The following is a 115,343-nucleotide window of genomic DNA, read 5'->3' on the forward strand; positions in this document are numbered from 1 at the left end:
CGTCATCTTCGCTGACCATGCCCGCAAGGACCAGACGCTCCCCCAACCTCATCGCAACTCCTGGAATCGTCAGCGTGATGCGGACGATCAAATTTCACAGATGGCGCATTCTAGCCGCCAAGCCACCGGTTTCACACAAAAGCGCACGAAGCGGGGACGACGATTACGGACGGTCGGCGGTGAAGAATGGACTGACCAGGCCGACAACGAGCAAATTAATCCCTACAATGCGCGCCTTGCCTGCTCCAGCCGACAACAGGTTTCGTCACGATGAAATTCGCCTACGACGGGTTCGATGCGCAAGGTGAGCGCCAGAGCGGCCTGCTTGAAGCAGCCAGCAAGGTCGAAGCCTTGCGCGAACTGCAGCGCAAGGCGATCACCCCGATCGAACTCAAGCCCCAGGAAAGCAGGAAGACTCCTGGGCTGTTCGCCCGCCCGCTGGCTCGCCAGCACATCGTCCAGGCGTTGCACGAACTGACACGTCTGATCGAATCAGAAGTCTCGATCGCAGAGTCGATCGAGGCGATGACCGACGCAGGGCACCACGAGCGAATCGACCACGCCTTCGTCGGTATCGCGCGCGCGCTGCAGCACGGAGAGTCCTTCTCTGCCGCACTGGCGGCGAGCGGGCTGCCCTTGCCCGACTACCTCCTGCACCTGGTGCGAGCCGGCGAACTGACCGGCGACCTTGCCGGAGCGCTCAAGCGCGCCCAGGAAAAAATGGAATACGACGAACGAACGGCGAACGAGCTGCGCAACGCACTGACCTACCCCATCATCCTTGTTCTTGCCGGGATTGCCGCTGTGCTGCTGATGTTTGTGGTCGTGGTACCCAAGTTCAGCGGCATGCTGGACAAGAACAACGCCACGGAGATGCCCTGGCTGGCCACCGCCGTGTTGAGCAGCGGCACCTGGTTCAACGCCAACTGGGAAATATTGCTTGGCTGCGTGATCGCCGCCGTGGCCTCGGGTATGGCCGCCCTTCGGCAGCCCGCGATTCGGAGGCTCCTGATGAACTGGGTGACACGGCTACCCGTCATCGGTAGCTGGCTGACCGAAACCGACATGGCAAGCTGGTCCTATACCCTGTCCGCGATGCTGGCCTGCAAGGTAGAGCTGCTCGCCGCACTGAGCCTGTCGACGGCAGCGATGCGCATACCGCGCAGGCGCGCCGCGATGCAGGAGGTGATCCGCCAAGTGCGGGCTGGTAAGAGCGTTTCCTGCGCGCTGGAGGAAACACACACGCTCAACCGCACCGGAATCAACCTCGTCAAAGTAGGCGAACGAACCGGACGAGCTGCAGAAATGCTTGCATCGCTTGCCAATCTCTACGAAGAGAACAGCAAGAACCGAATGAAGAAGCTTATGGCGCTTATCGAGCCCGTAGCCATCCTGCTGATCGGCTCGGTCATCGGCGTTATCATCCTCGGCATCATCCTGGCAATCACCAGCGTCAACGACATGGCCATCTAGCACACGGAACCCCTATGAAGCAGTCCTCCCTATCCAGATCCCGCAACCGCGGCTTCACCCTGATCGAACTTCTGGTCGTACTGGTCATCCTCGGCATGCTGGCCGGACTGGTCGGGCCTCGCCTGTTCTCCAACGTCGACAAATCCAAGGTCAAGACAGCCGATACCCAAGTCAAGATGCTGCGCGGCTCGCTGCAGACCTACCGGCTCGACGTAGGCTCCTATCCCAGCACCGAGCAGGGCCTGGCGGCACTCATGCACAAGCCATCGGATGTTTCGAACTGGCAAGGTCCTTATCTGGAAGACGAACTTCCCAAAGACCCCTGGAGCAACGCCTACGTATACAAGAGCCCGGTCGACAACCTGCAGGGCTTCGCACTTTATTCACTTGGTGCGGATGGCAAGCCGGGAGGTGACGGACTGGATGCGGATGTGGGCTACCTGGAAAAATAGCCATGCGACTGCCGCAGCGCGGTTTCACCCTGCTCGAGCTTCTGGTGGTGATAACCCTTATCGGCCTGATTGCCGGCGTCGTCGCGCCTCGCTTTGTCGCTCTCGGCGACAGGCTGGCCCAGAAGAACCAGCTACAGGAGGCCCGCCAGAAGGTCAACGGCCTGCCACTGCTGGCCATGCGCAACGGTTCAGCCATGCGCATCGACGCCAGCGGCGCACCGCTTGAACTTCCGGACGGCTGGCGCATCAGCGCCCGCAGCCCGGTCATCTACCAGAGCAACGGCGTTTGCCTGGGCGGCGACATCGAGGTTTGGCAGAACGACACCAGGCAGGCCGTAGCCGACCTCCAGCCGCCGCTTTGCCAATGGCGCTCATGAGATGGCACCTGCACGAATCGGGGCACAGCAGGGGTTTTCCCTGCTCGAGGCGATAGTCGCGCTGGTCATCCTGGCGGGCAGCTGCATGGCGCTGTTCGCCTGGATCAACGGCAGCCTGGTGCAGCTGCAGCGCGCCGAACTCTACGTAGAGGCGGGCCCCGCCATCGCCAGCGCGAGTCAATACCTCAAAACAGTCGACCTGGCCCAGCGCCCGGAGGGAACCTTCCAATCCGGACGCGTCACTGTCGACTGGACAGCAAAACCCATCGAGCTCGACGTATCCAGGCCCGCCGCCTACGGCGGCAGCAACTTCCTGCTTTCGCTTTTTCAAGTCAGCCTGACCGCGCACACGCCAGATCGGTCACTGCCGTCGCTGCAGACACGAATCGTCAATTACCGGCTCAAGCCCGGCCTGCCGGACCCTAACGATGGGCTTTGACCTGCCGCACCGCTTGCAGCGCGGAATGACCCTGCTCGAACTGCTGGTCGTGATGACCATTCTCGCCCTGGTAACCAGCCTGCTGATGCAGGGCTTCGGGACCGCACTGGGCACCTACGAACGGGTACAGCGACGCCAGAGTGAAGGCATGCCGCTCGAGCTGGGCTATCGCTGGTTCTCCGAAACCCTGTCCGGCACCCAGGCAGAACTCGACGCCCCTCGTCATTTCAGCGGGGATGCGCGACAACTCGGCGGCGTGACCCACCGACCGCTGAGAGGCGCTAACGGGCAGGTCAGCTTTTTCAGCTGGAAGCTAAGCGAAATGCAGAATGGCGAACTCCAGCTTTCCTATCACCAGCCCAACGGCGTCGATTGGGTAATCTATCGCTGGCCCGCCGGCACCCGTGGGCGCTTCATCTACCGGGCACCGAATGGTTCGGCCGCCGATCGCTGGCCGCCTTCCGCCAGCACCCTGCAGCCCCCGTCCGATGGCAGCATACCGGGGGCGGTGGCCCTGGAGATAACGTCCAGCGAAGGCTTGCCGCTTCGCTGGTATGCCAATCTGCCAGGACGCACCTATCCGCGCCTCGACTATCGCGATTTCTGATGAGCCCAGCCATGCCCCAATGCAAGCCAGCCGTTTCGCAGCCCGGCGCATCGTGCCTCCCCCTGTCCGCACCGGCGACCGCAAAGGGCTTCGCACTCATCGCCGTGCTTGGCCTGCTGATGGTTCTTTCGCTGGTTGCGGCATTCATCTCCGGCTATGCGGAACAGCGGCTCGAGCAGACCTTTCAGCTGCGCAGCCGGCTGCAGGAGCGCCTTGACCAGGATGCAACCCTCGCCACGTTGCTGCATGTCGTCGCCACTCGTCCCCTGCTGCAGAATGCCTTTCTCCTTCGCCCACCGCCGCCCGCCGCCGCAAGCTACGACCCCTTCAGCCGCTCCCTGCCGGATGTCGACATTTCGCAGCACCCGCACCTCTTCGTGGACGACCGGCCATACGCCGGCATCGGCGCCGCCATCTTTGCCCTGCAGGACGAGGGCCCGCTGCTCAGCCTGCTTGACCCGGATCGTGAACGCTGGACCCAACTGTTCCGGCAGCATGGCCTCAGCCCACAGCAGGCCGAGCGTTTTCTCGATCAGCTGCAGGACTACACCGATCAGGACGACCTGCGAAGACTCAATGGTGCCACCTCCAGCGACTACATCAATCAAGGGCTGGAGCCTCCGCCCCAGCGCCTGATGATCAGCCCAGGCCAAGTGTTCAATCTGCTCGATGGCACCACCCTGCATGATGAGTTGCTAGCGATACTGCCTTTTGCCACTACGCGCAGCGGCCAATTGCATAACCTCAATACCGCGCCAGCAGCGGTACTGCAGACCATTGCTGGCATCGACGACAGCCTCGCCGAGGCCATCGTTCAGGAACGACGGAACAAGCCCTACAGCGACCTCTCCGATGCCAACCAGCGCATCGGCCGCATCATCCCGCTGGACCCCTTGGCAGCCCCCAGCCAGGCCTCACCCTATCTGAGGATTAAGCTATGGACGGTCATGACCGCTTGCAGACAGCTGATATGGCTTGGGCTATCATCCACGCCCACCTCAAGATCGACCCCGTGGGACATTGACTATCTCTTCTCGCTCGACCAGGAGCAGCCTTGCCGCACGCCTCAGCCAGTGGCTTTCCCGCCGCTGCTCGAGTCAGCAATGGACGGTTGACCGCCACGACATACGGCAACGCCCCTACGCTGGCGTTAGGCCGCGCGTGCTGCTGTCGCGGGAATTAAGCCTGTTCTTCAAGCTGGACTTCAGCAAGATACCGGCCAGCAAGCGAGCCCAGGCGCTACGGCAGCAACTACTGCTCCTTTCCCCCTTCGCCAATCCTGGCCACTACGCCAACTGGCAAGCCGGGCGCGCACAGGTATGGATCTGGGATCAGGCGGCCCTGCTCGAGCGTCTGCCACAAGCGGCGCGCTACAGCGTCCTACCGGATTCCGCGCTCAGCCTGAACAGCCCGCTCCTGGATGGTGAGCGCCTGGTGGCCGGCATCAAGGGCCTCGAATGGCAACGTTGGCGCGATGGCCAGCTGGACGACAGCCGCTGGGCCGCCCACCACACGACTGAGCTGCCGACCCATGAGCTCGACCTGTCGCAACGCAGCCCGCTGCAGGCCGCCGATCGCCAGCTCTTGCAGAACCTGGGGATGGCGAGCGTTGCCACAGCATTGCTTGCCGCCTTGCTGATTCAGATCGGCGCCTGGCTGGACCTGAGCCGCAGCCAGGAACAGCTCACCGCCCAACTGGCCGAACTCGAGGAGGGTAGCCAGCTTCAGGCGCAAGCACGCAGGCGTGCGCTGCAAAGCCGCGACCGCTGGCTCACCCGGCAGGCGCTGTTCACCCATAGCCAGAGCGAGCTCATCGCCCGCGTCGGCGAGGCACTACCGTCCAGCGCATCCCTTTGGCAGCGTTACGACTACCAGCCCGGTCGGCTGCAGATATTCCTCCTCGACCCCAGCCCTGACCCGCGCGACTACGTTCGCCGCCTGGATGAAACCACCATGGTCGACAGCGTCCAGGTACAGCCGGAACCCCGCAACGGCATGGTCACCCTGCAGGCGGTGCCCTTCGCCCAAGGAGGCGAACAATGAACGCCTGGCTGCAACGTGAACTGGCAACGGCGCGCGACCAGCTCGAGGCGAATCCGCGGCTGCGCCTTGGCGTGCTGGCGATACCGCTGATCCTGCTGCTCTACCTGAACCTGTTGTTGGTCGATGCGCGCAGCGAGCAGCAGCAGGCCATCGGCGATCTGCAGGAACAGCTGCTTGATGCCAGCCAGTTGGCCGGGCAGGACGAATGGGTCGAGCGTCTGGATCAGGCGCGCGCGCAGCTCGACAAGCAGGCCGAGCGCCATTTCGGCAGCGCCGACAGTGAAGCCTTTGCCCGCGCCGACATACAGGCCAGCGCCCAGGCGCTGCTCGCCGAACAGAACCTCGAACAGATTCGCATCGAAGTATCGACCGCGGGCAAGGCCGACGCCGCAACCGGGCTGATTCCGCTACAACTGCGCCTGGCGGGCAATGCACAGGGTGAACAGCTCTACGCCCTGATCGCCGCCATGGAAACCGGCAAACCCACCTATCGCATCGACAACCTGAACGTGCAGGCACAACGCGACAGCCACCTGGTGTTCTCGTTAATCGGCACCGCCTGGTACCGCCCATGGAGCAGCGCGGAATGAATGCGCGACTGATCCTGGCTGCACTGACACTGGTGCTCGGCCTGCCACTGATCGGCTACCTCTGGCCACAGCCGTCGCCCAGCGCCATACAGGATACCGAAGAAGGCTGGGCTTGGCCTGAGGCCGCCAGCGAGACGCCACGCGCCGAACTCCCGGAAAACCTTGCTAACTATTGGCCGGGCAAAAAGCCGACCAACAGCACTGAAGGGGACGCGGCGTCAGCCGATAGCCAGCGTGGGGCGACACAGCATGACTGGAAGCTGATCGGCGTGATTCGCCAGGGCAGCAGTCTCAGCGCCCTGGTGCAGGACCCGCAGCAGAATATCGTCACGCTCAGACCCGGTGACCGGCTGGATGAACAACGCCGCGTAAGCGAATTGAAGCCGACGTCCCTGCTCTGGCGGGATGACGAAGGCGGTACTGGCGAGTTGCCGCTCTATCCCGAGCCCGCCGCAGAATAGAACAACCCTGGAACATACCGGGGCCGCCGACATTACGAGAATCTACATGACCTCCAACACTCAGCCCGGCCAGCTCCGCTGCCGCCTCTCGCGCTTTCCTCTCAGCTTGCTCTCGCTCGCCGTAATGCTGAGCGGCTGCGCCATTGATCCCAGTCCCACGCCACTGCCCGAGCCGATTCGCCCGCCGCAGCAGCAGGAAGCCTACGATGCCAACCTGCAGCAGGGCTCGGTGCGTGACGAACAGACGCTCAAGGCGCAGCGCTTTCAGACCACGCCCGGCCAGGTGCGCAGCGGCCCGACCTATGTCGAGGCCAGCGCCGATGCCCTGGGCCAGGACCTCAGCGGCCCGGCCATCAGCCTGAACCTGAACAATTTTCCACTGCCCGCCTTCATCAACGAAGTGTTCGGCAACCGCCTGGGCCTGTCCTTCAGCGTCGCCCCCGCACTGCAGGCCAAGACCGATCTCGTATCCCTGCGCCTGAGCGAACCTCAGCCGCCGGCAGACCTCTTCGCCACCGCCCGCTTCGTGCTCGCCGATTACGGGGTGGCCGTCACCGAGCGCGAGGGCGTGCTGTATTTCCAGGTCGCCGACAACACGGCGAATGACGTTCTGCCGTTATTGGTCAGCGGCAGTGCGCTGCCCGACGTCCCCATGTCGCATCGCCCCGTGTTCCAGCAGGTACCCATGCGTGTGGTACGCAGCGACTCCATGATGCTTTGGCTGAAAGACATGTTCACCGGCAGCAGCCTGCAGATCAGCAGCGACGCTATCCGCAACTCCGTGATGCTGCGCGGCCCTATCGATTTGATTCGCCAAGCCAGCCAGGCCATCGAGCTCTTCGATCAGCCAGCACTCAAGGGCAGCCATAGCATGGCCATCAGCCCTGTCTATTCAGACGCGGATGCTCTCGGCAATGCTCTTATAAAAATACTCCAGGCAGAAGGCTATGACGTTTCCGACACCCCTCCCATGGGCGGGGTTACCGTTCTCAAGCTCAAGGAATTGCAACGACTGATCGTGTTTGCCGCTGACCCAGCGATCCTCAACACCGCACGCCACTGGGTGGAGCTGCGTGCGGGTAAACGTTTTCAGCAAACACGAGCGGCAGGTGGTACTGCACGTTCAGCCAGATATTGTTCAGATAGGCCAAAGTTTGCGGATGAGTAAAGTAATCAGCCGCTGCCAGGGGCGTCAGAAAGGCGCCGAGTAGAATGCTCAGCAGCACGGCAACGATCAAAGCCGGGAAGATTCGCATGACGCGCTTGATCATGAAGTCGAAGGTGCCCTTGCTGTTCAGGTATGAAGCTGTAATCAAATACCCGCTGATCACGAAAAACACGGAAACAGCCAGCCCGCCACCGGTTTCATACCCGCTGAGAAACACGAACGGCTCCCCTGCGGGCCGTCCAATTAACGGATAGCAGTGGCTGAACAACACGAGAATGGCGGCAACCAGCCTCAGGAAGTCGAAGTTGTTGGCTCTTGAAACAGGTGCACCCATGACGATATGAACTCTTGGAAAAGAACTAAGCTGGAAACCGGTGCCCCATCAATACGATCGGCTTAAAACAGGGGCGGCTAAACCGCTGTCCGATCAGCTATGTTTTGCCTGGTGCGCCATCAATCCTTGTAAATTGCCTCGAGGACCGATGCCATACCGGACGCGCCACCAATCTGAAGTTTGATGGTGTGGTCATATTCATCCTGATAAGTAAAAAACATCAGCCTGTCGATGTCATGCTCCTCTGCCAGCAACTGCTTGGCGCGGATTACCTCATCCCTCACCCTGAGTTCCACCAGTTTTGCCGGCTGCCCCTGCTCGGGCACGGCTCGCGCGTCGAATTCCAGCAAACCGTTGTTACTGGATTCGCCGATAAGCATAATTTCTTCGTCAGCCTCTGTTTTTTCAAGCTCAGTACGCAGCAATGCTAGCGCGCCGTTCATCCTGCACTGATAAATTGCATTCAGCATGTCTCGGTCATGCTTGATCCACTTACGTCCTTCGAGCACAGGCCCATCCTTGAAGAAGCTGAGCTCATGCCGGACCTCGCTGACAGGCTTGCCTGTAAAACGCTCGCAACTGGACTTCGGGAAACGGCTGGCAAACCAGGCGAGCGAATGCTCATGAAGGCTATCTAGCAGTAGCGTGGAAACGTAATAGTCGAAAGAGACGACATCGACCCCGTCAGGCACCCCACCCTCTGTATACATATTTCCGGCCAGGTCATACGTGGTAAGCCGTTTGGTCGTGATGATGTCGATCCACTCTTGCTGAGCAGGCGTGGCGGACTGCCCGGCAATGGTACTGTACTCTTGGTCGATTGCCTCTACGTATCGGGCAGCCTGCTGTTCGAATTGTTTTGCGAAATCACGGTTAAACATCGCGCCCGCGAAAATCACACCAATCTTCACCGAATCCAGGCCACGCACCGAAAGCTCACTGCGGACAGCAGATGTCAGACGCTCGTAAGCCTGCTTGGATACGCCGTTCAGGTAAGGTTCGTCGATCAGAAAAAGAGTATCGATCGTATCGCCATAACGCTTGGCCAGATCAAGGAATGGCTTGATGCGATCAAGCACGATGCCTTCGCTGCTGTCAGCCCAGACCTTGTTGTCGGCCCGCGCCGGAAATAGCTTCTGCTTTTCCGTGCCGTCGCTGGCGATATAGATGCGGCCCACCTCAGCGATAGGTGCCGGATGTCTGAACTGCGGCCCCAGGTCTATGAACAGTTTGATATGAGTGCGTTGTGCTTCGATGAGGCTGGATTCAACCTGCTCGATCGAGTACGCATTGACCATGGCGAAGTCGACCTTGTCGGAAAATTCCTCAAACACCCCTTGCGGTGAAAAGAAACCGACCTCAGCCTGCGCCAGCGATGACGCTCCGGTCGATAGCGCCAATAAAGCAGCAATTACGCATCCTTGGGACTTTCTGTACAGACTCATTACTCTAATGTCTCCGCCGCTTGAGCTACACCGCCGGCTTGGCCGCTTTTGTATTTTTCGATGCGCTCGCCGAGCTTATGCGTGCTTTGCTCAATGAGCGCGTTATAGCGCGAGTTCTGAAACCCCCAGAGCGTCGAATGCTGCTCTTCCTTGTGCCCAATCAGAAATGGATGCACGGTGAAGACGCGAATGTGCTCCTGGTTCTCCATGTAACGGTCGATGGCGTTGACGTGGACGTCGTGGTTGGTCTCGTCCCAGCGAAGGATGGCATCGTAGAAACCTGCGTTGTATACGTTCAATACGGCGCTGACCATATGGTCGATATGGACAATCTCCAGGTTGTCGACCTCGGTCATCTCCAGTACCTTCGTATCGGCATGCAGGTCGGCGATAAATCCTGAAAACACATCCCAGACACCGGCGTTCTCCACGAGGTGGCCCAGAACGGTCTGGTATTTGGCCTCCCAGCCGTCCAGAAACTCGACGTCGTCTTCGCAGACGGTGATATGCGGCAAACGCAGCTCTTTTGCTTTGCGCATGATGAATTTGTAGCTCATGCCGCAGCCCACCCAGCCGAGCTCATGGCGTAGCCCCGGAAAATATTCGATACCGTAACGGTTGTCGGCCATGAAGTCCTTACGCCGCTCCACCGACTCGGGAAGGCCGAGACAGACGAAGTCGCCCTTGAACTGGATGTTGTGCCCAGCCAGGCGGTAAAACGTGTCGAAATCGATATTTTCTGTCGCCAGCAAAAAGCGCTGGAAGAAATACTCGAACCAATTCGGCTGATGCTGAAGCAACTGCCGGTTGTGCTGCACCTTGTCTTCGCGGCGCTGTGCGTCGGCCAACCAGTAATCCAGACGCTCAACCATGGCATCGGCATCGCCAATATCAACAAAATCGACGATGTCTGCCAGGTTTTGATGCTCATCAATGTCGACGCTGCTTTCCGACACGATCAGGCAATCCAGCGAGAGGGACTCATAGATGCGCGTGGTTTCGAGCAGTGCCCCTTCATAATAATGAATGTTGATCAGCACCTTGGCCTTGCGCAGCTCTTCATAGAGCGCCTCGCCGAAGAGATTGCCGATGACTTTCACCCGGTATTTTTGCTCGATCTGCGCGATGAACGCCTTGCGCCGCTCGTTGGTGGCATCGCCATAAAAAAGCACGTCGTACTCCTTCTCAGGAGCACGCATTGGTCGCTTGGCCGGATAATCACCTAGATAGCCGATCGGCATGAAGTACATCTGCCGATAGCTCAACCCATTGCTGGTGAAATAACCCAGGTTCAGCTGGGAATACTCGAAAACGGCGAACGAGTGCTCCAGCATCGACATATAGCGCTCGGTCAGCCATCGCGAACTGACGGTCTGCTCCATCTGGAACGCTACATAGAGTTCGGGTAGCTCGGCGAACATCTGCGGGCAGATGACGAAATGCGGTGCCTGGACAAAACCCTGTGTGGGTTTCTCGAAGACAATCTGGGACCTGACGCCTATCCGCGATAATTGCCGAGCGATGAGCTCAGCCACGAACAGGCAATGCTGAGTGGTCAGGATGACCGCTTCGCTGCCTGCCTTGAGGTCAAAGCGCACAGCATTGCGTACCGGCAGAACAGGAACCGCCGTAGGACTGGCGACCTCGCGCAACCTGCGTATACCACCGCGAATACCGTGGACCCTGAAATGCACCAGGGCGTTGGGGATGCTGCGCGGGTTACCCGCTATGTAGCGCAAGACCCGACCGCCTCGGTCATAGAGTTTACGGGCGGCGGATGCCCCACCGCGCAGCGGTGCTGTGAGACGCAGTGAGCGGGAATTCAGAATCCGATCAAGCTGATTACGAACACGATGAAGCTCGTCATGACACAACTCCAGCTCCAGTATTCTCTGGTCGTTCATGGCGACAGCCTGCTGATGGCTTTCCGTCGCCGCCGACAGCCGCTGCTCAGTGAGTCCAAGGGTATTCTGTAAGCGCTGAACTTCGGCATCCGCTACCGCAAGCAAGCCATCCAAACGGTTCCGCTCGAGCGCGGAAGCATCATTTACACCCGCGAGTTCGGAAGAAACGCGCCGATTTTCGGCGTCAGCCTCGGTGAGCAGACTGTTCAGACGCTGCCGTTCCTTTTCGGCGCCGTCCAGCTCTGCGAGCAGGCGCCGGTGCTCCGCATCGGCCTCGACCAGCGAAGCGTTCAGCCGGTCGGTCTCGCTTTGCAAAAAGGCGCCGAGGCGTTGCTGATCTTGCTCGGCAGCGGTCTTTTCCAGCTCCAGGGCTTTACAAAGCTGATCGTATTCATGCAGAAAATCCAGCATGGGCCGCTGCTGCTCCAGCTGGGCCACAACTGCCGACCAGGATTCAGCAAAGCTCGATGCATTGTTCGCGCCATCATTCTCGCAAGCGGCATATAGCAGGGTATACGCCTGCCTGACCGCATCGGGGACCAGAGGCGACAGCGCGAGATCCCTCGCCTCGTAGTTCGCATGGCGCAGATCACGGCTCAGGAACGTGTTCATGTATTCATCCAGAGCCGCCTCATTGCCGGCCAGATCGAGCTCAGCGGCAAAGCGTTCCAGCTCGCGCTCGGGTCGGGCGAGCAAGGCGTCGTAGTCCACGAACAGACGCGTCGCGTCCCCGGTACCCGCTACCGCCAGTGCGTAGTGTTGCAGCCACAACCAATACGATTTCCGCTCGGGGAAATGGTTACGGCGCCTCAATGACTGGGCGACGCTCAATGGGTTTCGAACTGCGATCACATAGGCGACGTGCAGTTGCAGATGATCAAAAACCCGCTGCCAGAACGGCAGCAAACGGCAGGTTCTTGGATCTTTCAATGCGAACAGATCGCTTGTGGCCAGCTTGCCACGCAGCAGCAGAGCCGCTTCAAGGAACAGCTCGGCAAGCCGGGGGTCGTTCTCAAAGCCTGCCGGCAGCAATTGCAGCGAATCGTAGGCTGCGCCCAGCACGCCCAGAATGCGCTCGTTCAAAAGAACGAAGTCTTTGTCTTCCCAAAAACCTTTAGGGTTGTCGGCGCCTGCGGGTAGCAGATTGTCACCAACATTTGCCCCGACGGCTACCAGAGCACGGGTAACCGCGCTGGTCCCGCTGCGATGCATTCCAAGGACGACGATGATTCGTTTCGGGCTCATTGAGTTCATAAGGTCGTAGTCGCAGCAAGGGCAACGGCGCTGGAGTGGCTGGCCGTGCAGTGAAAATAGATAGATCCCGTGGCGCTGTCGCTCTCGCTGGGCAACACCTTGAACAGGCAGGCATCAAGGACCCGATGCAGGAACGTCTCCTGCTCGGCACTCGCGCCGGTAACGCCTGCGTTGAGGAAATACGTTCCCGTATTAAGTGAGCAAGCAAAGCGAAAACTCACGTCTAGCACTTCGCCAGCAGAAACATGAAGAATCCCGTTGCCACCAGCGGCGGACGCCGCACCGCCTAACTCGTAACCGGACATGGTCTTGATCATCATGCCAAATCGAACGTTGCTGGCACCCCTGTCGAAGCGAACGCGGTATCGATACAGGTAGCTGCGACCACGCACCAGGCAGTTGGCCCGTTTGCCGTCCAGCGTGTAGATTGCAGGCGCTTCGATGAACGCGCCGTGCGACTCATAGGAAACAGTGCTGCTGGGTTTCAGGTGCGGGTCAAAAAGCTCGCTGTCATCGTTAACTGACAACTCCCGGGCCTCGGCAGACTCACCTTCTTCAGAGGCGATGATCGCATCTGAAAGCCCACCCGGCCCGGCCAACGCTGCCCTTAGCGCTTTACGTTTGTCATCTGGTGCGTAAATCAGCCTTTGGTAGGCGCTGATGACGCGCTTCGGGGTATCGTTCAGTAGGAGTTCACCATTGTCGATGAGCAATGCACGATCACAGAATTCAATTACCGCGCTGGCGGAATGCGACACGAAGAGGATGGTTACGCCCCGTTTTTTGAGCGACTCGATGCGGCCATAGCATTTGCGCTGAAATACTTCGTCTCCCACGGCAAGAGCTTCATCGATGATCAAGATGTTGGCATCGACGTTGATCGATACTGCAAAGGCCAGGCGCACCATCATGCCACTGGAGTACGTCTTGACGGGCTGATCGATGAACTCGCCGATTTCCGCAAAAGCCTCGATATCGGCAAAGCGCGCTTCGGTTTCGGCCCTGCTCAGGCCCAGTACGGCGGCGTTCATATAGACATTTTCGCGCCCGCTAAACTCAGGATTGAAACCCGACCCCAACTCCAGCAGGGCGGCAATGCGTCCCGATGTCTGCATTTCGCCACCCGTTGGGTTGAGCGTGCCGCAGATCATCTGCAGCAAGGTCGACTTGCCGCTGCCGTTACGCCCGACGACACCTATCGTCTCTCCCACCCCGACGGAAAAGGAAATGTCTCGCAACGCCCAGAATTCACGAAAATATTTTCGGCGCCCGCGAAACAGCATCTGCAACAGCCGATCACGTGGCGTGTCATAGATATGGAAGCACTTGCTAAGGCCGGATACGACGATGGCGGCACTAGAGGACATCAGCGAACCCCATGCGTGTTTTCTGAAACCAGGCGAAGCCCGCCCAGCAGATGACGGCGGCCCCCACGCAGTAACCACTCCAGGCGAGCCAGTCCGGCTGCTGTCCAAGGAACAGGACGGCGCGAGCCCCTTCCACTGCCGGTGTCAGTGGGTTGGCTTCAAGCAGGCCTCGATATTCCTCGGGAAGCGCACTGATTGGATAAAAAATTGGTGAGAGGAACATCAACATCGACGTGAGGACACCAACAATCTGGCTCACGTCACGAAGATAAACCCCCAGCGAAGCGAGAAACCAGACAACCCCGAGCACGAACAGGGCCAGCGGCAGCATGATCAGAGGCAGCAGCAATGCGGTCGCCTGCAATTGCCCGAACAGGACGAGGCAGGCTACCAGCCAGACGACAAGACTGACCAGGAAATGGAATAAAGCCGACCCCAATGCTACCCATGGCAATATCTCCAAGGGGAACACTACCTTCTTGACGTAGTTAACGTTACTAATGATCAGCGCAGGCGCACGGTTGATACATTCGGCGAACAGGTTGAAGATCATCAGCCCGGCAAACAGCATCAACGCGAACTCGGTCTTCGAATCACTTCCTGCAGACCAGCGTGCCTTGAACACTACACTGAACACGAAGGTATAGATCACCAGCATCAGGATTGGGTTAAACAGCGACCAGAACATCCCGAGAAAAGAGCCACGGTAGCGGCCGACCACTTCCCGCTTGGTCATGGTCGCGACCAATGCCCGGTGTTGCCAGGCACTAGTAAACATTCGCCTGGGTGACGGGGAGAAACGTTGCATCAACCAAATACCTCGGCTTGAGTCAGACTAAGCCCTTGAGAGTCTTTGCCGGACAGGGAAGGTGCTTGCTCGACGGGCCAGCCAATCGCCAGGTCCGCGTCGTTCCAGGCTATACAGCGCTCATGCTCGGGTGCGTAGTAACCCGTCGTTTTGTAAAGAAATTCCGCAGTTTCCGAAAGCACGACGAATCCGTGGGCAAAGCCTTCCGGCACCCAAAGCTGGCGCTTGTTTTCAACGCTGAGAATGACGCCGACCCACTTACCAAAAGTCGGTGAGCTGCGGCGGATATCCACGGCCACATCGAATACTTCGCCTTGGACGACACGCACAAGCTTGCCCTGGGGCTGTTGTACCTGGTAATGCAGCCCGCGCAGCACGTTTTTCACCGAGCGGGAGTGGTTGTCCTGAACAAAGGAGACGGACCGACCCACCGCCTCCTCGAACTGGCGGTGGTTGAAGCTCTCGTAGAAAAAACCCCGCTCGTCCCCGAACACACGCGGTTCCAGCAGAAGTACCTCAGGTATTGCCTGGGGAATCGCCTTCATCAATACACCCGCTCCGTAAGCAACCGCTTGAGATATTTGCCATAGCCGTTCTTTGACAGCGGCTCGGCGAGTCGTTCGAGCTGCTGCGCGTCGATCCATTGGTTGCGGTAGGCGATCTCTTCGGGACAAGCGACTTTGAGCCCCTGACGTCGTTCCAGCGTTTCGATGAACTGTCCAGCCTCAAGTAGGGATTCGTGCGTACCGGTATCGAGCCAGGCATAGCCGCGCCCCATGATCTCTACGCTAAGCGTGCCCTGTTCCAGATAGGCCCGGTTCACGTCGGTGATTTCCAGCTCGCCGCGCGCCGAGGGTTTGATGCCTTTGGCGATCTCGACTACCTGGCTGTCATAGAAATACAGCCCGGTCACCGCGTAGCTGGACTTGGGCTTCTGCGGTTTTTCTTCGAGGCTGACTGCCCGCGCCTGATCATCGAACTCGACGACGCCGTAGCGCTCCGGGTCATGTACGTGATAGGCAAAGACGCTGGCGCCCTGCTCGCGCTCATGGGCGCTATGCAATAGCTCGGCAAAGTCATGGCCGTGAAAAATATTGTCGCCCAGCACCAGAGCGCAGGCGTCGTTGCCGATGAAAGCTTCACCAATGATGAAAGCCTGCGCGAGTCCATCCGGTGACGCCTGCACGGCATACGAAAGATTGAGGCCCCACTGCTGGCCATCGCCCAGCAGCTGTTGGAAGCGCGGCGTGTCCTGTGGCGTTGAGATGATCAGAATTTCGCTGATGCCAGCCAACATCAGCGTACTCAGCGGGTAGTAGATCATCGGCTTGTCGAATACTGGCAACAACTGCTTCGAAATGGCCAAAGTGGCCGGATGCAAACGAGTGCCGGAGCCGCCAGCGAGGATGATGCCCTTGCGTTTCATGTTTCGTTCTATCCTTTTGTGGCTACAGCGGCTGGATCGGTGCTTTGGGCCTGCTTCAGTGCGACGCTCAGCTGCTCGCTGGCCATTCGTGCCGCCAGCTCGATCGGAACGACTTCCTGCAACATGCGCCGCGCATGGACCATCCAATGCGGTAGTGCAAGTCCGAAGGTCTGCTGCAGTCGGCTGGTTTCAAGCAGGGAATTGCGCGGGCGGGTAGCGGCAGTTACGAACTCGCTCGATGCCACCGCCAGGATGCGCGACGGGTCGACGCGGAACCGCATGCCAAGCTCGGTTGCCGTGCGGATGATGTAGCAGGCGTACTCATGCCAGCTGGCCTGCCCACCTGCCGCGAGATGGTAGGTGCCGCAGGCACGCTGCGCCTGGGCAGGATCGCAATCCATACGAAGCAGCATCAAGGCGGTAATGTCGGCGATCAGTTCGGCACTGGTCGGCGCTCCAATCTGGTCTGCCACGATGCGAAGCTCTTTGCGCTCACTGGCCAGACGCAACATGGTCTTGGCGAAGTTGTGCCCGCGCGAGGCGTAGACCCAGCAGGTCCGAAGGATGAGGTGGCGACATCCCGAGGTTCTGATCAGCCGTTCTCCTTCGAGCTTTGTGCAGCCATAGACATTCAGAGGACCCGTCGGACTATCTTCCGGCTGCCTGCCTATAGCATTGCCATCAAACACGTAATCGGTCGAATAATGAACGAGCAAGGCGCCGCATCGCTGCGCCGCCTGCGCCAGCACACCAACGGCCTCGGCATTTATGAGGTGAGCCAGTCGCGGCTCTGCTTCTGCCCGGTCGACGGCGGTATATGCAGCGGCGTTGACGATAACATCTGGTCGATGAGCCTCAATGAGACGGCTTAGGAGTTCCGGGTAGGCCAGATCAGCACGACGCCGGTCGCATGCCAGCAAGTGGCCAAGTGGAGCAAGGGCGCGTTGCAGCTCCCAACCCACTTGGCCGTTTGCACCAAGCAAGAGGATATTCATTGATAGTGCCTGCTCGCCCACTCTCGGTAGGCTCCACTGGTGATGGCAGCGACCCAGTCCTGGTTGTCTAGGTACCAGCGAACAGTCTTGCGAATGCCGGTCTCAAAGGTCTCGACGGGCGACCAACCCAATTCGCGCTGGATCTTGGTGGCGTCGATTGCATAGCGACGGTCATGGCCAGGACGGTCGTTGACGAAAGTGATCTGCTCCCGATAGCTAGCACCATCGGCCCGGGGCTGCTCGCTATCTAGGATCTCGCACAGCTCCGATACCACTTGCAGGTTGGTCCGCTCGTTACATCCGCCGATATTGTAGGTTTCCCCAAGTTCCCCGGTTGCCAGCACGCAGCGCAGCGCAGCGCAGTGGTCCTTCACATAGAGCCAGTCACGAATCTGACGGCCATCGCCATAGATGGGCAGCGCCCTGCCCGCCAAGGCATTGTGGATGACCAGAGGAATCAGCTTTTCAGGAAAGTGATAGGGCCCGTAGTTGTTAGAGCAATTTGTGGTCAGCACCGGCAGTCCATAGGTGTGATGATAGGCGCGAACAAAGTGATCGGATGCTGCCTTGGACGCCGAGTAAGGGCTGTTGGGTTGATACTGGTTGCATTCGCTGAACGCGGGGGCGTCCGCCGCCAACGAACCGTAGACTTCGTCCGTCGATACGTGTAAGAAGCGGAAGCCAGTGGCACGCTCTTCATCGAGTGAACGGTAATATGCCAGTGCAGCCTCCAGCAGACGGAAGGTACCCACGACGTTAGTCTGGACGAACTCCTCCGGACCGTCGATTGAGCGGTCCACATGGGATTCCGCCGCGAAGTTGAGAATGGCGCGCGGCTTGTATTCAGTGAGCAGGCTTGCGATGAGAGCCTTGTCGGCGATGTCACCGTGAACAAACCGGTGCCGCGGGTCGCCTTCCAGCGATCGTAGGTTGGCCAGGTTGCCCGCGTAGGTCAGCTTGTCCACGCTTACGATCGGCTCATCACTGCTAGTCAGCCAATCGATTACGAAATTGGCGCCAATGAACCCGGCGCTGCCTGTCACAAGAACGGTCACTTATAGTCTCCCGATGCTGGCGGCAAGTATCAATCCGACCGTACCAAACGTGGTCTGCCGATAGACGCCAGCTTTTTTCAACAAATAAAAACGTCGCGGCAAGCCGGCCTGTCGCGCATCCTCGAATAGCATGACGGTCCGGCGACTTCGCTCATCCAGCGAGTCGAGGCATTGGCGCAGCGTAAAGACGTTATCCTGGTTCCACTGGCGAAACGTGCCGCTGAACATTCTACGGACCCGTACCAAGCGGTCGTGCAGAGTAGTGTTGGCGCCCATTAGGTTATCGCCGTGTTGGCGATAGTCCACGCTGGGCTCGGCATCGTAAATTACCGTGCCACCACTACCACTTATGAGCAAATAACAAATCCAGTCATGCGACACGACGGGCGCGCTGACCGGTATCTTGCCGAGCAACTCACGAGCTGCCTGGTTAAGCAACATGGTGTTGGCACCTGCCAAGCTCTGCACCAGCGCATTGCGAAAGCTCGGCGCGCGCTCGAAGCGAGTGGAGTAACCGATGACCCGTCCGTCTTCGTCTATCAGTCGCGTCCTGGAGCAATACACAGCCGGGATCGCCTTGTGCGGGGCAAGCCGCAACACGGCTCGCTCAATCTTGTGGGCAAACCAGACGTCATCCTGATCGCAGAAAGCGAAGTAGTCAGCGATTATCTCGGGGTTGCGGATAAGAGAGAGAAAGTTCTGCGCAAAACCTTCACGCGGTCCTTGGAGCAGGTGAACGCGCTCTGTGCCCTGTTCTCGCTGGAATTGCGTCAGGATATCCAGCGTCGCGTCCGTCGAACCATCGTCCGAAGCAAATAGGACCCAATTACGGTGGGTTTGCCCAGCAATGGAGTCGAGCTGCTCGCTGAGGAATTTCTCGCCATTGTAGGTGGTGAGCAAAATGGCTACCCGAGGCTCTCCCTCGAGCGGGGCTGCCGTGCTTGCCATTGAAGTAGAACGCATGGAAAAAACCTGTGAACTTCCCTGTCTTGCGTAGAACAACCAGGTACCAATCCGTACGCATAGGGACGGAAGATGAGGCAATCCAACGCTTGCCCGACGCCCTATCGGCATGCTCCATTGGAGTACACCGACCCGCTAAAAACACGCCAGCTATCCTGCCTTTTGAGGCGCGCATTGTACAGAAGTTCTAGCGAGCAGTCCTGACTGGTGATCCATTCGTCCGGCGGCAGAACGTCAGGCAGCACACTAGCCAAGCCATCGTAACGTCCGCGGCAGCACAGCACTCTCTGCCGGGAAAGCCGGCTGGTGACTCACTGGCCGGGGATCAACGCATTTACGTCTTGCCCTTTTTCGTCATAAGCCTCCAACAACGCATTGCGCAGTTGCTGCTTGGCGCGCGCCTCGCCATGCACCAGCCGCACCTCGCTCGGCCAGCGCCGCATCGTGGTGATGAAGCCAAGCAGCCCATTCCGATCGGCATGCGCCGAGTAGCCACCAATGCTTTCAATACCGGCGCGGATGTCCAGCCGCTGGCCATCGAGCTCGACGTAGCCACCGCGAGGGCCGAAGCGCTGGATGGCGTGCCCAGGGGTGCCGGCAGCCTGGTAACCGACGAAAAGAACGTTGTGCCGCCGGTCCTCGAGCATCGCCTTGAGATAGTTGACGATACGCCCGCCGGCGCACATGCCGCCACCGGCGATGACCACGGCCGGCCGCGCCGTTTCGGCCAGGTGGCGGACCATGCTCAGATGCTGGTCGTGGCTGTCGACGGTGAGCAGCTGGTCGAATGCCATCGGATCGCGCCCCTCGCGCAGCCGACCCTGCGCTTCGTCATTCCAGAACGGGCGCAGCTCGCGGTATGCCTCGGTGAAGCGACTGGCCAGCGGCGAGTCGAGGATGATCGGCAGCTGCCGCCAGCCGGCACCAGACGCAGGGCCGGCCCCGGCATGGGCCTCGAAGATGATCTGTTCCAGCTCGTAGAGCAGCTCCTGAGTGCGGCCAATGCTGAAGGCCGGGATCAGCACGCTGCCGTCGTCGGCCAGCGCCTTCTCGATCAGTCGTTTCAGGCGTTGTCGGCGCCGGGTTCGATCCTCGTGCTGGCGGTCGCCATAGGTGCTCTCCAGCACCACCACGTCGGCGCCGGCCGCCACTTGCGGCGGGCGCAGCAAAGGCGCATGAGGCGCACCGAGATCACCCGAGAACAGCACACGCCGACGTGCCTGGCCAGGACGCCTGATGTCCACCTCGACATAGGCCGAGCCGAGGATATGCCCGGCGCGCCGCAGGCGGATGCGCGCCCGCAACGACGACGTGTCGCTGAGGGTGAACCAGCGGTTGTAGGGCAACGCGATCAGACGCCGCTCGACGAGCGCGAGATATTGCTCGACCTTGTGCTGGTCACGACTGATGCCGAGACGAAAGGCGTCCTCGAGCACGATCGGCAGCAGCCGGGCAGAAGGCTCACTGCAGAGGATGGGGCCACTGAAGCCTGCGGCCAGCAGGTAGGGAATGCGGCCGACGTGGTCGATATGCACGTGGGTTGCGACCAGCGCACGAATGCCGGCCAGGTCGAACTCGATATCCAGACTGCCGGCCCCGGCCCGTCCCGGCGAGGTATCGCCCCCCTGGAACAGCCCACAATCGACCAGCAGGCTGAAACCGGTATCCAGGCGCAGCTGATGACAGGAGCCGGTGACGCCATCGGCGGCGCCGTGATGAAGGATTTCCATGACTCGTCCCTGAGTGTCGAAAACACAGGGGACCTTAGCCGGAAAATGCTGCAGCGGCCATTGGCCAGGTCACAGTTAACGACTGCACCCGCCAAACAATGGAGCCCATGGGCGGACTTGAACCGCCGACCTCTCCCTTACCAAGGGAGTGCTCTACCGCTGAGCTACATGGGCATAACGAAGGGCGAGCACTCTAAGCGTCTAATGCAGGAAAATCAACAAGTTGCAGGTCGCCTCGGGTAGCGCTGGGCGGGCAATCCGGTGGATGGCTTCGGCCATCCACCCTACGCCTGTCGGCAGCACAAAGCGAAGCTTCCCGCAGGGTGGATAACCGCACAGCGTTAGCCGCGCTCATGATCAGCGCAGGCCCGCCCTCGCCGGTCACACCTGTTTGTAGATCACCGAGCCTTCGTCCTTGAAGCGCGAGGACTGCTCGGCGAAACCCGCCTCGATGGCTTTCTGCTCATCGGTCAGGCCGTGCTCGGCAGCGTACTCGCGCACTTCCTGGGTGATCTTCATCGAGCAGAACTTCGGCCCGCACATGGAGCAGAAATGCGCCACCTTCGCCGATTCCTTCGGCAGCGTCTCGTCGTGGAAGGCACGCGCGGTGTCCGGGTCCAGACCGAGGTTGAACTGGTCTTCCCAGCGGAACTCGAAGCGCGCCTTGGACAGCGCGTTGTCGCGGATCTGCGCGCCCGGATGACCCTTGGCCAGATCAGCAGCGTGCGCGGCGATCTTGTAGGTGATGATGCCGGTCTTCACGTCATCCTTGTTCGGCAGACCGAGGTGCTCCTTCGGCGTGACGTAGCAGAGCATGGCGCAACCGAACCAGCCGATCATCGCCGCACCGATGCCGCTGGTGATGTGGTCGTAGCCCGGGGCAATGTCGGTGGTCAGCGGGCCGAGGGTGTAGAACGGCGCTTCGTCGCAGCATTCCAGCTGCTTGTCCATGTTCTCCTTGATCATCTGCATCGGCACGTGGCCGGGGCCCTCGATCATGCACTGCACGTCATGTTTCCAGGCGATCTTGGTCAGTTCGCCGAGGGTTTCCAGTTCGCCGAACTGCGCGGCATCGTTGGCATCGGCGATCGAGCCCGGACGCAGGCCGTCGCCCAGCGAGAAGCTGACGTCGTAGGCCTTCATGATTTCGCAGATTTCCTCGAAGTGGGTGTAGAGGAAATTCTCCTGGTGATGCGCCAGGCACCACTTGGCCATGATCGAGCCACCACGGCTGACGATGCCGGTGACGCGCTTGGCGGTCAGCGGCACGTAGCGCAGCAGCACGCCGGCGTGGATGGTGAAGTAGTCCACGCCCTGCTCGGCCTGTTCGATCAGCGTGTCGCGGAACAGCTCCCAGGTCAGGTCTTCGGCCACGCCGTTGACCTTTTCCAGCGCCTGGTAGATCGGCACGGTGCCGATCGGCACCGGCGAGTTGCGGATGATCCACTCGCGGGTCTCGTGGATATGCTTGCCGGTGGACAGGTCCATCACCGTGTCCGAACCCCAGCGGATGCCCCAGGTCAGCTTGGCCACTTCTTCCTCGATGGAAGAGCCCAGCGCCGAGTTGCCGATGTTGCCGTTGATCTTCACCAGGAAGTTGCGGCCGATGATCATCGGCTCCAGCTCGGTGTGGTTGATGTTCGCCGGGATGATGGCGCGGCCGCGCGCGACTTCCGAGCGGACGAATTCGGGGGTGATTTCCTTGGGAATGGCCGCGCCGAAGCTCTGCCCGGCATGCTGCTCGACCAGCAGGCCGGCTTCACGCGCCTCGGCGAGCTTCATGTTCTCGCGGATGGCGACGTACTCCATCTCCGGCGTGATGATGCCCTTCTTTGCATAGTGCATCTGGCTGACGTTGTGCCCGGCCTTGGCCCGGCGCGGGTTGCGCACATGAGCGAAGCGCATGGCGGAAAGTTCGGCATCGTTGAGGCGACGCTGGCCGAATTCGGAGGTCAGCCCCGGCAGCTTCTCAGTGTCGCCGCGGTCCTCGATCCAGGCACTGCGCACGTCGGCCAGGCCCTTGCGCACGTCGATGGTGACATTCGGGTCGGTGTAGGGGCCGGAGGTGTCGTAGACGGTAACCGGCGCGTTAATCTCGCCGCCGAAGTCGGTGGGCGTCACGTCCAGGCTGATCTCGCGCATCGGTACGCGGATGTCCGGGCGCGAACCCTGCACATAGATTTTCTGCGAACGCGGGAAGGGTTGAATGGACTGCTGGTCGACCTGGGCGGATTCACTCAGGTTCTTGTTGCTTTGCACGCTCATCGGCTTCTCCAGGGATGTGTCGGAGCGAACCTGAGCAACACGGCGGATCAAGGGCGTCGGGCACCGCAACTGCGGTGGAGAGACTCGTCACGTTCTAGACGAGGACATCTTGTTCCCTACGCAGGCCTTAACCTGATCAGGTTCAACGGGATCCGGAACTTTCCGATCTCAGCCTTCGCTTCAAGGCACCCCGACAAGAACGCCGTCGAGTCTAATCAAGACCTTGGGCGAACACCATGGCAATGGCGAAACTAGTCGACCGTTCGGTCATTTGACCGGACCGCCACGGGCACCACACAGCAGGCGCACGCGCGCCTTGACCCCCCTGACAGCTGCCGCTTAGCCTTGCCCATCAGCTCTATTCAGGATGGACCCAACATGCTGCGCAGACTCCCCCTGGCTCTCGCCGTGGCCACCCTCACTGCCGGAGGGGCCTGGGCGCAGGAGACCATCCCCCTCGCCAGCAAGACCGATCTGGTCAGCGTCTATCAGCAAGCCGTCAACAACAACGCCGATCTGGCTGCAGCGCGCGCGCAGTTTCGCGCCCGCCAGGAAATCGTGCCGCAGGCGCGGGCCGGCCTGCTGCCCAACCTCAGTGCCGGCGCCGAGCTGAGCGACACCGAAACGGACGTCAACACCAGCATGGGCTCCACCTCGCTGTCGCGCAGCGGCACCGCCTATCAGGCGACGCTGAGCCAGCCAATTTTCCGCGCCGACCGCTGGTTCCAGCTCAAGGCTGCGGAAGCCGTGAGCGAGCAGGCGGCAATCGAATACTCCATCACCGAACAGGACCTGATCCTGCAGAGCGCCCAGGCCTACTTCGCCGTGCTGCGCGCGCAGGACAACCTGGCGGCGGTCAAAGCCGAGGAAGCTGCGTTCAAGCGCCAGCTCGACCAGGCCAACGAACGCTTCGAGGTCGGTCTTTCCGACAAGACCGACGTGCTCGAGGCCCAGGCCGGGTTCGATACCGCACGCGCCAATCGGTCCATCGCCCAGCGCCAGGTCGAGGACGCCTTCCAGGCGCTGTACACCCTGACCAACCGCGAATATATCGCCCTCGAAGGCATCCGCCACACCCTGCCGGTGCTGGCCCCGGTGCCGAACGAGGCCAAGGCGTGGGTCGATACCGCAACGCGGCAGAACCTCAACCTGCTGGCGGTCAATTATGCGGTGACCGCAGCGGAAGAAACCCTGCGCCAGCGCCGCTCCGGCCATGCACCGACGCTCGATGCGGTGGCGTCCTATCGCAAGGGCGACAACGATGCGCTGGGCTTCAGCAACAGCCAGAGCATCCCGGGCTTCGACATGCCGCGCTACACCGGTGACGTCGAGCAACGCAGCATCGGCCTGCAGCTGAACATTCCGCTCTACAGCGGCGGCCTGACCACGTCGCAGAGTCGCGAGGCCTATTACCAGCTGAGCCAGAGCGAGCAGCAGCGCGAGAGCCTGCGCCGCCAGGTGGTCGAATCCACACGCAATCTGCACCGGGCGGTTAACACCGATATCGAGCAGGTCGAAGCTCGCCGGCAGTCAATCATCTCCAATCAGAGTGCGCTGGAGGCGACGGAGATCGGCTATCAGGTCGGCACGCGCAACATCGTCGACGTACTCGACACCCAGCGCCGCCTGTATGGCGCCGTGCGGGACTACAACAACGCCCGCTACGACTACATCCTCGACAACCTGCGCCTGAAACAGGCCGCGGGCACGCTCAATCCGGACGATCTGCAGCAGCTGGCGGCCTACCTGAAACCCGATTACAACCCGGACACCGACTTCCTGCCGCCGGATCTGCCGCAGACCATCGGTCAGCCGGTGCGGATCGATTACTGAGCGACGGAGGAGAAACAGGTGCATGATCGGCCGGGTAGCGTAGCGATACCTTCATGCACCTGTGCGAGAGCCCAACGGCTAAAACTCTAGCGTTGAGCTGCCCGGCCCGAGGCGGGAAAACCATCAAAAGCATCCCGCGCCGAACATGGCGGCCTGACGCCGAATCCGCCCGGCCAAATTACCCGAGCAGCCGCCCCAACCCCGCCAGCAACCGCGCCAGAGCACCCTGATTGGCCTTGAGCACGCCGAGACCGGCATCGCGCATCGCTTGAGTTCCGCCTGGATCGCCCCAGAGTTCGCTGACCGCCTGCGCCAGTTGCGCGGCATCCTGCACTTCACGCAGGGCGCCAGCCGCGCGCAACTGCGCCGATATCTCGAGAAAGTTGAACAGGTGCGGGCCGCTGAGCACCGGCTTGCCCAGCGCTGCGGGCTCGAGGAGGTTGTGCCCGCCGTTGGGCACCAGACTGCCGCCAACGAAGGCGATATCCGCCAGCGCGTAGAGAAACAGCAGCTCGCCCATGGTGTCGCCGACCAGCACCTCGGTACCGGCGTCGACCACTTCCCCCGTCGAGCGCCGCACGGCAACAAACCCATCCCTGACCGCCGACTCGTACACCGAGGCGAAGCGCTCCGGGTGCCTGGGCACCAGGATCAGCAGCGCCTGCGGATGGTTGCTGAGCAGCTGGCGATGCGCAGCCAGCATGATCTCGTCTTCTCCGGCGTGTGTACTAGCGGCGATCCACAATGGCCGTTCCAGCGCCGCCCACTGCTGGCGCAATTTACTGGCACGCTCCAGCAGTGCCGGGTCGATGGTCAGGTCGAACTTGATCGATCCGGTCACCTCCACGCACTCATCGCGCGCACCGAGCTGGCGAAAACGTTCGGCTTCAGCCTCGGTCTGCACGGCAATCAGGCTCAGCTTAGCCAGCATCGGCGCAGTCAGACGGGCGAAGCGCGCGTAGCCGCGGGCCGAGCGCGCGGACAAACGCGCATTGGCCAGCGCTACCGGAATGCCGCGGCGTGCACACTGATGGATATGGTTGGGCCAGAGTTCGGTCTCCATCACCACCGCCAGCTTCGGCCGCGCGCGCTCAAGAAAGCGCGCCGCCGCCCAGGGCAGGTCATAGGGCAGATAGCAGTGCTGCACGCTGTCGCCGAACAGTGCCTGGATGCGCTCCGAGCCGGTCGGGGTCATGCAGGTGACGGTGATCGGCAGATGCGGATAGCGCGCCATCAGTTCGCGGACCATCGGCGCCGCGGCGATGCTCTCGCCGACCGACACCGCATGCACCCAGATGCCACCCGGACGAAGCGGCGGCAAACCAAAGGCGAAACGTTCGCCGATACGACGGGAGTAGGCCGGCGCGCGCCAGGCGCGCCAGAGCAGGCGCAGAAATACCAGCGGCAGGCCGAGGTGGAACAGCAGGGTATAGAGGGTGCGATTCATGGGCGCGGAGCTTAGCAAGCCGCCTGCTCGCGAGCCATAACCGCCCTGCGGGCGAACTTGTTGGCGAGGTCGGAACCGAACGAAGTTGCCCGCCCATAATCAGGATCTCGCCATGTCCGGCTACGTTTACCTGGCCATCGCCATCTGCGCCGAGGTGGTCGCCACCACCTCGATGAAGGCACTGGCCGGCTTCAATCGTCCGCTGCCACTGCTGCTGGTGGTGACCGGCTACAGCCTGTCGTTCTGGATGCTCGCGCTGGTGGTACGGACCATCCCGGTAGGCATCGCCTATGCCATCTGGGCCGGGCTCGGCATCGTACTGGTCAGCGTCGCCGCGGCACTGCTCTATCGTCAGTACCTGGACCTGCCGGCGGTACTGGGCATGGGGCTGATCATCGCCGGTGTGGTGGTCATCCAGTTGTTCTCCCGCAGCGCAGGCCACTAAGCTGCCGGCGGACTGCAGTTATACTGCGCGACCGTTTACCCAATGAGGTCTGCACATGCCCGAATCCCTCAGCACCGACGTCCTGATCGTTGGCGGCGGCGTCGCCGGCCTTTGGCTGAACGCGCGCCTGCGCCGACTGGGTTTTGCCACCCTGCTGGTCGACAAGGGAACACTGGGCGGCGGGCAGAGCGTGAAGTCCCAGGGCATCATCCATGGCGGCACCAAGTACGCGCTGAGCGGTGCGCTCACCGGTGCCTCCGAGGCGATCGCCGATATGCCGCGGCGCTGGCGCGAAGCGCTCGAAGGCAAGGGCGAGCTGGATCTCAGCGGCGTGCGCCTGCTGTCCGATGCGCATTACCTCTGGTCGCCCGGCACGCTGGCCGGCAATCTCACCAGCTTCTTCGCCAGCAAGGCAGTGCGCTCGCGGGTCGGCCAGGTCAAGGGCGATGAGCTGCCGCCTGCGCTGCAGCATCCGCGGTTCAAGGGCAAGGTCTATCGCCTCAGCGAGCTGGTGCTGGACGTGCCCAGCCTGATCGCCCGGCTGGCCGAGCTGGCTGGCGACACCCTGCTGGCCTGCCAGCAGATCGAACCACTACTCGACGGCGACGAACTGGTCGGCCTACGCGTCGATGGTCGCGAGATCCGCGCTCAGCGCATCGTCTTCAGCGCCGGTGGCGGGACTGCCGAGCTGCTCGCGTCGCTCGGCCTGCAGCAACCGGCCATGCAGCGCCGTCCGTTGCACATGGTTATCCTCAAGGCGCCCACGCTCAAGCCGCTCTATGCCCATTGCTTGGGCGGCGGCACCAAACCGCGGATCACGGTCACCAGCCATCCGACAGCGGACGGCGAGTGGGTCTGGTATCTCGGCGGCGACCTGGCCGAAGCCGATGGCGTGGCACGCGACGAAGCCGCTCAGATCGCGGTCGCGAAAAAGGAACTGGCCGAACTGGTGCCCTGGATCGACCTGTCCTCCGCGCAATGGGCCACTCTGCGTATCGACCGCGCCGAGCCGGCGCAATCGGCCCTCGCCCGACCGGACAACGCCTTCCTTGCCGAGCAGGGCCGGCTGCTGGTCGGTTGGCCGACCAAGCTGGCCCTGTCCCCCGACTTTTCCGACCGCGTCGAAGCCGCCCTCGCCCGTGACGGCATTCGCCCAGGCCAACATCCTGCGTTACCGGAACTGCCGCGACCACCGCTGACCGGCCCGTTCTGGGAGGGCCTGCTGCCATGAACGCGACGCTGCATGACCTGCACCGCCCGCTGGGCAGCACCGGCCTGCGCATTTCGCCGTTGGGTCTGGGCACGGTCAAGCTGGGTCGCGATCAAGGGGTGAAATATCCCAATGGTTTTTCCATCCCAGACGACGCCCAGGCTCGCCAACTGCTTACGCTGGCCCGCGAACTGGGTATCAACCTGATCGACACCGCGCCGGCCTACGGCGTCAGCGAGGAACGGCTCGGCCCGTTGCTGGCGGGACAGCGCGAGGATTGGGTGATCGTCAGCAAGGTTGGCGAGGAGTTCGAGAACGGCCAGTCGCGCTTCGACTTTTCTGCCGCGCACACGCGCTTCTCGGTGGAGCGCAGCCTCAAGCGCCTGCGTACCGACCGCATCGAGCTGGTGCTGGTGCACTCGGACGGCAACGACCTCGACATCCTGCAACACACCGAGGTCTACCAGACCCTGGCCGAGCTCAAGCGCGAGGGCAAGATCCTTGCCTACGGCCTGTCCGGCAAGACGGTCGATGGTGGGCTGCTTGCGCTGCAGCAGGGCGACTGCGCGATGGTGACCTACAACCTCAACGAGCAGGCCGAACGGCCAGTCCTCGACTACGCTGCTGCACACGGCAAGGGCATCCTGATCAAGAAAGCCCTGGCCAGCGGTCATGCCTGCCTCAAGCCAGGCGACGACCCGGTCCGCCGCAGTTTCGAGCTGCTGTTCGGTCACCCAGGTGTCAGCGGCGCGATCATCGGCACTATCAATCCGCAGCATTTGACGGCTAACGTACGGACTGCTGCTGCCGTTCTGACCGGCAACTGAAACGGTCCTGACGGCAACGTTCATCCGCTGCGCGGAAGCGCATTACGCTGATGCCGCGCGGTTACTTTCTTCGCCGCAAGGAGAAACCGAATGCCAAGAGTTCTGGTGCGCAAGAGCCCTGCCGCATTCAAGACCCTGCCTCTCTACGTCGAGGCCAGCCAAGACAACCTGAGCTACCAGAGTCTGGGCCGGCCGTTGAACTTCAGCGAAGTGATCGAGCGCCGCCGCCCGGTGGAGGTGTCCGATCCGGGCCGTTTTGCCATCGAACTGGCCAATCTCGGCGTTTCAGTGCGTCTGACCATGAGCTGGCAGGGCCGCGAATACTGGGTACTGGTCCGTCAGCAGCGGCCGGACCGCGGCGACGTTGTACTCAAGCTGATCTCCGGCTACATCCCGGCCCATGAGCTGAACCTGCCGTTGCTCACCGCCATCCAGGAAATTGCCGAAGAATGCCTGCTGGAAACTCCTGAAGGCTGGCTCGCCGGTCGTTTCGGCGATACGTGGCTGCCCACTCCGTACCAGGCCAGCCTGCACTACCGCGAGGCGGTGCACTTCAAGCTCGCCTCGCAATCCGGCGCCACGCGCCCGGTACAGTGCGGCAACATGGTGCTGATGGAGCGTCCTCGCGCCTACGTACACCTGCCGACCGCATCGCTGCAGCTGGTCTATGACATGCGCATGGAACTACCGAAAGAGGCGCGTCAGCTGAGCCTGTTCCACGTCGACGAGCGCCTGGAAGACGGACAACTGGTTGCGCGCCTGGAGCGCAGCCGGCCCGACATCTACCTGATACCGCTGCAGCAGGGCCAGCCGCAGGATCAGCTGCTGCAACTGCGTAATGGCCAGTTCAGCCCGGTGGGCACGCGGGGGCTGTGGCTCTCGGAAAGCTTCGCCCGGCAGGACGGCTGGGTGGTACGTGACGAACGCGTTCGCTGGAGGGACTGGTGGGCCGCCAAGCCGGTCGCCGTGGCGCGCTGAACCGCTTGGCCCCCCGCCAGCGAACGGACGGGGCCATGCTCGCGAAACCCGGACCTGCAGAGCTATCGCGGGCATGGCGCCTCCTACAAACAGACTCCATACGCTGGAAATAAGCACTAAAATACCTATTTAATCACTCAGCAGCGCAAAAAAGGTAATTTATTGCCTTTTAGCGAGATGAAGGCTACTTTTAAGGCAGTAAAATGCCGGTAGCAGACATGTACCCGCTCACCCTACAGATTCATACAGGCCACGCATGGCACGACGCCATGCAACTGACCTTCGAGCAACCCACGTTGGGGCTGGAGGGCACCTGCTCGTATGGATACAAGCAGGCATATCTGGTTGATGCCTTGGACGTCATGGGTAGCAGATTGAGCAATGCGGTCAGCGCCACGTTACCCCTGGGCTGGGATCTCTGGCGCCTTCCCCATGCCCCCTCCTTTCTCTTCGACATCCTGCCCGCCGGAGCGGCTCGTCGTTCCCTGCTCAAACGTCTGGGGGGCGAGCGCCCCGGGGATCTGGATCTTGATCTTTTCCTACTGAGTCGCTGCACTCCCGCACCTGTCGGCAATCTGCGCATCAAGGAGGCGGCGGATGCCATCGCCAATAGCCCGATGCTGGGCTTCTCGCGGGAGGAAGTCATCAGCCGCGACTCGCGTTTCCTGGAATACGCCTACGAACAGGGAGCAGCCATCGGCGGCGCCACTGGCGCAGGCGGCGAAGCGCCCAAGTTGCTACTGACCGAAGACCGACGGGGAGCGCTGCACCCCGATGCAGCTCTTCCTGACGCGGAAGCCGCTCGGCATTGGTTCGTAAAATTCGCACGCAACCGGGCCAGCAAGACTGACCAGGAAATACTGCGCAGCGAATTCTGCTTCTACCGAGGCCTTCAGAAACTGGGGCTGGATACCGTCGATGCTGAAGGATTGTCGCTGGAAGAGGGGCGCAAGCCCAGCCTGTGGATGAAGCGTTTCGATCGCAACGTCACCGTCGATGGGGTCGTCCGGACTGCTGTCGAGTCCATGTATTCACTGGCGGGCGTGACCGAGCCCGGTAGCTATATGTCGCACACCAATGTACTGCGACACCTCGTCGAGCTATGGCAAAGCGTGGGTCAAGGTCAGCAGGTCGGCGATCTGGTGTTCGAATACCTGCGGCGCGACCTGCTGAACCTGATCTTGGGCAACTCGGACAACCATGGTCGCAATACATCGATTCTACGCATGGACAAAGGCGTGAAGCTGGCCCCTATATATGACCTGGCCCCCATGGTCATGGACGATGAAGGCGTAACACGCACAACCAAGTGGCCGCAGCCCATTGAGCTGGCTGGCGAGGTAGACTGGCGGAAGGCCTGCGAAGAGGTAGGCATATGGGCCGATGCCGAAGAACTGTTCGAGCGGCTCAGAACAGCCGCACGTGACTTCATGGCCTTGCCCGACCTGTTGACCGACGAAGGCCTGCCTCTGGCGACCATGAATCATCCACGTATCGCGCTACGCAGCCTTCCTCAACGACTCGCCAGATGGAGGCTTACCTGAATGGATATCACAGAGCGCGACCGCATCCTGACGGAGATACGGACTCAACTGGCATCCGGCGATATCACCATCGGACAAGCCGTCCGCAGGCTCCGCAAGGAAATCACCGGCCTGCAGCAGGCCAGGTTCGCCCAGATGTGCAAACTCTCCCTGCGCGCTCTGCGTCAGTTGGAGCACGATGAAGCCAATCCGACCGTGCACACCCTGAACAGCGTATTCGGCCCCTTCGGCATGCAGGTCGGCATCGTGCCGAAGCCTCAGCGCTGATACCTATGCTGGGACTGCTGCAATACGAGGCACGCGGCGAGTGCAGGCCACGGGACTGCCAGACGCTTGAAGCTTGAAGCTCAAAAGCATCGCCCCGAGGCCGGGCAATCCACGGGGATGTGATGAATGCCGCAGACCCGCCGGGAGCGGGCGCGGCCTCCCACAAAAGCAGCGAGCACCACCGAACCCAGTGGGCGCGCCCTCTCGGCGATACAGGTCGCAGGACTGCCAAAGGCCTGAAGTCTGAAGTCTGAAGTCTGAAGTCTGAAGTCTGAAGTCTGAAGTCTGAAGTCTGAAGTCTGAAGAGCATCGCCCCGGGGCGGGCCCTTTCACAAAGCAGTAGCCGTAGTACGGGTTTCACCCGCCCTACGCCTTGCGGATCTTCTCGACGATGGCCGTGGTCGAGCTGTTCTCCACCAGCCCCAGCACCTTCACCACGCCGCCATAGGCCTTGACCAGCTCGGCCCCGACCACCTGGTCGACGCCATAGTCGCCGCCCTTGACCAACACATCGGGGCGGACCTGGGCCAACAGGTTTTCCGGCGTGTCCTCGGCGAAGCACACCACCCAATCCACCGCTTCCAGACCGGCGAGCACCGCCATGCGGCGGTCCACCGAGTTGATCGGCCGGCCGGGGCCTTTGAGGCGGCTCACCGAGCCATCATCGTTCACCGCCACCACCAGCCGGTCGCCCTGGGCACGGGCCTGCTCGAGATAGGTCACATGGCCCGCATGCAGGATGTCGAAACAGCCATTGGTGAAGACAATCTTCTCGCCCTCGGCGCGGGCATCCTCGACCGCGGTGAGCAACTGCTCGACGGTCATCACGCCACGCTCGGAGCCTTCCTCGCGTTGCACCGCGCGGCGTAGCTCCGGCGCGCTGATGCAGGCGGTGCCCAGCTTGCCGACCACAATACCTGCGGCCAGGTTGGCCAGTGCCACGGCCTGTGGCAGTTCCTCGCCGGCAGCAATCGCAGCGGCCAGGGTTGAAATGACGGTATCGCCGGCACCGGTGACATCGAACACTTCGCGGGCACGGGCCGGCAGGTGCAGCGGCGCATGCTCGGGACGCAGCAGCGTCATGCCATGCTCACCGCGGGTGACCAGCAACGCACCCAGCTCCAGCTTGCGCATCAGCTCGCCCCCCCTGGACACCAGTTCGGCCTCATCGGCGCACTGGCCGACGATCGCCTCGAACTCGCCCAGGTTCGGTGTGATCACCGAGGCGCCGCGATAGATCTCGAAATCCTTGCCCTTGGGATCAGCCAGCACCGGAATGCCCCGACGGCGAGCTGCCTGGATCAGCATCTGATGATTCTTCAGCGCGCCCTTGCCGTAGTCGGACAGCACCAGCACCTTGACCCCGGCCAGCAGCCCCTCCACCTCGGCAAGCAGCGCTGCGGGGTCGGTATCGAACGGCTCTTCGAAATCCATACGCAGCAGTTGCTGATGGCGGCTCATCACCCGCAGCTTGACGATGGTCGGCTGATGCTCGATGCGCTGGAAATAGGCCTGCACACCCGCAGCAGCCAGACTGTCGGCCAGGCTCTGCCGCGCCTCGTCCTCACCGGTCACCCCCACCAGCGCAACCGGCCCGCCCAGCGCCGCAATGTTCAGTGCGACGTTGGCCGCACCACCGGGACGATCCTCGATCTGCTCGACCTTGACCACCGGCACCGGTGCCTCCGGCGAAATCCGCGACGTGCCACCATGCCAGTAACGGTCGAGCATCACATCACCCACCACCAGAACGGGGGCTTGATCGAAACGGGGCATGGTCAGCTTCATGGTGGCTCCGGAGCGGAAGAAAAAACGGTGCAAAGCATACCAGCATGAAGCCGACCAGTTCATTCAAGTCTGCGGTCTGGCCAGCCATCAGTCAGGCGTCGTCTTCATCCTTGAACTGCTTGGCATGCAGGCCGGCGTAGGCTCCGTTCGCGACCAGCAGTTCGGCATGGGTGCCACGCTCGACGATACGGCCCTGCTCCATCACGAGGATAAGGTCAGCCTTCTCGATGGTGCTCAAGCGATGAGCGATGACCAATGTGGTGCGCCCCGTCATCGCATGATCCAGCGCGCCCTGGATGTGACGCTCGGATTCGGTGTCCAGCGCCGAGGTCGCCTCGTCCAGAATCAGTACCGGCGCGTTCTTCAACAGCGCACGGGCGATGGCCAAGCGCTGACGCTGGCCGCCGGAAAGCAGCACGCCATTCTCCCCGACCTGCGTCTGGTAACCCTGAGGCATCTGCTGGATGAACTCTTCAGCGTAGGCATCGCGGGCGGCGCGCTGGATATCCTCCAGCGGCGCGCCGGCCAGATCGCCATAGGCGATGTTATTGGCAACAGTGTCGTTGAACAGCGTGACCTGCTGCGTAACCAGCGCGATGTGCCGCCGCAGGTTGCGTAACCTATAGTCCGCGACCTCTACACCATCCAGCAGAATCTGCCCTTGATCATGCTGGTAAAAACGAGGAATCAGGTTCGCCAGTGTCGACTTGCCGCTACCCGAACGACCGACCAGCGCCACCATCTGCCCGGGCTCGACCGTGAAGCTGATATCGTGCAACACCTGTTTGTCAGTGCCCGGATAGACGAAGCCGAGACCACGCACTTCCAAATGCCCGCTGACCTTGTCACGCTCCACTGTGCCGACATCCACTTCAGCAGCTTCGTCCAACTGCTCGAAGATGCTCTCCGCACCCGCTACGCCCTTCTGAATCGTCGAGCTGACCTCCGAAAGCTGGCGGATCGGCTTCGGTAACAGGCCTGCCAGAGTGATGTAGGCCACAAGATCACCTGCCGATGCATCTCCGCGTAACAACAGAACCAGAAACATCAGCAACGCCATTGCGCTGTAAATCACCAGCTGCAGGGAAGGCGTATAGACTGCGTTGGTCTTGACCATGCGCAGTTGCTTGGCAGTGTTATCAGTGCTGGAAGCCAAAAAACGAGTCTGCTCGTAGGCCTCGCCACCAAAGCTGCGCACTACGCGATAGCCCTGGATGGTCTCGGATGCCACATGAGTCACATCGCCCATCGCCACCTGGATTTTCTTGCTCTGCTTACGAAATTTCTTGCTGGCACTGGATACCATCACGCCGATTACCGGCAGGATCGCCACCATCACCAGCGTCAGCTTCCAGTTCATCCACAGCAGCGTGCCGAACAGGAAAATGACGGTCATGCCTTCGCGCACCACCACTTTGATCGCATCGGTCGCCGCCCCCGTGACCATCGTCACGTTGTAGGTGATGCGCGAAATCAGATGCCCGGAGTTGTGGCTGTCAAAATAACGATTGGGCAACGTCAGCATGTTGTTGAACAGCGCGACGCGCAGATCGTGAACCAGCCCCAGCGAGACACGGGCCAGGAAATAGTTTCCGAGAAACGAGCCAATGCCCTGCAACAGTGCAATGAGCACGATTAGCAACGGCACTGCCTGCAACAATTTCAGTTCGGCCAGCCATTCCAGCTCGTTCAGGTGGGGCACCTGGGCGAAAAAGCTGGCGTCCGGATTGTTCAGTCCATCGACGAAAAACTTGAGAATGTAGCCGAGCATGGGCTGGGTAGAGGCAAAGATCAGGAAGCCGAGAATACTCAGCATGAATAGGGCGACGTAAGGCTTTACGTAGCCGAGCAAGCGAAGGTAAATCTTCAGGCTGGAAGACTGGCTAGCGCTGGGTTGATGATCTGGCATGCGTCCACGTATCAACGTTTGAAAAAGGCGAGAGAGATTACCATACAGCTGCGGCTGCCTCTCCTCACGCTATTGCTTTACCATGCCGGCTCCGTAGCAATAGCCGAATGACTTTCACTGTGACGAGATTACTTCCTTCTGCACACTCTCTAGACGAGTTCATCGCTCGCCGCTGGCTAATCGTTGGTTACGTTGCACTTCTGACTGGATTGTTCTGGCTGGACGATACCAGCTCGTATACCAAGCTCTACTATGGATTGATGGCGGCACCCGCGCTAATAGCTCTCATCGTCCGCCCACGCTACTGGCTGATTGTGCTTCGCGAGCCAGTCATACTGGCTTTTCTGGCTCTGGCAGCCTGGCTGTTACTGAGCCTCTCGTGGACTAGCAGCGAAGACGATCCAAGCGGGCTCGCGAAGCGCCCGATTTACGTATTCATGATGTTCGCAGCCTGCGCGATCATAGCGCTGAAGAATCAAGACCACCTCCTTAAGGCACTACGCTTTGCTGCGATGCTGGCCTCGCTTGCAGCCTTGGTCGGCCTAGCCATGTTCCTGAGCGGGCCAGAGCAAGACCGCATGATCGGCACAGGCGCCTTGTCCAACCCTCTTCTCTCTTCCCATGTGTTTGGTTTCTTCTGTACCTACTGGGTGGCGGTTTGGTTAACGGATCGCGACTGCCCATCCTGGCTTTCAATCATTTTCACGATTCCGCTACTGGCGGCCGTGCTGGCAACCGGCTCGCGTACTCCTCTGATGGCGATGGCCTTGACGAGTTTCTGGATGGTAGCGCTGGCCGGACGGCGTGCGCTGTATCTGGTGGCAGCAGTAATCATCACCGTGATTGCAGGTATTGTGCTGATGCCGGAAATACTGCTCCAGAGAGGGCTTTCCTTCCGCCCTGAATTATGGAGCGATGCCATACGGCAGGCCTCCGATCATTTTTGGATCGGCCATGGCTATGGTGCGGAGTTCGGCTTCGATATAGCCGAACTCGGATTTACTCTGACGGATCCGCACAACGTTCAGTTAGCAGTACTTCTGGAGCTGGGAATAGTAGGACTTGCTCTTTGGCTATTGATGTACCTGCTAGCATTCTTCCGCTGTCTTTCCCAACAGCATCATGCCAGTCTCCAGCTGGCTTCAGCCTTGGTGGTTTATGGCCTGGCTGCGGGACTTACCGAAGGAAGCAACTTTCTTTCCCGTCCTAATGAAAACTGGTTTCTCATCTGGATACCTCTCTCATTGATCACTGCAATTTCCATAAGCTTGCGGCAAGAAGCTCCACGGAGCAGAACCTTGAGCAGAAGCCAGCTCAATGAGCTGCTACAAACTGCCCGTATCATTGAAGAAGATGGTCACGGAGTGAAGGTCGCAGAGCTGGCGGATGGCAATTACCTGAAGCTGTTTCGACGCAAGCGCATGGTCTCTTCAGCACTTTGGTCTCCCCCGTCGCGCCGCTTCGCCGACAACGCCAAACAGCTGCAATCGCTTGGCGTGGCGGCCCCTCTAATTGATTGCTTCGTCCGGGTACCCGCAGCCAAACTGGACGGCATAATTTATCGACCACTTCCTGGTGATACGTTGCGCAATCGTTGGCGAAGCTTGGGAGATGAGGAGCGCGAAGAGGATATTCGCCAATTTGGCACCTTTCTCGGCCAGCTCCATCAATTAGGCGTTTACTTTCGCTCGCTTCACCTGGGCAATGTGCTGATGCAGCCGAACGGAAGACTGGCCCTGATCGATGTTGCCGACATGACGATCGCTCAGCACGCACTTTCTCCTTGGAAGCGTCGCCGCAACCTCACGCACATGCTGCGTTATAGCGAGGATAGCCATTGGCTGACAGTGCAACATATTTCCGCTCTGGCTTCAGGCTATGCCGATCGATGCGGCCAACCAGCCGCCCGAAAGTTGGAGCAGCGACTACGCACCATCAGTCATAGTGCCTCGTGAGCGTCATGGCAGTTCGGAAGAGCAGCGCCGAGCGCTGCTTGAAACCGCTTTTTGAGCCTTTTTTTTCAGAGCGGAATTAGAGCAATTCCACCATATTCTGCTTTGACGATTGGCCCCACTTTCCGCTTGCGCGGACCCGCCCCACTCAATTGAGAAACAAACGCCCTAGTCCACGTAGCGTTTTCATATCCCAGTAGCGTGGCGGTAATTTCCGCAGCAATTCCCGCGCTAACACCTTATCGTCATTAGCACACTTGAGCAGCATGGAATTCAGAAACTTGGCACAAGCATTCGGGTAGTCAGGATGATCTCGGAAACAGGCGTAGGTTGCCATCACCTGTTCCACCATGAAGCGCCGATTCTTGTATGTATTGGCACCATGAACTCGGTATTTCGCCAAGACGTCGCTCAATACATCGATAAAGAAGCCTGCATGGGTAATTTTCAGCTCGACCTGCAAATCCTCCAGACGTATCTCCGGATCAAAGCCCCCTACCGCTTCCAGCGCTTCGCGCCGAAATAGTAATGTCGGAGCAGGAGGCCCGACATCCGTTGCGTTGAACATCGCATTGAAGTCCAACCGACGAAACTCTCTGACTCGGCAGCGCCTTTGAATGATATTGCCTTGGGCATCGATCGTTTGGATGTTTCCCGCGCAGATCCCTACCTCTGGCTTGTCCTGGATATAAGCCACCTGAGTGGCGATACGCCCCGGCAACATCACATCATCCGAGCCAAGTGGCGCGATCAGATTTCCTTGAGCTCTAGCAATGCAATCATTCAGCGTTCGGGCAAGGCCTTGATTGGGCTGAGTACGAAAATCAAACTCGTATCTCTCCTGCAAGCGCTGAATTCGCTCGACGCTGTCATCCCTCGAACCATCGTCCACGACCAACAGCTCAATATTTGGATATGTCTGCTGCAGAACGCTCAGAATGCTCTCTTCGATGTAAGGCCCGTGGTTGTACGAGGCGATAATCACCGTTACGAGTGGGAAATCGAGATCACTCATGGTTCCGCTTTCCATTACTCAGCATTTCTTCGAGCAGATCTCGGTACTGCTTGCGAAAATCCTCAATAGCATGCGCCCGACAAAGATACTCGTATGTTCGCTGCCCCTCTTTTGCGCGCTCCTGGGGTGTCAGCAAAACAATCTCCCGCAACCGCTCCGCCAATAACATCGGCTGGCCAGCAGGATAAGTACGCCCACCACTGTCCTCCAGAATTGGTCGCATGCTGTCGATATCCGAGCCGACAACCGGCAAGCGGGCACTCATCCCCTCAAGCAGTGCCAGAGGCAAGCCTTCACTGACAGAAGACATCACGAAAACATCATAGGCTCTGACATATTGCAGGGCATCGTCCTTTGCCCCCAGCAAACGTACCCGCCCGCCCAACTGGCGAGCCTGGATTATCGCCTCCATTTCCTGGCGTAAGCGTCCCTCGCCAATAATGGCCAGTAGCGCTTGAGGATAATCATCCTTTATCTCGCTGAACGCCTCCAGCAACTGGACATGCCCTTTGGCCGGAACCAAGCGTCCGATGGTACCGATCACAAACGCATCCTCGGGTAAGCCCAGCAACTGCCGTGCTTGCGGCTTGGGATGTTGCAAGCGTTCGGCGCGAGAAATATCGATAGCGTTGTTGATCTGCCGAACGTTATACGGTTTGAAGCCCGCACCGCTGTTGATCAAGTCATCGCAAACAGCGCGGGAAACTCCCACCATTCGCCAAGCCTTACTGATCAAGGCGCGACTTTCCCAGCGGCGATAAGGGCGATCATACTCGCCAAGGCCATGCAAGACCCCGACACAGGCTGGTATGCGCAGAACGAGATTCAGCAGCATCATCATATTGATAGGCTTGAAACGATGTGCAATGACCGCATCGTAGCCCTGAGCACGACAATGCCTGTACAGCAGCCAAAGTGCTTTGAGACGCAGCCCCTTGGTCGAAGCGCTGCTCAAGTCGAAATACACCGAGCGTGCCGCCCGGCTTTCAGGCTCGCCAGGTTTTGGTCGGCCACGCAGAAATACGGTGGTCACCTCGTAGGTTTGCGTCGGTAACCCTTGAATTACCTGTTCGGCGAGATCCGAAGCATTGACGTTATAGCGATTCTGCAGCTGTAAAACTTTGATCTTACGAGTCATTGCTAACTGCCCAGCCACAACCGCAGCGCCTTGCGCGCATAGGAAACATTCAACAGTACACGGCGGTCATGCCGTAACGCCGTACGAAAGTACTCCTTGGCGGCGCCAGCATCACCCGCCAAATAAGCGCTGCGAAACAACGACAGGCATCGCTGCACGGCAAATTCCTTTTTCAATATTTGAAATTCCTCGTCCAACCGTTGCGGTGAAAAGACCTCATCAACCAATGCCAATCCTCCGGCTTTGGCATGACTGAACTGATGTCGAAGGCTGTCGTCATGTTTGTGAATCACAGCCAGGGGCTGCGCCAGCACTGTGCACGGATAATTGGCCAGCACCTGACTGAATACCGGGATATCTTCTGCACTACGGAATTGCTCGGGATAGCCACCGCGCGAAAACACCTCGCAATGCATGGCGCAGGCTCCGTTGGACAACGCGAACCGCTTGTCCAGCAGGTAACCACGCAGCCTGTCCAGGCGTGATTCCGGCAGAGTGGGAGGGGTATAGGAGCGACACTTGCCATTGCTCAAGATCGCATCGTGACCACCGATGACCATACGCGTCTCGGGGTGCCGCTCGATGTGCTGCACCAGCGCTTCCAGCGCCCCGGGAGCCATCTCGTCATCGGCGTCGAGAAAAACCAGATACGTCCCCCTGGCTTCGCGGATGCCTCTATTCCGCACCGATGCCGACCCACCATTCTCCTTGCGCAGCGCTCGGAACCGCCCAGGCTGACTGGCCAAAAGCGTTTCGATTACCTGCGGCGTGTTATCGCTCGAACCATCATCGATCACGATCAGTTCTGCGACGGCTTCATCCAGTTGCGCCAACACAGACTCCACTGCACGTGGCAGAGTCAGCGCATAGTTATAAGTCGGGATGACGACGCTGATCAGCGTTTCAGAGGACGTCATACCCGCTCTTCTCTTCCTTCACCACGAGGATATCTTCCATGATCAGATACTGCAGATCCGACCCATAGAACATATTCAACGCATCAGTCGGCGAGCAGATCATCGGCTCACCGCGGCGGTTGAGGGAGGTATTGAGCGAGACGCCGTTGCCGGTGAGCTTTTCCAGCTCCAGCATCAGGTCGTACCAGCGCGGGTTGTATTCGCGCTTGAGCACCTGGGCGCGGGAGGTGCCATCTTCGTGGACGACTTCGCCGACACGCTCCTTCCAGCCTTCATTGACCTCGAAGGTGAAAGTCATGAAGGGGCTGGGATGGTCGACCTTGAGCATCTGCGACGCGACGGTATCGAGCATCGAGGGGCAGAAGGGTCTCCAGCGCTCGCGGAACTTGATCTGCTCGTTGATACGGTCGGCCACTCCCGGCACGCTGGGGCAGCCAATGATGGAGCGGCCGCCGAGGGCGCGCGGACCGAATTCCATACGCCCCTGGAACCAGGCGACCGGGTTGCCATCGACCATGATTTTGGCGATGCGCTCGGGGACGTCGTCGATCTTCTGCCACACCGGCTTGTTGGGGTGGCGGGCGCAGGCAGCAATGACGTCCTCGTTGCTGTAGGACGGGCCGAGGTAGACGTGTTCCATCTTTTCCACCGACACGCCGCGCTGGTGGGAGACGTAGGCGGCGGCACCCACCGCGGTACCGGCGTCGCCGGAAGCGGGCTGAACGAACAGCTCCTTCACCTCGGGCCGGGCGATGATTTTCTGGTTGAGCTTGACGTTCAGCGCGCAGCCGCCGGCGAAGGCAATCTTACCGGTCTGCTTGATGATGTCGCCCAGGTAGTAATCCATCATCTCCAGCGCCAGCTTCTCGAACAGCGCCTGCATGCTGGCTGCGTAATGGATGTAGGGATCGTCGGCGATGTCGCCTTCGCGCTTGGGACCGAGCCAGTCGATTAGCTTGGGCGAGAAGTAGTAACCCTTGCCCTTTTCCTTGTAGCGACGGAAACCGATGACGTTGGCGTAGTCGGTGTTGATGGTCAGCTCGCCGTTCTCGAATTTGGCCAGACGGGAGAAATCGTATTTGGCCGCGTCGCCATAGGGCGCCATGCCCATGACCTTGAACTCACCGTCGAGCATCTCGAAGCCGAGGTATTCGGTGATCGCACCATACAGGCCGCCCAGCGAGTCCGGATCGTAGAACTCCTTGATCTTGTGGATCTTGCCGTTCTCGCCCCAGCCGAAGAAGGTAGTGGCGTATTCGCCCTTGCCGTCGATACCGAGGATGGCGGTCTTCTCGGTGAAACCGGAGCAATGGTAGGCACTGGAGGCGTGGGCCAGATGATGCTCGACCGGCTGCAGCTTGACCTTCTTCAGGTCGAAGCCGAGCTGCTGCAGGCACCACTGGATGCGCTTCTTGTAGCGATGGTAGCGACGGTTGCCCATGAGAATGGCATCCAGCGCGCGATCCGGCGCGTACCAGTAGCGCTTGGCGTAGTGCCAGCGGGCCTTCTCGAAGATGCTGATGGGCGCGAAGGGAATCGCCACCACGTCGACGTCGGACGGCTTGATGCCGGCCTGCTCCAGGCAGAACTTGGCCGACTCGTAGGGCATGCGATTCTTGGCATGCTTGTCGCGCACGAAGCGCTCTTCTTCGACGGCGGCGATCAGCTTGCCGTCGATGTACAAAGCGGCGGAGGGATCATGACTGAGGGAGCCGGAAAGGCCGAGAATCGTCAATGCCACGGGTAATGCCTCTTGAAAGCAGCTACAAGCTTCAAGCAACAAGCTTCAAGCAACAGCGGTTATTGTCCTGCCCCATGGGGCTTTACGTGCAGCTTGAAGCTTGCCGCTTGAAGCTGCTTTTAGGTATTCGTTCGTCCAGCAGCCGATACAGCGCCGAATCGACTGGCCAGTTGCGTAGAAAGCGCGCCCGATCCTTGGCGTAGGCTCGGGCGAAACTGGCATTGCTGCTGTGCTGCTGCGCAGCATCGAGATCGATCAACGCCCAGCGGTCCTGCTCCCAGAACAGGTTGGTACCCTTCATATCGCCGTGGCTGATACGCTCACGCAGCAATGCTTCGAACAGCCGGTCCAGCGCCGACAGCTCGGGTTCGGGCGGCGTGCTGGAGAGATACGGCTGAAAACGGGTGATTATATCCTCGCCGGCGGTGTATTCGGTAATCAGATAACTGCGCCGGCGCAGGCCGAGCCAACGCAGCTCCAGCATCGCCAACGGCCGGGGCGTGGCGATGCCGAGAAAGCCCAGGCGATTGCCTTCGATCCAACTGTGCCAGGCGCGACTCGGCCGCCAGCAGCGCTTGAGCCAGTGAAGAACACCCTTGATGTTGTAGCGCTTGATGACCAGTTGCCGAGCGGGCTGCTCGACCAGCGCCACGGTGGCGCTGCCGCCCAGTTTCAAGGCACGGCCCGCCTCGATAGCCGCATCCGGGGCAGCCAGCAGTTCGTATAGTGCCTGCTCGTCCTCGCGCCGAATCACGCGCAGCCCGCCGAGGCCGCGGCGCACACTGAATAACGAGCAGTCGCGCCCGAGCTTGCTCAGGTAATCGCGCAACCGCCACTTCCGGACGGTGGCGATTTCCCGCAGCAATGCCTCCAGGGGGAGCGCATGCTCGCCATTGACCAGAAGGTAATGCACGAGCAGCTCCTCGATATGGGGCTCGAGGCCAGTGGGCAGTTGAGCGAAGAAAACGCCCAGGTTCTCCAGTACCTTGTCGCGCGCCAGCGGCTTGCCCGGGGTCTGCGCCTGCACGCCGCCGCCATCGATGAGATACAGCCGCCCGTCATGGCGCAGCAGATTGTCCAGATGCAGGTCGCCCTGCCACAGTCCTCGGGCATGCAATTGAGCGATCGCACCCAGCGCCTCGCCGAGCACAGCCTGCTGCGCATCGGACAATAATGGCTGCCGCGCCACCTCGTGCCAGGCTTGCTCCAGACTTTGCGCGCCGGCAAGGTAGTCGAACAGCAGCCAGCCGCCCTGGCCTGCGGAAAAGCCCTCGGCGATTAGTGCGGGCGTATTCATTCCCTGCTCGGCCAGCAGCCGTGCACCACCGCGCTCACGGCCGAAATGGCGTTCGGCCTTGTTGCCCACCAGCAGTTTCGCCAGCACCTCACGGCCCTGCCATTCGGCCTTGGCGACATAGCGCTGCCCGGGCAGCACACGCAACCATTGGCGCAATATCAGCTCTCCGCCGGGCAGCGTCACGCTCAGCGGCAATGCCGGCGAGCGCCCGGCACGTGCAAGTTCCATCAATGTCATGTCCGTGCCACCTTGCTCCGCCGCCGACCGGCCATTTTCTCCAGCCAGGAATCGATGTCCGGGTCATTGGCGCCATGATCGAGATAGGCTTCGATCAACCGTCGCTGTTCGCCTTCGCTCCAGACGCCCGCGTGGCGGGTCAGTGCCTCCAGATCCACGATCCGGTCAGCGCGGCCGAACAGCAGCGGACGGGTCTTTTCGAGATCGATGAGACAGGCCTCGAACCGCTCACCAGCCTGACGGAGAAAAATATGCTTGGGGTAGAAACAGCCATGGCGCAGCCCGGCCTGGTGAAGGGTCCGTGCCAGTTTTGCGCACGCTTGCAACAACTGGTCGCGCGTCGCTGCCTCCAGCTCATGCCAACGGCCCAGCCAGCCGTATAGATCCCGCCAATCATCCAGCGCGCAAGTCAGCAGAATGGCCCGGCGCTCACCATCGACGCGGCGCTCGCCGAAGTACGCCGCACGCAAGGCCGGGATGCCCAGGCGTCGATAGCGCTGGATATTGCGAAACTCGCAGGCGAGTGTCGGCTCGCCGAGTGGATGACGCAAGGTATGCGTCAGGTAATTGCTCTGCCGCTTCAGGTAGTAGGCCGCCTCGTCCAATTCCAGGCGGAATACGCTGCTCCAGCCACCTCGGCCGACATTTGGCGCATCCACCGAATCGAGCTGCAACGCCCAGAGCGCATCGAAGCTATCCAGCCCATGCGCCTGAAGAATTCCCCTGTCGGTCACTGAAAAATGATCGCTCATTCCCGCCCCACGAAATACTCGAGCACCTGATCGATGAGGGCTCGGTCGGCCGAAGTCAGACGCGGGCGCCGTTGGTACTGCAGATAGAAACGCAGCCGCTGCGTGCGGCTCAAGTGGTACTTGGCCACCTTATCCAGACAGGCCAGGTCCTTGACGATGCGCCGCCGCAGGAATGGCCCCCACCAGAAGTCCCCGGAGGGGCAATCGATCAGGAAAAGCTCGCCAGCGTCGTTGACCAGCAGGTTCCGCCATTTCAGATCGTTATGGGCAAAGCGATTATCGTGCAGGGTCCGCGTCGCCTGCGCCACTTGCCGGCTGACGTGCTCGACCCAGCACCGATCGGCCAGCCGTGGATCGCTGTTCTTCGCCATTGCCGCCATGTCGACGGTATTCGGCACCTCCAGCGTGATCAACGCACCACGCACGAAAAGCCCCGCACGACGCTCCAGGCCCCACGCCACCAACGGTGCCACGGGTATACCCCAGCGCTCGAAATGCTTGAGATTCTGCCACTCGGCCTTGACCCGGGGGCGCCCCAGGTAGCGACGCAATCCCTTCCCCGCGGCCCAGTAGCGCTTGATGTAATAGCGCTGCCCGCCGCGTTCGACGCGGATTACCTCCGATAGCGGATCCTGCGCTATCGGCTCGCCTTCGAGCGCGAACACCGAGTCCAGGTTGGCAAAGGCCCGGGCTGCATCGGCACTGATCCCATCGACGACCGTCCAGGTGCTCACCCTTGTGCTCCCGGCGCGTACTTGCGGCCATAGCGGGCCAGCAACCGTTGCGCCTTGCGCTGCAACCAGGCGAGCAGAGCCGCCTCTTCGCGCAGAATCTCCCGCAACGGCCGCTGGAAGTAGCCGCGCAGGAAACGCAACCTGTCACGCCGGGTCAGGCCTATCTCCAGTGCCGAGAAATACAATCCGGCCAGGTCCTTGTCGCGCCAACGGCGCGGGGTCTGGCTACGGGCCTGGGCGCGGTGAAGATCGATCAGCGACAGCTGCAGATCACCCGCCGTCACCGGCCTGTCCGTGTGCAGCAGGAAGTGGCAGATATAGAGATCGCGGTGGTTGACCCCGGCGCGGTGCATGGTGCCGGCCATGCGCGCGACTTCGGCGATCAGTGCGCGCTTGAGCGCTGGTGGCGGCGGCTGTTCGCGCCAGTTGGCCGAGAAGTCCTCGAGGCTGATGGTCGGCGCCAGCTCTTCGGTGATGATGAACGAATGCTGCGCCGCCGGATTGCCGCCACGCTCGCCATAGGCCACCGCGGTCATGGTCGGCACGCCGGCTTCGTGCAGGCGCTGGATCGCCCGCCATTCCTGGCCGGCGCCGAGCACCGGGGCCTTGGCCGTCAGCAGGTTCTTGGCGATCTCACCCCAGCCGATGCCCCGGTGGATCTTGACGAAGTAGCCACGCCCGTCGACCTCGGTACGCAGCGTGCGGCGGCCCTCCAGCTCGCGGTAGACCTGGCCCTCGAGGCGCTCGACCTCGACGAAGGGGTCCTTGCCCTGCCAGAGGGTCTTGAAGGGTTCCGCCAGCATCAGGCGCATATGGCCTCCGCGAGTAGGAGATACTTCAACACTTCGCGCAGGCCTACGGTCTGCAATCGCCGCGAGGGCGCGCCTCCCACTGGCCCGGTGTGCGCTCGCCGCTTTTGTGGGAGGCCCGACCTCGGGGCGATACTTTTGAGCCCCTTGGGCAGGCCTGCGGCCTGTATCGCCGAGGGGGCGCCCCTCCCGCAGGAGCTGCTTTCGTAGGAGGTCCGAGCCGAGGTCATCCGCCGCGTAGGCGTGCCGGCCATGGGCTTCATGCCTGCTCTCCCAGAATCACGTCGGCAGCCTTCTGCGGCATGGAATAGAGGTCGGCCGTGGCGGCGAAGGCCAGCGCGTTGCGGCGCCAGGCGGCGCGCTGCTGGTCGTCGGCGAGCATCTGCGCCAGCAGGCGGTCGAAGGTGCCCTGCTCGAAGGGGCTGGGCACCACGCAGCCGCAATCGGCATCGGCGATGTAGTGGGCATAGCCGCAGACGTCGCTGACCAGCACCGGCAGCCCGGCGACCAGCGCTTCCAGCAGTACGGTACCGGTGTTCTCGTTATAGGCCGGATGGATCAGCAGATCGGCGCCCAGCAGGAAACGCGGGATATCGCTGCGCCCCTTGAGGAATTCGACCATGCCGGAAACGCCTAGCGTCTTGGCCTGCAGCTTGAACGGCTTGGGATCGTCCTGGCCGATCACCAGCAGCCGGGTGCGCTTGCTCAGTTCGCGCGGCAATGCGGCGAGTGCCTTGAGGCTGCGGTCCAGTCCCTTGGTCTTGAAGCCGGAACCGATCTGCACCAGCAGCAGCTCGTCGGGCCGCACCTCGAACTCCTCGCGGAACTCGGCGCGGATCTGCGCGGCATTGGCCGGCGCGCGGCGATCCTGGGCAATGCCCGGCGGCAACAGGTGAAAGCGTTCGGCGGGCGTGCCGTAGTGCTTGACGAACAGCGGCTGCTGCACCTCGGAGATCATCAGGATTTCGGTCTTCGCCTCGGGCGCGAACACTGCGCGCTCGTACTCGGCGAAGTGCTTGTAGCGGCCCCAGCGCCGATAGATCGGGTTGCGCAGCGTCTGCGCCTTGTCCTCGAAACATGGGTCGGCGGCGTAGTACACGTCCAGCCCCGGCATCTTGTTGAAGCCGATCACCCGGTCCACCGGCCGCTTGGCCAGATCGGCCTCGACCCAGGCGGTGAAGCGCTCGTTGCGAGTGTGGTTGAACAACGCCTTGACCGGCGCGATCAGCACTTCGAAGCCGTCCGGCACCTCGCCTTCCCAGATCATCGCGTAGACGCGGATCGTGTGGCCGCGACGCTGACATTCCAGGGCGATACGCATGAAGTCGCGCTGCAGACCGCCGAACGGAAAGTACTTGTAGAGAATGAAGGCCAGTTGCATCAGACGGACTCCGGGGCCCGCAGCAGGGCTTTCAGTTCGGTGACGACGCGCTCGGGGCGCAGATCGTCGAAACAGGGCTTGTGCCGGTCACCGCGACCGGCGTTCGGTCCGCCGGCACACAGGTGCACCTGGGAGCGGCCATAGGCGCCGACCCGCCCGGGCAAGGTCGGACCATAGAGCGAAATACTCGGCACATCCAGCGCCGCGGCTAGGTGGCCGAGGCCGGTATCCACCGCGACGCAGGCGCGTGCACCGGCGATGACCCGGGCGACACCGGCAAGATTGAGCTTCGGCAGCACCGCGGCGTTGGCTATGCCGCTGACGATGCGTTCGGCCCGCGCCTTCTCTTCGGCATTGCCCCACGGCAGGCGGATCGCCCAGCCGAAATCACTCATGCGCTCGGCCAGCTCGCGCCAGTAGGCTTCCGGCCAGTGCTTGCTCGGCCAGGTGGTGCCGTGCAGAAACAGCAGGTACGGCTGGTCGCTGGGCGCGGCCATCTGCTCGCGATCGAGGCCGTAGTCGGCAACATCCTGCGGCAGCGGATACGCGAGCGCCTGGGCGAACAGCTGACGCACCCGTTCCAGCGCATGCTGGTCACGCGGCACGGCGTAGCATCGGTCATAGAAGCGTGCGGCGATGGGCTCACGCGCGGACTCCCGGTCCAATCCAGCGACCGGAGCCTTGACGTAACGGGTCAGCCAGGCACTTTTCAGCAAGCCCTGGGCATCGATCACAAGGTCGTAACGGCCTTCCCGCAGGCGTGCCTTGAAGCGCTGCCATTCACCCTTGCGCAGGGTCTGCAGCGGGTGCTTGCGCCAGCGACGAATCGCCACCGGGATCACCTGTGCCACCGCCGGATGCCAGGCCGGAATCTCGGCGAAGCCCTCCTCCACCACCCAGTCGAACTGGATGCCGGGCAGCGCCCGCAGCGCATCGGTCAGGGCCGGCAGGGTATGCACGACATCGCCCAGCGACGAGGTCTTGACCAGCAGGACCTTCAATCAGCGTACCTCGACCGACTGAGGGACCAGACGATCCAGCGCCTCGATCACCGCGCGCGGCTTCAGCTCGCGCATGCAATTGTTGTGGCCGAAGCGGCAGGTGCGCTCGAAACAGGGACTGCAGTCGAGGCCCAGGCGCACCACTTCGACCTGCTCGGAAAGCGGCGGGGTGAAGGCTGGCGAGGTGGAGCCATAGACAGCCGCCAACGGCCGGCCGAGCGCGGCGGAGACATGCATCAGACCGGAGTCGTTGGACACCACGGCATCGGCACAGGACAGCAGATCGATTGCCTCGGCCAGGCTGGTTTCGCCCGCCAGGTTCACCGCCTCTTCGCGCAACCCCGGAATCAACCGCTCGAGGATCTGCTCACCGACCGGGTGATCGTTCTTCGAGCCGAACAGCCAGACCTGCCAGCCGTCCCGGATCTTCAGCTCGGCCACCTTGGCGAAGTGTTCCGCCGGCCAGCGCTTGGATTCGCCGAACTCGGCACCGGGGCACAGCGCCAGCACCGGCCGGTCCAGACTCAAGCCGAAACGTGCCAGGGCGGCGTCGCGAGTCGCGGTGTCGATGCGCAGCGAGGGGTTCGGATACGGCTTGGGCAGCTCGGCGCCCGGCTCGAAGGCCAGCGCCATGAAGCGCTCGATCATCAGCGGGTAGCGCTGCTTGTCGAGCTTGCGCATGTCGTTGAGCAGGCCGAAACGCATCTCGCCGCGCCAGCCCGTGCGCTTGGGGATGCCGGCGAAGAACGGCACCAGTGCCGACTTCAGGGAGTTGGGCAGCAGGATCGCCTGCTGGTACTGACCGCGCAGGCTCTGCGCAACCTTACGCCGGGTCGCCATGTCGAGCACGCCGTGCCCGACCGGAAAGCTCAGCGCCTGGCGCACCTCGGGCATGCGCTCGAGAATCGGCCGACTCCACTCGGGCGCCAGCACGTCGATCTGGCAGTCGGGATGGCGCTGCTTCAGGCAGACGAACAGCGTCTGCGCCATCACCATGTCGCCAACCCAGCTGGGTCCTACGATCAGTATGTTCATAAGCTCTAAGCCATAAGCTGAGGGGCTGGAAGCGTGGCCGGCAAGCGAGTCATGCGTTGCCGGCTTCCAGCGCCAGGCTTACTTGACCAGGGTCCGCCATTCGGCGTGGGCATTGGTCTTGCCGGTGACCAGATCGAAGTAGGCTTTCTGCAGCTTCTCGGTGATCGGGCCGCGACGGCCGATACCGATGGCGCGGCCGTCCACTTCGCGGATCGGCGTGACTTCGGCTGCGGTACCGGTGAAGAAGGCTTCGTCAGCGATGTACACCTCGTCGCGGGTGATGCGCTTCTCGACGACTTTCAGGCCGTGCTCGGCAGCCAGGGTCAGCACGGTGCCGCGGGTGATGCCATTCAGGCAGGCGGTGACTTCCGGGGTGTAGATCACGCCATCCTTGATGATGAAGATGTTCTCGCCCGAGCCCTCGGCCACGTAGCCTTCGGGGTCCAGCATCAACGCTTCGTCGGCGCCACCGGAAATGGCTTCCTGCAGGGCCAGCATCGAGTTGATGTAGGCACCGTTGGACTTGGCGCGGGTCATGGTGATGTTGACGTGGTGACGGGTGAAGGAACTGGTGCGCACCTTGATTCCCAGCTCAAGCGCCTCGTCGCCCATGTAGGCACCCCAGTGCCAGGCCGCGACGATCACGTGCACCTTCAGACCGCTGGCGCGCAGGCCCATGCCTTCGCTTCCGTAGAACACCATCGGGCGGATGTAGGCGCTTTCCAGGTTGTTCTCGCGCACTGCGGCGCGGGTCGCCTCGTTGATCTCTTCCTTCGAGTACGGCATCGGCATGTTCATGATGTGCGCCGAATCGAACAGGCGGTCGGTGTGCGCCTGCAGGCGGAAGATCGCCGTGCCGTCCGGGGTGTTGTAGGCGCGAACACCTTCGAACACGCCCATGCCGTAGTGCAGGGTATGGGTCAGCACATGGGTGGTCGCATCGCGCCACTGCACCAGTTCGCCGTCATACCAGATGACGCCATCACGATCGGCCATCGACATCTTGCCAGCTCCTCAGAATTCGATATTGCTCGGTAGCCCGACGCGGGCTCAGCTGAGCCCCAGCTCGCGCCAGATCCGCATGACTGCGCGACGCTCGTCGTGGAATTGGTCCCCACTCACCACTCCGGGCTGCTTCTGCAGTGATTGCCGGTGGGCCGCGGCACGGTACGCCTTGTAGACGTCCTGCAGCAGCCGCACCTCATCGCCGGTCATCAACCCGGCCTGCTCCAACCCATCGAGAATGCGGATGTTATCGGTATAGCGCAGCAGTTCGGGATGCTGGTGCGACCACGCCAAAGCCGCGTATTGCACCATAAATTCGATATCCACGATACCACCGGCGTCCTGCTTGAGATTGAACTCGGCAGCGGCGTCGAAGGCCTGCTCGGCGGTTCCCGCATGCGTCGCGCGGGTGCCGAGGTTGTCGCGCATCTTCGCGCGCATCTCGCTGACCTCGCGGCGCAGCGCCTCGAGATCGCGTTCGCGGCCCAGCACACCGGCGCGCACCCGTTCGAAGTCGGCCGTCAGCTGCGGGCAGCCGACCAGCACCCGCGCGCGCACCAACGCCTGGTGCTCCCAGGTCCAGGCCTCCTGGCTCTGGTAGCGCTCGAAGGCGCCCAGCGAGCTGACCAGTAGCCCGGAAGCGCCGGACGGGCGCAGCCGCATGTCCACTTCATAGAGCTGGCCGGAGGTGGTCTGGGTGGTGAGCAGGTGGATAATGCGCTGGCCCAGGCGAGTGAAGAACTGCGCGGTATCGATGGGCTTGGCGCCATTGGTCTCGGCGGCGGGGTCGCCGTCGTGGATGAACACCAGATCCAGATCCGAACCATGCCCGAGTTCGATGCCACCGACCTTGCCGTAACCGACGATGACGAACGCCGGATCGCAGAGCGTGCCATCGCTGCGCTGTGGCTGACCATGACGCGCGACGGTGTGGCGCCAGGCGAGGGTCAACACTTCCTGCAGGATCGCCTCCGCCAGCCAGGTCAGGTAGTCGCTGACCTTCATCAAGGGCAGCGTCCCGGCGATTTCCGAAGCGGCCACCCGCAGCCGGTGCGCCAGCTTGAAGTGCCGCAGCGCCTCCATCTGCTGCTCGAGGTCATCTTCGGGAATGCGCATCAGCCGTTCGCGCAGTTCAGCCGCCAGTTCCGGCGCCAGCGGCGGGCTGTACAGACGACCGGCGTTGAGCAGCTCGTCAAGCAACAGCGGGAAGCGTGCAATCTGCTCGGCGATCCACGGGCTGGCTGCGCAGAGCTCGAGCAAGCGCTGCAGCGCCCCGGGATTTTCAGTCAGCAGGACCAGGTAGGCCGAACGCCGGGCGACCGCTTCCACGAGCGGCAGTACGCGTTCGAGCACCAGATCCGGATCGTCCTGCTCGACGGCCTGCGCCAGCAGCCGTGGAATGAAGGCATCCAGACGCTCGCGGCCGAGACGCTGCATGGTGCGTACCTGGCTGGCGTTGCGCAGCGCGGCGAGCCGCTGACAGGCGCCCTGGCCATCACGGAAACCGGCCTCGGACAGCTGGCGGCAGGCGAACTCCTCGTCCCAGTCCTGCTCCCACAGCGGCAGCCATTCGCCGCCGACCAGCGCCTCGCCCTCGGCATTCTCGTCCTCATCCGGGTCGGCGATGACCTGGCGGAAATGCCAGTCGATGCGCCCGCGCCAGTACAGCAGTTGCTCATGGAAGGCCGCCCAACCGTCGAAGCCGAGCATGAACGCCACCCGCGCACAGTCCACCTCGTTGTCCGGCAGCATCTGCGTCTGACGGTCGGCGATCGCCTGCAGCGCATGCTCGGTATAGCGCAGGAATTCATAGCCTTCGCGCAGTTCGGCCACTGCCGCGGCCGGCAGATAACCCTGCCCCTCCAGGGTGGCCAGCACACCGAGCAACGGACGCTGCTGCAGGCTGAGATCGCGCCCTCCGTGGATCAGCTGGAAGGCCTGGGCGATGAATTCGACCTCGCGAATGCCACCGGCGCCCAGCTTGATGTTCGAAGCCATGCCCTTGCGCCGCACTTCCTGCTGGATCAGCTGCTTCATGGTGCGCAGCGCTTCGATGGCGGAGAAGTCCAGGTAACGCCGGTAGACAAAGGGTCGCAGCATTTCCAGCAGCTCCTTGCCGGCCTGCTGGTCGCCGCCGATGACCCGTGCCTTGATCATGGCGTAGCGCTCCCAGTCGCGCCCCTGATCCTGATAGTACTGCTCCAGCGCATTGAAGCTGTAGACCAGTGGTCCGGACGAGCCGTACGGACGCAGACGCATGTCGACTCGGAAGGCGAAGCCGTCGACGGTGATGGCGTCCAATGCCTTGATCAGCCGCTGACCAAGGCGGACGAAGAATTCCTGATTGTCCAGCGAGCGCTTGGCGCCGACGGTCTCGCCGCCCTCCGGATAGCCGAAGATCAGGTCGATGTCGGAGGACAGGTTCAGTTCATGGGCGCCCAGCTTGCCCATGCCGAGAATCACCATGTGCTGCGGGTTACCGCTGCGCCGGCCGGTGGGCACGCCGAATTGCTCGCAATGGCGGGTGTAGAGCCAGTGATAGGCCAGATCGACGCTGGCATCGGCCAGATCGGAGAGGTCGCGACAGGTTTCGGCCAGGGCCGCCTGGCGAGTCAGGTCGCGCCAGATGATGCGCACCTGCTGGCGGCTACGGAAGCGCCGTAGCGTCAACGCCAGCGTGTCTTCATTGTCACAGGCGGCGATCAGCTCGCTCAGCGCATCGCGCAGTTCGCCGGCTTCCAGCGACCGATCCAGCCAGCCCAGCTCGGCCAGCTGCAGCAGCATCTGTGGATCTCGGCTAACCTGTTCGCTGACGAAGTCGCTCGCCGCGCAGACCCGGGCGAACGCTTCGCCATGCTCGGTCAGCCAGGCGCGGCATCGTGCCGCAAGCGCTTCCGACAGGTTGCCGGCAGCCGCGAGGAACGACTCCTCGGCACGACTGACAAAAGGCAGGAGTGAGGGCGGCAATGCAACCAGCGACGGCAGACTCATTGGAAGGTTTCCTTCACAGCAGCGAATACGATGGACCGCGCGATTCAGAGCCTCGCAAGTACCTATTGCAGGGAAATGCCAGTGCCGCTGATCTGTAGTTTTACTACTAAAGAGTATTTCAGGGGGCTGATCCCGGCGCATTTTTGTAGTAAAACTACAGACGCCCGGCCCTACCCCCGGCACTCGTCCAAGAACATTACACGCACCGGCCCACAAAGCCGGTAGCGAACAGGCGACCGATTCTGGAAGCCTTTCCGCCATGGAGCAAGCCATGCAAGATCTCGATCCCGTCGAAACCCAGGAATGGCTGGACGCCCTCGAGTCCGTCCTCGACCGCGAGGGTGAAGAACGCGCTCACTACCTGATGACCCGGATGGGCGAACTGGCCACACGCAGCGGCACCCAGCTGCCCTACGCCATCACCACGCCGTATCGCAACACCATTCCCGTCACCCACGAAGCACGCATGCCCGGCGACCTGTTCATGGAACGCCGCATTCGCTCGCTGGTACGCTGGAATGCGCTGGCCATGGTCATGCGCACCAACCTGGCGGACCCGGACCTCGGCGGTCACATCTCCACCTTCGCCTCCAGCGCGACGCTGTACGACATCGGCTTCAACTACTTCTTCCAGGCACCGACCGAAGAGCACGGTGGCGACCTGATCTACTTCCAGGGCCACGCCTCGCCCGGCGTCTACGCCCGCGCCTTCCTCGAAGGCCGCATCAGCGAAGAGCAGCTGAACAACTTCCGCCGCGAAGTGGACGGCAACGGCCTGTCCTCCTATCCGCACCCCTGGCTGATGCCGGACTTCTGGCAGTTCCCCACCGTCTCCATGGGCCTCGGCCCAATCCAGGCGATCTACCAGGCCCGCTTCATGAAGTACCTGGAAGACCGCGGTTTCATCCCGGCCGGCAAGCAGAAGGTCTGGTGCTTCCTCGGCGACGGCGAGTGCGACGAGCCGGAATCCCTCGGCGCCATTTCCCTGGCCGGCCGCGAGAAGCTGGACAACCTGATCTTCGTCATCAACTGCAACCTGCAGCGCCTGGACGGCCCGGTGCGCGGCAACGGCAAGATCATCCAGGAGCTGGAAGGCAACTTCCGCGGCGCCAACTGGAACGTCAACAAGGTCATCTGGGGCCGCCTGTGGGACCCGCTGTTCGCCAAGGACGATGCCGGCCTGCTGCAGGCGCGCATGGACGAGGTGGTCGACGGCGACTACCAGAACTACAAGGCCAACGACGGCGCCTTCGTGCGCAAGCACTTCTTCGGCGCACGCCCCGAGCTGCTGAAGATGGTCGAGGACCTCTCCGACGAGGAAATCTGGAAGCTCAACCGCGGCGGCCATGACCCGTACAAGGTTTATGCGGCCTATCACCAGGCGGTGAACCACAAGGGCCAGCCCACCGTGATCCTGGCCAAAACCATCAAGGGTTACGGCACCGGCTCCGGCCAGGCGCAGAACATCGCGCATAACGTCAAGAAGGTCGACGTCGAGAGCCTCAAGCGCTTCCGCGACAGCTTCAACATCCCGATCCGCGACGAGGACCTGGAGAAGCTGCCGTTCTACAAACCCGAGGAGGACAGCGCCGAGGCCAAGTACCTGCGCCAGAAGCGCGAGGCCCTCGGTGGCTTCGTGCCGCAGCGCCGCACCAAGAGCTTCAGCATCCCGACGCCGCCGCTGGACACCCTCAAGGCCATCCTCGACGGCTCCGGCGATCGCGAGATCTCCACCACCATGGCCTTCGTCCGCGTACTGGCACAGCTGGTCAAGGACAAGGATCTGGGCTCGCGCATCGTGCCGATCATTCCGGACGAGGCGCGTACCTTCGGTATGGAAGGCATGTTCCGCCAGCTCGGCATCTACTCCTCGGTCGGCCAGCTGTATCAGCCGGTAGACAAGGACCAGGTGATGTTCTACCGCGAGGACAAGAAGGGTCAGATCCTCGAGGAAGGCATCAACGAGGCCGGCGCCATGTCCAGCTGGATTGCCGCGGCGACTGCCTACAGCAATCACAACCAGCCGATGCTGCCGTTCTACGTGTTCTATTCGATGTTCGGCTTCCAGCGCATCGGCGACCTGGCCTGGGCGGCTGGCGACAGCCGTGCACGCGGTTTCCTCATCGGCGGCACCGCCGGACGTACCACGCTCAATGGCGAAGGCCTGCAGCATGAGGACGGCCACAGCCATATCCTCGCCGCAACCATCCCCAACTGCCGCACCTATGACCCCACCTATGGCTACGAGCTGGCGGTGATCATCCGTGAAGGCATCCGCCAGATGACCGAAGAGCAGCAGAACATCTTCTACTACATCACCGTGATGAACGAAGCCTACCAGCAGCCGGCGATGCCGGAGGGCGTGGAAGAAGGCATCATCAAGGGCATGTACCTGCTCGAAGAAGACAAGATGGACGCCGCGCATCACGTCCAGCTGCTTGGTTCCGGCACCATCCTGCGCGAAGTGCGCGAGGCGGCGAAGATCCTCCGCGAAGACTACGGTGTCGCCGCCGACGTCTGGAGCGTGCCGAGCTTCAACGAACTGCGCCGCGACGGCCTGGCGGTGGATCGCTGGAATCTCCTGCACCCGCACGAGAAGCCACAGCAGTCCTACGTCGAACAGTGCCTGGCCGGCCGCAAGGGCCCGGTAGTGGCCTCCACCGACTACATGAAGCTGTTCGCCGACCAGATCCGCCAGTGGGTACCGAGCCGCGAATACCGCGTGCTGGGCACCGATGGTTTCGGCCGCAGCGATAGCCGCAAGAAGCTGCGTCATCACTTCGAAGTGGATCGCAACTGGGTCGTGCTGGCCGCGCTGGAGCAGCTGGTCGCACGTGGGGAGATGGAAGCCAAGGTGCTGGCCGAGGCCATCGTCAAGTTCGGTATCGATACCGACAAACCCAACCCGCTGGACTGCTGAGGAGCGAAGCCATGAGTGAACTGATTCGCGTACCCGACATCGGCAGCGGCGAAGGTGAAGTGATCGAGCTGTTCGTCAAGGTCGGCGACCGCATCGAAGCCGAACAGAGCCTGCTGACGCTGGAGTCGGACAAGGCCAGCATGGAGATTCCAGCACCCAAGGCGGGCGTCATCAAGGCGCTGAAGGTCAAGCTGGGCGACCGCCTGAAGGAAGGCGACGAACTGCTGGAGCTGGAAAGCGAAGGTGGCGAAGCCGCTGCCGAAGCACCCGCGGCGCCTGCCGCGGAGCCCGCGCAACCGAGCCAGGCGCCCGATGAAGCCGAAGCCACTGAAGCCCCTGCGGCCAGCGAAGCACCGGCCGCCGCAGGCGCCGAACAGAGCCAGGAGATCCGCGTGCCGGACATCGGCTCGGCCGGCAAGGCCAACGTCATCGAGATCATGGTCAAGGCGGGTGACTCGGTACAGGCCGAGCAGTCGCTGATCACCCTGGAATCGGACAAAGCCAGCATGGAGATTCCGTCTCCGGTGGCCGGCGTGGTAGAGAGCCTGGCGATCAAGCTGAACGACGAGGTCGGCACCGGTGATCTGATCCTGACCCTAAAGGTCCAGGGCGCGGCACCGGCCAAGCAGGCCGAGTCGACGCCAGCACCGAGTCCCGCCGAACCGGCCAAGGCCGCAAGCCCGGAACAAGCCGACCGCAAGCCGGCGCCAACCGCGCAGAGCGAAGCTCCACAGGCGGTCGGCGCACCGAGCCGCGACGGCGCCAAGGTGCATGCCGGCCCGGCCGTGCGCCAGCTGGCCCGCGAGTTCGGCGTCGAGCTGAGCGCGGTCGCCGGCAGCGGTCCGAAGGGACGCATCCTCAAGGAAGACGTGCAGCAGTATGTGAAGACCATGCTGCAGCAGGGTAAGGCCGAACCGACCGCGGCCGCGGCCGGTGGAGCCGGCATTCCGCCGATCCCGGCGGTGGACTTCAGCAAGTTCGGCGAGGTCGAGGAAGTCGCGATGTCGCGACTGATGCAGATCGGCGCCGCCAACCTGCATCGCAGCTGGCTGAACGTGCCGCACGTGACCCAGTTCGAGTCGGCCGACATTACCGAGCTGGAGGCCTTCCGCGTGGCGCAGAAGGCGGTGGCCGAGAAGGCTGGCGTCAAGCTCACCGTGCTGCCGCTGCTGCTCAAGGCCTGCGCGCACCTGCTCAAGGAGCTGCCGGACTTCAACAGTTCGCTGGCCCCGAGCGGCAAGGCGCTGATCCGCAAGAAGTACGTGCACATCGGCTTCGCCGTGGACACGCCGGACGGCCTGATGGTGCCGGTCATCCGCGACGTGGACAAGAAGAGCCTGCTGCAATTGGCTGGCGAAGCTGCCGAACTGGCGGACAAGGCACGCAACAAGAAGCTCTCGCCGGACGCCATGCAGGGCGCCTGCTTCACCATCTCCAGTCTCGGCCACATCGGCGGCACCGGCTTCACGCCGATCGTCAACGCGCCTGAGGTGGCGATTCTCGGTGTCAGCAAGGCCACCATGCAGCCGGTATGGGACGGCAAGGCCTTCCAGCCGCGCCTGATGCTGCCGCTGTCGCTGTCCTACGATCACCGAGTGATCAACGGCGCCGCGGCGGCGCGCTTCACCAAGCGCCTGTCCGAACTGCTGGAGGACATCCGCACGCTGCTGCTGTAACCGCTCGGGCTGAAGAAAAAAACGCCGCATTCTCTTCGAGGATGCGGCGTTTTTCTTTACCGGAGCCGTCTACGACTCAGCCCGACGGACGAACAATCTGCAGCGTCGGGTTCACCCCTTCTGCAGGTTTCGGATCAGATAGGACAGCGCCTTGGCAAGCTCCTCAGCACCCGCCGGGTCACGCTGGATCACCACCAGCGGCAAACCATCGGCCGGACTGTTGATCGCGCAACTGAAGCCCTGCGCCGGACATTGGTACTGGAGATAGGGGTCGAGCCCGAATACCGAAAGGCTGCGGTTGCGTACCGCTACGCCGCCGTTACTGCCACGCACCTCTTCGCGGATGCGGAGCTCGCCGGGCGTCGCCACGCTCAGCTCGTAGAGCACATCCTGGGGGTTGGGCTGACCGATCTGGAAACCGGCACGCAAGGCGTAGGTGCCGAGCAGCCCGTTGCTGTGTGCCAGCAAGGCCTGACGGTCGCTGCCGGTCAGATACAGCCGGCGCAGTTCGGCCAGATAGTTGGCCGATTCATCAGATGCGAACTCCACCGGTTCAGCAGCCTGAAGGGGTATCCCGAAGGTACAGAAAAGCGAGACCATCACTAACTTCGCAAGCCGACTTGTCAGTCCCTGTCGCATGATGCACCCTTGCCCGGAATTAATATTATTTAGCCATCGTCCTTCGCTGGAACGGCACCTGGAGCCCAGGCCAGCCCAACTCCGTGGAGCATACTGGAAGCCAGCCGCTCGATGAAAATACATACCGATGCCGCCAGCCGACTGGCGACCGAGGTTGTGACGCAGTTGCCAGTGCCATCACGGCTCGGCATGCTGCGCTTCGAGCGTTTGAACGAGCCGAGCTGGACACTGCTGTTTCTCGATCCGACCTGCGAACGTGCATTCGGAGTCAGCGCCGGTGACCTCTGCTCGCTGGTCGACTCGCCCTATGCCAGTCTCATGGAACCCAGCGCTCGCCACCAGCTGCACGAAGACATCCAGCAGCAGCTGGCCGGGCGCAATCACTATCAGGTCGGCTACCGGCTGCACACGCCTGACGGAGTCCTGGATATCACCGAGCTCGGCGAAGTTTGCCAGCAATACGGTCGCGAGCTACTTAGGGGATACCTGTTGGCCGGCCGACACCCCGAGTCGGATCATGACCTGAGAACGCAGAACGCCCGCTTGCGCATGGCACTGCAGGAGCATGAGCAGACCCAGGACGAGCATGTCGAGCACATGCTGCGCTCACGCACCCAGCAGAGCCTCATCGTCCGGCTGGCCAGGCACCGCTACGGCTCGGCCAACCCACAACTCGAAGCGGCACAGCTGATCACCCAGGCGGCCTGCGAAGTCTACGAGCTCAACCGTGCCGCGATCTGGCATCTGAGCGGAACGCGCCTGGAGCCGATCGCCTGCTACGCACGCATCAGCGATAGCTATGAAACCCTCGCGCCGCTCGAGCTGGCGCCTTTTCCCCGCTACTTGCAGGCGTTGCAGAGCGGTCGAGCAGTGGATGCACGGGACGTGCTGCAGGATCATCGAACCAGCGAACTCGGCGGACAGCTCTACGCGCCCCTGGGTACCCAGTCGATACTCGACGCCAGCATCCGAGTCGGCGGCGAGGTGGTTGGCGTGCTGAGCCTGCAACACGATGGCAATCCGCGAACCTGGCAAGCCGACGAGATTGCGTTCGCCGGCGAGCTGGCCGATCAGTACGCCCAGGTACTGGCCAACCAGCAGCGACTCAGTGCCACCCATATGCTCGGCCTGTTCCAGCGCGCCGTCGAGCAGAGTGCCAGCGCGTTCATTCTGGTCGACCGCGAAGGACGGGTGGAGTACGTCAATCCGGCCTTCACGACCATCAGCCAGTTCACCGAGTCCGAGGTTCGCGGTCAGCGTCTGGCAGACCTCAAAGCGCTGGAAAATCTCAGCGAGCTGCTGTTCGCCACGTCATCGGCACTGGCGCACAGCAACAGCTGGCAGGGCGAGTTCCGCTCGCGACGCAAGAACCTCGAGCCATACTGGGGCCAGCTGTCGATCTCCAAGGTCTTCAACGAGGACGGCATTCTCACCCACTACATTGGCATCTACGAAGACATCACCCGTAGCAAGCTGGCGCACCAGCACATCGAGCGCCTGGCCTACACCGACAATCTCACCAGCCTCGGCAATCGACCCTATTTCATCCGCAGCCTCGAAGAACGCTTCGCAGCCGGCGCCGAGCCGCGGCTCTGCCTCCTGCTCGTCGATATCGACAACTTCAAGCGGATCAACGACAGCCTTGGCCACCAGACCGGCGACAAGTTGCTCGCCAGCCTCGCCCGCCGCCTGCGCAACGGATTGAGCCAGCAGAGCGTACTGGCGCGTTTCGCCAGCAACGAGTTCGCCCTGATGTTCGATGAAATGGAGCTCGAGGAGGGAATTCGCCTTGCCGACCAGGTCTTGCACATCCTCGACAAGCCACTGTTCGTCGACAAACAGCTGATCAGCGTCAGTGGCTCGCTCGGTCTCGCCTGTTCGCCCGAGCATGGCCGCGATCCCGAGACGCTGATGAAGCATGCCGGGCAGGCACTGCACAAAGCCAAGGCCAACGGCAAGAATCAGGTACAGGTGTTTACCGAGGCGCTGCACGCCGAGGCCAACTACAAACTGTTCGTCGAGAACAACCTGCGCCGCGCGCTCATACAGAACGAGCTGGAGGTGTTCTATCAACCCAAGCTCTGCCTGCGCAGCGGTCGACTGCAGGGCCTGGAGGCACTACTGCGCTGGAACCATCCGGAAAAGGGCATGATCAGCCCGGATCAGTTCATCAGCGTTGCGGAAGAAACCGGCCTGATTATCCCCATTGGCAAATGGGTGGCGCGCGAAGCGTGCCGCATGGGTGTCCGGCTGTCGGCACTGGGGTTTGGCGCCCCTCAGGTGGCGATCAACCTGTCACCCAAGCAGTTCTCCGATCCCGACCTGCTCGGTTCGATCGCGACAATACTGCTCGAAGAGCAACTGCCACCTGCTCAGCTGGAACTGGAACTGACCGAGAGCCTGCTGCTCGATGCCACCGAGGAAACCCGCCAGCAGCTGCTCGGCCTGAAGGCGCTGGGGCTCACCCTGGCGATGGATGATTTCGGCACAGGGTATTCCTCGCTCAGCTACCTGAAGAAGTTTCCCATCGACGTCATCAAGATCGACCGAAGCTTCATCAAGGACATCCCGGGCAACCAGGATGACGTCGAGATCACTTCGGCAGTGATCGCCATGGCACGCAAGCTGAATCTGAAAGTCGTCGCCGAAGGCATCGAAACCGCCGAACAGCTAAGGTTCCTGCGCCAGCATCGCTGCGACATCGGCCAGGGCTACCTGTTCGACAGACCGATCTCCAGCAGCTCGCTGCACGAGGCGCTGCAGCGTTATCCCCACAATGCCTGAGCATGCCAGGCGACGCGCGACGCTTTCGCTGCCGCCCGGCCTTTTGTAGCCTACAAGTCCAGCTCACGCTCTGACCGAGGCCCGCATGTCCCTACGTTCGCAGATTCTGCTCAACAAACAGACATTGCCGACGGCCGAGCAGGCGTTGCCTGGCCGTTCGACACCGATGCCGGTTCCCGCTGCACACTATGTCAACGGGCACCCGCTGCAACCGCCCTTTCCCCAAGGCCTCGAGCAGGCCGTTTTCGCGATGGGCTGTTTCTGGGGGGCGGAGCGGAGATTCTGGGAACTGCCTGGCGTCTGGACGACGGCTGTCGGTTACGCTGGCGGCCCGACGCCCAATCCGACTTACGAAGAAGTCTGTTCCGGCCTGACCGGCCATACCGAAGCCGTGCTGGTAGTTTTCGATCCACAGATCATCGATTACGAAACACTGCTGCGGGTCTTCTGGGAATCGCACAACCCCACCCAGGGGATGCGTCAGGGCAACGATGTCGGCAGCCAGTACCGATCCGCGATCTTTTGCATGGACGAGCGTCAGCGGGGTGCAGCGGAGGCCAGTTGCGAGCGATTCCAGCGTGGCCTCAGCGCTGCCGGCTATCCCGCGATCACCACGGAAATTGCCGACGCTCCAGCTTTTTTCTATGCAGAGGCATACCACCAGCAATATCTGGCCAAGAATCCGGGGGGTTATTGCGGGCTGGGTGGAACAGGCGTGTGCCTGCCCGGCTGAAAGCGCCGAAGGGGCAGGTTAAGCCTCACCCCAAAAGAGGGCTCGCGCGCTTTGCCCATAGCACCATGGCTAAGCCACGGCGGCGCGGAAAAGAAAAACCCCGCCGAAGCGGGGCTCTGCAGACTGAATCCTGACATCCATGATCGCGTGCCGTCCTGGCACCGCTCCTTGTTGGTCCGTGTTGTTGATCCGCGCTTTCCTTGCGCAACGTCCCTATGCAGTAGAGTACCGCCGGGCCTCGTGAGCCAGTAGTAGCCATTTTGCATCACGCCCTGTAAGCCTTTTCCTACATCGCGTCATCCTTGACGCAATCCTGTAAGTCCAGGCTTACATGGCGCGAGTTTTATGACAGAAGGGGCGGCTTAATCGTTCCACGTCATGGCCAAATAATTTCAAATTGCCCTTAGATTAAGCCTCTCCACTCAGAATTGTGCCGCTTCGAGCAGGTACAGCGAATCGCTTCCTGCTTTGACCGAGGCAGTCAGCGAGTGGATGCGTGGCAACAGCCGGGCGAAGTAGAAGCGCGCCGTGCCCAGCTTGCTCTGATAGAAATCGCCCTCGCCCTGCTTGGCCAGTGCAACCGCCGCCATCCGCGCCCACATGTAGGCGTACGCGGTGTAGCCGAACACGTGCAGGTACTCGACCGAAGCGGCGCCGATCTCGTTCGGATTGGTCTTGGCCTGATCGATCACCCAGGCGGTCAGCTCGTCCAGGTTGTCCAGCGCAGCCTTGAGGGGCTCGGTGAACTCGCGCAGATCCGCACCGGCACTGGCGACGAACGCGCGGATCTCATCGACGAACGCCTGATACATGGTGCCGCCGCTGCCGACAATCTTGCGTCCGACCAGGTCCAGCGCCTGGATGCCGTTGGTGCCTTCGTAGATCTGGGTAATACGGCAGTCGCGCACCAGTTGCTCCTGGCCCCATTCGCGAATGAAGCCGTGGCCGCCGAACACCTGCTGACCGTGCACAGTGGTTTCCAATCCCATGTCGGTGAGGAAGGCCTTGGCCACCGGCGTCAGCAGCGCAACCTGCGCCTCGGCCCGCTGCCGTGCCGCTTCGTCGTCGCTGAACTTGGCGATATCGAGCTGCAGCGCGACGTAGCTGGAAAACGCACGCCCACCTTCGTTCAGGGCCTTCATGGTCAGCAGCATGCGCCGCACATCGGGATGCACGATGATGGGATCGGCGGCCTTGTCCTGCGCCACCGGGCCGGTCGGGGCACGGCTCTGGATGCGCTCGCGAGCGTATTCGATGGCGCTCTGGTAGGAACGCTCGCCAGTGGCCAAGCCCTGGATACCGACGCCCAGACGCTCGTAGTTCATCATGGTGAACATCGCCGCCAGACCCTTGTTGGGTTCGCCGACCATCCAGCCAGTGGCGCCGTCGAAGTTCATCACGCACGTCGCGGACGCCTGGATACCCATCTTGTGTTCGATCGATCCACAGGACAGCGAGTTGCGCTCGCCGAGCGAGCCGTCGTCATTGACCAGAACCTTCGGCACCAGGAACAGGGAGATGCCGCGCGAACCGGCCGGCGCATCCGGCAGCTTGGCCAGTACCAGATGGATGATGTTGTCGGTCAGGTCGTGCTCGCCGCCCGTGATGAAGATCTTGGTGCCGCTGACCTTGTAGGAGCCATCGGCCTGCGGCTCGGCCTTGGTGCGGATGATGCCGAGGTCGGTACCGGCATGCGGTTCGGTCAGGCACATGGAACCGGACCAGACGCCGGCGTACATGTTCGGCAGGTACTTCTGCTTCAGCTCTTCGCTGGCATGGGCGTAGATCGACAAGCAGGCGCCGGACGTCAGCATCGGATACAGACCGAACGCCAGGCTGGCGGAGTTCATCATCTCCTCCACCTGCGCCGAGATGACCTTGGGCATGCCCATGCCACCGAATGCCGGGTCACCACCGACACCCACCCAGCCACCTTCAGCGTACAGCTGATAGGCCTCGCGATAGCCGGCCGGTGTCGACACCGCACCGCCGTCCCAGCGGCAACCCTCTTCGTCACCACTGCGATTGAGCGGGGCGATGCTGTTGGCGGTGATCTTGCCGGCCTCTTCGAGGATCGCGTCGGCGGTTTCCGCGTCGACCACCTCGGCCAGGGCTGGCAGCGCCTGCCAGAGCTTCGGCGCATCGAAGACTTCATTCAGGACAAAACGCATGTCGCGCAGCGGCGCTTGGTAGTCAGCCATGGCAAGGTTCCTCGCAAGACACTGGGTTGCAGCCACTGTGGGCCGTTTCCAGCGAGTCTAACCGAACAACCAGGACAGGATTAAGCGTCTTTTTATGACCAGATAGTTTTGTGCGGTCATAAGCGAACCGCTACAGCCCTAACGCGAATGGCCGGCCATACGCACTGCGCCGCGCCCGCTGCCATGCACCCGAACGCAATTGCGTCCGGCCTTCTTGGCGCCATACAGCGCCTGATCGGCAGCCTTGATGACTTCCTCCGGGCTGCGTTGGTCGCCCTGCCGCTCGGCCACCCCGATACTGATGGTCACCGACACCTGCGCTGTCGATGAATGACCACGCGCCATACGTCCCTGGCGGTCATCCTTGGGCCGCTTGCTGGCGTCACGCAGTTGCAGGGCATACCCCTCAATCGCTTGGCGGACAGCCTCCAGGTGCGGCAGACACTGCTCGACGCTACGCCCCGGAAACACCAGAGTGAACTCCTCGCCACCGTAGCGATAGGCGCGCCCGCCACCACCGACCTTGCGTAGGCGGCTGGCCACCATTTTCAGGACCTGGTCGCCGACATCATGGCCATGGGTATCGTTGAAACGCTTGAAATGATCCACGTCCGCCATGGCCAGCACGTACTGCCGGCCGAGGCGCTGCAGTCGCTCGTTCAGCGCACGCCGCCCCGGCAGACCGGTCAGCTCGTCGCGAAAGGCCATGAGATAGGCTTCGTGAGCGATGGCCACGACCAGCATGAGCAGCACGTGGCTGCTGAGGATATTCAGTGCGGCGATGCGACTGAACGTCTGGGGCAGCATCAGCAGCAAGGCGATCAGCGCGACGATCTGCGCCGCATGTGAAGGCCTGGGCTGCCGCAGGTACTGCACCACCAGCAACGCCAGCGCAACGATGAAAGCGGGATAGGCCAGCTGGATGAGCGGCAGCCAATCGGCCTGCAGCGATGGCCAGCGGATCACCACCAGCCAGGCGTGCAGCGCCTCCGGAAATCGCTTCGCCAACGCGACCGCAACGACGCCCAGGGCAAACAGCACCGCCGCCCGGGCCAGACCATCCTGTGCCAGGTGGCTGCGCTCTCGCCACAGGCCATACAAGCCATATAAAAGCGGTAGCAACAGACTGCACAGATGGAACGTCAGCGCCGCGTCGTCCAGCAATCTGCCATGGGCCCGGTAATAGTCAGCGTGAGTGTCGAGCAGGAAATAGACGATATAGACGCACAGCAGCAGGAACAGCTCGCGAATGCGGCCGTACATCGCGCACAGCGCCCCACCGAGCAGCAACAGTACCGTCGGCAGCACGTTGTACAGCGAAGTGAAGAACTCGTTCAGCACGACCTGGCGTGCGACCACCTCACCGCCTAGCAGCAATGCCAGCGGTGCGAGGAAATGGCCGAAGCGAGGCGAATAGGAGCGCGACACGAGGATTCCGGCGCAGCCGAGAAAAGCTGGCATTTTGCCTTAACGGTCGCGGTTGTGCAGCCAAAAGGTCGCGAAACCGCAACCGCTTGGTAAACCGACAATGGCACGGCGCAAAAAAAAGCCGCTGCGAATGCAGCGGCTTTCTTCAGCAGCAACCGATCAGTAGCCGAGGGCGAAATCTTCCTCGGCCATCTGCATCAGGTTGTCGGCGCCGGACAGCATGGCGTCCACATGGGTACGGGTACGTGGCAGGATGCGTGCGAAGTAGAAGCGGGCAGTCTGCAGCTTGGCCTTGTAGAAGCCCTCTTCCTCGGTACCGGCCGCCAGCTTCTCAGCTGCTACGCGCGCCATGTCGGCCCAGAAGTAGGCCAGGCATGCATAGCCGGAGTACATCAGATAGTCGACCGATGCGGCACCGACTTCCTCGCGGTTCTTCATGGCGGCCATACCGACCTTCATGGTCAGCTCGCCCCATTCCTTGTTCAGCTTGGCCAGCGGCTCGACGAATTCCTTGACGGTATCGTTGCCTTCATTGGCCTGGCAGAACTTGTGCACGATCTTGGTGAAGCCCTTGAGCGCCTCGCCCTGAGTCATCAGCACCTTGCGGCCGAGCAGGTCGAGCGCCTGGATGCCGGTGGTGCCTTCATACAGGCAGGAGATGCGGCTGTCGCGCACGTTCTGCTCCATGCCCCACTCGGCGATGAAGCCGTGGCCACCGTAGATCTGCACGCCGTGGTTGGCCGCTTCGAAGCCGACTTCGGTCATGAACGCCTTGGCGATCGGGGTGAGGAAGGCCAGCATGGCGTCAGCCGCCTTGCGCTGCTCCTCGTCCTGGCTGCGCTGCATCACGTCGACCTGCTTGGCGGCGAAGTAGAGCATGGCGCGGTTGCCTTCGGCGAAGGCCTTCATGGTCAGCAGCATGCGGCGCACGTCCGGATGCACGATGATCGGGTCGGCGGCCTTTTCCGGAGCCTTGGGGCCGGTCAGCGAACGCATCTGCAGACGCTCACGGGCGTACTTGATGCCGCCCTGGAAGGCCACTTCGGCGTGGGCCAGGCCCTGCAGCGCGGTACCCAGGCGCGCGGTGTTCATGAAGGTGAACATGCAGTTCAGCCCCTTGTTCGGCGGGCCGATCAGGAAGCCAGTGGCGCCATCGAAGTTCATCACGCAGGTGGCGTTGCCGTGGATACCCATCTTGTGCTCGATGGAGCCGCAGGACACGCCGTTGCGCTCGCCCGCCTCGCCTTCGGCGTTCGGCAGGAACTTCGGCACGATGAACAGGGAGATCCCCTTGGTACCGGCAGGGGCGTCGGGCAGGCGGGCCAGTACGATGTGGACGATGTTCTCGGCCATGTCGTGCTCGCCAGCGGAGATGAAGATCTTGGTGCCGGTGACCTTGTAGCTGCCGTCGGCCTGCGGCTCGGCCTTGGTGCGCAGCATGCCCAGGTCGGTACCGCAGTGCGGCTCGGTCAGGCACATGGTGCCGGTCCACTGGCCGGATACCAGCTTGGTCAGGTAGGTCTGCTGCTGCTCGGGAGTCCCGTGGGCATGCAGGGTGTTCATGGCGCCGTGGGACAGGCCGGGGTACATGCCCCAGGACCAGTTGGCTTCACCGATCATTTCACTCATGGCCATGCCGAGAGACTCCGGCAGGCCCTGGCCGCCGTGCTCGACGTCGTGGGCCAGGCTCGGCCAGCCGCCTTCGACGAACTGCTGATAGGCCTCCTTGAAGCCGGTCGGCGTCTTCACGCCGGACTCGCTCCAGGTACAGCCCTCGGTATCGCCGACGCGGTTCAGCGGTGCCAGCACCTGCTCACAGAACTTCGCGCCTTCATCGAGAATGGCATTGACCATGTCCGGGGTGGCGTCTTCACATCCCGGGAGGCTCTGATAGTGCGCCTCGTAGCCGAGCAGCTCGTCACGTACGAAGCGGATATCGCGCAAGGGGGCCTTGTAATCGGGCATAGCGTAAACCTCAGCGGTGAGTTCTTGTTGCAGCTGACCGGCAAGTCCGGCCATTCGAATTCGATTCCGACCGTCGGACGATACGCCCGACGGGTCAAACAGGCGTTTGAAACATACGTTTCGACCTGAGCGATGTCAAGCAGGGGAAGGGTCGCCATCGATCGGCTGAATCGGCCAGATTACGGGCACAGTCGCACCGGCCTCGACGCCAGGCAAGGCAGATGGGTCTACTGGAAATGCATTGTTGCAATCACTTGTCGGGGTGGCGTAAGCGATGGCGAGCCAGACAACGAGCGTGGAAACAGCCGAACAGGCGCCTGGCAGAGCGGCGCGCTCGCAGCAAGAGAATGGGGAGCGGGAAGCTCGATCAGGCCTGAGTGTCGATCAGCGTACCGAGCACTTCGTCGGCGCTCTGGATCATGCGGGTGCCGAGTTTGGCAGTGTGCTCGCCGACCTTCAGCTGGATCAGCTCTTCGGTGAGATCGGCGACCGCCTGGGAATTGCCCAGCGCGGGCGCACTGGCGGAGGCGATGCTGGATGCGGCCTGCTCGACGCGCTGCTGACCGTTCTGGAAGGCGCTCAGTCCGGCGCCCATGAGGCTGTTGGTGATCTGCATGGCTCGCTCCGAGCGCTATCAGGTAGCCATCATTCAAGCAGATGCCGGTTGCGCCGACAAGGCGCTAGGTCGTGGAACCTCGACCGCTCGGCAGTTGCAGGGCGCCGAGCGACAGATGGCGGGCGACCTGCTGAGCATCTGGCTGGTCCAGACGCGGCACACGGCCAAGACAGGGCGCTGGCAGCAGCTCGACCAGCGTCGCCAGATTCTCCTCCAGACGCGAGGTTGCCAGGTCAACGATGTTGGCCACCCAGCCGGCCAGTACCAGCCCATCCCGGGCAATCGCCTCGGCACTGAGCACGGCGTGATTGATGCACCCGAGCCGCACGCCGACCACCAGGATCACCGGCAAACCCAGTGCCTGCACAACCGCCGAAAGGCTTTCCCGCGCGTTGAGCGGCACACGCCAGCCACCCGCACCTTCCACCAGGGTGAAATCGGCATGCCCCGCCAACACCGGACGTATCACCTGAACCAGGCGTTCGGCGCTCAGCTCGACACCGGCTTCACGAGCGGCGATATGCGGCGCGATCGCCGGCGCGAAGGCGAACGGGTTGACCGCCGCGTATTCCAGCGCCGGGCTGCATTCGGCCTGCAGCGCCAGCGCATCGCTGTTGCGCAAGCCGGCGTCGGTCAGCTCGCAGCCAGAAGCGATCGGCTTGATCGCCGCGGTGGACAACCCCTGTGAGCGCGCGGCATGCAAAAGGCCGGCGGCAATGGTGGTTTTGCCGACGTCGGTATCGGTGCCGGCGATGAAGAAGGCGCGACTCATCATGGTTCCTTACGCAGAATCCCGTAGACGACCTGATAGGTGGCGGGCAGCCCCTCGGCCTGGCGGTAGCGCTCGTAGGCGTCGACCAGAGCTCGGATGCGCGCGCGACCGGTCAGCCCGTCCGGACGACCGGGATTGAGGTTGTGCGCGCCGAGCGCCTTGAGTTCGTGGGTCAGCTGACGCAGATCGGCAAAATGCAGCACCTCGGGGCGAACCTCGAGGCCGAGCAGTTGCAGACCGCTGTCCCGGCAGAGTCGTTGGTAGGTGTCCAGGGTGCGAAAACGGTTGACGTGGGTAAAACCGTCCACCGCCTGCCAGCTGTCACGCAGCTCCTGCAGGGTACCCACACAGAGGCTGCTGAAGGCAAAGGTGCCGCCTCGGCGAAGCACCCGTCGCGCCTCGCCGAGCACGCTGGCGAAATCTTCGCACCACTGCAGGGCCAGGCTGGAAAAGATCAGGTCCAGGCCAGCATCGCGCAGCGGCAGGCGTTCGGCGTCGCCAGCCACGAAATACCGCGCGCCTCCCTGCGGCCGGGCATGGCGCAGCATTCCTTCGGCGATATCCAGTGCGACACCCTCGGCGTGCACGAAGCGGCTTCCCAGCACGCGAGAGAAATAGCCGGTGCCGCTACCCAGATCGAGCCAGCTGGCGACCTGCAGATCGGCGGGCAGCCGCGCCAGCAGCTGGTTGCCGACCTGCCGCTGCAGGGCCGCGACGCTGTCGTAGCTGGCCGCCGCGCGAGAAAAGGACGCGGCGACCTGGCGCTTGTCCGGCAACAGGGTGGTGCTGTCAGTCATCCTCGCCCTCACCCATGAAGGCCAGCATGGCCGTCGCCACGTCTTCCGCGCGTTCCAGCGGCAAACCATGGCTGGCATTGGCCAGCACATCGACCTCCACATCCGGCAGGCAGGCCAGCAAGGCGTCGGCCGCGGCCGCCGGTACCAACGCATCGCTGCCGGCGAACAGGTGCAGCTGCGGCCCGACATAGCGCTGCAGCGCCGCGCGCCCGTCCAGTTCGGCGAGCAGGCGCAGACCCGCGGCCGACACCGCCTGCGGCTGATCCAGCAGGCTCACCTGCAATTGCCGGGCAAGGGTGCGTGGATCGTAGGCGCCGCGACTGCAGAGCAAACTGAAGCGCTTGAGCGTGTCGTCCGGGCCGAGGCGGAAGGCTTCCTCGAAGGCATCGAACACTTCCGCTTGCATGGCCGTCGGCCAGTCGTCGCGACTGCGAAAGCAGGGGTTGCTGCAGATGGTGATCAGGCCGGGGCAGCTGTCGCCGCGGCGCGCGGCCAGTTGCGTGGCCAGCATGCCGCCCAGCGACCAGCCGGCCAACCAGCTGTCAGGCGGCACTCGCGCATCCAGTTCGTCAAGCCAGGCGCCGGATTGCGGTTGCGTTGGCAGCAACGCGATCTCGACCTGCAACCGCGGTTCACGCTCGCGCAGCAGTTCGGCCAGGGGTTCCAGCGCCGCCGGGCCGAACGCCCAGCCGGGTAGCAGAATCAGTCGATCACGCATCGTCGCACTCCTCGGGCAACAGAGCCCAGCACTCGGCCAGCGCCTCCAGCAGGCGCTCGAGCTGCGCATCGCTGTGGCTCGCGGTGAGGGTAATCCGCAGTCGCGCGCTACCGGCCGGAACGGTCGGCGGACGTATGGCGCCGACCAGGATGCCGCGCTCGCGCAGCAAGGCCGACAACCTCAGCGCCCGCGCACTGCTGCCCACCAGCACCGGCTGGATCGGCGTCGGGCTGGCCATCAGCGTCAGGCCGATCTGCGCCGCGCCGGCGCGAAAGCGCGCGACCAGTCGGTTCAGCTGGTCTCTGCGCCAGCCCTCGCTGCGCAGCAGCTCCAGGCTTTTCAGTGTGGCACAGGCCACCGCTGGCGGCTGGCTGGTGGTATAGATGTAGGGACGCGCGAACTGGATCAGCGTTTCGATCAGCTCCTCGCTGCCGGCGACGAAGGCGCCCGCGGTACCGAAGGCCTTGCCGAGGGTGCCGACCAACACCGGCACCTCGTCGATCCCGAGGCCGAAATGCTCGGCGATGCCGCCGCCGGTGGCGCCCAGCGGGCCGAAGCCGTGGGCATCGTCGACCATCACCCAGGCGCCATGTCGCTTCGCCTCGGCGCAGAGCGCCGGCAGGTCGGCGAGGTCGCCATCCATGCTGAACACGCCATCGGTGACCACCAGGGTGTTGCCGCTGGCCTTTTCCAGCCGCTTGGAGAGGCTGCTCGCGTCGTTATGCAAATAGCGAGAGAAGCGCGCACCACTGAGCAGACCGGCATCGAGCAGGGAGGCGTGATTGAGGCGATCCTCCAGCACCGTGTCGCCCTGCCCGACCAGCGCGGTCACCGCCGCCAGATTGGCCATGTAGCCGGTGGAGAACAACAGCGCACGCGGCCGGCCGGTGAACTCGGCGAGCGCCTCCTCCAACTGGTGATGCGGCGTGCTGTGACCGATCACCAGATGCGAGGCACCGCCGCCCACGCCCCAGGTCGCGGCGCCCTGCTGCAGCGCCGCGATCACCTCGGGATGGTTGGCAAGGCCCAGGTAGTCGTTGGAGCTGAACGCCAGCAGGCGTTCACCGTCGACCGTCACCTCAGGCCCTTGCGGACTCTGCAGCAGCGGACGCCGGCGGTAGAGGTGCTCGGCACGACGGGCGGCGAGGCGGGAAGCGAGATCGAATGTCATGGCAGGAACCGGAGACGGTGAACAACCGCAAGCGGGCCGTCACTGCGAAGAAACCAGAGCAGGCACCGGGAGGACGAACGCGACGCTCATCCCCCCGGCGAGAAGATCAGACCGCGGCGTTGTAGAACAGCTTGCTGTCGCGCTGCTCGATCAGCGCCTGCTCGATGGCTGCCTGGTGCACCTCGTCGGCGTGCTCCTGACGTTCTTCCGGCTTGATGCCCAGACGCGCGAACAGCTGCATGTCCTTGTCCGCCTGCGGGTTGGCGGTGGTCAGCAGCTTCTCGCCGTAGAAGATCGAATTGGCACCCGCGAAGAAGGCCAGGGCCTGCATCTGCTCGTTCATCTGTTCACGCCCGGCCGACAGACGCACATGGGATTTCGGCATCATGATCCGCGCCACGGCGAGCATGCGGATGAAGTCGAACGGATCGACGTCCTGTTCCTCGGCCAGCGGCGTGCCCTTGACCTTGACCAGCATGTTGATCGGCACCGACTCCGGGTGCTCCGGCAGGTTCGCCAGCTGGATCAGCAGGCCGGCGCGATCGTCCAGCGACTCACCCATGCCGAGGATGCCGCCCGAGCAGATCTTCATCCCCGCCTCGCGCACGTAGCTCAGCGTCTCCAGACGCTCGGCGTAGGTGCGGGTGGTGATGATGTTGCCGTAGAACTCCGGCGAGGTATCCAGGTTGTGGTTGTAGTAGTCCAGGCCCGCAGCGGCCAGGGCGCGGGTCTGCTCCTGATCCAGCTTGCCGAGAGTCATGCAGGTTTCCAGGCCCATCGCCTTGACGCCCTCGACCATCTTCAGCACGTAGGGCATGTCCTTGGCTGACGGATGCTTCCAGGCCGCGCCCATGCAGAAGCGCGTCGAGCCGATGGCCTTGGCCTCGGCTGCGGCCTCCAGCACCTTCTGCACTTCCATCAGTTTCTCTTTATCGAGACCGGTGTTGTAGTGACCGGACTGCGGGCAGTACTTGCAGTCTTCCGGGCAGGCGCCGGTCTTGATCGAGAGCAGCGTGGAAACCTGAACACGATTGGCGTCGAAGTGCTGGCGATGCACGGTCTGCGCCTGGAACAGCAGGTCGTTGAAGGGTTGCTCGAAGAGCGCCTTGACCTCGGCGAGGGACCAGTCGTGGCGGGTAACGGAAGCGGAGGTGGCGCTCATGGGCATTCCTTGTAATTAATAGCGGCTCGGCGGCCTGGCACGGATGCGGAATGGTTAGCCAAGCTCGAAACGCTGTCAACCAGGAAAGGAATCATGGTTTACAACTGGTCAATTTTTGAACACAACTGCCTGCTCTGCGACGAGCGCTGCGAGGGTCAGCCACTGTGCAGCCCCTGCGAGGCGGATCTGCCTTGGCTCGACGGTCGGTGCACGGTCTGCGCGGTCCCGCTGCCCAGCCGCGGGCTGGTCTGTGGCGAATGCCTGAAGCGACCGCCCAGCTACGATCACGTCGAAGTGCCCTGGCGCTTCGCCTTCCCGGTGGATGCGCTGATCACCCGCTTCAAGCACCAGGCGCGCTGGCCCTATGGCCGGCTGCTCGGCGAACGCCTGGCCCATCATCTTGAGCATGCCTTCGCCGATGGGCTGCCGCGGCCGGACCTGCTGCTGCCGGTGCCATTGGCCCGTCGTCGCTTGCGCCAGCGCGGTTTCAACCAGGCGCAGATGCTCGCCGACTGGCTGAGCCGCCCACTGGGCATCGCCACCGACGCCCGCGTGCTCGAACGTGTGCTCGACACCCCGGCTCAGCAGCAGCTGGACGCCGCCACCCGCCGCCGCAACCTGCGTCAGGCCTTCGCCATCGCAACCGGTGCCGACATCAAGGGCCGGCATCTGGCGCTGGTCGACGATGTGCTGACCACCGGCGCCACCGCCGAAGCCCTTGCGCGCCTGCTCAAGCGCGCCGGCGCCGAACGGGTCGATGTCTACTGCCTGGCGCGCACCCCGAAGCCCGGCGAATGAAGCCGCCGACCGATGGAGGGCGTACACTGGACGACCTAGTCAGCGGAGCCGGTCATGTCCCATCCCTTCGACACACTCACGCCGGACCTGGTCCTCGACGCCGTGGAAAGCATCGGCTACCTCAGCGATGCCCGCGTGCTGGCGCTCAACAGCTACGAGAACCGCGTCTATCAGGTGGGCGTCGAAGACGAAACGCCGCTGATCGCCAAGTTCTATCGCCCGGGCCGCTGGAGCGACGCGGCGATCCTCGAGGAGCACCAGTTCAGCCTGGAACTGGCCGAGCACGAGGTGCCGGTGGTGGCACCGCTCGAGCGCGACGGCAGCACGCTGTTCGAGCACGCAGACTTTCGCTTCGCCCTCTTCCCGCGCCGCGGCGGCCGCGCACCGGAGCCCGGCAATCTCGACCAGCTCTATCGCCTCGGCCAGCTGCTGGGCCGCATGCATGCGGTAGGCGCCAACCGCCCGTTCGAGCATCGCGAAACCCTGGGCGTGCAGAACTTCGGCCATGATTCGCTGAGCACGTTGCTGGAAGGCGACTTCGTGCCGCGGAGCCTGCTGCCGGCCTACGAGTCGGTGGCGCGGGACCTGCTCAAGCGGGTCGAGGATGTCTTCGCCAGCACAGACTTCACCCCGATCCGCCTGCATGGCGATTGCCACCCGGGCAATATCCTCGCCCGCGACGATGCCTTCTATCTGGTCGACCTGGATGACTGCCGCATGGGCCCGGCAGTACAGGATCTGTGGATGATGCTCGCCGGCGAGCGACACGAGCGGCTCGGCCAGCTGGCCGAACTGGTGGACGGCTACAACGAATTCCACGATTTCGCCCCGCGCGAGCTGCCGCTGATCGAGGCCCTGCGCGCGCTGCGGCTGATGCACTACAGCGCCTGGCTGGCACGACGCTGGGACGACCCGGCCTTCCCCATGAGCTTTCCCTGGTTCGGCAGCGAGCGCTACTGGGGCGACCAGGTGCTGATCCTGCGCGAGCAGATGTCGGCGCTGCAGGAAGAGCCGCTCAGGCTGTTCTGAGGACGGCCAAGCGGTGCGACTTCAGCCCCGTGACGGTGGATGTGAAAAGCGACATCCACCCTACGAAACCAGGCGTCTGCGTAGGGTGGATCGCGCTTTATCGATCCACCGGGTGGCGATCTCAGCGGCTCAGGCCTCTTCGATCAGCCAGTCCAGCCGCCAGCCACCCTGACTCTGCGCCAACTGCTCGGCCAGCCACGGCAACAGCTCACGCAGCTCATCCTCCAGCCCCCACGGCGGATTGACGATGGCCAGGCCCGAGCCGGCCAGGCGGCTGGCGTCGTCGGCGGGGTGGACGAACAGTTCGGCGCGCAGCAGTTTCGGTGCGCCGCTGCGGGCGAGGTCCTGATAAAAGCGTTTGAGCTGGCGCTCGTCCTTGATCGGATACCAGATCACGCCGATAGTCTGGCGCATGCGGCCGAGCGCTTCCTTGAGCGCCGTGACGCATCGGCTCAGTTCGTCGGCCTGTTCGAATGGCGGGTCGATCAGCAGCACCACGCGCTTCTCGCGGGTCGGCATCAGCGCTCGCGGTACATGCCAGCCCTCGCCCCGGTGCACCGCCACGCGGCGGTCGCCGGACATGTTGTCCTTGAGCAGGGCGCCATCCTCGGGATGCTTCTCGTTGAGCTGCAGCCGATCCTGCTCGCGGGTCAGCTGCCGCGCCAGTTCCGGCGAGCCCGGGTAGTAGCGCAGCGCGCCGTCCGGGTTGAGCGAGCGGATCACGCCGAGGTAGTCGTCTAGTAGCGCCGGGCGGGTTTCGGCCTGCCAGATGCGGGCGATGCCCTGCAGCCACTCGCCGGTACGGCTGGCCTGGTCGCCGGCCAGGTCGTAAAGGCCGACGCCGGCGTGGCTGTCGAGGTAGGCGAACGGGGCGTCCTTGCGCGACAGCAGGGCGAAGATCCGGCTCAACACCAGGTGTTTGAGCACATCGGCGTGGTTGCCGGCATGGAAGGCGTGGCGGTAGTTCATCTGATCCTCCTCGAGAGCCGCGCAGTTTACCCGTCCGCCTTGCGCCGCGCAGGTCCGGCATGACCAGCGCCGTTTTCCCCGGCCACCGACTAGGGCTACAGTGCCCACCCACGACGACTGAACGGAGCTGACCTCATGGACCTGCGCGATTTTTTCGGCATCGAGCATCCCATCATCCAGGCACCCATGGCCGGTGCGCAGAATCATCTGCTGGCCGCGGCGGTCTGCGAGGCCGGCGGGCTGGGTTCGATCCCGGCCGGTATGCTCAACGCCGAGGCGCTGGACGCCGAGCTGACCGCCATCGAGGCGCTGACCGACCGGCCCTACAACGTCAACTTCTTCTGCCACCAGACGCCGGCTGCCGACCCGACGGCCTTCGACGCCTGGCACCGGATGCTCGCACCCATGTTCGCCGAGTTCGCCATCGACCCGGCGAGCATTCCCACCGGCGCCACCCGCCAGCCGTTCGACGCGGCAATGGCCGCGGTGCTGGAGCGGCACAGGCCCGCACTGGTCAGCTTCCACTTCGGCCTGCCTAGCCCCGACCTGTTGCAGCGCGCCCGCGCCACCGGGGCGAAGATCGCGTCCAGCGCGACAACGGTCGCCGAAGGCCTCTGGTTGCAGCAGCACGGCGTCGACCTGGTGATCGCCCAGGGCCTGGAGGCCGGCGGCCACCGCGGCATCTTCCTCAGCGAGGACCTGACCACCCAACTCGGCACCTTCGCCCTCCTGCCGCAACTGGTCGCCGCGCTGGACGTACCGGTGGTCGCCGCTGGCGGCATCGCCGATGCCAATGGCGTGACGGCAGCGCAGGCCCTGGGCGCCGCTGGTGTGCAACTGGGCACCGCCTACCTGCTGTGCCCGGAGAGCCGCACCAATGCGCTGCATCGCGCCGCGCTGAAGAGCCCGCAGGCGGCACATACGACGCTGACCACCCTGTTCAGCGGGCGCCCGGCGCGTGGCATCGTCAACCGCATCATGCGCGAACTGGGTCCGCTGCCCGAAGGCGTGCCGCCCTTCCCGCTGGCCGGCAACGCCATCGGCGCGCTGCGCGCCCAGACCGAGAAGCAGGGCCTGGATCACTGCACGCCGCTGTGGGCCGGGCAAAACGTCAGCGGCTGCCGGGAGATTCCGGCCGGCCAGCTGACTCGTGAACTTGCCGGCGGCTGGCGGGCCTGAGTCATTACGCATTCCGTCGCGGCGAGCCCTGAGCCGCCGCGACGGGGCGTAGAATCGACCGCACGTCACACGGAATCCCGCCATGAGTCCACTGACCAATACGCTCGTCTTCCTGGCCACCCTGGCCGGCATGGAAGTCTTCGCCTGGTGGGCACACAAGTACGTGATGCACGGCTGGGGCTGGGGCTGGGGCTGGCACAAGTCGCACCACGAGCCGCGCAACGGCTGGTTCGAGAAGAACGACCTCTATGCGGTGGTGTTCGCTGGCGTGGCGATCCTGCTGATCGCCCTGGGCACGGCCGGTTACCACCCGCTGGAATGGATCGGCGCCGGGATGACGGCCTACGGCTTTCTCTATTTCGTCGCTCATGACGGGCTGGTCCATCGCCGCTGGCCGCTGCGCTACGTGCCGCGCAACGGCTATCTCAAGCGGCTGTATCAGGCGCACCGTCTGCACCATGCGGTCGAAGGCAAGGAGCGCTGCGTATCCTTCGGCTTTCTCTACGCGCCGCCGCTGGCGGTGCTCAAGCGCCAGCTGCGCGAGCTGCACGACGGGCCGCTGCGCAAGAAGAATTAGGGTCTGTTGACGTTTCGGCGCGAGCCGCGTTGCCGCGTCAAATGGCGCCAACTTAGGCGCAGGACGCCGGTAATGGTTATTCCCTTGCCAAGTCCTGCAACGACAGCTGGCGCCATTTGCCGCGCAACCCGAAGGGCCGGGCCCATTTTTGCGCGGCGCGGCGTTATTCGTCGTTCATTTGGAATAACCAAACTTCTCTCCTCATGCCTTGCTCCGCGGAAAAATGAGCTCCGGCGCGGCCGCGAGCGAAACGTCAACAGACCCTACCTAGCGAGGACGTCTCCAGAGATCGTCAGGACGCGGCCTGACCTGCATCCGCCGCGAGGCCAGCGCCAGCACGCCGCCCCCCAGCAGGAACTGCAGCTTCTGCCCTTTGCTGGTCGACACCCGCGCATCCCAGGCCGCCGCGCCGCGCGCTTTCACCTCGACGCCGATCTGCCGGTAGACGCCATGAGCCGTGGCGATCGACCAGGCCGAGCGTAACGGCAGATCCCGCAAGCCCTGAGATGCTGATTGATAGTAGGGTTCGGCCAGATCCACCAGTCGCGCTGCCAGCGTGGCCAACGCGGCACGATGCTCGGGTAGCGCGACTTCATCTTCAGGGATGCCCACCTCCGCCAGCCACTCGACCGGCAGGTAGACACGGCCGATCTGCGCATCCTCGACGATATCGCGGGCGATGTTGGTCAGCTGAAAGGCCAAGCCCAGATCACAGGCGCGATCCAGCGTCGGCTCCGCTTCGGCACCCATAACCCGCGCCATCATCAGCCCCACCACGCCGGCAACCCGGTAGCAGTACAGCAGGGTGTCGTCGAGGGTCTGGTAGCGGTAGCCCTGCACATCCATGCGAAAACCCGCCAGGTGCTCCAGCGGATGGGCCTTGGGAATCCGATGACGCTGGATCACCTGCTGGAAGGCGGCGAACGCCGGATCGACCATCGGCTCGCCGGCATAGGCGCGCTCGGTGAGATCGACCAGCTCGGCCAGCCGCGCCTTACCGCTGTTGCGATCGCCCTCGACCTGGCCATGCCCCAGCGTCTGGCCGTCGATCACATCGTCGCAATGACGGCACCAGGCGTAGAGCATCACCGCGCTCTGGCGGGTGCGCTCGTCGAACAGCTTTGCCGCGGCGGCGAAGCTCTTGGAGCCGACATTGATCGCCTGAGTGGAGTGATCGATGACCTGATCGTTCATCCGGCCTGCCCCTTCAACATGAAGTCCTCCAGCATCAGCCCGGCGGTGGCCTTGGCCGAACCGACGACGCCCGGCACGCCGGCACCCGGGTGAGTGCCGGCGCCGACGATATAGAGGTTGGGAATCACGTCGTCGCGGTTGTGCGGGCGGAACCAGGCGCTCTGGGTGAGGATCGGCTCCAGCGAAAACGCCGACCCGAGATGGGCATTGAGCTCGTCGCGGAAATCCTGCGGCGTGAAGATCCGGTGGGTCACCAGATCGCCACGCAGCCCCGGCATGTAGTGCCGCTCCAGGTACTCGAAGATGCGGTCGCGGTACTTCGGCCCCTCCTCCGCCCAGTCGATATCCGCCGTGCCCAGGTGCGGCACCGGTGCCAGCACGTAATGGCTGGCGCAGCCTTCCGGCGCCAGCGAAGGATCGGTGACGCAGGGCGCGTGCAGGTAGAGGGAAAAGTCGTCGGCCAGCGTCTCGCGCTTGAAGATCTCGTCGATCAGCTCGCGATAACGCGGACCGAAGCACACCGTGTGATGCTGCAGGTGCTCATGACGGCGCTTGAGGCCGAAATGGATGACGAACAGCGACATCGAGAAGCGCTTGCCGGAGAGCCGTTTGGCCTCGTCGCGACCACGCTCCTCATGCCCGAGCAGCTGCTTGTAGGTGTTGACCACATCCGCGTTGGACGCCACCGCATCGGTGTCGAAGCGGCGACCGTCACCGGTGATCACGGCCTTCGCGCGTCCAGCCTCCAGCTCGATCCGCGCGACCTCGGCGTTCAGCTCCAGCCTGCCGCCCAGATCTTCGAACAGCCGGACCATCCCCTGCACCAGCGCCCCGGTGCCGCCGCGGGGAAACCAGACACCGCCCTGGCGCTCCAGGGCATGGATCAGCGCGTAGATGGACGAGGTCTCGAACGGATTGCCGCCCACCAGCAGCGAGTGAAAGGACAGCGCCTGGCGCAGCCGGTCGTTCTCCACGAATTTGGCCACCATGCTGTACACGTTGCGCCAGGCCTGCAGCTTGGCCAGCTGCGGCGCGACGCCGATCATGCTGCGAAACGACAGGAAGGGCACGGTGCCGAGCTTGACGTAGCCCTCCTCGTACACCGCCCGCGAATAGGCGAGAAAGCGCTGATAGCCGGCCACGTCACGAGGGTTGAGCGCGTGGATCTGCCGGTCCAGCTGGGCCTGGTCGTTGACGTAGTCGAAGCTGTAGCCGTCTTCCCAGCACAGCCGGTAGAAGGGGCTGACCGGCAGCAGCTCGACATAGTCGGCCATGCGCTTGCCGGCGCCGCTGAAGAGTTCTTCCAACGCCGGCGGATCGGTGATCACCGTCGGCCCGGCATCGAAGGTGAAGCCCTGGTCGTGGTAGACGTAGGCGCGGCCACCCGGCTTGTCGCGCTTCTCCAGCAGCGTCGTCTGGACGCCGGCGCGCTGCAGGCGGATCGCCAACGCCAGCCCGCCGAAACCGGCACCGATCACCACCGCCCGCCTCACACCGCCTGTTGCCTGGTTCATCGTCTGTCCTTGTGCAGATTGCTGGCGGCCAGCGCCCGCAGCGCCTCGCCCACCGGCACGGGAGGTTTGCCCGAGACGATGCGCAAGCGGTCCCAGGCAGTCAGCTCGGCCGCATAGAAGCGCTGGATCAGCGGTTCGCGCAGCCGGTAGAAACGCTGCATCACCGCCCAGCGGCGATCCGCCGGGCCGGCCATGAACAGCATGCGATTGAGCAGGCGGAAGAAGCCGCGCCGGCGCCACTGCAGCGTGGAATACTCGCGAATCGCGGCGAACAGGCTGCCTGCCTCCCAGCGATCGAGGGCAACCAGGTGGTCGGCCAGGCGCACCGCATCGGGCAGCGAATAGCCCGTGGTGGGGTGGAACAGCGCGGCCGACAGTCCGCTCTGCGGCACGCCACGCGCCTCGCCCCAGAACGCCGCGATATCGCCGGACAGCACGATGGGCAGCACGCCCTGCTCCTCGCGCAACACCTGGCGGATCGCCCAGCCGCGGCCCTCGGCGTAGCGCTGGATATTGGCGCGCAGTGCCTCCCGCGCCACCGCATCGCCGTCGGCGTAGTAGGTGTCTTCGATCAGCAGGCTGTCGACGCTGAGCGGCAGCACGTAGACGAAGCGATAGCCGTCTTTCTGGGCGACGCTGGCGTCCATGATGATCGGCACCTGCAGGCCATGGGGCTGCTGCAGACGCAACTCCTGGCCGAGAAACTTCTGGAAGCCCAGCGCCAGCTGAGCGCTGCGCCGCACGCCGCGCCCGTCGATCACCGCCCCGGCCTCCAGGCTCTGCCCGCCGACCAGCTGAACGCGTTGCGGCTCGACCGCGGACACCTCCACGCCCAGGCGAATCTGCCCGCCGAGCTCAGCCATCAGGTGCTGATGAAAGCGCGCCGAGAAAATGCTCGCGTAGCCGCTGCCTAGCTGCCGTCGCAGGGCGGGAAAGATCACCTCGTAACCCGGCCAGCGCTGCTCCACCAACGGTGCCAGCCAGGCCTGCTGCGCCGGGGTCAGGTCGTGCTGGTGAAACGACCAGGTGTGGTTGCCGCCGAGGGTTTCGCCCTGCTCCAGGAGCAGCACGCGCAGCTCCGGCCGCTGCTGGCGCAAGCGCAGGGCCAGCAACCCGTTGGCCAGGCCACCGCCGACCAGGATCAGGTCTGCATCAGGCGTCATCGGCCACCTCCGACCGAGGCCGAACGCAGCCGAGCGCGCATTCGATCAGCTCGGCGGCGCGGGCCGCGCCACCGGCCTGGCGGACCTCTTCACCGAGCGCCGCGGCACGCTGGCGGAAGGACGCTTCGTCGAGCAGCCGCCGCAGCGCATGGGCGATACGCGCCGGGCTGGCCAGCGCCGGAAGCAGGCGCAGCCCGACGCCGGCGTGCTCGATACGCGCGGCGACGCCGGGCTGGTCGAAGGCGATCGGCAGCGCCAGCATCGGCACACCCGCCTCCAAGGCATCGAGCACGGTGTTCAGCCCGGCATGAGTCACCACGGCCGACGCCTGCGCCAGCACGGCCCGCTGCGGCGCGAAATCGGTGACCCAGCATGCGCCTTCCTGCCGGAGCCTGGCGGCCGCTGCGGCATCCAGCCCACCGCAATGGGCGATCAACAGCTGCACATCGAGCCGCCGACAGGCGCGGGCGATACTGCGCAACAGGCCGTAGCGGTGGCCCTGCAGCGTGCCCAGCGAGGCGAAGACGAAGGGCCGCGCGCGGTCGATCGGCAGGTCCAGCTCCCCCTCCGCCTGCAGAGGCCGACGCAACGGGCCGACGGCATGGAAATGTGGCGGCAGGGCCTGCCGCGGAAAGTCGAAACCTTCCACCGTCTGGCTGATCTGCAGCAGCGGCGACAGACAGTCGCTCAGGCTCGTGCGCCTGGCCAGGCCGAACACCCGGCAATAGCGCTCGATCACTTCGCCGTGCGGCCGCATCAGCCGATCGTAGACGCCGCTACTGTGCCGGTTGAGCTGCTCGCCCCAGTCCGTGGCACGGTAACGCCAGGGCATCACCGGCAGCGGCACCCGCGGCTCGCGGTTGAACGGCAGGGCGCAGGCGATGGAAACGAATGGCAGCCCGAGGTGCTCGGCCAGCAGCGCACCGGCCGGCTCCATCTGGTCGGCCAGCACCGTCTCCACTTCCAGCGCCCGCAACACGGCAGGCGCCTCGCGGCAGAACAGCTCGGTGCTCGCCGCCATGTCGGCGATCACCCGGCGAATGCCGAACGGTCCGGGACTGGCGGCACGACGCACCACCGCGGCCAGCGACCCCGGCGGATGGGTGTCGCTACCGATGGCGGCGAAGCCCGCCGCAGGCAGGTCCAGCAGCGCGCCGACATCGGCCTGCTGGATAAAGGTCAGACGGTGGCCACGTTGCTGCAGCTGCCAGGCGATCGCCTCGAACGCCCGCAGATGGCTCATGAAGGGCGGCGCAATCGCCGCAAAATGTGTCATCGGCGCGCCGGGCCGCGCATCAGCATGCGGACAGCTGCAGCAGCCGCGCCTGCCGTAGCCCGGCGAGATCGGCCGAGCCGGTGCAGAAGCAGGCGATGCGCAACTGCTCGATCAGCACCTCGAAATGGCTGACCACCGCCTCGCTGCTGTGCATCGCCGCCTGCAACACGCCGGCCGCCTGCCCCACCAGATCGGCGCCCAGGCGGATCGCCTTGGCCGCCTCGACGCCATCGCGGATACCGCCGGAGGCGATCAGCGGCGTGTTTGGGCAGGCCTCTCGCACCGCCAGCAGTGCTTGCGCCGTGGGTATGCCCCAGTCGGCGAAGGCCTGGGCGACGGCCTGCTGGCTGGCGTCTGCCGCCCGCGCGGCCTCCACCGCAGCCCAACTGGTGCCGCCGGCACCAGCCACATCGATGGCGGCCACCCCGGCATCGATCAGTCGCCGGGCCACCGCTGCGGATATACCCGCGCCGACTTCCTTGATCACCACCGGCACCGGCAGGCGCGCGGCCAGTGCCTCGATCGCCTGCAGCACGCCGCGCCAGTCCCGATCGCCGCCGACCTGCACAGCCTCCTGCAGCGGGTTGAGGTGCACGATCAGCGCATCGCCTTCGATCATCTCCACCGCCCGCCGCGCCTCGTCCACGCCATAGCCCCGAACCAGCTGGGCGGCGCCGAAGTTCGCCAGCAGCAGGATGTCCGGCGCCAGCTGGCGCAGCTGACCGGTGAGCCCCTGGTCGCCCGCAGTTTCCAGCGCCACCCGCTGCGAACCGACAGCCATGGCGATGCCCAGCTGCTGAGCGGCCTCGGCCAGATGCGCATTGATCGCCGCCGAGCGCGCCGCGCCACCGGTCATGGAGCTGATCAGCAGCGGTGCCTGTAGCGGCCGCCCGAACAGCTGACTGCGCAGGTCGATCTGGTCCAGGTGCAACTCGGGCAGAGCGCAGTGCTCAAAGCGGAAGGCAGCGAAACCGTTCCCTGCTGTGCTCGCCGCGCGCCCGGGATCGAGGACGATGTCCAGATGATCGTTCTTGCGGCTGACCAGCGATTGCTTGCTCATGGAATCGGCTCCCCGGAATGACTTCATTGGACGTGATGACCTGAAAAAAGTGCTATGCGATGGCACGAGTTGTACAAGTTTCTGTCAAACCGTCCATCAGGTTGTACAACCTATCCGCCATCCTGGCTCGTGCCGGGACGCCAGCGAGGGCCGCGCCATGCAAACGCCGAATACCAGCCTCCCGCTCCCGTCATGCGACAGCCTGCTGCGCCTGCGCCGGCAAGTCGACGAGCGCCTGGCGCTGCGCCTGCCGTTTCCCGAATCGGAGCTGGACACGGTCACGCTCGCGCTTCGCGAGGGCACCCTGGCACCCGGCAAGCGCTTGCGGCCGCTCTTGCTCCTGCTGGCGCTCGGCGACCTGGGCAGCGACCCGACCATCGGCCTGGATCCGGCCTGTGCGCTGGAGATGATCCATGCCGCGTCGCTGTTTCTCGACGACATGCCCTGCATGGATAACGCCAGCCTGCGCCGCGGCCAGCCGACTCTGCACCTGCGTTTCGGCGAAGACGTCGCCGTACTCGCCTCGGTGGCCCTGCTCAGCCACGCCTACGGCATCACCGCCACCGCGCCGGGCCTGACGCCCAGACAGCGCAACGAAGCGGTCGCCATCCTGGCTCGCGCCGTCGGTGCGCAGGGCCTGGTGCGAGGGCAGTTCCGCGACCTGCACGGTGCGCAGCAACAGGCTCACCCACTCGATGCAGCCACCACCACCAATCAATTGAAGACCGGCTCCCTGTTTAACGCTGCGCTGACCCTGGCCGGGCTGCTGGTCGGGGCCGATCGAACGCTGATGCGGCATCTTCACGGTTTCGCCGTCGAACTGGGCCTGGCTTTCCAGCTGCTCGACGACATCGCCGACGGCCTCAGCCCCGAGCAGACCGGCAAGGATTGCCAGCAGGATCGGGCCAAGGCCACGGTGGTCTCGCTGCTCGGTCCGCAGGCCGCGCGCCAGCAACTGGCGACGCACCGCGAAGCGGCACTGGCGCACCTGCAGGCCGCCGGGCTGGCCGAAGGCGAACTCGCCTCGCTGATGCGCCAGCTGCTCGGCTAGCAGACGAGGGCGACCGTGTTGACGCTCCATCAGTGCAATGGATGGAGCTAGGCAATGGAAAACCGCGGTCCTTAGACTCGGGTCGATAAAAATGGAGGTTGACCATGACCGAGACCCTGCTCTGCCCGCGCAACCTGGCTTTCGAACTCTACGAAGTGCTCGACGCCGAAGCCCTGACCCGCCGCGAGCGCTTCGCCGAGCACAGCCGCGAAACCTTCGATGCCGCCCTCGGCACCGCACGTACCATCGCCGAGAAGTACTTCGCCCCACACAACCGCAAGTCCGACGAGCACGAACCGGTCTACCAGAACGGCGAGGCTGTGCTGATTCCCGAGGTGAAGCCGGCGGTCGATGCCTTCATCGAGGCGGGCTTCCACAACGCCGGACGCAACTTCGAAGACGGCGGCATGCAGATGCCCAACCTGCTGTCGCGCGCCTGCTTCGCTCACTTCCAGTCGGCCAACATCGCCACCAGCTCCTATCCGATGCTGACCATGGGCGCGGCCCACCTGATCGAGGCCTTCGGCTCCGACGAGCAGAAGCGCCTGTTCCTGCAGCCGATGATCGATGGCCGCTTCTTCGGCACCATGGCGCTCACAGAGCCGCACGCCGGCTCCTCGCTGTCGGACATCCGCACCCGCGCCGAACCGGCCGGTGACGGCAGCTATCGCCTGAAGGGCAACAAGATCTTCATCTCCGGCGGCGACCACCCGCTGTCGGAAAACATCGTGCACATGGTCCTGGCCAAGCTGCCGGACGCACCGCCCGGGGTGAAGGGCATCAGCCTGTTCATCGTGCCGAAGTTTCTGGTCAACGACGACGGCTCGCTGGGCGAACGCAACGACGTGCTGCTCGCCGGTCTGTTCCACAAGATGGGCTGGCGCGGCACCACCAGCACCGCGCTGAACTTCGGCGACAACGGCAACTGCGTCGGCTACCTGGTAGGCGAGCCGCACAAGGGCCTGGCCTACATGTTCCAGATGATGAACGAGGCGCGCATCGGCGTCGGCATGGGCGCGATCATGCTCGGCTACGCCGGCTACCTCTACTCGTTGAACTACGCCCGCGAGCGTCCGCAGGGTCGCCTGCCGGACGGCAAGGACCCGGCTTCGACCCAGGTGCCGATCATCGAACACACCGACGTCAAGCGCATGCTGCTGATGCAGAAGGCCTATGTCGAAGGCGCTTTCGATCTCGGCCTGTACTCGGCACGCCTGGTGGACGACGAGCACACCGCCGAGAGCGACGAGGAGCGGCGCAACGCCGGCGAGCTGCTCGACCTGCTCACGCCCATCGTCAAATCCTGGCCCTCGGAGTTCTGCCTGAAGGCCAACGAACTGGCGATCCAGATCCTCGGCGGCCACGGCTACACCCGCGAGTACCCGGTGGAGCAGTACTACCGCGACAACCGCCTCAACCCGATCCATGAAGGCACCCATGGCATCCAGTCGCTGGACCTGCTCGGCCGCAAGCTGATGCAGAACAAGGGCGCCGGCCTGCGCCAGCTGCTCGGGCTGATCCAGGACTGCTGCCAGCGCGCCGCCGAATACGACTCGCTCGGTGCCTTGCGCCAGCCACTGGAACAGCACGTCGCCCGGCTGACCAGCGTGACCCAGGCGCTTCTGGGCGACCTGATGGCCGGCAAGGTCAACCAGACCCTGGCCAACTCGGCGCTGTACCTGAAGGTATTCGGCCATGCCGTGGTTGGCTGGCGCTGGCTGGAACAGGCGCTGCACGCCGAGCGCGGGCTGGCCGAAGGCAATCCGGCCGATGCCGACTTCTATCGCGGCAAGCTACAGGCGGCGCGCTACTTCCTGACCTGGGAGGTACCGGGCTGCGCCCATGAGCTTGCCATTCTCGAAGCCCGCGACGACACCTGCCTGGGCATGCAGGACGCCTGGTTCTAAGCCGTTAGAAATCCTGTTACAGCGCCCCGCAAAATGCGGGGCTTTTTTTTGACAGCCCGTCAAATCATCAGGTTAGAATCGCTGGCATGCCCCCTGCATGGGGCCGCAATGACCGGGGAGAGCGCATTTGGACGTCGGCAACATCAACCACCTGTTTTTTATCGGTGCCTTGTTGGTTGCTGCCAGCATCCTGATGAGTTCGCTGTCGAATCGCCTCGGCGTACCGATCCTGGTCATCTTCCTCGCCGTGGGCATGCTCGCCGGCGTCGACGGCATCGGCGGTATCGTCTTCGAGGACTACCAGCTCGCCTTCGTCATCAGCAACCTGGCGCTGGCGGTGATCCTGCTCGATGGCGGCATGCGCACGCGCACCGCGACCTTCCGCGTCGCGCTGAAACCGGCCTTTTCCCTGGCCACCCTGGGCGTCGCCATCACCTCCGGCCTGACCGGCCTCGCCGCCGCCTGGCTGTTCGATCTGCCGCTGCTGCAGGGCCTGCTGATCGGTGCGATCGTCGGCTCCACCGATGCCGCGGTGGTGTTCAATCTGCTCAACGGCAAGGGCCTCAACGAACGGGTCGGCTCGACCCTTGAGATCGAATCGGGCAGCAACGATCCGATGGCGATGTTCCTTACCGTCGCGCTGATCGACATGCTGCTCGCCGGGCAGACCACGTTTGGCTGGAATTTCCTGCTCAACCTGCTGCAGCAGTTCGGCATCGGCACCGTGCTCGGCCTGCTCGGTGGCTGGCTGCTGCTGCAACTGATCAACCGGCTGTCGGTGGCCGACGGGCTCTACCCGCTGCTGGCGGTGGCCGGCGGCCTGATGATCTTCGCCCTGTCCGGCGCGATTGGCGGCAGCGGCATCCTGGCGATCTACGTCTGCGGTCTGCTGCTGGGCAACCGGCCGATCCGCAACCGCCACGGCATCCTGCACATGTTCGACGGCCTGGCCTGGCTCAGCCAGATCGGCATGTTCCTCGTGCTCGGCCTGCTGCTCACGCCCAGCGAGCTGTTGCCCATCGCCCTGCCGGCGCTGCTGCTGTCGCTGTGGATGATCCTCTTCGCCCGGCCGCTGGCGGTATTCGTCAGCCTGCTGCCGTTTCGCAGCTTCCACCTGCGCGAGCGCCTGTTCATCTCCTGGATCGGCCTGCGCGGCGCGGTGCCGGTGATCCTCGCGGTGTTCCCGCTGATGGCCGGGCTGGAAAATGCCCAGCTGTTCTTCAACGTGGCGTTCTTCATCGTCCTCGTATCGCTGCTGCTGCAGGGCTCGACCCTGGCCTGGGCGGCGAAGAAAGCCAAGGTGGAAGTCCCGCCGGCGCCTATGCCGATCTCGCGCACCGGCCTGCAGGTGCACACCACCAGCCAGTGGGAGATGTTCGTCTACCGCCTGAGTGCCAGCAAATGGTGCGTCGGCGCCGCGCTGCGCGAGTTGAAAATGCCACCCGGTACTCGCATTGCTGCGCTGTTCCGCGGCAAGGAGCTGCTGCACCCGTCGGGCAGTACCCGTCTGCAGGTGAACGACATCCTCTGCGTGATCGGCCATGACGAAGACCTGCCGGCCCTCGGCAAGCTGTTCAGCCAGGCGCCCAAGCGCGGCCAGGACCTGCGCTTCTTCGGCGATTTCATCCTCGAAGCCGACGCCCAGCTCAGCGCCATTGCCGCGCTCTACGGGCTCAAGCTCGGCGAGGTCGACGGCAGCCTGAGCATCGGTGCCTTCATGGCCGAGCAGGTCGGCGGCCGCCCGGTGGTCGGCGACCAGCTCCAATGGAACGGTCTGACCTGGACCGTGGCGGCCATGGAAGCCGGCGAAGTGCGCAAGGTCGGCCTGAAATTTCCAGAAGGCGACAAGCCCGGCCCGCAGCTGATGTTCTGATGCCAGCACAGCCGCCGGCTGGCGCGGCCGCTCATCCGCCGCTCGGTTGCCGGGTACTCGCGCTGGGCCGGCACAGTCCGTAGACTTCCGCTCTTCCCGGTCATCCGCTACGTCACTGCCCTCATGTCACTTCTGCGCACGCTGTTGCTCTCGACGCTCTGCCTGATCGTCGCCCCCTTGCATGCCCAATCGCTGGACAGCCTCACTGGAACGCCCCCCAGCGCCGAAGGCGAAGCGAAGCCCGCCGCGCAATCGCTGGGCGAGCAGACCCAGCGCATGGTCGAGCAGACCGAAACCAGCAAGACCCGCCTCGACGAGCTGAAGACGCAACTGGCGCAGGCGCCGAAGGAGATCGCCGAAGCCCAGCGCGAGCTGGCCAGACTCAAGGCCAGCCCCGAGCAGGACCCCGCCGAACGCCACGCCAAGCAATCGGTCGAGGCGCTGGAGCAGCGTCTGAGCGCGCGGGTCGAGGAACTGGCTGAATGGCAGAAGCAATACAGCTCGGCCAACAGCATGATCATCTCGGCGCAGACACGCCCCGAACGCGCTCAGGCGCAGATCGGTACGGCACAGACACGCATCCAGGAGATCAACAACCTGCTCAAGAGCGGCCGCGAAGCCGGCAAGCCGCTGAGCGACGAGCGACGAGCGCTGCTAGATGCCGAAATCCTCGCGCTCGGCGCGCAGATCGAGCTGCGCCGCCAGGAACTGGCCGGCAACAGCCTGCTGCAGGACCTCGGCAAGGCTCGCCGTGATCTGCTCGCCGAACGCATTCGGCGTGCGGAGGAAGAAACCCAGGCGCTGCAGAACCTGATCAACGAAAAGCGCCGGGCCGAATCGGAACAGACCGTGGCGGAGTTCTCGGCACGGGTGCAGCAGGCCGGCTCGGACAAACTGCTCGCCGCCGAAAGCGCCGAGAACCTCAAGCTCTCCGATTACCTGCTGCGCGCCACCGAACGCCTCAACCGTCTGAACCAGCAGAACCTGCAGACCCGTCAACAGCTCGACACGCTCAACCAGACCGACCAGGCACTGGAGGAGCAGATCGCCGTGCTCGAAGGCAGCCTGCTGCTGTCGCGCATTCTCTATCAGCAGAAGCAGGCGCTGCCGAGCCTGCAGCTGGACAAGAATCTCGCCGACGAGATCGCCGATATCCGCCTCTATCAGTTCGAGCTGAACCAGCGCCGTGAAGCCGCAGGCAACCCCTCTGCCTACGTCGAGCAGCTGTTGGCCCAGCAGAACGCAGAGGAGGTCACACCGGAACTGCGGCGCACCCTGCTGGAGCTGGCGACCACCCGCAGCGAGCTGCTCGACCGCCTGAACCGCGAACTGGATGCCCTGCTCAACGCATCCATCACCCTGCAGCTGAACCAGAAGCAGCTGCAGGACACCGCCAGCGCGCTCAGCGAAACCCTCGACGAGCAGATGTTCTGGATTCCGAGCAACAAACCGCTCGATTTCAGCTGGTTGAAGACCGCGCCCCTGCTGCTGGAGCGGCAAATCAGCACCCTGCCTTGGGCGTCGGCGCTACAGGGCCTGGCCGCCGGGCTGGGTGAGCGGCCGCTGCTGTTCCTGCCACTGTTCCTGATGATCGCAGCGCTGCTCTGGCGGCGACCGGCGATCAACGCCAAGCTGGACGCACTGAGCAAAGACATCGGCCATTTCCGCAACGACAGCCAGATGCATACGCCTCTCGCCCTACTGCTCAATCTGCTGCTGGCGCTGCCCGGCGCGCTGCTGCTGGCGCTGTGCGGTTACCTGTTGCAGATCGATGCGCGCGGACAGAATCTCGGCATCGGCGCCGCGTTTTACCAGATGGCGCAGGGCTGGCTGGTGTTCTACACCGCCTATCGCATGCTCTCCCCTGGGCGGGTTGCGGAACTGCATTTCCGTTGGTCGCACCCGCAGGTGATCTTCCTGCGCAACGAGATTCGTCGCCTCGGGCTGATCGTGCTTGCGCTGGTGGTGGTGGTCAGCATTGCCGAGCAACGACCGGCCAACCTGGCGGACGACGTGCTGGGGCTCCTCGTCGTTCTTGCCTGTTATGCACTAATGAGCTGGCGGCTGACGCGCATGCTGCTCAAAGGCCCGTCACATGAAAACGCCCCACCGAGCCGCCTGTTGCTCGGGATGACCTTTACCATGCTTCCCCTGGCACTGATCGTCGCAGTCGGAGCGGGTTACTACTACACCGCACTGAAACTTACCGATCGACTTATCGACACGCTCTACCTGCTGATGATCTGGGTCGCGCTCGAGGCTACGCTGGTTCGATCGCTGACCATCGCCGCCCGTCGGCTTGCCTATCAGCGAGCTATTGCCAGGCGCCAGGCGGCCGAAGAATCCGCCAACACCGAGCTTGACGAAACGGTCGACGAGCCGGGGCTGGATATCGAACAGGTCAACCAGCAGTCCTTGCGCTTGACCCGGCTCGCCACTTTCGCGCTACTGCTGGTGGCACTGTACTGGGTCTGGTCGGACCTTTTCTCGGTAATCTCATACCTGGATAACGTCGCGCTCTACGAATTTTCCAGCGGCAGTGGCGACACGCTGACCACTTCGACGATAAGCCTGAACGACCTGATCGGCGCACTGGCAATCATCGGCATCACGCTGGTGCTGGCGCGCAACCTGCCTGGCTTGCTGGAGGTTGCGGTGCTATCGCGCCTGCGCTTGGCGCCTGGGAGCGCTTATGCCACTGGCACGCTGCTTTCCTACACACTGGTCGGCACTGGCATTGTCTCGAGCCTGTCGACCCTTGGTGTCAGCTGGGACAAGCTGCAGTGGCTGGTCGCGGCGCTCTCGGTGGGCCTGGGCTTCGGTCTGCAGGAAATCTTCGCCAACTTCGTTTCCGGCCTGATCATCCTGTTCGAGAAACCCGTGCGTATCGGCGACGTCGTGACCATCGGCAATCTGTCCGGCACGGTCAGCCGCATTCGAATCCGGGCCACGACGATCACTGATTTCGACAACAAGGAAATCATTGTCCCGAACAAGACATTCGTGACCGATCAGTTGGTGAACTGGTCGCTGAGCGATACCGTCACGCGCGTCACGATACGCATCGGGGTCGAATTCGGCTCTGATCTTGAAGCCGTCCGCGAAATGCTGTTCAAGGCCGCCCGGGAGAACCCGCGCGTGCTGAAGGAACCCGAGCCGCAGGTGTTCTTCCTCAACTTTGGCGAGAGTCGACTGGAACACGAGTTGCGCCTGCACGTCCGTGATCTGGGTGACCGCAACCCCGTGATCGACGAGATCAACAGGCGCCTGGACCGGGAGTTCCGTGAAGTTGGCATCGTCGTCGCCTTCCGCCAGCTGGATGTACATCTGAAGAACCGCAATGGCCAGCAGCTGCAGCTCAGCGCTACCCCCAAGCCGTTAGAGGATGGCGACAAATCGGAGATCGACGATCGCGGCTGAGGAACGCCCAGTCGGATCGCAGCCTCCAACCACCTGAACACGCCCGGCAATTGCCGGGCTATTCTTGCCTGCATGCCGCGCCGGAGGGATCTTGAAGACCCTGACCCAACTGACCTTCGACAACCGCTTCGCCCGTCTTGGCGATACGTTCTCCACCGAGGTGCCGCCGCAACCACTCGAGGCACCGCGCCTGGTAGTCGTCAGCGCGGCGGCCATGGCCCTGCTCGACCTGGACCCGACCGAAGCCGAGCAGCCTCTGTTCGCCGAGCTGTTCTCCGGACACAAGATCTGGTCCACCGCCGAGCCGCGGGCGATGGTCTATTCCGGTCATCAGTTCGGCAGCTACAACCCGCAGCTCGGCGACGGCCGCGGCCTGCTGCTCGGCGAGGTGGTCAACGAAGCGGGCGAGCACTGGGACCTGCACCTCAAGGGTGCCGGCAAGACGCCCTACTCGCGCATGGGCGATGGCCGCGCGGTGCTGCGCTCGTCGATCCGCGAGTTCCTCGCCAGCGAGCATCTGCACGCGCTGGGCATCCCAAGCTCCCGCGCGCTGTGCGTGACCGGCTCAGACACCACGGTCTACCGCGAACGACCGGAACGTGGCGCCATGCTGCTGCGCCTGGCACCGAGCCACGTGCGCTTCGGCCATTTCGAATTCTTCTATTACACCCGCCAGCATGCCGAGCTGAAGCAGCTGCTCGAGCATGTCATCGAGGCCCATTTTCCCGACCTGCTCGAGCACCCCGAACCATTCCACGCCTTCTTCCGCGAAGTGCTCGAACGCACCGCGGCGCTGATCGCCCGCTGGCAGGCCTACGGCTTCTGCCACGGGGTGATGAACACCGACAACATGTCGATCCTGGGCATCACCTTCGATTTCGGCCCCTATGCCTTCCTCGACGATTTCGACGCGCGGTTCATCTGCAACCACTCCGACGATACCGGCCGCTACTCCTTCGAGAATCAGGTGCCCATCGCCCACTGGAATCTGGCGGCGCTGGCCCAGGCGCTGACGCCCTTCGTCGAGGTCAAGCTGCTGCGTGAAGCCATGGAGCTGTTCCTGCCGCTGTACGAAGCCGAATGGCTCGACCTGATGCGCCGACGCCTGGGCTTTGCCGCCGCCGAAGCGGATGACGAGGCACTGGTGCGCCGTCTGCTGCAACTGATGCAGGCCAGCGCCGTGGACTACACGAACTTCTTCCGCGAACTCAGCGAGAGCCCTGCCGAACAGGCGGTCCGCCGCCTGCGCGAGGACTTCGTCGATCTGCCGGGCTTCGATGCCTGGGCGGCGGACTATTGCGCGCGCACCGCACGCGAGGGCAGCGCGCCGGCCGAGCGCCAGGCGCGCATGCAGGCGGTCAACCCGAAGTACATCCTGCGCAACTACCTGGCGCAGCAGGCCATCGAGGCGGCGGAGAAAGGCGACTACGAGCCGGTGCGCGAATTGCACCAGGTGCTCAGCCGACCGTTCGATGATCAGCCAGGCATGCAGCGCTACGCCGAGCGCCCGCCGGAATGGGGCAAGCATCTGGAGATCAGCTGCTCGTCCTGAGGTGCGCGGCCCCGTGACGGGCCGAGCCCATATCGCCGCTGGAGTGCCGTCGCTGCGCTACTTGCCCAATGGCAGCAGCACGCGGAACCGCGAGCCCTGACCTTCCTCGCTGTGAACCTGGATGCGGCCGTTGTGCGCCCTGACGATCTGGTCGGCGATGAACAGGCCAAGCCCGAGTCCGGCGCTGCTTTCGCTCCCCTCGGCACGCTCGAACTGGCAGAAGATGCGCTCCAGACTCTGCGGGCTGATGCCGATGCCGTGGTCGCGTACCTCGATGCACGCACCCTCCGCACAGGACGCAACACTGACATGCACCGGCTTGCCGGCACCGTAGCGCATCGCATTGGTCAGCAGGTTGGCCAGCACCTGTTCGATACGGAAGGCATCCCAGACGCCGATGATCGGCTCGTTTCGCTCCAGCCGCAGTTCGCAGCCGCAGGCTTCCATCTGCGCTGCGAAACTCTCCACGACGTTGCCCACCAGTTGCGCCAGATCGATCTGCGCCGGGCGGATCGACAGTTTGCCGGTACGGATTCGCGACACGTCGAGCATGTCGTCGATCAGCCGGATCAGGCTCTGAATCTGCCGCTCGTCCTTGTCCACCATGTTGCGCAGGCGCTCTTCGCTGAAGGCCTCGAGATTGTTGCGACCGAGCTGCAGCTTGCGCAGCTGCACCTCGAGAATCAGGGTGTTGAGCGGGGTCTTCAGCTCGTGGGAGACGATCGACATGAAGTCATCGCGCATGCGCACCGCATTCTCCAGCTCGGCCTTGGTGCTGCGCAGCTCATCGAGCAGCACTTCCTGCTCGCGGCGACTGCGCTCCAGCGCCTCCAGCTGCCGCGCCAGGCGCTTGCGCCCGCGGTACAGGTCGACGAACACGCTGACCTTGCTGCGCACCGCATGGGCGTCCAGCGGCTTGTGCATGAAATCCACCGCGCCGCTCTCGTAGCCCTTGAAGGCATAGTTAAGCTCGCGTCCAGCGGCGCTGACGAAGACGATGGGAATCTGCTTGGTGCGCTCGGTGCCGCGCATCAGCTCGGCCAGCTGGAAGCCGTCCATGCCCGGCATCTGCACATCGAGAATGGCCAGGGCGAATTCGTGCCGCAGAAGCAGTTCGAGCGCCTGTTCGGCCGACTCGGCCTGGTACACCCTGACGCCCGGCGCCTGCAGCAGTGCATCAAGGGCCAGCAGGTTCTCCGGCAGGTCATCGACGATCAGCAGATTCACCTCGTCGGTATGGTCGGGCATGGTCACTCCAGTTCTCGCAACAATCGGTGGATGTCGCGCAGAGGCAAGATGAAATCCGGCGCGAAGCGCTGGAGCGCGGCACGCGGCATGGTCGGTACCGCCGCTTCGGCTGGGTCCTGGACAACGGTCAGGCCACCACAACGATGGATCGCCTCGAGTCCCGCGGCGCCGTCCTCATTGGCACCGGTTAGCAGCAGCCCGGCGAGTTGCGCGCCCCATGCATCGGCGGCGGACTCGAACAGTACGTCGATGGACGGCCGCGAGAAATGCACCGCATCGTCCTGGCTCAGCGACAGGCTGCGATCGCGCTCGACCAGCAGGTGATAGCCGGGCGCCGCGAAGTACAGGGTGGCGCCACTTACCGCGTCCTTGTCGTCGGCCTCCTTCACCCGCAACCGGGTCCGGCGGCCGAAGATTTCGGCCAGGTGGGTCGGGCCGTTGGCCGGAACGTGCTGCACCACCAGAATCGGCAGGCGGAAGTTGGCCGGCAGATCGTCGAGCAGCATGCCGAGCGCCTCCAGCCCGCCAGCCGAGGCACCGATCACCACGGCCTCGATGGGCGGCTGCCGTTTGCTGCGCAATATAGCCTGCTCGCTGCTCATAGCTTGCGGAAGATCCTTTCCGATTTGTCGAATGGCTCGTAGAGACCGGCAAAGGCCGAGAACTCGACGGTCTCCTTGCTGCCAAGGCCAAGGAAACCCCGGTGGCAGAGCGACTCGTGGAACAGGCCGAACGCCCGATCCTGCAGCGGCTTATTGAAGTAGATCAGCACATTTCGGCAAGAAATCAGCTGTGTCTCGGAAAATACGCTATCGGTCGCCAAGCTATGGTCGGCAAAGGTAACCTTTTCTTTCAGCGACTTGTCCATGATCGCCGAGTCGTAGGCGGCGGTGTAGTAGTCGGAAAAGCTCTGCGTGCCACCGGCCTGCTGGTAATTGGCGGTGTACTGACGTAGGTGGTCGATGGCGAAGATGCCCTGGCGCGCCTGTTCCAGCGACCGCGGGTTGATGTCGGTGGCGTAAATGATCGAACGCTCCAGCAGGTCCTCTTCCTTGAGCAGGATGGCCATCGAATAGACTTCCTCGCCGGTGCTGCAGCCCGCGATCCAGATCTTCAACGACGGATAGGTGCGCAGCACCGGCACCACGTGCTCGCGCAGCGACCGGTAGTAGCCTGGGTCGCGGAACATCTCGCTGACCGGAATGGTGAGGTACTGCAGCAGCTCCATGAACGCCTGCGGATCGTAGAGAATCTTGCGCTGTAGTTCGGAGATACTCTGGCACTGCAGCTGCTTCAATGCCAGCAACACCCGGCGCTTGAGCGAAGCGCCGGAGTAGTCGCGGAAGTCATAGCTGTACTTGAGGTAGATGGCCTCGATCAGCAGCTTGAGTTCGATCTCGACATTGCGGTCGGGCATTTCACAGCAGCTCCACTTTCGGCAGCCAGACACGGATCAGCGAGAACAACCGATCGAGGTCGATGGGCTTGGCCAGGTAGTCGTTGGCGCCAGCGCTCAGGCAGCGATCCTGGTCATCCTTCATCGCCTTGGCGGTCACCGCGATGATCGGCAGCTTGGCGAAACGGGAGTCCTTGCGGATTTCCTGCATGGCGGTGAACCCATCCATCTCCGGCATCATGATGTCCATCAGCACCAGATCGATGGTGCCGTCGTGCTGCAGCCTGTCGATGGCCTCCAGGCCGTTGCGGGCGATTTCCACCAGCGCGCCCTTCTGTTCCAGCGCGCTGGTCAGGGCGAAGACGTTGCGCACATCATCGTCCACCACCAGGATCGTGCGGCCCTCGAAGGCCTTCTCGCGGCTGCGCGCGCTTTTCAGCATCTTCTGCCGCTCGGGCGGCATGTCCGACTCGACCTTGTGCAGGAACAGGGTGACCTCGTCGAGCAGGCGCTCCGGCGAGCGCGCCCCCTTGATGATGATCGAGCGCGAATACTTGAGCAGCGCCGCTTCCTCGTCGCGGGTCAGGTTGCGCCCGGTGTAGACGATCACCGGCGGGAAGGAGCAGATGTCCTCGCGAGCCATGCGTTCGAGCAGCTCGCTGCCGTCCATGTCCGGTAGCTTGAGGTCGATGATCATGCAGTCGAACACGGTGCTGCGCAGCAGCTCGAGCGCCTGCTCGCCGAACTCGACAGCGGTGATCTCGATATCGACGTCCTCGATCAGCCGCGACACGCTCTCGCGCTGACGTGCGTCGTCCTCGACCAGCAGGATGCGTTTGACCTTCTGCGCCAGTTTGGCTTCCAGACGGCTGAACACGTCCTTGAGCTCCTCACGGGTGGTCGGCTTCATTGCGTAGCCCACCGCGCCCATCTGCAGCGCCGCTTCCTTGCGGTCCTCTACCGATACCACGTGCACCGGGATATGCCGAGTGGCGGGATTTTCCTTGAGGCGTTCGAGCACGGTCAGCCCGGAGTGATCCGGCAGGCGCATGTCGAGCAGGATCGCGTCGGGCTTGTACTGCACGGCGGTATCGAAGCCGTCGTCGGCGTTCTGCGCCAGCAGGCAGCTGTAGTTCAGCTCGTGGGCGAGGTCGTAGAGGATGCGCGCGAACTGCGGCTCGTCCTCGATCACCAGTACGCAGCGCGCCTCGAACGGCCGCTCGTCACGGTCGTCCGGCAGCCACTGACGGGGAGCCGCGGCACGCTGCAGCAGGTCTCGCTCGACGGCGGCTGGAGGCGCCGGAGGCTCGAGCGTGACCACAGGCGCCGCCGCAGGCACGCTGGCAGGCGTGATGGGGCGCGGCTCACTGTAGTGTTCCGGCACCACCAGGGTGAACGTGCTGCCCGCCCCCGGCCTGCTCTGCACCTCGATCTCGCCACCGAGCAGATTGGCCAGTTCGCGCGAGATCGACAGCCCCAGGCCGGTGCCGCCATAGCGGCGATTGGTGGTGCCGTCGGCCTGACGGAACGCTTCGAAGATGGCGGCCTGCTGCTCCGGCGCAATCCCGATGCCAGTGTCGCGCACGGCGAATGCCAGCTGGTCTTCGCCACGCTTTTCCACCCGTAGCGTCACCGAGCCCTTCTCGGTGAACTTGAAGGCGTTCGCCAGCAGATTCTTGAGAATCTGCTCCAGACGCTGCCGATCGCTGAACAGGCTGACCGGCAGATCATCGGCCAGCTCGACCTCGAATTGCAGCGATCGCTCCATGGCCTGTGGCAGGAACAGGTTCTTCACCCCATCGACCAGTCGGGCGAGCACGGTCAGCTCGGGGTGCACCTCGAGCTTGCCGGCCTCCACCTTGGAGATGTCGAGAATGTCGTTGATCAGCGTGAGCAGGTCGTTGCCCGCCGAATAGATGGAGCGCGCGAACTGCACCTGATCGTCGCTGAGATTGCCCTCGGGGTTGTCGGCCAGCAGCTTGGCCAGGATCAGCGAGCTGTTCAGCGGCGTGCGCAACTCGTGGGACATGTTGGCGAGGAACTCGGACTTGTAGCGGCTGGCGCGCTGCAGTTCGTCGGCGCGCTGCTCGAGCATCAGCTGGGCCTCGTTCAGGCGCTGGTTCTTCTCGTCCATCTCGTCGCGCTGACGCGCGAGGGTTTCGGTCTGCTCGGCCAGCTGCTCGTTGGTCTGCTCCAGCTCGGCCTGCTGTTCTTCCAGGTGCGATTGCGACTCGCGCAGGGCGCTCGACTGTTCTTCCAGCTCTTCGTTGGCGGCACGCAGCTCTTCCTGCTGCACCTGCAGCTCCTCGTTGAGCTGCTGGGTTTCGGCCAGCACCTTCTGCAGGCGCTGGCGGTAGCGCGCTGCCTCGATCGCCGAGCCGATGCTGGGCACGATGCGCCGCAGCAGCTCGCTGTCCTGCTCGCGCAGCGGTCGCAGGAAGCCCAGTTCGATCACGCCATTGAGCAGGCCGCTGTCTTCCACCGGCACGATGAGCACCGAACGCGGCTGGGTGCCGCCCAGCGCCGAGGTCACCTTGAGGTAATCGGCCGGCAGGTCTTCGAGCGCCATCATCCGCCGCTCCAAGGCGGCCTGCCCTACCAGCCCCGTACCGACCTCGAGGCTACGCGCGCTCTGCAGATGTTCCGGGTCGTAGGCATATTCGGCAACGCGCTGCAGCTTGCCGTCCTGCACCACGTACAGCGCGCCGACGGCGGCGTCGATGTAGCGCGAGAGGAAGTTCAGCACGCCCTGGCCCAGGGCCGGCAGCGCCAGTTCGCCGATGATCGACTCGCTCAGCTGGGTCTGGCCGGTGCGGTACCAGGCCTGCTTTTCCAGCGCCTCGGCATGCGCCTGCTGCTTGCGCAGCGATTCGGAGTAGGTCGCCGACAGCGTGGTCAGGTCACGGCGACCGAGAAAGACCAGCAGGCCGCTGAAGATCAGGCTGAACAGCAGGAAGCCACCGATCAGCGCCGTGGTGACGATTTCCGAGGTGTCGGTACGCTCGGCACGCAGCTGGCGCTCGGTGGCGATGAATTCGTTGAGCAGCGTGCGCCGCTGGTTGGTCAGGTCGAGGCCGCGGCGGGTGCGCACGTACTCGACGATCGACTCGCCGGCGCTACGCCGCGCGATCCCTTCTTCGGCAAAGGTGAGCCAGAGATGATGCGCCGCCTCGACCTTCTGGATGCGCGACAGCTGCAGCGGGTTGTCGCCGGCGAACTCCTTGAGCTCGCCCAGCTCCTGCTCGATTTGCTCCAGGCCCTGGCGGTAAGGATCGAGGAACGGCTTTTCGCCGGCGATCAGGTAGCCACGCAGGCCGGTTTCCAGATCGGCGATCAGGCGCAGCGCTTCATGGGCGTGGGCCACCCCCTTGACCGACTGATCGACCCAGTGGCTGACGCTCAGCAGGTAATAGACGATGGCACTGAAGAAGAAGGCGCTGAGGAAGCCGAAGCCCAGGGGCACGGCCACATTGCGATTGAGGATGCGCCTGAAATTGTTCTGATCGATGAAGGACTCGCTCATCTGGTTTCCTTTCCGTGTACCGGGGCAGGTCTGACGCAGCGCGGGGGCATCACCTGCGGGCGATGGCGCTCGGTTTCCGGCGTTTTCTTGAGTGTTTCGCGCGAAATTTTCTTGAGTGTTTCGCGCGAAATAGGTTCCGTAGCGCGGATGCGCGACTGTACACGGCCAGCGGAGGGAGTTCAAAAGCGGGCCCGGCCGAGCCGGGCTCTGAGCGATCAGCGGCGGGCGATGATCCAGACGGCGTGAATGATGCCCGGAATGTAGCCCAGCAGCGTGAGCAGGATGTTCAGCCAGAAGGCACCGGCAAAACCGACCTGGAGAAAGACGCCAAGCGGTGGCAGCAGAATCGCGAAGATGATGCGGATAAGGTCCATCAGGGTCTCCGTCAGTCAGGAATTGGCCATTACGAGGCTCACTGAATCGACCTGATTGACGCCAACGGGTTCCTTCGTCGGCGGGGCAGACCCGCCGCCCTCAGGGCAGCGGGAACGAGTCCGAAGGCGACCGGATAAGCCGCCGAGGGCATCTGATGGATGCACAGAGGGGGAAGACGCAGCCACCACGGTGGCATCGTTGCGTCATGCCGCTTCGCCTTTTGAGCCAAGGGGCGGCGCCAGCTATCGCTTAGCCTGCTAACCATCTCAGACCAAAGAAGTAGCCGCCATTGGCCATTGGTCGATAGCCGAGCGATCCACTGGGGCAAGCGGCGAACTCGGCCGGGCCTGGGCGGGTCGTCTAAGCAGGCTGCGGGCCACCGAAAGCGCCCGTTCATTGCAATGACCAGAGGACTTCCCATGCCAGAACCAACCGCGGTGATCTGTGGCGCGACTGCCGGTGTCGGCCGCGCCAGCGCCGAGGCCTTCGCCAGAGCCGGCTACCGCGTCGCGTTGATCGCGCGCGGCGAGCAGGGCCTGAGCGACACCCAGGCGCAGCTCGAAGCGCTGGGAGCCCGTGTGCTGGCGATCGCCGCCGATGTCGCCGATGCCCCGGCTTTGGAAGCGGCCGCCACGCGCGTCGAGGCCGAGCTGGGACCGATCGACGTCTGGGTAAACGCGGCGATGGCCACGGTGTTCGGCCCGTTTTCGGCACTGACTCCCGAAGAAATCCGCCGCGTCACCGAGGTGACCTACCTGGGCAGCGTGCACGGCACCCTGACCGCCCTGCGCCACATGCGCCCACGCAACCGCGGCACCATCGTCCAGGTCGGCTCGGCGCTGGCCTATCGTGCGATTCCGCTGCAGTCGGCCTACTGCGGCGCCAAGTTCGCCATCCGCGGCTTCATCGATTCACTGCGCTGCGAGCTGATTCACGACAGGAGCGCCATTCGCCTGACCATGGTGCAGTTGCCGGCGCACAACACGCCGCAGTTCGACTGGGCGCGCAACCGAATGAGCCGGCGCGCGCAGCCGGTGCCGCCGATCCACACGCCGGACGTCGCGGCCCGCGCCATCCTGCGTGCGGCCAGGAGCGCGCCACGGGAACTCTGGCTGGGTGCCGCCAGTTTCAAGGCGATCCTGGGTACGCAGCTGATGCCCGGCCTGCTCGATCGAATGCTCGCCCGTCGGGCCTGGGATGGTCAGCTGACCGCCGAGCCTGCCCCGTCCGAGCGCCCCGACAACCTGTTCGAGCCGGTAGAGGGTCTGCACCGGACCGACGGCCGTTTCACCGAGCAGGCCGTACCCCGGGCCGTATCGCTCAGTGCGGCGACCGCCAGCGGACTGGCCGTTGGCGCCGGTGCGCTGTTGGCGCTCGGCGTTGGCCTGTTGCTTGGCCGTCGCCGGCGCTGAGCTGTCGTTACCGGCGCGGCTCGCGTTTGCGGCGGATGTTGATCCAGGAGAGCACGGCCAGCGCCAGCATGGCGCCGGTCATGTTGTAGTTGCCGATCGCCGCATAGCCGAGCGCGGCCAGCGAACAGGCGCCGAAGCCGATCCAGCGCACGGCGGCCATCATCCGTTCCACCGCCCGGCTGCGTGGCGCCGCCATCAGTGCGCACCGCGCTGCATGCGCGCCAGCTCCTGCGCGTCATGGCTGCAGAACAGCGTGACCTCGTCGCGGTGCTCCAGCGACAGCGTCCACAGCCGGTGCTGGTTGGCCAGGCGCGCCGTGCGATCGACTTCCATCATGCGCTGATAGAAGCGCAGCCCGGGCGTGCAATGGCTCTCGTTGCGGCCGACCTCGTCACGATAGAAATAGGCGTCGCCGGCATGCAGCAGCCAGCCGCTGTCGGTCTGCACGGCGACCCCGGCGTGGCCGTGGGTATGCCCGGTCAGCGGGATCAGCTGGATTTCCGGCGGCAGCCCGCGCAACTCGCGCACCGCCTGGAAACCGAACCAGAGCTCGCCGCCCGGCTCGTAGAACTGCCAGTTGCGCACCTCGTCCCACTGCCGGTGACGGTAGCGGTTGTGGCCGATAAAGCTGCGTGTCGCCCGGGCGGCATCCATCTCACGCTGCAGCACGTGCACCTGGGCCTGCGGAAAATCCGACAGGCCGCCGGCGTGATCGAAATCCAGATGGGTGAGCACGATATGGCGCACGTCCCCGGCGGCGAACCCGAGCTGGCGCAGCTGCTCCAGCGCGGTGTAGCGCGGCTCCAGCTGGATGTTGTTGAGCACCCGGAAGAACCGGCTGAGGCGATCACCCGGACGCCGCACGTCTTCGGTGCCGAAACCGGTATCCACCAGCACCAGTCCGTGCTGCTCGGTCTCGAGCAGCAGGCAATGGCAAACCAGCTGCGCCGTCAGCCCCTTGCTGAAGCCATCGAACAAGGCGCCGCCGAGCGGGCACATGCAACCGCAGTTCAGGTGATGGACACGCATGGGCACTCCTCGCTCGACGAGCCGACAGGATCGCCGGCTCTATGTCGTCAGAGGCCGTGCCGCGCGCCGGAGTTCAGCCTGCCGGGATGCGAACTCTGTCCGCCGCAACCCGGTAACAGCCGGTGGTCTACGCTGAACAGGGGCACGCCGGGTGCCCGTTCGCACAAGAGGACGCCTGTCATGCCTCGCCATTCCGCCCACTGGCTGCTGGCCATGCTGCTCCTGCTGGCGGTCCAGAGTGCGAGCGCCGCCGCACCGGTGACGCTGCTGCGGGTCGATGGCGCCATCGGTCCGGCGAGTGCCGACTACATCCTGCGTGGCCTGCAACACGCCCGCGACGAGGGTGCGCAGCTGGTGGTGCTGGAACTGGACACTCCCGGCGGACTGGACACCTCGATGCGCGCCATCATCAAGGCGATCCTCGCCAGCCCCATCCCGGTCGCCACCTACGTCACCCCCAGCGGCGCCCGCGCGGCCAGTGCCGGCACCTACATGCTCTACGCCAGCCATGTCGCGGCGATGGCGCCGGGCACCAACCTCGGCGCGGCGACGCCGGTGCAGATCGGCGGCATGCCCGGCGCGCCGCCCGAGCAGCCGCAAGGCGAGCGGGACGAGCAAACCAGGGCACCCGGCGATGCCATGAGCCGCAAGCAGGTCAACGACGCGGCGGCCTATATCCGCGGCCTCGCCCAGCTGCGCGGACGCAATGCCGAGTGGGCCGAGCAGGCGGTGCGCGAGGCGGTCAGCCTGTCGGCCAGCGAAGCGCTGGAGCAGAAGGTGATCGACTATCTGGCGCGCGACGTCGCCGACCTGCTGCGCCAGCTCGACGGCAAGACGCTCGCCGTCCCGGATACCGAAGTCACGCTGCACACGGCTGACGCGCAGTTGATCGAACACGCGCCGGACTGGCGGGTACGCCTGCTGGCGGTGATCACCAACCCGAGCGTGGCACTGATCCTGATGATGATCGGCATCTACGGGCTGATCCTCGAACTCTCCAACCCCGGCATCGGCGCCGGCGGCGTGCTCGGCGGCATCTGTCTGATCCTCGCGCTGTATTCGCTGCAGCTGCTGCCGGTGAACTACGCCGGCGTGGCGCTGATCCTGCTCGGCATCGCCTTCATGGTCGCCGAAGCGTTTCTGCCGAGCTTCGGCGTGCTCGGCATTGGCGGCGTGGCCGCGTTCGTCGCTGGCGCGGTGATCCTCATCGATACCGAGGTGCCGGGTTTCGGCATTCCGCTGGCGTTGATCATCACCCTTGCCCTCACCAGTGCGCTGCTGGTGTTCGCCATCGTCGCCATGGCGCTGAAGGCGCGACGCCAGCGCCTGGTTGGCGGCGACAGCGAGCTGATCGGCAGCCTCGCGCAGATCACCTCGGTCTCGGTGCAGGACCCCCACAGCGGCTGGCTGCATCTGCAGGGCGAGAACTGGCAGGTGCACAGCGTCTCGCCGCTGGCGGCCGGCCAGCAGGTACGGGTGATCGCGCGGCACGGACTGCAGCTGGAAGTCGCTGCACAGCCATCAAGCAATCGAGAGGAGCTGAACCATGGGCTATGAAATGAGTTTTCTGGTGTTGCTGGTGCTGCTGTTCGGCCTGCTGGCGTCGACCTTCCGCATCCTGCGCGAATACGAGCGTGGCGTGGTGTTCATGCTCGGACGTTTCTGGAAGGTCAAGGGGCCGGGCCTGATCCTGGTGATTCCCGGCATCCAGCAGATGGTGCGGGTCGATCTGCGCACGCTGGTGCTCGACGTACCGACCCAGGACGTGATCTCCCGCGACAACGTCTCGGTGAAGGTCAATGCGGTGGTCTACTACCGCGTGCTGGACGCGCAGAAGGCGATCATCCAGGTCGAGGATTACCATTCGGCCACCAGCCAGCTGGCGCAGACCACGCTGCGTGCAGTGCTCGGCAAGCACGAACTGGATGACATGCTGGCCGAACGCGAACAGCTCAACAGCGACATCCAGCAGGTGCTCGATGCGCAGACCGACGCCTGGGGGATCAAGGTGGCGAACGTCGAGATCAAGCACGTCGACCTCGACGAATCGATGATCCGTGCCATTGCGCGGCAGGCCGAGGCGGAACGCGAGCGGCGGGCGAAGGTCATTCATGCGGAGGGCGAACTGCAGGCGTCGGAGAAGCTGATGCAGGCCGCCGAGATGCTCGGCCGGCAATCGGGCGCCATGCAGCTGCGCTACATGCAGACGCTGAACAGCATCGCCGGCGACAAGAGCTCGACCATCGTCTTTCCGCTGCCCATCGAGCTGCTGCAGGGCATCAAGAACCTCGACAGGAAACCCTGAGTGCACATATTCCTCACGCTTCATCGACCGCTGCGCCTGCTGCTGATTGCCCTGCTTGCCTCGGCGCTGGGCGCCTGCGCGGCTTTTTCACCGCGCGACCCGCTCAATGTTCAGGTCGCCGGTATTCAACCGCTGCAGGGCGAGGGGCTGGAGGTGCGCTTCCTGGTCAAGCTGCGCCTGCAGAACCCCAACGAGGGCGCCATCGACTACAACGGCGTCGCCCTGGACCTGGAGATCAACGGCCGGCGGCTGGCCAGTGGTGTCAGCGACCAGCGCGGCACGGTGCCGCGCTTCGGCGAGAGCGTGCTCGAAGTGCCGGTGACGATCTCCGCCTTCTCCGCCGCGCGCCAGGCGCTGGGGCTGGCCGAGCACATCGGCCTCGACGAAGTGCCCTATGTCTTGCGCGGCAAACTCGCCGGCGGCCTGTTCGGTACCCAGCGCTTCGTTGAGAAGGGCACATTCGACCTGTCACCCGTGAACGACTCGCCCTATCGACGCCCCTGAGCAGCTGCTCCACACGCATGGCTGCGCTTGCAAATGCACGTAAGGGGGCCGTGAAGCCACCTTACCGGCATAATCGAGCACCGCAGCAGGTGGATCACAACTTCCATGCAGACGACCGCCACGCCATTCCCGCGCCATACCGCCGTGCTGATCCTCGCCGCACTGGCCAGCGCCTTTGCCGCCAATCATATTGCCGCACGCATCGCCTTCGACCATGACACTGGACTGCTACTGGCCGTGCTCTGCCGCGCCGGGGTGACGATGCTGGCGCTGGCCACACTGGTGTTCTGGCGCCGCGAGTCGTTGCAGCTGAGCCCCGCCACCTGGCGCTGGCAAGTCCTACTAGGCCTGCTGATCGCAGTGCAGAGCATCTGTATCTATTCGGCTGTAGCACGCATTCCGGTGGGGCTTGCACTGCTGGTGGTCAACCTCTCGCCGATCCTGCTGGCACTGCTGACCTGGCTGCTCGGCGGCCCCCGACCGACCCGCCAGACACTGGCGGTCATGGGCCTGATCCTGTTCGGCCTCGTGCTGGTGCTCGACGTGCCTGCACGTCTGGTCAGCAGCGAGGCGCCGGACGGCCAGTGGGTCGCCGGCATCCTGTTCAGCCTGACGGCTGCCGCGGTGTTCGCGGTGGCGCTGTGGGTCACCGAGCACAAGCTCTCGCAGATGGCCGGCTCGGTACGCAGCATGCTGACCCTGATCGTGGTGTTCCTCGCCTCCGCCGCGCTCGGCAGCAGCAGCCTGATTCCCGGCGGGCTCGGCCTACCCAGCGCCAGCGCCGGCTGGATCGCCCTCGCATGCCTGGTGCTGCTCTATGGCGCCGCCTTCTCGACGCTGTTCATCTGCATGCCGCGACTGAACATTGCACGCAACGCTCCAGTGATGAACATGGAACCGGTCGCCGGCATGCTGCTGGGCTGGCTGGTGCTTGGCCAGCTGCTCGGACCCTTGCAAGTGCTCGGTAGCCTGATCGTCGTAGGGGGTATCGTTCTGCTGGCGTACCGCCGCTAGGGCCGGCGCCCGCCGTTGCCGGAACCCAGCCGTTCGCGTCCGCTGCGGTCAGTCTGCGAGCATTGCCCGGCACGACAGCGGTTGGCCTCGTGATTGGGATCTTCCTGCATCAGTTTGCGGGTGACGCCGTTGGTCCAGCCGAAGCCGTCCTGCAACGGGTATTCGCCGCCGCCGGCGTGCTCGGTACAGGGCCGCAGCACGTATTTTTCCACCAGCTTGTTCTCGCGCTCGAACAGGTGACTGACGATGGTCAGCCAGCGCTCCTCGATTTCGAGCGCCAGGGCGTTATGGCCATAGTGCTGCAGGCCACGAATGGCCATCCACTGCAGCGGTGCCCAGCCATTGGGGCGGTCCCACTGCTCGCCGCTGCCGCTGATCTCGGTAGTGGCCAGGCCGCCCGGCGCCAGCAGGCGCTCACGTACCGTCGCCGCCACCGCCGCGGCCTGCTCGACGCCGGCCATGCGCACGAACAATGGCGCGAGGGTCGCGGCGGTGAGGTTGTCGCGCGGCCGGCCACGCTGCCAGTCGTAATCGAAATAGGCACCGCAACGCGGGTTCCACAGGTATCGATCGATGGCCGCCCGGCGCGATTCGGCACGCTGGGCAAAGGTCTCGGCACAGCTGTGCTGGCCCTTCACCGCCGACAGCTCGGCGATCTGCCGCTCCAGCTTGTAGAGCAGCGCGTTGAGGTCGATCGGCAGGATGCCGGTGGTACGGATGGTCGCCAGCCGGTGGGCGTCGTCGAGCCAACGCGAGCTGAAGTCCCAGCCCGACTCGGCGCCAGCGCGCAGATCGCGGTAGACCTCGTGCCGCGGCCGGCAGCTGGCCCGCGCAGTCTCGACATCCTCGCGATAGGACTCCTCGCGTGGTGTGTCGCGCTCGTCCCAGTAGCGGTTGAGCACCACCCCGTCCGCCAGACAGACGCAGCGCCGATGCGTCTCGCCCGGGCGCAGCGAGTCGGCACCCTCCATCCAGAAGGCGTATTCCTTGCGCAGTTGCGGCAGGTAGTCGCTGGCGCGGTGGACGCCGGTTTCCTCGAACAGCTCGGTCATCAGGGCGAAGACCGGCGGCTGCGAGCGCCCCAGATAATAGGTGCGGTTGCCGTTGGGTACGTGGCCGTAGGTGTCGATCAGGTAGGCGAAGTTGTCTGCCATCGAGCGCAGCAGGTCGCAGTGTCCGCTTTCGTCCAGGCCGAGCATGGTGAAGTAGGAGTCCCAGTAGTACATCTCGGTAAAGCGCCCGCCTGGTACCACGTAGTCGTACGGCAGCGGCAGCAGCGAGGAATGCGCCGGATGTTCACGAGGATGGCGGGTCAGCACCGGCCAGAGCCGGTCGATGTGCTCGGCCAGGTTGTCGTCAGGGTTGGCGACGAAGTCTCTGGCGGGCATCTCGTAGAGGCTGAAATGCTCGTGAACAAAGGCGGACAGATCGAAGCCGGGCTCGTTGCAGCAGGCGCGGTAGGCCTCGAGGATGGCTTCGGGATGGCGCCGCGGCGAGCAGTCGACGAAGGTCTTGCTGTCAGCAAACACCCGCTGCATCTGCACGGCGACGAAAAGCTCCTGATAGCGATCGGCGGGGCTGAGCGTGTCGGCCCGCGAGATGGCGCTGGTGTCATGACTGAACGGCTGGTTCGGGGGGATCTCGGTCATTGCTCGCTGTAGTTCCATAGCAGGCCGCCATCGACCACCAGTGTAGTCCCGGTGATGTATTCGGCATCCGGTGAGGCGAGAAAGGCGACGACGCCAGCGACGTCGTGCGGGCGGCCAAGACGGCCGGCCGGGATGTTCTGCAGCAGGTTGGCGAGCTTGTCCGGCTGGTTCATCAACTCGCGGTTGATCGGCGTCTCCACCGCGCCGGGCGCAACGTTGTTCACCGTGATGCCCAGCGGCGCCAGCTCGATGGCGATGTTGCGCATCAGCATCTTCAGCCCACCCTTGCTCGCGCAGTAGGCGGTGAAGTTGGGATACGGCAGCTCTTCGTGCACCGAGCTGTTGTTGATGATGCGTCCGCCGCGGCCCTGCTCGCGCAAATGGCGGGCAAACGCCTGGGCGAGGAAGAACGGCCCACGCAGGTTGACGTTCAGCACCTGATCATAATCGTCCGCCTGCGCGTCGAGGAACGCCGCGTGCCGCTGCACGCCGGCATTGTTGACCAGGATGTCCAGCCTGCCCATCTGCGCGATGCTCTCGCGCACCAGCCGATGGCACTGCTCGACGTCACCGACATCGGCGGCGATGAAGCACACCCTCCGGCCCAGGGCGCGGACCTGCTCGAGGCTCTCGCGGGCCTGTTCGTCGTTCTCGCGGCCGTTGATGACAATGTCGGCGCCCTCTTCAGCCAGGCGCACGGCAATGCCGCGGCCGATGCCCTGAGTGCTGCCGGTGACCAGGGCAACCTGATTGTGCAAGCGCATTGCCGTCCTCCGCTCGCGCTGACCCGCGCGCTGCCGTCTCGATTAGCGATGCAGATGAGACGAGGGCAAGCGCCCGAGTGTTCCCCTTTGTTGATCGATCGGACAGTCCGTCGCGCGGGATCGCTCTGTTAGCTGACTAATCTTTCTCTCCCGCCGGCAAAGGCGCAGAATGGCCGGCTCTCCGCTGCCCGTAGAAGGAATTCATGCAAACCGCCGATTTGCGCAAGGGTTATCTGCTGGGGCTGGCCACCTTCAGCATCTGGGGCATGTTTCCGCTCTACTTCAAGGCGCTCGAGCAGTACGGCGCGCTGGAGATCGTCACCCAGCGGGTGATCTGGTCGGCCGTGTTCGGCTCGCTGGTACTGCTGGTCTGGCGTCATCCGGGCTGGTGGCGCGAGTTGCTGGCGCATCCACGTCGCCTCGGCGTGCTCGGCATCTCCAGCGTGCTGATCGCGGCCAACTGGCTGATCTACGTCTGGGCGGTGAACCACGACCGCATGGTCGAGGCGAGCCTGGGCTACTACATCAATCCGCTGGTCAATGTGCTGCTCGGCATGATCGTGCTGCGTGAGCGGCTGCGCCCGCTGCAGTGGCTGGCGGTGGCGATGGCCACCGTCGGCGTCAGCCTGCAGTTGCTGATGCTCGGCGAATTCCCATGGATTTCCATGGTGCTGGCGCTGAGCTTCGGCAGCTACGGCCTGCTTCGCAAGCTGGCACCGGTGGCCGCACTGCCCGGACTGGTGGTGGAAACCTGGATGTTGCTGCCGGTCGCGCTGGTCTGGCTGTTCTGGTTCAGCAGCGGCACGAGCACGGAACCCGCATTCTGGACCAGCACCGACGCGCTCTGGCTGATGGCGGCCGGCCCGGTGACGCTGATCCCGCTGCTCGGCTTCAACGCCGCCGCGCGCCACCTGCCGTATTCGACCCTGGGCTTCCTGCAGTACCTGACGCCGACGCTGCTGCTGATCCTCGCCGTGCAGCTGTTCGGCGAGCCGTTCCCAGTCGACCGACAACTGGCCTTCTTCTGCATCTGGGCCGGACTTGCGGTGTACAGCCTGGACACCTGGCGCATCATGCGCAAAAGCGCCGGCTGAGCACTACACCTGCTCGGCCGGCTGCAGCTTGAGCTCGACCATCAGGTCGTCGGCAAGGGTTTCCAGGCGCTGCTGCAGCAGCTCCAGCGACAGCTCGCTGGGCACTGCCAGACGCACCTCGGCGCGGAAAAGCAGTTCGCTGCTCATCGGCGCCGGCAGCACCTCGGTATCCAGGCTTTCCAGATTGACGCCGTGCTCGGCGAGCAGGTGGGTGATGTCGCGGACGATGCCCGGGCGATCGTTGCCGACCAGCTCCAGCTGAATTTCCTGCCAGCTTGTTGTCGGCTCCGCTCCGCTGTGGGCCAGCAGCACGCGTATGCCCTGCGCCTGCAGGCCTTCCAGCGCGGCGGTCAGCTCGGCATGGGCGTCCGCTGGCACCGCCACCCGCAGGATACCGGCGAACTGCCCAGCCATGCGCGACATGCGGCTCTCCAGCCAGTTGCCGCCATGATCGGCAATGCACTTGGCCAGTCGTTCGACCAGACCGGGCTGATCGTCGGCGATGACGGTGAGAACGAGGTGATCCATGGACTGCTCCTGTGGCGGGATTCGCGCGCCCGATGGCGACGGCCCAATAGGTATAGCAGGCCCCACTCGCGATGACAGCACCGCCTGTACCGACATGCTCGCAAGGCCGACGCAACCTGCGCTTTCAGCGGACTGATTTTCCCCGACGCTTCATGTAGTATCCGGCGACCTCGGACTACAAAAGCGAAACCGTCCGGCGAAATTAGAAGAACCAAGTGAGGCGAGTAATGACTGAGCGCGTTCAAGTCGGTGGCCTGCAGGTCGCCAAAGTCCTGTATGACTTCGTGAACAACGAGGCGATTCCCGGTACCGGCGTCGATGCCGCCGCCTTCTGGGCTGGCGCCGACAGCGTCATCCACGACCTGGCGCCGAAGAACCGCGCCCTGTTGGCCAAGCGCGACGAGTTGCAGGCCAAGATCGACGCCTGGCACCAGGCTCGCGCCGGTCAGGCCCACGACGCCGTGGCGTACAAGGCCTTCCTGCAGGAAATCGGCTACCTGTTGCCGGAAGCCGAAGACTTCCAGGCCACTACCGAGAACGTCGACGAAGAAATCGCCCGCATGGCCGGCCCGCAGCTGGTGGTGCCGATCATGAATGCGCGCTTCGCCCTGAACGCGGCCAACGCTCGCTGGGGCTCGCTGTACGACGCGCTGTATGGCACCGACGCCATCTCCGAAGAAGACGGCGCTACCAAGGGCCCGGGCTACAACGAGATCCGCGGCAACAAGGTCATCGCCTACGCGCGCAACTTCCTCAATGAAGCCGCTCCGCTGGAAACCGGCTCGCACGTCGACTCCACCGGCTACCGCATCGAAGGCGGCAAGCTGGTCGTCTCGCTGAAGGACGGCAGCACCACCGGCCTGAAGAACCCGGCTCAGCTGCAGGGCTTCCAGGGCGAAGCCAGCGCACCGATCGCCGTGCTGCTGAAGAACAACGGCATCCACTTCGAGATCCAGATCGACCCGGCCAGCCCGATCGGCCAGACCGATGCCGCCGGCGTGAAGGACATCCTGATGGAAGCGGCGCTGACCACCATCATGGACTGCGAAGACTCCATCGCCGCTGTCGACGCCGACGACAAGACCATCGTCTACCGCAACTGGCTCGGCCTGATGAAGGGCGACCTGGTCGAGGAGCTGGAAAAGGGCGGCAAGCGCATCACCCGCGCGATGAACCCGGACCGCGTCTACACCAAGGCCGACGGCAACGGCGAGCTGACCCTGCATGGCCGCTCGCTGCTGTTCATCCGTAACGTCGGTCACCTGATGACCAACGACGCCATCCTCGACAAGGAAGGCAACGAAGTGCCGGAAGGCATCATGGACGGCCTGTTCACCAGCCTGATCGCGGTGCACAACCTCAAAGGCAACACCAGCCGCAAGAACACCCGCACCGGCTCGATGTACATCGTCAAGCCGAAGATGCACGGCCCGGAAGAAGTGGCCTTCGCCACCGAACTATTCGGCCGCGTCGAGGACGTTCTCGGCCTGCCGCGCAACACCCTCAAGGTCGGCATCATGGACGAGGAGCGTCGTACCACGATCAACCTCAAGGCCTGCATCAAGGAAGCGCGCGAGCGCGTGGTGTTCATCAACACCGGCTTCCTCGACCGCACCGGTGACGAGATCCACACCTCCATGGAAGCCGGCCCGATGGTGCGCAAGGCGGCCATGAAAGCCGAGAAGTGGATCAGCGCCTACGAGAACAACAACGTTGACGTCGGTCTGGCCTGCGGCCTCAAGGGCCGCGCGCAGATCGGCAAGGGCATGTGGGCCATGCCTGACCTGATGGCCGCGATGCTCGAGCAGAAGGTCGGCCACCCCATGGCCGGCGCCAACACCGCCTGGGTACCGTCGCCGACCGCTGCCACCCTGCACGCCATGCACTACCACAAGATCGACGTGCAGGCGCGTCAGGTCGAACTGGCCAAGCGCGAGAAGGCGTCCATCGACGACATCCTCACCATCCCGCTGGCAAAAGACACCAACTGGAGCGAGGAAGAAAAGCGCAACGAGCTGGACAACAACTCGCAGGGCATCCTCGGCTACATGGTTCGCTGGGTCGAACAGGGCGTCGGCTGCTCCAAGGTTCCGGACATCAACGACATCGCGCTGATGGAAGACCGCGCCACCCTGCGTATCTCCAGCCAGCACGTGGCCAACTGGATGCGCCATGGCGTGGTGACCAAGGATCAGGTGATCGAGAGCCTCAAGCGCATGGCCCCGGTGGTCGACCGCCAGAACCAGGGCGACCCGCTGTACCGCCCGATGGCGCCGGACTTCGACAACAGCGTGGCCTTCCAGGCCGCACTGGAGCTGGTCCTCGAAGGCACCAAGCAGCCCAACGGCTACACCGAGCCGGTGCTGCACCGCCGCCGCCGCGAGTTCAAGGCCAAGAACGGTCTGTAATCCGCGAAGCCGTTGCAGAAAGAACCGCCCTTCGGGGCGGTTTTTTTTTGCCCGTAATCCGTCCGACGGTCCTCAAGTTAGGCCTGTTACAACCGATAACGTGACCCGAATATCGTTTTCGGTCACACTTGCACCGCCAAAGTAGCATTTGGCCATCAACGTGCTCTTCCTGGTACCCGTAGCCCCTGCACTGGAGTTCGCTGCATGCTGAAGAACCTCTCGCTGACCGCCAAGCTTTCCCTGGTCCCGGCCGTCGCCCTGCTCGGGCTCGTGCTGTATGTGGTCTACACCTCGCTGCAGCTCTCGGCGACCGACTCGCGCCTGGTCCTGCTGGAGACCCGCAGCTACCCAACCCTGGAAAAGGCCGACGCGGTGATCTTCCAGTTCTCCCGCGTGCCGGCGTTGCTGAACAATGCAGTGGCGGCGGGCGAGCCGGGCATTCTTGACGAAGCGCGCGACGTGCTGCAGCAGATCGACAGCCAGCAGCAGGCCTTGGCGTCGCTGCTGAGCGATCAGCGCCAGCAGCAGCAGGCCCTGGGTGACTGGCGCAAGGCCGTGCGCGACTATGCCGACAATGCGCTCGCCGCCTCGAGCAAGCTGATCGACGGCAGCGCCTCGTTCGATGATCTGCGTCCGAGCCTCGATCGCATGGCCAGCGATCTGGCGCAGGCGCAGAAGCTGGGCAGCGATTTCCGCGCGCAGGCCTACGACAGCTTCCAGCAGACCCTGGTAGAGACCCGCGAAGCCAACGCCAACACCACGCGACTGGGCATCATCCTCAGCCTGGTATTGGTGATTCTGGTCAGCCTCGGCGCCTGGCTGGTCATCCGCAGCGTGATGGTCAATATCCGCGGCGTGATCGCTTCGCTGCAGTCGATCGCCCGCGGTGACGGCGATCTGACCCAGCGGGTGAACATCGAATCCAACGACGAGATCGGCGCCATGATCGAGCTGTTCAACAGCTTCCTCGACAAACTGCAGCGCACCATCCGCCAGATCATCGATGCCGCTGCCCCGCTGGGCCAGGTCTCCAAGGACCTCTACCAGCTCACCCAGGGCTCGGAGGAAAACGCCAAGTCGCAACAGCACCACACCGATTCGATCAGCCGCGACATCCTGACCATGACCAGCAGCATTCAGGAAGTCGCGCAGCGCTCGCAGCAGGCGTCCGACGAGGCCAATTCCGCAGCGCGCCAGGCGGCGACCGCACGCGAGCACGTCGGCAGTCTGTCGACCGGCATCAACGACCTGGGCGACAGCGTGATGGGCGCGGTCAAGGCCATGGAACAGCTGGAGGAAGAAACCCAGGAAGTCGGCTCGGTACTGACCGTGATCCGCAGCATTGCCGAACAGACCAACCTGCTGGCCTTGAACGCCGCCATCGAGGCCGCCCGCGCCGGCGAGCAGGGTCGCGGCTTCGCCGTGGTCGCCGACGAAGTGCGCAATCTGGCACAGAAGACTGCTGCCTCCACCGCCGAGATCCAACAGATCATCCTGCGCCTGCAGAACAGCGCCAACACCGTGCTCAACGTGATGACCAGCAACGGCGAGAAATCCCGCGCCAGCATCGAGCGTTCCATCGAAGCCACGCAGCTGCTGGAAGCCATCGCTGGCACGGTCAACCAGATCGACGAACTCAACGCCGGCATCGCCCAGTTCACACAGGAGCAGATCGGCCTGTCGAGTTCCATCAGACAAGAAACCCAAGTGTTGCAGCAGGACGCACAAGCAACCGCAAACGGCGCCGAAGCCACCGCCCGCCTTGGCGAACAACTGGTGAGTACCGGAGACCACCTGCGCGCGGCTACGAGCCAATTCCGTGTTTAACGATTTTTTGGAGCATCCAATGACTGCACTTCGTGTCGCCGGTCTGGCAGCTGTCTGCCTGACCGCCACCCCTGCCTTTGCCCTGGAACAGGGTGAACATCGCTTCAACGGTTTCGGTACCGTCGGTTTCACCCATCTCGGCGGCGAAGATGACGGTCGCAGCTATGGCGTCCAGGGCCAGACCAACGATTCCTGGCGCGGCGATCAGCTGTCCAAGTTCGGTGCCCAGCTGAGCTACGGCATCACCGATACCCTGGGCGTGACCGTGCAGGCCACAGCCAAGGCACAGCAGGACGAGTGGAAAGCCAACCTGGAATGGGCCTACCTGTCGCTGCAGGCCAACGACCGCCTGATGCTCCGCGCCGGCCGTCTGCGCAGCCCGGTCTACATGTATTCCGAAAGCCTCGACGTCGGCTACAGCTAACCCTGGCTGCGCCTGCCCGACGAGGTCTACAGCCAGGTTCAGGTGACCAACTACGAAGGCGTCGATGCGGTCTACACCATGCCGCTGTCGTACGGTTCGGTCACCTTCCAGCTCGCCGGCGGCCAGGCGAAAAACCGCGACTACTACGCCTACGACGAGCAGTTCGATATCGACTACGGCAAGCTGTTCGGCGCCAGCGTCAGCCTGGCCAGCAACGACTTCGGCACGCTGCGCATCGGCTATGTCGAGGCGGATATCACCACCGATATCAGCGGCACGGTGGATGTTGG

At 63.5% G+C, this 115,343-nt stretch carries 92 protein-coding genes, 1 tRNA gene, 2 pseudogenes and 1 riboswitch (2 of these 96 only partly in view); of the genes and pseudogenes, 39 read left to right on the forward strand and 56 right to left on the reverse strand.

From position 1 onward, the window contains the following. Window positions 1–52, reverse strand: the 5' end (the start) of a protein-coding gene (locus tag HZR81_RS01595) for a GspE/PulE family protein (RefSeq protein ID WP_500127138.1). Its footprint begins 1,607 nt before the window's first position; only the first 52 of its 1,659 coding nucleotides appear in the window; the start codon lies at window positions 50–52; the stop codon falls past the left edge of the window. A 218-nt stretch (window positions 53–270) separates the two neighbouring features. On the opposite strand from HZR81_RS01595, the gene HZR81_RS01600 reads away from it, so the two are divergent. From HZR81_RS01600 to HZR81_RS01640, 9 genes are read left to right on the forward strand one after another with little or no spacing between them, the layout of a single operon-like run. Then, a complete protein-coding gene (locus HZR81_RS01600; protein ID WP_500127140.1) occupies window positions 271–1,473 on the forward strand; it encodes a type II secretion system F family protein in 1,203 nt (400 codons plus the stop codon). A gap of 14 nt (window positions 1,474–1,487) precedes the next feature. Next, complete coding sequence (gene gspG, locus HZR81_RS01605; RefSeq protein ID WP_014597861.1) at window positions 1,488–1,925, forward strand: type II secretion system major pseudopilin GspG; 438 nt, start codon at window positions 1,488–1,490, stop codon at window positions 1,923–1,925. A 2-nt stretch (window positions 1,926–1,927) separates the two neighbouring features. After that, window positions 1,928–2,302, forward strand: coding sequence for a type II secretion system protein (locus HZR81_RS01610; protein WP_267931331.1), 375 nt, complete (start codon window positions 1,928–1,930; stop codon window positions 2,300–2,302). Window position 2,303: 1 nt separating this feature from the next. Further along, window positions 2,304–2,741: a type IV pilus modification PilV family protein gene (locus HZR81_RS01615; RefSeq protein WP_500127141.1), complete on the forward strand. Its 438-nt coding sequence runs from the start codon at window positions 2,304–2,306 to the stop codon at window positions 2,739–2,741. After that, entirely contained in the window at window positions 2,731–3,348 is a 618-nt protein-coding gene (locus tag HZR81_RS01620) for a type II secretion system protein (protein ID WP_049338863.1), read from the forward strand. The genes HZR81_RS01615 and HZR81_RS01620 overlap by 11 nt, the downstream gene beginning before the upstream one ends. Before the next feature lie 11 nt (window positions 3,349–3,359). Then, window positions 3,360–4,463 carry a type II secretion system minor pseudopilin gene (locus HZR81_RS01625; RefSeq protein WP_500127142.1) on the forward strand — a complete coding sequence of 368 codons (1,104 nt, stop codon included), beginning with the start codon at window positions 3,360–3,362 and terminating at the stop codon, window positions 4,461–4,463. Window positions 4,464–4,509: 46 nt separating this feature from the next. Beyond that, entirely contained in the window at window positions 4,510–5,391 is an 882-nt protein-coding gene (locus HZR81_RS01630; protein ID WP_500127143.1) for a hypothetical protein, read from the forward strand. Further along, window positions 5,388–5,981, forward strand: coding sequence for a GspMb/PilO family protein (locus HZR81_RS01635; protein ID WP_434757705.1), 594 nt, complete (start codon window positions 5,388–5,390; stop codon window positions 5,979–5,981). The genes HZR81_RS01630 and HZR81_RS01635 overlap by 4 nt, the downstream gene beginning before the upstream one ends. Continuing rightward, window positions 5,978–6,442: a hypothetical protein gene (locus tag HZR81_RS01640; protein ID WP_500127144.1), complete on the forward strand. Its 465-nt coding sequence runs from the start codon at window positions 5,978–5,980 to the stop codon at window positions 6,440–6,442. Before HZR81_RS01635 ends, HZR81_RS01640 begins: the two co-directional genes overlap by 4 nt. A 1,043-nt stretch (window positions 6,443–7,485) precedes the next feature. On the opposite strand, the gene HZR81_RS01645 is transcribed toward HZR81_RS01640, so the two are convergent. The 13 genes from HZR81_RS01645 to thiC form a co-directional block, all read right to left on the reverse strand. Further along, entirely contained in the window at window positions 7,486–7,944 is a 459-nt protein-coding gene (locus HZR81_RS01645; protein ID WP_500127145.1) for an acyltransferase family protein, read from the reverse strand. A 119-nt stretch (window positions 7,945–8,063) separates the two neighbouring features. Further along, window positions 8,064–9,389: a hypothetical protein gene (locus HZR81_RS01650; RefSeq protein WP_500127146.1), complete on the reverse strand. Its 1,326-nt coding sequence runs from the start codon at window positions 9,387–9,389 to the stop codon at window positions 8,064–8,066. Then, entirely contained in the window at window positions 9,389–12,538 is a 3,150-nt protein-coding gene (locus tag HZR81_RS01655) for a glycosyltransferase family protein (RefSeq protein ID WP_500127147.1), read from the reverse strand. Before HZR81_RS01655 ends, HZR81_RS01650 begins: the two co-directional genes overlap by 1 nt. Before the next feature lie 5 nt (window positions 12,539–12,543). Continuing rightward, window positions 12,544–13,914 (reverse strand): ABC transporter ATP-binding protein, encoded by a 1,371-nt coding sequence (locus HZR81_RS01660; RefSeq protein WP_500127148.1) that lies wholly within the window; start codon window positions 13,912–13,914, stop codon window positions 12,544–12,546. Next, entirely contained in the window at window positions 13,904–14,722 is an 819-nt protein-coding gene (locus HZR81_RS01665; protein WP_500127150.1) for an ABC transporter permease, read from the reverse strand. Before HZR81_RS01665 ends, HZR81_RS01660 begins: the two co-directional genes overlap by 11 nt. Then, the gene (gene rfbC / locus HZR81_RS01670; RefSeq protein ID WP_500127151.1) at window positions 14,722–15,267 is read right to left on the reverse strand and encodes a dTDP-4-dehydrorhamnose 3,5-epimerase; all 546 of its coding nucleotides are present in this window, start codon (window positions 15,265–15,267) and stop codon (window positions 14,722–14,724) included. Before rfbC ends, HZR81_RS01665 begins: the two co-directional genes overlap by 1 nt. Further along, entirely contained in the window at window positions 15,267–16,148 is an 882-nt protein-coding gene (rfbA, locus tag HZR81_RS01675; RefSeq protein ID WP_500127152.1) for a glucose-1-phosphate thymidylyltransferase RfbA, read from the reverse strand. The genes rfbC and rfbA overlap by 1 nt, the downstream gene beginning before the upstream one ends. An 8-nt stretch (window positions 16,149–16,156) precedes the next feature. Then, window positions 16,157–17,143, reverse strand: a complete 987-nt coding sequence (gene rfbD, locus HZR81_RS01680; protein ID WP_500127153.1) for a dTDP-4-dehydrorhamnose reductase — start codon at window positions 17,141–17,143, stop codon at window positions 16,157–16,159. After that, complete coding sequence (gene rfbB, locus HZR81_RS01685; protein WP_312939366.1) at window positions 17,140–18,198, reverse strand: dTDP-glucose 4,6-dehydratase; 1,059 nt, start codon at window positions 18,196–18,198, stop codon at window positions 17,140–17,142. Before rfbB ends, rfbD begins: the two co-directional genes overlap by 4 nt. After that, a complete protein-coding gene (locus HZR81_RS01690; RefSeq protein ID WP_500127154.1) occupies window positions 18,199–19,161 on the reverse strand; it encodes a glycosyltransferase family 2 protein in 963 nt (320 codons plus the stop codon). 311 nt (window positions 19,162–19,472) lie between these two features. Beyond that, complete coding sequence (locus HZR81_RS01695; RefSeq protein ID WP_500127155.1) at window positions 19,473–20,891, reverse strand: MBL fold metallo-hydrolase RNA specificity domain-containing protein; 1,419 nt, start codon at window positions 20,889–20,891, stop codon at window positions 19,473–19,475. Between the two features lie 99 nt (window positions 20,892–20,990). Continuing rightward, window positions 20,991–21,065 (reverse strand) — tRNA-Thr (locus tag HZR81_RS01700). Between the two features lie 207 nt (window positions 21,066–21,272). Further along, window positions 21,273–23,156 carry a phosphomethylpyrimidine synthase ThiC gene (gene thiC, locus HZR81_RS01705; RefSeq protein ID WP_500127156.1) on the reverse strand — a complete coding sequence of 628 codons (1,884 nt, stop codon included), beginning with the start codon at window positions 23,154–23,156 and terminating at the stop codon, window positions 21,273–21,275. Window positions 23,157–23,252: 96 nt separating this feature from the next. Beyond that, window positions 23,253–23,359, reverse strand: a riboswitch (TPP riboswitch). Window positions 23,360–23,534: 175 nt separating this feature from the next. On the opposite strand from thiC, the gene HZR81_RS01710 reads away from it, so the two are divergent. Then, window positions 23,535–24,989, forward strand: coding sequence for a TolC family outer membrane protein (locus HZR81_RS01710; protein WP_200630424.1), 1,455 nt, complete (start codon window positions 23,535–23,537; stop codon window positions 24,987–24,989). Window positions 24,990–25,167: 178 nt separating this feature from the next. Here HZR81_RS01710 and waaA read toward each other — a convergent pair whose 3' ends face one another. Next, a complete protein-coding gene (waaA, locus tag HZR81_RS01715; RefSeq protein ID WP_278390468.1) occupies window positions 25,168–26,436 on the reverse strand; it encodes a lipid IV(A) 3-deoxy-D-manno-octulosonic acid transferase in 1,269 nt (422 codons plus the stop codon). A gap of 112 nt (window positions 26,437–26,548) precedes the next feature. On the opposite strand from waaA, the gene HZR81_RS01720 reads away from it, so the two are divergent. From HZR81_RS01720 to HZR81_RS01745, 6 genes are all read left to right on the forward strand, one after another. After that, window positions 26,549–26,881: a DMT family transporter gene (locus HZR81_RS01720; RefSeq protein WP_020305812.1), complete on the forward strand. Its 333-nt coding sequence runs from the start codon at window positions 26,549–26,551 to the stop codon at window positions 26,879–26,881. A gap of 55 nt (window positions 26,882–26,936) precedes the next feature. Continuing rightward, window positions 26,937–28,112, forward strand: a complete 1,176-nt coding sequence (locus HZR81_RS01725) for an NAD(P)/FAD-dependent oxidoreductase (protein ID WP_267931349.1) — start codon at window positions 26,937–26,939, stop codon at window positions 28,110–28,112. Beyond that, complete coding sequence (locus HZR81_RS01730; RefSeq protein WP_500127157.1) at window positions 28,109–28,918, forward strand: aldo/keto reductase; 810 nt, start codon at window positions 28,109–28,111, stop codon at window positions 28,916–28,918. Before HZR81_RS01725 ends, HZR81_RS01730 begins: the two co-directional genes overlap by 4 nt. Window positions 28,919–29,008: 90 nt before the next feature. Continuing rightward, window positions 29,009–29,896 carry a metal ABC transporter ATPase gene (locus HZR81_RS01735; protein ID WP_500127158.1) on the forward strand — a complete coding sequence of 296 codons (888 nt, stop codon included), beginning with the start codon at window positions 29,009–29,011 and terminating at the stop codon, window positions 29,894–29,896. Window positions 29,897–30,114: 218 nt separating this feature from the next. Further along, window positions 30,115–31,440: a type II toxin-antitoxin system HipA family toxin gene (locus HZR81_RS01740; RefSeq protein ID WP_037004355.1), complete on the forward strand. Its 1,326-nt coding sequence runs from the start codon at window positions 30,115–30,117 to the stop codon at window positions 31,438–31,440. Next, the gene (locus HZR81_RS01745) at window positions 31,441–31,707 is read left to right on the forward strand and encodes a helix-turn-helix domain-containing protein (RefSeq protein WP_020305806.1); all 267 of its coding nucleotides are present in this window, start codon (window positions 31,441–31,443) and stop codon (window positions 31,705–31,707) included. 366 nt (window positions 31,708–32,073) lie between these two features. Here the strand turns inward: HZR81_RS01745 and hldE are convergent, their stop codons facing one another. Continuing rightward, window positions 32,074–33,495, reverse strand: a complete 1,422-nt coding sequence (gene hldE / locus HZR81_RS01750; protein WP_500127159.1) for a bifunctional D-glycero-beta-D-manno-heptose-7-phosphate kinase/D-glycero-beta-D-manno-heptose 1-phosphate adenylyltransferase HldE — start codon at window positions 33,493–33,495, stop codon at window positions 32,074–32,076. Window positions 33,496–33,586: 91 nt separating this feature from the next. After that, window positions 33,587–35,404, reverse strand: a complete 1,818-nt coding sequence (gene msbA / locus HZR81_RS01755; protein WP_043942490.1) for a lipid A export permease/ATP-binding protein MsbA — start codon at window positions 35,402–35,404, stop codon at window positions 33,587–33,589. Window positions 35,405–35,511: 107 nt separating this feature from the next. On the opposite strand from msbA, the gene HZR81_RS01760 reads away from it, so the two are divergent. Next, window positions 35,512–37,359, forward strand: coding sequence for an O-antigen ligase family protein (locus HZR81_RS01760; RefSeq protein ID WP_122075497.1), 1,848 nt, complete (start codon window positions 35,512–35,514; stop codon window positions 37,357–37,359). Window positions 37,360–37,504: 145 nt separating this feature from the next. Here the strand turns inward: HZR81_RS01760 and HZR81_RS01765 are convergent, their stop codons facing one another. From HZR81_RS01765 to glnE, 13 genes are all read right to left on the reverse strand, one after another. Further along, window positions 37,505–38,371 (reverse strand): glycosyltransferase, encoded by an 867-nt coding sequence (locus HZR81_RS01765; RefSeq protein WP_313482489.1) that lies wholly within the window; start codon window positions 38,369–38,371, stop codon window positions 37,505–37,507. Beyond that, window positions 38,364–39,509 (reverse strand): glycosyltransferase, encoded by a 1,146-nt coding sequence (locus HZR81_RS01770; protein ID WP_043942489.1) that lies wholly within the window; start codon window positions 39,507–39,509, stop codon window positions 38,364–38,366. The genes HZR81_RS01765 and HZR81_RS01770 overlap by 8 nt, the downstream gene beginning before the upstream one ends. A 2-nt stretch (window positions 39,510–39,511) precedes the next feature. Further along, complete coding sequence (locus HZR81_RS01775) at window positions 39,512–40,426, reverse strand: glycosyltransferase family 2 protein (RefSeq protein ID WP_122075499.1); 915 nt, start codon at window positions 40,424–40,426, stop codon at window positions 39,512–39,514. Continuing rightward, a complete protein-coding gene (locus HZR81_RS01780) occupies window positions 40,413–42,167 on the reverse strand; it encodes a carbamoyltransferase family protein (RefSeq protein WP_500127161.1) in 1,755 nt (584 codons plus the stop codon). The genes HZR81_RS01775 and HZR81_RS01780 overlap by 14 nt, the downstream gene beginning before the upstream one ends. Window positions 42,168–42,249: 82 nt before the next feature. Then, window positions 42,250–43,701 carry a lipopolysaccharide kinase InaA family protein gene (locus HZR81_RS01785; protein ID WP_500127162.1) on the reverse strand — a complete coding sequence of 484 codons (1,452 nt, stop codon included), beginning with the start codon at window positions 43,699–43,701 and terminating at the stop codon, window positions 42,250–42,252. Beyond that, window positions 43,698–44,453: a lipopolysaccharide kinase InaA family protein gene (locus tag HZR81_RS01790; protein ID WP_500127163.1), complete on the reverse strand. Its 756-nt coding sequence runs from the start codon at window positions 44,451–44,453 to the stop codon at window positions 43,698–43,700. Before HZR81_RS01790 ends, HZR81_RS01785 begins: the two co-directional genes overlap by 4 nt. Continuing rightward, a complete protein-coding gene (locus HZR81_RS01795) occupies window positions 44,450–45,187 on the reverse strand; it encodes a lipopolysaccharide kinase InaA family protein (protein ID WP_500127164.1) in 738 nt (245 codons plus the stop codon). The genes HZR81_RS01790 and HZR81_RS01795 overlap by 4 nt, the downstream gene beginning before the upstream one ends. Continuing rightward, window positions 45,184–45,999: a lipopolysaccharide core heptose(I) kinase RfaP gene (rfaP, locus tag HZR81_RS01800; protein WP_102895568.1), complete on the reverse strand. Its 816-nt coding sequence runs from the start codon at window positions 45,997–45,999 to the stop codon at window positions 45,184–45,186. The genes HZR81_RS01795 and rfaP overlap by 4 nt, the downstream gene beginning before the upstream one ends. Before the next feature lie 256 nt (window positions 46,000–46,255). Continuing rightward, the gene (locus HZR81_RS01805; RefSeq protein WP_500127165.1) at window positions 46,256–47,377 is read right to left on the reverse strand and encodes a glycosyltransferase family 4 protein; all 1,122 of its coding nucleotides are present in this window, start codon (window positions 47,375–47,377) and stop codon (window positions 46,256–46,258) included. Next, window positions 47,377–48,378, reverse strand: a complete 1,002-nt coding sequence (waaC, locus tag HZR81_RS01810; RefSeq protein WP_500127166.1) for a lipopolysaccharide heptosyltransferase I — start codon at window positions 48,376–48,378, stop codon at window positions 47,377–47,379. The genes HZR81_RS01805 and waaC overlap by 1 nt, the downstream gene beginning before the upstream one ends. After that, window positions 48,379–49,413, reverse strand: coding sequence for a lipopolysaccharide heptosyltransferase II (waaF, locus tag HZR81_RS01815; protein WP_063540793.1), 1,035 nt, complete (start codon window positions 49,411–49,413; stop codon window positions 48,379–48,381). Window positions 49,414–49,491: 78 nt separating this feature from the next. Beyond that, on the reverse strand, window positions 49,492–50,415 hold the full coding sequence (gene ilvE, locus HZR81_RS01820) for a branched-chain-amino-acid transaminase (protein ID WP_063540792.1): 924 nt from the start codon (window positions 50,413–50,415) through the stop codon (window positions 49,492–49,494). A 48-nt stretch (window positions 50,416–50,463) separates the two neighbouring features. Next, a complete protein-coding gene (glnE, locus tag HZR81_RS01825; RefSeq protein WP_500127167.1) occupies window positions 50,464–53,409 on the reverse strand; it encodes a bifunctional [glutamate--ammonia ligase]-adenylyl-L-tyrosine phosphorylase/[glutamate--ammonia-ligase] adenylyltransferase in 2,946 nt (981 codons plus the stop codon). Between the two features lie 271 nt (window positions 53,410–53,680). On the opposite strand from glnE, the gene aceE reads away from it, so the two are divergent. Together aceE and aceF are read left to right on the forward strand one after the other, a co-directional pair. Further along, complete coding sequence (gene aceE, locus HZR81_RS01830) at window positions 53,681–56,329, forward strand: pyruvate dehydrogenase (acetyl-transferring), homodimeric type (protein WP_063540924.1); 2,649 nt, start codon at window positions 53,681–53,683, stop codon at window positions 56,327–56,329. Between the two features lie 11 nt (window positions 56,330–56,340). After that, on the forward strand, window positions 56,341–58,005 hold the full coding sequence (gene aceF / locus HZR81_RS01835) for a dihydrolipoyllysine-residue acetyltransferase (RefSeq protein WP_500127168.1): 1,665 nt from the start codon (window positions 56,341–56,343) through the stop codon (window positions 58,003–58,005). A gap of 111 nt (window positions 58,006–58,116) precedes the next feature. On the opposite strand, the gene HZR81_RS01840 is transcribed toward aceF, so the two are convergent. Beyond that, window positions 58,117–58,605 carry a hypothetical protein gene (locus tag HZR81_RS01840; RefSeq protein WP_102838819.1) on the reverse strand — a complete coding sequence of 163 codons (489 nt, stop codon included), beginning with the start codon at window positions 58,603–58,605 and terminating at the stop codon, window positions 58,117–58,119. A 150-nt stretch (window positions 58,606–58,755) separates the two neighbouring features. Here HZR81_RS01840 and HZR81_RS01845 point away from each other — a divergent pair, with 150 nt between their 5' ends. Both HZR81_RS01845 and msrA read left to right on the forward strand, forming a co-directional pair. Then, the gene (locus HZR81_RS01845; protein WP_458992196.1) at window positions 58,756–61,428 is read left to right on the forward strand and encodes a sensor domain-containing protein; all 2,673 of its coding nucleotides are present in this window, start codon (window positions 58,756–58,758) and stop codon (window positions 61,426–61,428) included. Between the two features lie 85 nt (window positions 61,429–61,513). Then, window positions 61,514–62,161: a peptide-methionine (S)-S-oxide reductase MsrA gene (gene msrA / locus HZR81_RS01850; RefSeq protein WP_063540787.1), complete on the forward strand. Its 648-nt coding sequence runs from the start codon at window positions 61,514–61,516 to the stop codon at window positions 62,159–62,161. Between the two features lie 422 nt (window positions 62,162–62,583). Here the strand turns inward: msrA and HZR81_RS01855 are convergent, their stop codons facing one another. From HZR81_RS01855 to bioB, 9 genes are all read right to left on the reverse strand, one after another. Beyond that, complete coding sequence (locus HZR81_RS01855; protein WP_102838821.1) at window positions 62,584–64,362, reverse strand: acyl-CoA dehydrogenase C-terminal domain-containing protein; 1,779 nt, start codon at window positions 64,360–64,362, stop codon at window positions 62,584–62,586. A gap of 138 nt (window positions 64,363–64,500) precedes the next feature. Next, window positions 64,501–65,790: a GGDEF domain-containing protein gene (locus tag HZR81_RS01860; RefSeq protein WP_253749168.1), complete on the reverse strand. Its 1,290-nt coding sequence runs from the start codon at window positions 65,788–65,790 to the stop codon at window positions 64,501–64,503. 159 nt (window positions 65,791–65,949) lie between these two features. After that, window positions 65,950–67,755 carry a phenylacyl-CoA dehydrogenase gene (locus HZR81_RS01865; protein ID WP_125919464.1) on the reverse strand — a complete coding sequence of 602 codons (1,806 nt, stop codon included), beginning with the start codon at window positions 67,753–67,755 and terminating at the stop codon, window positions 65,950–65,952. 367 nt (window positions 67,756–68,122) lie between these two features. Beyond that, window positions 68,123–68,371, reverse strand: coding sequence for a hypothetical protein (locus HZR81_RS01870; RefSeq protein WP_048330057.1), 249 nt, complete (start codon window positions 68,369–68,371; stop codon window positions 68,123–68,125). Between the two features lie 64 nt (window positions 68,372–68,435). After that, window positions 68,436–69,143, reverse strand: a complete 708-nt coding sequence (gene bioD / locus HZR81_RS01875; protein ID WP_500127170.1) for a dethiobiotin synthase — start codon at window positions 69,141–69,143, stop codon at window positions 68,436–68,438. Further along, window positions 69,143–69,940 carry a malonyl-ACP O-methyltransferase BioC gene (bioC, locus tag HZR81_RS01880; RefSeq protein WP_125870262.1) on the reverse strand — a complete coding sequence of 266 codons (798 nt, stop codon included), beginning with the start codon at window positions 69,938–69,940 and terminating at the stop codon, window positions 69,143–69,145. The genes bioD and bioC overlap by 1 nt, the downstream gene beginning before the upstream one ends. Further along, a complete protein-coding gene (locus tag HZR81_RS01885; protein ID WP_017245461.1) occupies window positions 69,933–70,658 on the reverse strand; it encodes an alpha/beta fold hydrolase in 726 nt (241 codons plus the stop codon). Before HZR81_RS01885 ends, bioC begins: the two co-directional genes overlap by 8 nt. Further along, window positions 70,651–71,829 (reverse strand): 8-amino-7-oxononanoate synthase, encoded by a 1,179-nt coding sequence (bioF, locus tag HZR81_RS01890; RefSeq protein WP_500127171.1) that lies wholly within the window; start codon window positions 71,827–71,829, stop codon window positions 70,651–70,653. Before bioF ends, HZR81_RS01885 begins: the two co-directional genes overlap by 8 nt. Before the next feature lie 106 nt (window positions 71,830–71,935). After that, window positions 71,936–72,991 (reverse strand): biotin synthase BioB, encoded by a 1,056-nt coding sequence (bioB, locus tag HZR81_RS01895; RefSeq protein WP_110775610.1) that lies wholly within the window; start codon window positions 72,989–72,991, stop codon window positions 71,936–71,938. Window positions 72,992–73,084: 93 nt separating this feature from the next. Between bioB and HZR81_RS01900 the strand changes: the two genes are divergently transcribed. Both HZR81_RS01900 and HZR81_RS01905 read left to right on the forward strand, forming a co-directional pair. After that, window positions 73,085–73,789, forward strand: a complete 705-nt coding sequence (locus HZR81_RS01900) for a ComFC family protein (RefSeq protein ID WP_500127172.1) — start codon at window positions 73,085–73,087, stop codon at window positions 73,787–73,789. Window positions 73,790–73,843: 54 nt separating this feature from the next. Next, the gene (locus HZR81_RS01905; protein WP_500127173.1) at window positions 73,844–74,818 is read left to right on the forward strand and encodes a serine/threonine protein kinase; all 975 of its coding nucleotides are present in this window, start codon (window positions 73,844–73,846) and stop codon (window positions 74,816–74,818) included. Window positions 74,819–74,947: 129 nt separating this feature from the next. Here the strand turns inward: HZR81_RS01905 and HZR81_RS01910 are convergent, their stop codons facing one another. After that, window positions 74,948–75,787, reverse strand: a complete 840-nt coding sequence (locus HZR81_RS01910; RefSeq protein WP_500127174.1) for a 23S rRNA (adenine(2030)-N(6))-methyltransferase RlmJ — start codon at window positions 75,785–75,787, stop codon at window positions 74,948–74,950. Window positions 75,788–75,922: 135 nt separating this feature from the next. Here HZR81_RS01910 and HZR81_RS01915 point away from each other — a divergent pair, with 135 nt between their 5' ends. Further along, window positions 75,923–76,966, forward strand: coding sequence for an NAD(P)H-dependent flavin oxidoreductase (locus tag HZR81_RS01915; RefSeq protein ID WP_500127175.1), 1,044 nt, complete (start codon window positions 75,923–75,925; stop codon window positions 76,964–76,966). Between the two features lie 82 nt (window positions 76,967–77,048). Continuing rightward, window positions 77,049–77,543: a sterol desaturase family protein gene (locus HZR81_RS01920; protein ID WP_500127176.1), complete on the forward strand. Its 495-nt coding sequence runs from the start codon at window positions 77,049–77,051 to the stop codon at window positions 77,541–77,543. A 267-nt stretch (window positions 77,544–77,810) separates the two neighbouring features. Here HZR81_RS01920 and HZR81_RS01925 read toward each other — a convergent pair whose 3' ends face one another. Genes HZR81_RS01925 through fni form a run of 5 tightly spaced genes read right to left on the reverse strand, consistent with a single transcriptional unit; the run spans window position 77,811 to window position 83,750 of the window. Beyond that, entirely contained in the window at window positions 77,811–78,737 is a 927-nt protein-coding gene (locus tag HZR81_RS01925) for a phytoene/squalene synthase family protein (RefSeq protein WP_500127177.1), read from the reverse strand. Then, window positions 78,734–80,251, reverse strand: a complete 1,518-nt coding sequence (locus HZR81_RS01930) for a phytoene desaturase (protein WP_063540773.1) — start codon at window positions 80,249–80,251, stop codon at window positions 78,734–78,736. Before HZR81_RS01930 ends, HZR81_RS01925 begins: the two co-directional genes overlap by 4 nt. Next, entirely contained in the window at window positions 80,248–81,414 is a 1,167-nt protein-coding gene (gene crtY / locus HZR81_RS01935; RefSeq protein ID WP_500127178.1) for a lycopene beta-cyclase CrtY, read from the reverse strand. The genes HZR81_RS01930 and crtY overlap by 4 nt, the downstream gene beginning before the upstream one ends. Next, window positions 81,404–82,690 (reverse strand): glycosyltransferase, encoded by a 1,287-nt coding sequence (locus tag HZR81_RS01940; protein WP_500127179.1) that lies wholly within the window; start codon window positions 82,688–82,690, stop codon window positions 81,404–81,406. The genes crtY and HZR81_RS01940 overlap by 11 nt, the downstream gene beginning before the upstream one ends. Window positions 82,691–82,709: 19 nt before the next feature. Beyond that, on the reverse strand, window positions 82,710–83,750 hold the full coding sequence (gene fni, locus HZR81_RS01945) for a type 2 isopentenyl-diphosphate Delta-isomerase (protein WP_500127180.1): 1,041 nt from the start codon (window positions 83,748–83,750) through the stop codon (window positions 82,710–82,712). Window positions 83,751–83,907: 157 nt separating this feature from the next. Here fni and HZR81_RS01950 point away from each other — a divergent pair, with 157 nt between their 5' ends. The 5 genes from HZR81_RS01950 (at window position 83,908) to selO (ending at window position 93,553) form a co-directional block, all read left to right on the forward strand. Next, window positions 83,908–84,801: a polyprenyl synthetase family protein gene (locus HZR81_RS01950; protein ID WP_500127181.1), complete on the forward strand. Its 894-nt coding sequence runs from the start codon at window positions 83,908–83,910 to the stop codon at window positions 84,799–84,801. Between the two features lie 104 nt (window positions 84,802–84,905). Further along, window positions 84,906–86,708, forward strand: a complete 1,803-nt coding sequence (locus tag HZR81_RS01955; RefSeq protein ID WP_500127182.1) for an acyl-CoA dehydrogenase — start codon at window positions 84,906–84,908, stop codon at window positions 86,706–86,708. A gap of 127 nt (window positions 86,709–86,835) precedes the next feature. Then, a complete protein-coding gene (locus HZR81_RS01960) occupies window positions 86,836–88,581 on the forward strand; it encodes a potassium/proton antiporter (protein ID WP_102838837.1) in 1,746 nt (581 codons plus the stop codon). Between the two features lie 123 nt (window positions 88,582–88,704). Continuing rightward, window positions 88,705–92,001: a mechanosensitive channel MscK gene (gene mscK / locus HZR81_RS01965; RefSeq protein ID WP_500127183.1), complete on the forward strand. Its 3,297-nt coding sequence runs from the start codon at window positions 88,705–88,707 to the stop codon at window positions 91,999–92,001. 91 nt (window positions 92,002–92,092) lie between these two features. Then, complete coding sequence (gene selO / locus HZR81_RS01970; protein ID WP_500127184.1) at window positions 92,093–93,553, forward strand: protein adenylyltransferase SelO; 1,461 nt, start codon at window positions 92,093–92,095, stop codon at window positions 93,551–93,553. 57 nt (window positions 93,554–93,610) lie between these two features. On the opposite strand, the gene HZR81_RS01975 is transcribed toward selO, so the two are convergent. From HZR81_RS01975 to HZR81_RS01995, 5 genes are all read right to left on the reverse strand, one after another. Further along, window positions 93,611–94,801, reverse strand: coding sequence for a hybrid sensor histidine kinase/response regulator (locus tag HZR81_RS01975; protein WP_200601002.1), 1,191 nt, complete (start codon window positions 94,799–94,801; stop codon window positions 93,611–93,613). Window positions 94,802–94,803: 2 nt separating this feature from the next. After that, the gene (locus HZR81_RS01980) at window positions 94,804–95,403 is read right to left on the reverse strand and encodes a chemotaxis protein CheB (RefSeq protein WP_063540764.1); all 600 of its coding nucleotides are present in this window, start codon (window positions 95,401–95,403) and stop codon (window positions 94,804–94,806) included. Then, window positions 95,400–96,218 (reverse strand): CheR family methyltransferase, encoded by an 819-nt coding sequence (locus HZR81_RS01985; RefSeq protein ID WP_110778911.1) that lies wholly within the window; start codon window positions 96,216–96,218, stop codon window positions 95,400–95,402. The genes HZR81_RS01980 and HZR81_RS01985 overlap by 4 nt, the downstream gene beginning before the upstream one ends. A gap of 1 nt (window position 96,219) precedes the next feature. After that, entirely contained in the window at window positions 96,220–99,720 is a 3,501-nt protein-coding gene (locus HZR81_RS01990; protein ID WP_500127185.1) for a response regulator, read from the reverse strand. 215 nt (window positions 99,721–99,935) lie between these two features. Continuing rightward, window positions 99,936–100,094, reverse strand: coding sequence for a YqaE/Pmp3 family membrane protein (locus tag HZR81_RS01995; protein WP_003286662.1), 159 nt, complete (start codon window positions 100,092–100,094; stop codon window positions 99,936–99,938). 420 nt (window positions 100,095–100,514) lie between these two features. Between HZR81_RS01995 and HZR81_RS02000 the strand changes: the two genes are divergently transcribed. Beyond that, entirely contained in the window at window positions 100,515–101,507 is a 993-nt protein-coding gene (locus HZR81_RS02000; protein ID WP_500127186.1) for an SDR family oxidoreductase, read from the forward strand. 7 nt (window positions 101,508–101,514) lie between these two features. On the opposite strand, the gene HZR81_RS02005 is transcribed toward HZR81_RS02000, so the two are convergent. Together HZR81_RS02005 and HZR81_RS02010 are read right to left on the reverse strand one after the other, a co-directional pair. Further along, window positions 101,515–101,703 carry a hypothetical protein gene (locus HZR81_RS02005; protein ID WP_500127187.1) on the reverse strand — a complete coding sequence of 63 codons (189 nt, stop codon included), beginning with the start codon at window positions 101,701–101,703 and terminating at the stop codon, window positions 101,515–101,517. Continuing rightward, window positions 101,703–102,536, reverse strand: coding sequence for an MBL fold metallo-hydrolase (locus HZR81_RS02010; protein WP_500127188.1), 834 nt, complete (start codon window positions 102,534–102,536; stop codon window positions 101,703–101,705). The genes HZR81_RS02005 and HZR81_RS02010 overlap by 1 nt, the downstream gene beginning before the upstream one ends. A gap of 180 nt (window positions 102,537–102,716) precedes the next feature. Here HZR81_RS02010 and HZR81_RS02015 point away from each other — a divergent pair, with 180 nt between their 5' ends. The 4 genes from HZR81_RS02015 to HZR81_RS02030 all read left to right on the forward strand — a co-directional run bounded on the left by HZR81_RS02015 (window position 102,717) and on the right by HZR81_RS02030 (window position 106,359). Continuing rightward, window positions 102,717–104,093, forward strand: coding sequence for an NfeD family protein (locus tag HZR81_RS02015; RefSeq protein ID WP_500127189.1), 1,377 nt, complete (start codon window positions 102,717–102,719; stop codon window positions 104,091–104,093). Then, window positions 104,083–104,841, forward strand: a complete 759-nt coding sequence (locus HZR81_RS02020; RefSeq protein WP_161612563.1) for a slipin family protein — start codon at window positions 104,083–104,085, stop codon at window positions 104,839–104,841. The genes HZR81_RS02015 and HZR81_RS02020 overlap by 11 nt, the downstream gene beginning before the upstream one ends. Further along, window positions 104,842–105,345 carry an LEA/WHy family protein gene (locus tag HZR81_RS02025; protein ID WP_500127190.1) on the forward strand — a complete coding sequence of 168 codons (504 nt, stop codon included), beginning with the start codon at window positions 104,842–104,844 and terminating at the stop codon, window positions 105,343–105,345. A gap of 105 nt (window positions 105,346–105,450) precedes the next feature. Further along, the gene (locus HZR81_RS02030; RefSeq protein WP_500127191.1) at window positions 105,451–106,359 is read left to right on the forward strand and encodes an EamA family transporter; all 909 of its coding nucleotides are present in this window, start codon (window positions 105,451–105,453) and stop codon (window positions 106,357–106,359) included. Here the strand turns inward: HZR81_RS02030 and treF are convergent. Both treF and HZR81_RS02040 read right to left on the reverse strand, forming a co-directional pair. Continuing rightward, on the reverse strand, window positions 106,356–108,008 hold the full coding sequence (treF, locus tag HZR81_RS02035) for an alpha,alpha-trehalase TreF (RefSeq protein ID WP_500127192.1): 1,653 nt from the start codon (window positions 108,006–108,008) through the stop codon (window positions 106,356–106,358). The genes HZR81_RS02030 and treF overlap by 4 nt on opposite strands. Then, window positions 108,005–108,772, reverse strand: coding sequence for an SDR family oxidoreductase (locus tag HZR81_RS02040; RefSeq protein WP_500127193.1), 768 nt, complete (start codon window positions 108,770–108,772; stop codon window positions 108,005–108,007). Before HZR81_RS02040 ends, treF begins: the two co-directional genes overlap by 4 nt. A gap of 203 nt (window positions 108,773–108,975) precedes the next feature. On the opposite strand from HZR81_RS02040, the gene rarD reads away from it, so the two are divergent. Next, the gene (gene rarD, locus HZR81_RS02045; RefSeq protein ID WP_063540751.1) at window positions 108,976–109,866 is read left to right on the forward strand and encodes an EamA family transporter RarD; all 891 of its coding nucleotides are present in this window, start codon (window positions 108,976–108,978) and stop codon (window positions 109,864–109,866) included. Window positions 109,867–109,869: 3 nt separating this feature from the next. Here the strand turns inward: rarD and HZR81_RS02050 are convergent, their stop codons facing one another. After that, the gene (locus tag HZR81_RS02050; protein ID WP_500127194.1) at window positions 109,870–110,394 is read right to left on the reverse strand and encodes a glycine cleavage system transcriptional repressor; all 525 of its coding nucleotides are present in this window, start codon (window positions 110,392–110,394) and stop codon (window positions 109,870–109,872) included. Between the two features lie 227 nt (window positions 110,395–110,621). Between HZR81_RS02050 and HZR81_RS02055 the strand changes: the two genes are divergently transcribed. The 3 genes and pseudogenes from HZR81_RS02055 to HZR81_RS02065 all read left to right on the forward strand — a co-directional run. Beyond that, window positions 110,622–112,802, forward strand: coding sequence for a malate synthase G (locus HZR81_RS02055; protein ID WP_500127195.1), 2,181 nt, complete (start codon window positions 110,622–110,624; stop codon window positions 112,800–112,802). 558 nt (window positions 112,803–113,360) lie between these two features. Next, window positions 113,361–114,629, forward strand: a pseudogene (locus HZR81_RS02060) (methyl-accepting chemotaxis protein); the annotation flags it as partial. A 19-nt stretch (window positions 114,630–114,648) separates the two neighbouring features. Then, window positions 114,649–115,343 (forward strand): annotated as a pseudogene (locus HZR81_RS02065) (hypothetical protein) (it continues 466 nt past the right edge of the window).

The organism is Pseudomonas sp. LM13 (genome assembly GCF_041381355.1).
GTDB classification, from domain to species: Bacteria; Pseudomonadota; Gammaproteobacteria; order Pseudomonadales; family Pseudomonadaceae; genus Stutzerimonas; species Stutzerimonas frequens.

Bases quoted from the DNA above. Each gene is read 5' to 3' on its own strand.
- HZR81_RS02010 (WP_500127188.1), bottom strand. From the start codon at position 102,536: ATGCGTGTCCATCACCTGAACTGCGGTTGCATGTGCCCGCTCGGCGGC.
- HZR81_RS01885 (WP_017245461.1), bottom strand. From the start codon at position 70,658: ATGCGTGATCGACTGATTCTGCTACCCGGCTGGGCGTTCGGCCCGGCG.
- thiC (WP_500127156.1), bottom strand. From the start codon at position 23,156: ATGAGCGTGCAAAGCAACAAGAACCTGAGTGAATCCGCCCAGGTCGAC.
- rfbC (WP_500127151.1), bottom strand. From the start codon at position 15,267: ATGAAGGCGATTCCCCAGGCAATACCTGAGGTACTTCTGCTGGAACCG.
- HZR81_RS01745 (WP_020305806.1), top strand. From the start codon at position 31,441: ATGGATATCACAGAGCGCGACCGCATCCTGACGGAGATACGGACTCAA.
- HZR81_RS02040 (WP_500127193.1), bottom strand. From the start codon at position 108,772: ATGCGCTTGCACAATCAGGTTGCCCTGGTCACCGGCAGCACTCAGGGC.
- waaF (WP_063540793.1), bottom strand. From the start codon at position 49,413: ATGAACATACTGATCGTAGGACCCAGCTGGGTTGGCGACATGGTGATG.
- HZR81_RS01640 (WP_500127144.1), top strand. From the start codon at position 5,978: ATGAATGCGCGACTGATCCTGGCTGCACTGACACTGGTGCTCGGCCTG.
- HZR81_RS01870 (WP_048330057.1), bottom strand. From the start codon at position 68,371: ATGCAGATCACCAACAGCCTCATGGGCGCCGGACTGAGCGCCTTCCAG.
- rfaP (WP_102895568.1), bottom strand. From the start codon at position 45,999: ATGCGCCTGATGCTGGCGGAACCCTTCAAGACCCTCTGGCAGGGCAAG.
- HZR81_RS02050 (WP_500127194.1), bottom strand. From the start codon at position 110,394: ATGGATCACCTCGTTCTCACCGTCATCGCCGACGATCAGCCCGGTCTG.
- HZR81_RS01925 (WP_500127177.1), bottom strand. From the start codon at position 78,737: ATGAACGATCAGGTCATCGATCACTCCACTCAGGCGATCAATGTCGGC.
- HZR81_RS01770 (WP_043942489.1), bottom strand. From the start codon at position 39,509: ATGACTCGTAAGATCAAAGTTTTACAGCTGCAGAATCGCTATAACGTC.
- HZR81_RS01730 (WP_500127157.1), top strand. From the start codon at position 28,109: ATGAACGCGACGCTGCATGACCTGCACCGCCCGCTGGGCAGCACCGGC.
- HZR81_RS02055 (WP_500127195.1), top strand. From the start codon at position 110,622: ATGACTGAGCGCGTTCAAGTCGGTGGCCTGCAGGTCGCCAAAGTCCTG.
- aceF (WP_500127168.1), top strand. From the start codon at position 56,341: ATGAGTGAACTGATTCGCGTACCCGACATCGGCAGCGGCGAAGGTGAA.
- glnE (WP_500127167.1), bottom strand. From the start codon at position 53,409: ATGAGTCTGCCGTCGCTGGTTGCATTGCCGCCCTCACTCCTGCCTTTT.
- HZR81_RS01785 (WP_500127162.1), bottom strand. From the start codon at position 43,701: ATGACATTGATGGAACTTGCACGTGCCGGGCGCTCGCCGGCATTGCCG.
- HZR81_RS01840 (WP_102838819.1), bottom strand. From the start codon at position 58,605: ATGGTCTCGCTTTTCTGTACCTTCGGGATACCCCTTCAGGCTGCTGAA.
- hldE (WP_500127159.1), bottom strand. From the start codon at position 33,495: ATGAAGCTGACCATGCCCCGTTTCGATCAAGCCCCCGTTCTGGTGGTG.
- HZR81_RS01645 (WP_500127145.1), bottom strand. From the start codon at position 7,944: ATGGGTGCACCTGTTTCAAGAGCCAACAACTTCGACTTCCTGAGGCTG.
- ilvE (WP_063540792.1), bottom strand. From the start codon at position 50,415: ATGTCGATGGCCGATCGTGATGGCGTCATCTGGTATGACGGCGAACTG.
- HZR81_RS01695 (WP_500127155.1), bottom strand. From the start codon at position 20,891: ATGGAAATCCTTCATCACGGCGCCGCCGATGGCGTCACCGGCTCCTGT.
- fni (WP_500127180.1), bottom strand. From the start codon at position 83,750: ATGAGCAAGCAATCGCTGGTCAGCCGCAAGAACGATCATCTGGACATC.
- HZR81_RS01710 (WP_200630424.1), top strand. From the start codon at position 23,535: ATGCTGCGCAGACTCCCCCTGGCTCTCGCCGTGGCCACCCTCACTGCC.
- HZR81_RS02000 (WP_500127186.1), top strand. From the start codon at position 100,515: ATGCCAGAACCAACCGCGGTGATCTGTGGCGCGACTGCCGGTGTCGGC.
- HZR81_RS01920 (WP_500127176.1), top strand. From the start codon at position 77,049: ATGAGTCCACTGACCAATACGCTCGTCTTCCTGGCCACCCTGGCCGGC.
- HZR81_RS01975 (WP_200601002.1), bottom strand. From the start codon at position 94,801: ATGCCCGACCATACCGACGAGGTGAATCTGCTGATCGTCGATGACCTG.
- HZR81_RS01980 (WP_063540764.1), bottom strand. From the start codon at position 95,403: ATGAGCAGCGAGCAGGCTATATTGCGCAGCAAACGGCAGCCGCCCATC.
- HZR81_RS01610 (WP_267931331.1), top strand. From the start codon at position 1,928: ATGCGACTGCCGCAGCGCGGTTTCACCCTGCTCGAGCTTCTGGTGGTG.
- HZR81_RS01845 (WP_458992196.1), top strand. From the start codon at position 58,756: ATGAAAATACATACCGATGCCGCCAGCCGACTGGCGACCGAGGTTGTG.
- treF (WP_500127192.1), bottom strand. From the start codon at position 108,008: ATGACCGAGATCCCCCCGAACCAGCCGTTCAGTCATGACACCAGCGCC.
- rfbA (WP_500127152.1), bottom strand. From the start codon at position 16,148: ATGAAACGCAAGGGCATCATCCTCGCTGGCGGCTCCGGCACTCGTTTG.
- HZR81_RS01775 (WP_122075499.1), bottom strand. From the start codon at position 40,426: ATGACGTCCTCTGAAACGCTGATCAGCGTCGTCATCCCGACTTATAAC.
- crtY (WP_500127178.1), bottom strand. From the start codon at position 81,414: ATGACGCCTGATGCAGACCTGATCCTGGTCGGCGGTGGCCTGGCCAAC.
- HZR81_RS01735 (WP_500127158.1), top strand. From the start codon at position 29,009: ATGCCAAGAGTTCTGGTGCGCAAGAGCCCTGCCGCATTCAAGACCCTG.
- HZR81_RS01660 (WP_500127148.1), bottom strand. From the start codon at position 13,914: ATGTCCTCTAGTGCCGCCATCGTCGTATCCGGCCTTAGCAAGTGCTTC.
- HZR81_RS01760 (WP_122075497.1), top strand. From the start codon at position 35,512: ATGACTTTCACTGTGACGAGATTACTTCCTTCTGCACACTCTCTAGAC.
- HZR81_RS01635 (WP_434757705.1), top strand. From the start codon at position 5,388: ATGAACGCCTGGCTGCAACGTGAACTGGCAACGGCGCGCGACCAGCTC.
- HZR81_RS01665 (WP_500127150.1), bottom strand. From the start codon at position 14,722: ATGCAACGTTTCTCCCCGTCACCCAGGCGAATGTTTACTAGTGCCTGG.
- HZR81_RS01955 (WP_500127182.1), top strand. From the start codon at position 84,906: ATGACCGAGACCCTGCTCTGCCCGCGCAACCTGGCTTTCGAACTCTAC.
- HZR81_RS02015 (WP_500127189.1), top strand. From the start codon at position 102,717: ATGCCTCGCCATTCCGCCCACTGGCTGCTGGCCATGCTGCTCCTGCTG.
- HZR81_RS01655 (WP_500127147.1), bottom strand. From the start codon at position 12,538: ATGAGCCCGAAACGAATCATCGTCGTCCTTGGAATGCATCGCAGCGGG.
- HZR81_RS01855 (WP_102838821.1), bottom strand. From the start codon at position 64,362: ATGGCTGACTACCAAGCGCCGCTGCGCGACATGCGTTTTGTCCTGAAT.
- HZR81_RS01905 (WP_500127173.1), top strand. From the start codon at position 73,844: ATGTCCCATCCCTTCGACACACTCACGCCGGACCTGGTCCTCGACGCC.
- HZR81_RS02005 (WP_500127187.1), bottom strand. From the start codon at position 101,703: ATGGCGGCGCCACGCAGCCGGGCGGTGGAACGGATGATGGCCGCCGTG.
- HZR81_RS01765 (WP_313482489.1), bottom strand. From the start codon at position 38,371: ATGAGTGATCTCGATTTCCCACTCGTAACGGTGATTATCGCCTCGTAC.
- HZR81_RS01600 (WP_500127140.1), top strand. From the start codon at position 271: ATGAAATTCGCCTACGACGGGTTCGATGCGCAAGGTGAGCGCCAGAGC.
- HZR81_RS02020 (WP_161612563.1), top strand. From the start codon at position 104,083: ATGGGCTATGAAATGAGTTTTCTGGTGTTGCTGGTGCTGCTGTTCGGC.
- HZR81_RS01985 (WP_110778911.1), bottom strand. From the start codon at position 96,218: ATGCCCGACCGCAATGTCGAGATCGAACTCAAGCTGCTGATCGAGGCC.
- HZR81_RS01790 (WP_500127163.1), bottom strand. From the start codon at position 44,453: ATGAGCGATCATTTTTCAGTGACCGACAGGGGAATTCTTCAGGCGCAT.
- bioF (WP_500127171.1), bottom strand. From the start codon at position 71,829: ATGACATTCGATCTCGCTTCCCGCCTCGCCGCCCGTCGTGCCGAGCAC.
- msbA (WP_043942490.1), bottom strand. From the start codon at position 35,404: ATGCCAGATCATCAACCCAGCGCTAGCCAGTCTTCCAGCCTGAAGATT.
- HZR81_RS01720 (WP_020305812.1), top strand. From the start codon at position 26,549: ATGTCCGGCTACGTTTACCTGGCCATCGCCATCTGCGCCGAGGTGGTC.
- HZR81_RS01725 (WP_267931349.1), top strand. From the start codon at position 26,937: ATGCCCGAATCCCTCAGCACCGACGTCCTGATCGTTGGCGGCGGCGTC.
- HZR81_RS01865 (WP_125919464.1), bottom strand. From the start codon at position 67,755: ATGCCCGATTACAAGGCCCCCTTGCGCGATATCCGCTTCGTACGTGAC.
- HZR81_RS01740 (WP_037004355.1), top strand. From the start codon at position 30,115: ATGTACCCGCTCACCCTACAGATTCATACAGGCCACGCATGGCACGAC.
- rfbD (WP_500127153.1), bottom strand. From the start codon at position 17,143: ATGAATATCCTCTTGCTTGGTGCAAACGGCCAAGTGGGTTGGGAGCTG.
- HZR81_RS01615 (WP_500127141.1), top strand. From the start codon at position 2,304: ATGGCACCTGCACGAATCGGGGCACAGCAGGGGTTTTCCCTGCTCGAG.
- HZR81_RS01805 (WP_500127165.1), bottom strand. From the start codon at position 47,377: ATGCAACTGGCCTTCATTCTCTACAAGTACTTTCCGTTCGGCGGTCTG.
- gspG (WP_014597861.1), top strand. From the start codon at position 1,488: ATGAAGCAGTCCTCCCTATCCAGATCCCGCAACCGCGGCTTCACCCTG.
- rarD (WP_063540751.1), top strand. From the start codon at position 108,976: ATGCAAACCGCCGATTTGCGCAAGGGTTATCTGCTGGGGCTGGCCACC.
- bioD (WP_500127170.1), bottom strand. From the start codon at position 69,143: ATGAGTCGCGCCTTCTTCATCGCCGGCACCGATACCGACGTCGGCAAA.
- HZR81_RS01620 (WP_049338863.1), top strand. From the start codon at position 2,731: ATGGGCTTTGACCTGCCGCACCGCTTGCAGCGCGGAATGACCCTGCTC.
- HZR81_RS01625 (WP_500127142.1), top strand. From the start codon at position 3,360: ATGCCCCAATGCAAGCCAGCCGTTTCGCAGCCCGGCGCATCGTGCCTC.
- HZR81_RS01650 (WP_500127146.1), bottom strand. From the start codon at position 9,389: ATGAGTCTGTACAGAAAGTCCCAAGGATGCGTAATTGCTGCTTTATTG.
- HZR81_RS01950 (WP_500127181.1), top strand. From the start codon at position 83,908: ATGCAAACGCCGAATACCAGCCTCCCGCTCCCGTCATGCGACAGCCTG.
- HZR81_RS01690 (WP_500127154.1), bottom strand. From the start codon at position 19,161: ATGCGTTCTACTTCAATGGCAAGCACGGCAGCCCCGCTCGAGGGAGAG.
- HZR81_RS01995 (WP_003286662.1), bottom strand. From the start codon at position 100,094: ATGGACCTTATCCGCATCATCTTCGCGATTCTGCTGCCACCGCTTGGC.
- HZR81_RS01990 (WP_500127185.1), bottom strand. From the start codon at position 99,720: ATGAGCGAGTCCTTCATCGATCAGAACAATTTCAGGCGCATCCTCAAT.
- aceE (WP_063540924.1), top strand. From the start codon at position 53,681: ATGCAAGATCTCGATCCCGTCGAAACCCAGGAATGGCTGGACGCCCTC.
- HZR81_RS02030 (WP_500127191.1), top strand. From the start codon at position 105,451: ATGCAGACGACCGCCACGCCATTCCCGCGCCATACCGCCGTGCTGATC.
- HZR81_RS01900 (WP_500127172.1), top strand. From the start codon at position 73,085: ATGGTTTACAACTGGTCAATTTTTGAACACAACTGCCTGCTCTGCGAC.
- mscK (WP_500127183.1), top strand. From the start codon at position 88,705: ATGTCACTTCTGCGCACGCTGTTGCTCTCGACGCTCTGCCTGATCGTC.
- bioC (WP_125870262.1), bottom strand. From the start codon at position 69,940: ATGACTGACAGCACCACCCTGTTGCCGGACAAGCGCCAGGTCGCCGCG.
- waaA (WP_278390468.1), bottom strand. From the start codon at position 26,436: ATGAATCGCACCCTCTATACCCTGCTGTTCCACCTCGGCCTGCCGCTG.
- msrA (WP_063540787.1), top strand. From the start codon at position 61,514: ATGTCCCTACGTTCGCAGATTCTGCTCAACAAACAGACATTGCCGACG.
- HZR81_RS01930 (WP_063540773.1), bottom strand. From the start codon at position 80,251: ATGAACCAGGCAACAGGCGGTGTGAGGCGGGCGGTGGTGATCGGTGCC.
- HZR81_RS01910 (WP_500127174.1), bottom strand. From the start codon at position 75,787: ATGAACTACCGCCACGCCTTCCATGCCGGCAACCACGCCGATGTGCTC.
- bioB (WP_110775610.1), bottom strand. From the start codon at position 72,991: ATGAGCGCCACCTCCGCTTCCGTTACCCGCCACGACTGGTCCCTCGCC.
- HZR81_RS01940 (WP_500127179.1), bottom strand. From the start codon at position 82,690: ATGACACATTTTGCGGCGATTGCGCCGCCCTTCATGAGCCATCTGCGG.
- HZR81_RS01915 (WP_500127175.1), top strand. From the start codon at position 75,923: ATGGACCTGCGCGATTTTTTCGGCATCGAGCATCCCATCATCCAGGCA.